Genomic DNA, 113,024 nt, shown 5'->3' with positions numbered 1-113,024 from the left:
TGCCCGGAGTAAACATCGGCGATGGAGCCGTCATCGGAGCACGCACCGTAGTGACGAAAGACGTGCAACCTTATTCGGTGGTGGTTGGAAACAACCAAGTCGTACGTCAACGATTCAGCGATAAAGAGATTGAAACTCTACTCAATATCCAATGGTGGAACTGGCCAATAGAACACATTAAACAAGCAATGAAAGTAATGTGTAGCAGCCAAGTCGGTGCGCTTGCGGACTACTATCAAGAGCACATTGTCGATTTGTAGATAAACAAAAGCCCACACATCTTGTTGCGACGTGTGGGCTCAGTGAGTAAGAAAGCTTAAACCGCAGCGACGTCCTCTTCTTCCAAGTTCGCCGAGACTTTAATTTCGTATTGATTGAAACGGAACGAACAACCGCCATGAGTACGCTTTGTCGTTACTTGCTCGTCGCCAAACTGCACCGTCACACGAGTGAAGACATGCTCTTTGGCTTCGACAATATTTTCTTCTAACGCGACTTCAAAGTCATGTTCCGTTTGTTCTAACTTTTGCTTTATTGCTTCAAGCTGCTCGTTGTTTTGTGTTTTCATCACATCAATCTGAGCTTGTTCTTCGTCGGTACGTTCGGCTTTAGGACGTTTCTTAAATTCGAGCTCTTTACGAATCACATCCATCGTGCCTTCTTGAGCACGTTTGTATCGATCTTTGAGCTCTGCTAATCGCTCCTTAAATGCAGAATATCGCGCGAACGCTTCTACCTTAGTGGCGGTGTCGCCTTCTACGCCCAATTGTAAACACACCACTTTGTCACCGACTTTTGCATCCCCGCCGCTGAGCGTACCGTTCCTACCGTTCGCATCCAGCACCGTCAGATTGCGCCCACAAACAATATCGTTATTCATGCTGTGCACCGCCAACTCAATATCTTCGCCGGCTTGCAAATCACAATATTGGGCGTAGCTGGCACGAATCGAACCTTTGGCTTTGACGTGACAACTCTTTGGCTGACCATCACTCACGGTGTGGCCAATGATCCCTTTACCGACTTGGATGTCGTCTTGTGCTTGTACGTCAGCCGATTCAATGAAGCCGCCTACAGTAATAGAGCCCGTCGCTTTAACAATCATTCCGGATTCAATGTTGCCACCGATAATCACATTCCCTTTGAATTTCACGTGACCTGTATTCACGCCAACGCTATTGAGACAGAGTGCGTTATCAACTTCAATGGTTTTGTCTTTAATTAGAGGCGTACCGGATACCGATGCAATCAATAGGTTTGGGTCGTGCTTGCTTATCTCGGTGCCCTTGCCTGGCTTCATTGGGCTGTCTTTTCCGGCTTGTGGAGGAATCACTCGCCCTTGAACAGTAAAACCAGGCGTGCCTTTGGTCGCAGGCGTTCGGCGCATCACCTCATCGCCTACGCCAACCGCGATAGTTTCACCGAGATTACGTAAATCAATTTTGTCGCTAGCAGATTGGCCGTCTTTGGGTTTGAGGATGCGTTTGGTGATGTCTTTAACAAGAGGAGTAAAAAGAGCGTCTTTGCCTTTGATAGGTTGCTTACCAACCGCTACAGGTTGAGAAAAAGTTTCGCCAGGTTTGAGCTGAGTGCTGACAACCAACACTTTCTTCAAAGCCAGTTTGTTGATGCCTTTCGAAACTCGCGCTTGAGCAAGAGCTTGAACAATCTCGGGGCCACGTAAACCTCGGCCTCCGTACGCGCCGACAACGTTCATACTGGCGAGCATGTCATTATTCGACAATTCGACCTCAACTTGTGCGTTGCGTTTTTCTGCAATGACGATGCCTTCGTAAGCTTCAGCTTTACGTTCTTTGGCGCAGTTAATGAACCTAACGACTTCCCCCTCTACAATAAACATCTTTTCAGCGTTCATTGCGACGAGCTGCTCGTTTAATTCATTTTGATTTAGCTCACCACCGAGATCCACTTCACCCGGAAGACGGGCTATCACCTTGATCTTATCTTCAGATAACTCAAGACACAGCTTCCACATACCCTTACCACTTTGCTTCCCATCAACACTTTCAGTCTAACCAAATCCGTTTTCTGAACAAACCTCGCATTTCTTATTATAGGGCTCACGTCACTAAAGAAAGTAATCCATCAATAACGGTTAAACAGGATATTAAGAGAAAACTCGATTTAGCCTAAGGCTCAATCAAAATACACGCTGAAACAAAAAGGAGCTGGATTTACAGTGTAAAATCAGCTCCCAATAATTTCATTTACAGTGTAAATTTCCCTTTATTGTTTACAGTGTAAATCGCTCCAAATGTGTCTTACTTCGTCCCTTAACTGCTGCTCAACTTGCCTTCTTCCAGGTAAACCAAATTGCTGAGCACATTCAGTCCAACTACGGTTAAGAAAAAGCTTACTAATCATCAAGTCGGAAGCGGAGTTCAAACCTAAATTAAGTAACCACTGTTGAAGCCACACAGACACAGACTCATAACTGTTACCACCATCAGCATAACATTCAATTAGTAATAACTTAGCGGGATGAAGTGGACTCATTCCCAAAGGTTGCGGCAATAGAGCTCGAAAAATAGGGGCTTCTAATTTTGGATAGACGTCAGCCACATTGTTAGACAACATTTCTTCAAATAGCGCCTGAGATTGGTCGACCCAAGCCGTCTGTTGGGAATCACAAGGTTTGACCATCAAGACTGAATAACAACCGCTAGCAGCATCGCGCATTGACCCTAAGCGAATTGTACGGAAGTTCGATTGTCGCCAGAAATAGAGCAACTCTTCCGTCGCACCAAAACTCGTGGATAAGTAGGCAATGTGTTTAGCAGCCATTTGCTCAAGTTGCTGCAGAATTTTTTGACCAATGCCTTTGCCTTGCAATGCTGGATGAACCGCAATTCTCATGACTCGCAGCGTCGATAGATTCGCGACATTCGGGAATCCTAGGTGGTTTGCAATCGTAATTGGGGCTAAGTGTCCTTTAGGACGACGCTTACCAAGCTGGATTTCTTCAATCAATTCATCGTCAAGGCCCCCCTCTTCGACCGCTAATATCACCCCCACAACCGCATTATCTTGCTTAGCAAAATAGAGCTGACTGTTGTCGTCTTGCAATAGGTGAATCAAATCATTCGGCGAGGTCTGATAATGAGCATTCACCAAAAGAGCGAAGCACTCACGCAGCAAACTAGGCTGCGATATCAAATTGTTCTTATCGGCTTTAGAAAGGGAAATTGAGTCGACCTGTTTAAGTTGATGGTGCGTTAACTCCGCATCCAACAAAAACGCGTCATAGAGCCATGATTCAAGCGCATCATTCATGCTCCAGCGGATGGGCTGTGTCATGTGCCATGTTTTCATTCCCGAACGCTGTTTCTGAAGCCAATCAACAAATTTAATCGTAAAGCCCCGGCCACAACCTTCATAACCATGAACAGTCGTAGAAAAAACGAGTCGATGATAATGTTCGGTAATGCTTTTGAGCATAGGAACTGGAATTGCAGCCGCTTCATCGACAAGTAACAAATCACATTCAGGTCTGCTCGATAGAAGTTCGTCAGGAGCAATGAATTGAATGGCTCCCTGGCCTGATTCTAATCTGTCCTTCTTAATACGCTGTGCGCTAGGGAGTAAACGTAAAGCATGTTGGTAAACAGGCTCAACGGCTTTTATAGATGGTGCCGTAATTAAGATTCTAAGCGGCTTCTGCTGTAATAAGTTCGCACACGCAATGCCGAGGGCACTTGTTTTTCCGCGCCCACGATCAGCGGTCAAAACTAACGGTCGCTTTCGATGTCCAGTTACCACCTTTTCAATTAGAGAAATGGCATGTTCTTGTTCCGTGTAGTGGCTTTCTTTTTCTGCTTGCTTGATGTCTGGAGCCGTTGGCAATGGTTTGTCTTGCTCAATAACAACGAGCTTCTCCCATTGTTTGTGCATCCATTGCTGAGCAAAATTCGTTGGTTGTCGCGGCTCAGTAATGACAATAAGAAAACCGCCGCCAACCAATGAGCCAAGCGCGGCGGTAAAACTATTTGCGTCAAAGCCATTTCGAGCATCAAACAATAGAACGTCACACTCTCTGCCTAGCAACATGTGCCCTTGTTTAGACGAAACACTGGATACGTTTTTCAAACCAAAATCACCAACAGAAAACCAACGTTGATGGCGCTGCGTTTTATGGAACTCTGACATCAACGCATTTTGCCAAGAAGCCTCGCCTTGAATGACAACACCAATCCTTTGGAAAGATTGGTGAGCTTGATGTTGAAGTGATGAAAGGAAATCAGATTGTGTCTGCATTTTGTCTATCCAACGTTGAACTGACGCAATGGTATCACATCTTTAATTTGACGCTTCTCAGATATAAAAAAACCGCCCGGAGGCGGTTGATTCAATCATCATTTGTTATTGCAGTTTGGTTTGTACAAACGCAAGAATCTCTTCCATTAAGCTGTCGTCAACTTTCTTCAAGTTCAACGCCAGGCTGCTACCTTTTCGGCTATAGCTTGCTCGACCTTTAACTAAGTCGACTTTTTCCGTCTTCTTACCAGGTTTTGCTGGTGCAAGTTCAGTAATCCAATTTTCGATGCTTTCCGTGACTTCTTTTGTCAGACGAGCAACGCCTTGAGCAGTGCTTCGCTGCCATAAAAACCCTTCGCTAGAGCGACATTTATCTAACAGCTCTTGCTGCTGCTCTGGCGTTAGCGTTGAAAACTGTTTGTGCAGTTTCACGATTGTTGGGCGACCGAGATCGCCAACATTCGGATACGCTTGAAGCAGTTCTAACGGTAATGCTGCGGCTTTTAAAGCGCCACTTACCAACGCTTCACTGCACTGGAACATTTTTGCCAATGCTTTCTGATCCTCAGCTTCACCACTATCAAGCTTAGCCTGCATCTCTTTCCCTTTTTCATATAAAGAGAGCGGCTTGTGAGCATTTGCCACATCAGACAAAAACTTAGCATGGTCAGTATTAATGTTGTCAGCAACATAAACCAAAAAGTCTTGTTCAGCGAGGATACAAGACATGCGACGACGGCTACCATCTAAAACTTCAATCTTGCCATCTTCAGTTCTACGACCCACTGCTGGATATTGTTGGCCACGCTCTTTGAGTGTGACTAAAACATCAGATAAAGCATGTTCGTTTAAGAACGATTGCTCACGAGCGTTATCAACAAATACTGTTGTTTCTGTCGCAACTTTATTTGCAGGAATACGCACAAGTTCAAACTGAACAATATTTTCACCTGCAACTGCTAGTTCAATCGTTTGAGCTTTCTCTTTTGCCGCAGTTTGCGCCTCTTGCGGAGTCACAACACGACGCTTATTCGTTTTGCCAAATAATTTCGCGTTTAATTCAGACGTTTTCAAAGCCATTTACTTATTACCCCTGATTCAATGACGGCCAATTAGAGTGCAGCACACGCTCTAATTCCAGTGCGCTTTTATGAACAGCGTCTTGCGCGGTAGCTAGTGTCTTCTTACCGCCTTCAAAATCGCTTACTGTCAGATCAAATACTGTGCTGTAGGTATCGGCACAGGTTTCAAACGCACGGCTACGAGGAATAGTAGCCATCATAACTTGGTCACCTAGAAGATAGTTCATTTCAGTTAAAACAGAAACTTGCTTCTTATTGTCGTCCTCAAACATGGTTGGCATCAAGCGAACAAACTCAAGACCATTCCAGTCCTCCGGGAACATTTCATATACCGTAGGCAAATGCTGGAAGAAGTTTACTGTTGAAGCCCAGTCCAGACGCTTAGCCGCACAAGGAATTAGCAAGGCATTTGATGCATACATCGCATTCCATACTAATGGGTCAACGTGTGGACCGGTATCAATCATAATGATATCGAAGTCATCAGCAATTTTATCAATCAGTTGCTCTTTCAGCAGACGGACGATATCGAGTGATGGGTCTTCAGATAGCGTTTGCCATGCTTCCGCATTAAACATCGCGTCTTCTGGAAACGCTGAAATCGACTTTAAGTTCGGATATTGCGTTGGCAGCAATACGTTTTTACGTAAAAATTCACTGTCAATTTCCACACCATCAGGCACGTTACCCAACATAATGTCTACCGCAGAATAGATATTATCATGCTCTGCCATGCTGATTTGCGGGTTGAGGAATAAACGTAGCGAGCCTTGTGGGTCTAAGTCGATTAAACAAATACGGTATCGTTTATCCAAATTTAGCGCTAAACATGCCGCTAAATGAACCGCGGTCATTGATTTACCTGTACCGCCCTTTTGGTTCTGCACATTAATAATCCAAGGTTTGTTACCTGAATTCTTTTTACGCTCATGAAATTTAGGCACTTCAGCCGCATCCATGAGCATGTGTGCTTCTTCTAACGTAATTGAATAATGATTCGCGTTGTTTTTAGTAAATTGATGCCCAGCGGCTTCCATTTTACCAATCGCGTCGTCGAGCTTACGGCGAGTTAGACCAGAACGGGTTTCCATCATCGCTTTCGACATTGGTGGGAAGTAGTTATCGCTTCGCTCTTCTAAAACAATTTCAATACGGTCAGCTTGAACCTGCTGAGTCAGCTCCGCTAACTCAAGAAGGTTTTCAATCGTTTTTTCTCTTTTCATGCCAAATTCCGTTGGAAGGATTTATAATTGCAATTGTACAGCAGTAAAGACCAAAAACAACAAAAAGGTGCACGAACATTTTGAATTACCATCACATAAAAAAACACCCAAATCGACGCTTTTATGATTTATGGTCAAAAAGATAACTATTTTTAATCAAATAATCTTCTCATAAGTGGACACCTAAACTTAAAAATAAAAAGTGTTACAGCGTCACTCATTTACAATGTAAATCAATTTTCTACCGGAACGATTATAATCTTAAGCTAAATTACGGATTATGTTAGACCAACCTAATTTAAACGAAAAATAGTAAGTAATATCGGAACAATAAAGACCTGAACACCTTGATCATGTCTCCGAGCAAAATAGGGCAGTTCCAGCGAAACATCTATGGAAGTATGATCAAGGTATGCTTATGATCATGCTTCCGTGTTAATAAGCAAATCCGAAAGCATGATCATGGAAAAATAGAGCAGAGTACGGTGTAAACACGCAAATAAAATAAGATCCATTAATCGGAAATATGATCAAGCCTTAGAATCTCTCGGAAGCATGAGTTTTCTTCTCTGATTTACGGTTGAGTGCAGACAGAATGGGGGATTGAGCAGAAATTGACGTTATAGAAGCCGGAACAATGAAATTGCTCAAGTTGCTATGATAAATCACGCTCTCATGATCATGCTTCCTGTAAATAAGCAGAGACTAGGATTTACTTCTAAATATGAGCGACTTGAATGTATTTTAATCAGATGAGTGATATCTCATCAATATGGGCGCCAGAACGATAGATATATTGGCTCTTGATCATCGATCCGAGTATAAATAACATCACCAATGCACAATATAATCATCGTGAAGATCATTATTAAATACTGCATCTGTGGATAACCTGTAAAAACATCATGATCATCGTTTCAAGACTCTTTTGATCATCTTTTCATAACCTTAATGATCATGCTTACGAATAAATATGATCATGCTTTCAGGTTATTGTTGATCATACTTTCAGATTTCTTATGATCATAGTTCCGAAACACATGGAAATAATAGTCTTATAGAACAAAAGCTTAGCGAGAAATTTCAAGCCAGATCATTAGATCATATAATCAATTAAGATCAGATTAATCAAAAAGATCAGTTATTTAAAAAACAATCTTTTTTCTTTATTTATGATCTGTTTTTCTTTATTCTTCGGAACCATAGCACAACTACGGCTAGTGTGATCTGGATCTAAAATGACGGCTGATGAAAAAATTCTGATTAAAGCACCGAGAAGCCACAAAGATGGCCATCTTTTTGAGGTACATGAATCCTCTGCGGATTGGGTAGAGCAGTACCAACATTTCAAAGGGGTGACCAAAAGCATCTTAGAGTTGCTTAATCTGATCTCATTACGAGGCTTCAGCAGCAAGGATGGTTTGGTTTCAACCACAGAGATTGTTGAAGCAACAGATGGGCAACTTACACGTGCAGCTCTGCAACAACGTTTGCGCGCAGCAGTAAATATTGGTTTATTTACTCAAACACCAGTGCGTTTTGAAGAGGGACTTGCTGGTAAAACGATGCTACATAAATTTGTGAATCCAAATCAGCTTATATCTGTATTGGGAGCAACAAGTCTTGTTACCGACAAAGTTCGCCAGAACGAGAAACAAAAACGTTCGAAAGCATTGGCTCAGACTCAAGTAAACAAACGTTTGTTGAATGAGCACGGGTTAAACACACCTCCCACGATGAAAGATGAAGCCGATCAATTTGTTGTATCTCCAACAAATTGGGCTGGGATCATTGACCAAGCACTTGCGCCACCAAGAACTCGAAAAAGTTATCAGAAATCCATGGTGTCGATCTCTGGCACAAAAGCCGTTATCGAGACGCGATCATCCAAAAATATCATGACTGTGGATGATCTCATGACCCTGTTCGCTCTCTTCACGTTAACGGTTCAATATCATGATCATCACAAAGATCAGTATCAGCTTGATGCGGCTCACGTACCAAACAAAACGCCGCTATACATCACTGATATTTTGTCGCTCAGAGGCAAAAAAGACAGTGGCCCAGCTCGTGATTCCATTCGCGATAGCATTGATCGCATTGAATTCACTGATTTTCAGCTCCATGAACTTACTGGACGTTGGCTAAGTGAAAACATGCCAGAGGGCTTCAAAAGTGATCGTTTTCGTTTTCTTGCTCGAACCATCACGGCCTCTGAAGAGGCACCTGTGGAGGGAAGCGATGGTGAAATTCGTATCAAGCCAAACTTATATATTTTAGTTTGGGAACCTTCGTTTTATGAAGAGCTGTTAACACGCGATTATTTCTTCTTGTTTCCGCCAGAGATCTTGAAACAACATACTTTGGTGTTTCAACTGTACTCTTTCTTCCGTAGTCGCATGGTTCGTCGTCACACGGATTGCATGCTACTGAGTGAGTTAAACCAGAAACTTGCACGTAACATTGAATGGCGACGTTTCTCCATGGATCTGATCCGAGAACTAAAGCGTTTGTCTGATGGAAAAGGGAATGATGATCTATTCGTCGTTAATTTGTGGGGTTATCACCTGACGATCGAAACCATGATCGAAAATGACAAAGTGATGGACTACCAGATCGACATCAAATGTGATGTCGAAGAGGTCTTACGTTACTCGCGAGCGCGAACGACCAACGCAGGAAAGCGTAACATGGCGCCTACGCTGCCAAATCCACTTCGTAATGAGATGGTAACCCGACAACAGCTTGAGGAGCTCTCAGGCATCATAGACGGCGAATTTGAGCCCATTCAACGCAAAGCACCGTCTCCAAGAGGAAATTTAGGGCGACGCGTGAAGCAAAGAAAACATTTGGTAGAGATCAATGCTGATGAGATCACCATTACTCTATCTAAATATACCTCACCAGAGGCTCTAGAACGCAGTATAACGGCTTTGTCTGCGATGACAGGGCACTCCTATGCCTCAATCAAAGAAGAGTGCTCAGATTACATAGAGAAGCTCGATTGGCTAAGGGTAGGGGATGAGCCGATTCCTTATGAGACATTAAGTAAAACCGTCGAGCTGTTTAACACCCAGAACGATGTTAAGCATCTTACCATCGAGCGCTTGATTGCGGGGTTAGCGGTGCGTCGGAAAGTTTGTCGTCAAATCTTCGATGGTCACATGGATGAAATTGTATTTCGTGCCTTGGATGAAATGGCGATTTAAAAGTGTCGCTTGATGTGTATCAAGCTATAGGTGTGATGTATCGGTTTGAAATGTAACAATGTCTTTCGATGATAAAAAACAGACTTAACTCTTACAAACCACTGACATTAGAAGCCAAGCCTAATACTACTATTTATCCCGAATAGACAACCTTTTGTCCTTTCTGATGATTAATAGATTGGCTCATATTGTTACATTCATTCTGAATAGACTTCGCGAGTTTCTCCTCAGGAAACTCGCTTTTTTTTGCCTAAAATTCCGCTAATTAAGCCTTGATCATTTTTCCGGACTAATGAGGTAAACCTTGATCATGCTTCTTGGATTCATTCCAGTGTAATGAACGCATCAACGCAACATGTGATTCGATTAAGCTATGGGCTTGTTCCTGCCACTTGTTTTGATCACACTGCTGATTACAAAACTCTAACGCCACAACGGTGAGATGCTGAAGTCGTCTCAAACACCAATCTTTGATCAGAATATCAGTCGAGACTTGGCATGCTGCTTGTTCAAGCTTTGCACTCGTATAAAGCAAGGTTTGATATGCTTTCTGAGGGTCTTGGTACCTTGCATGTTGAAACACGCGTAAACATCCATCCAACCAGCAAGCAATCGCTTTACTTTGAAGATCACTCAATTCGGGTCCAAACACGTCATCAGGCACCTGATATAAGATCGTTTCCAATTTTTCTACTTGATCATGTTTCCGCTGTTCGTACCACATGGCGATTTGATCTTGCCAAGTACTCAAATCCATTACGCTGCCTCAGTCCATTGTTTTACATAGTGATTTGGCCCTATTTGATCAAATTCGTCGACAATTATGCTGCTACGTTGACGAATTTCATCGGCATCTATCGAATAGTTTGGCTCATTTTTCACTAAGTTACCAAAAGGTAAGTCAGGATCAGGAACGGCAGAAATCAACAGCTTAGTATAAGGATGCTGCGGATTCTTAAGTATTGAATGAGTGTCGCCCCATTCAACGATTTGCCCTTTGTACATTACTGCGGTTTCTTCCGCGATGTAGTGCGCAGTCGCCAGATCATGAGTGATGTATAAAAAACCAATTCCCAGCTCTTGCTTCATTCGTTGCATTAAATTCAACACTCCCAAGCGAATAGAAACATCCAGCATAGACGTAGGCTCATCTGCAAGAATGATTTGCGAACCTACCGCTAAAGCCCTTGCTAAGTTTACTCGCTGACGTTGCCCACCACTGAGTTCGTGAGGGAACTTATTCAATGTCTCTTCAGGTAGTTCCACCAGCTTTAGGAGCTCTTCCAAGCGGGCTGGGATGTCGCGCGCGTTTTTGACTTGTTTATGAATTTTTAAAGGACGTGTTAGGTGATGGCGAATGGTATGAGTTGGATTGAGAGAGCCAAACGGATCTTGAAACACCATTTGTACTTTACTGCGATATTCTTGTAGAGCCGATCGTGACGTGATCTCATTTATGTCAGTGCCATTGAAAAGGATCTCGCCTTGCGTTGCTGGATAGACTTTGGTTATTAAACGAGCGCAAGTACTCTTACCGCAGCCTGACTCTCCAACCAAAGCCAAGGTTTTTCCTGCGTACAGATCAAAAGTCACTCCTTGAAGCGCACGAAAGGTTTCCTCTTTCGCTAAACCACCGCCCACTTTGAATTCTTTAATCACATTTTTCATTTGGATGATAGGCTGGCTCATGGTTACGCTCCTTGTAACTCTGGTTGTTTGTGGACGTCATGGATGTTTGGGAAAGAAGCCCATAGCTTTTGCGTGTAGGGGTGTTGAGGATGATTGCGTATATCGTATGCTCGATTGACTTCGACGATTTCTCCGTGACGCATGATTGCAATTCGATCACATAGTTGGCTCATGAGTGCCAGGTCATGAGTGATAAAGAGGACTGAAAAACCGAACTCATCTCTAAGCTGATAAATTTGCTGTAAAATTTCTCGCTGTACCACTACATCTAATGCTGTTGTGGGCTCATCCATAATGATCAGTTTTGGATTTAGAGACAAAGCAATGGCTATCACCAACCGCTGACGCATTCCTCCTGAAAATTGATGAGGATATTCTGCTAAGCGTTCTCGAGGAATATTGACCAAGTCCAACAACTTTTCTGCTCTATCTTTTGCTTGAGCGTTAGTGAGGCCTTGATGGTGTCGTAACACATCTGCAAATTGCTCTTGTATCGTTAAGACAGGGTTGAGTGAGTTCATCGCGCTCTGGAACACCATGGCGATTTCACTCCACCTTAGAGCGGTCAGCTCAGAGTCTGAGATACTAAGGATATCCTTGCCATCAAACCATATTTTACCGCCAGAAATGTACGCTGGCGGCTTATGAAGACGATTTATTGAGAATGCGATTGTGCTTTTACCACATCCAGATTCACCGGCAAGACCAAATACTTCGCCTTTGCCGATATCAAAGCTGATGGACTTTACCGCATTAAAATCACCATTATCAGTGATGTAATCGACGCACAAATCTCGGATCTGGATGACCGGGTCATTGTGGTATGCATGACTTAAGTTAATACCATCCATATAAACACCTAACTAATCTAAAAGATAATTATTATCATTATCAGGTGTGGCGGTTTTTAGAAAGTATCAAACCATGAATCAGTGAAGTGACTCGAAAGTTAGGTGAAACAGGAAGTGGTGTAATGCGTCGTTGATAAAACTAAAGAAGAGCAGAATTGAGAGCTAGATCAGCACACTTTTCGTAGGGGGAATTACTCAAATTTAATCGTAAATTTGTCCCTTGGCAAAACTTAAATGATGAATCTATTAAGGAGTTAACGAAAGGGCGGGAGGGGTCACATTTCCCTACAGTTTTTCTTACCACCTTGTTCCGGTTTTGCTATAGATTACGCATCGAAAACATGGTGTGTTCGGAGGAAATATGTCCATTAATTCTATCGACCATGACGAGATGACCAACATCGCTCACAAATGGGAATTACCTGATGAGGAAACCGTTGTGAAGCCAGAGAAAACAGTGAAATCAGCAGAAGCCAGAAGACGCATTGAAGCGTTACGTGAGATCCGTGAAAGTGGGTTGACCATTGAAGAAGCAAGGGAGCTTGGCTTGATACACTGATCGCCTCAGGTTGGTTTAGCAACCCATAGGGTAGTCGACGGACTGCCCTTTTTATTTTTTCACTCTATTACTCTCTTATTCAAACTCTCCATTTATCTGTCTTGCGCCTCAAAAGCACGAGTTTCACACTCATGTCCCGTCCCGAAGAAGTTTGACAATCTGACCTTGTGTTACTAGATATATCAGTAGCGATATGCTTTTTGTTGATTATCGCAACCACAAAGCAAGGAGCGCAAGTATGGTTGATCAAATCCTTTTTTATGAGCCCGATGAGCCCCACGGTTTTCTCTCAAATTTTTGCCATGCCCCAGTCAATATCTCCTCCCAAACTTGGCCCACCAGCGAACATTATTACCAAGCCCAAAAGTTTCTCGATGCTCAGTTGCAAAGTAAAATTCAGCACGCAAGCACCCCTGACGAAGCGTTTGCTTTAAGCCGCAAATACGAACACTTTGTCAGAAGCGATTGGGACGATATAAAGTTGGCTGTTATGGCTTTCATCGTTAGGGAAAAGTTTCTACAAAATCCACCATTAGCGCAGCAATTAATGAGAACGGGTAACGCTTGCCTAACAGAGCATTCTCATAAAGATGCCTTTTGGGGAGACGGGGGAGATGGTAAAGGAGAAAATCATCTAGGAGAGATTCTGATGAATGTGCGGGCAGAGCTGAGACATGTTGAGCCTTACAATCTCGTGAAGTTTATCGATAAAGCCAAATTGCCCACCCAGTGGGGCACATTTATGATGTACGGCTTTATTGAAGCCGCGACAAATAAAGAGCATCTTGCTCTGGTCTATGGTGAGCCAACAAAAAGTGCAGCTCCACTTATTCGGTTGCATTCGGAGTGTCTTACCGGAGATGCTCTATTTAGCACGCGTTGTGACTGTGGTTTTCAGCTTAATAGAGCGCTACAAAACATCGTCAAAGAGGGATGTGGCGTGCTGCTTTATTTACGTCAAGAAGGGCGTGGAATCGGCTTGATTAATAAAATTCGTGCCTATCACTTACAAGATGATGGCGCAGATACCGTGGAAGCAAATGAGCGTTTAGGTTTTGCCGCTGATATGCGTGATTACGCGTTCTGTAAAGGAATGCTAGAGCATTTGGGGATTGACGCTGTGCGTCTAATGACGAATAACCCACGCAAGCTCGCCGCCTTAAAAGCGGTTGATATTAACGTCATTGAACGAGTGCCATTACAAGAAGGGAATAACCCAAGTAATCAACATTACCTGCAAACCAAGGCGAGTAAATTGGGGCACATGTTTGATCCTAAGTTTGTTAACCACACTAAGTAAGTGCTACAGATTTTACAGAAACAAAAACGCCAACGTATCATCGTTGGCGTTTTTGTTAATGAGTTGATTCATTGATACTTTTGAATGATTTCATCAATTTCCCCTGAGGCTTTTAATTCAACGAGTCGTGTATTGATGTAATTTTGAGTTTCTGGTTGCATTTGAGGTGAAAAAGCCAGGTAGATTGAGTAGTCAGGAATAACCGAGCTGAAAGGCTGTATCTGAAAATTCTCTAACGGCAAATTGAGTCGCTTTAAGTTGTAAAGGACTCGGGATTCCATCTCGACAAAAGCTGTATCTCCAGGGGTTCGGCTTATCACTCGGTATGCGGCGTTGTAGTCTTTCACGCGCATTTCATTGACACTGCCATTTTCAAAGAACGGTGTTAAATTTGGATAATCAAACCCCAGCAGTAATACAATAGAACGACCATGCATGGTATCCATATTTTTGAATTCTAAAGGCTTCTCGCTACTCGACACCAGTACATGTTTTACAGTGTAAATGGGCTCCTCAGATAAATTTTCCGATTGCACCTTGCCCCAGTTCGGGCTGCCATAAGTTAACCAGTTTGGCTCAGCGCCTTCTTCCAATATGGAAATCATACGTTTAAATGGATAAGTATGATAATTCACTTGGTAATCCGACTCCGCGAAGATAGCGCTGACGATATCGGTCACAATTCCGGAGTGCATTTGTCCCTGTTGTTCAATTTGAAATGGTCGAGCTTGTTCAGCAATGACGTAATAGTTCACTTGATTTGCGGTCACATGAGAACTTACAACAATTAAGCTAAAAGCCAATCTAAGTAGAAGTCTTTTCATCGTATCCTCGATTATTATTTGTGCGTAGCTATATTTAGAGTAGCGCAAGTTTATCGGAGCGGTTTCATATGGATGAAAAAGAGCGATCTCAACGTCGTTTTAGTATCGGCAACCAACTTATGTTGGCGGTATTAACGTTGAGTTTAATCTTTACGGTCATCATTTCTACAGTGAGCTTATATCGAGTTTTTCACGAAGATTTAGCCCATTTAGATGTTGAATTAAAGCAGGTTGAGTCTAGCTATTTATCGAGCTTTTCTGCGAGTTTGTGGGTAGAGGATAGGGAGCTGTTGTTGACACAAGCTCAAGGTGCAATGCGTATGCCCTCGGTGGACTACTTACGTATTGCTAGTGAAGACGAAGTTATCATTGAATTAGGTTCGGCGCTTTCTGAGGATGTTGTCGAGAGAAGCTGGCCGATGCAGTATCGGGTCGGCGATAAAACGTATGATCTCGCGATATTAACGGTTCAATCGGATCTTAGCGCGATATATGAAGATCTTTGGCAGCAGTTCTTTTTTCTACTTACGACAGAAGCGATCAAAATTCTTGTCCTCATCATTGGTGTTCTTTGGGTGGCGTTTCGCTTGTTGGTCAATCCGTTACAATTGCTGTCTGGTGCGGTGAGCGATTTTCGTGGCGGTACAGTGCCGAGTAAAGTGACTCTCCCTAAACGATGGTGCTTTGATGAAGTGAGTGTTTTGGCAGAGAAATACAACCGAAGTGTTGAGAAAGTGAAAGAGCACCAGACTGAGTTAGAGGCTGAACGCGATAGGGCAGAAGTCGCTAATCGTAAGAAAAGTGAGTTTCTTGCCACTATGAGTCATGAGATCCGCACACCGATGAATGGCATTATTGGTGTGTCGTCGTTGCTCAATGACACCGACCTCGATCCCCAGCAAAAAGAGTTTGTAGAGATCATTGACAGTTCTTCTCACTCACTAATGACGATCATCGACGACATTTTGGACTTCTCTAAAGTTGAAGCTGGCAAAGTAGAGCTGGAATACACGAGCTATGATCTTCGCGAGCTACTTGACGATGTCATCAGTTTACATAGTGTCAAAGCCAAGCAGAAAAACTTACAGCTGCTCAGCAATATTGATCCTCACTTGCCAATCGAAGTGCAAGGTGATGCCACACGATTGAAACAAGTTCTGAACAATTTGTTGAGCAACGCGATTAAATTTACCGAGCGCGGCCATGTGAAGCTTCTTGTAGCGTTGTCTCGACTTGATGGAGAGACCGCTCATATCCGGTTTCGAGTTGTGGATTCTGGTATTGGTATTGCGAAAGAGCACCAACAAGCAATCTTCGAACGCTTCCAACAAGCTGATGGTAGTACCACCAGAAAGTATGGTGGGACAGGGCTTGGTTTGGCGATAGCTGCACAGTTGGTTAACTTGATGGGAGGGGAAATACAACTAACAAGTGAGCTTGGGCTGGGAAGCTGTTTTGAATTTTCGATTCCTGTTGCTGTAATAAATGCGCAATCGACCTATACCGACCAACTTAATGTATTAGATTTCCCGAAAGCGGAAGACAACGAAATCAGCCCTCAAGATAATGATAAACCTTGGGTATTGGTTGTTGAAGATACCATCGTCAATCAGAAGGTAGTTCGCATCATGTTAGAAAAACTGGGTGTGCGAGTGAGTGTCGCCAACCATGGCGAAGAAGCATTGCAGCTGTGTGATCAGCAGCCTTTCGATTTGATTTTTATGGACTGCCAAATGCCTGTGATGGATGGGTTTATTGCTACGGAGCGAATTCGAAAAATGGGAGAGTGGGGGAAACACGTTCCAATTATTGCGCTAAGTGCCAATGTCATTAAAGAGGATCAGCAACATTGCTTCGATGTTGGGATGAACGAGTTCGTGGCTAAACCCGTTACCAAGACTCGATTACAACAAATATTCGAACAGCATTTACCAAAAGCACTGAAAATCAGCGCTGTGCCTAAATAGTTAACTTGAAATCGATCAAGTTAAGTGCGTTTCTATTCTGTAATTGTAACTCTGTGTGATATAGTGCCCGGCTAGTATTTAAAGTACCTTGAGGCTGTGAATGTCGTTTAATCTATCCCTATTGCCGCCTGACGAAAAAAACAAAATCGAACTGGATAAGCAGGCGTCGTTTTTGGTTTGGAAGCTCAGAGAGGCCAAATCTGGTCCTGAAGCAATAGAAGAACAGTTGTCCAAGATTAACGATGCTGATGAAAAGGCGTTTTTCCAGCAATCGGTCGAAAAGTACAAACGAGTAATGGGTGTCGCTTAACGCGAACCGTGGCAATGGTTCAATCCAATGTGACGAATGAGGTAACCTCCCTATTCCTTTGCTAAGCGAAATTGAAAAGGTTTCGCTTTTTGCTAAAATCCTTCGCATTAAATTTGAATTTAGAGAGACATCCCGATGGGAAGAAGTTTTGAAGTGCGCAAAGCCTCTATGGCGAAAACTGCAGGCGCGAAAATTAAAGTTTATTCCAAATACGGTAAAGAAATTTACATGTGCGCGAAAAACGGTGGTGGTGATCCAGACATGAACTTGTCTTTGAAACACCTGATCGCAAAAGCGAAAAAAGACCAAGTTCCTGCGCACGTTATCGATAAAGCGATCGACAAAGCGAACGGTGGCGGTGGTGAAGACTACACTCCAGCACGTTACGAAGGCTTCGGCCCTGGCGGTACTAGCGTTATCGTTGACTGTCTAACAGACAACGGCAACCGTACTTTCCAAGATGTACGCCAATGCTTTGTGAAAGTCGGTGCGAAAATTGGTGTTGAGGGCTCGGTTTCTCACATGTTCGATCACCAAGCGGTATTCCAGTTCAAAGGCGACGATGATGAAATCATCCTAGAAACGCTAATGATGGAAGATGTAGACGTTACTGACGTTGAGCTAGAAGACGGTGTTATCACTGTATTCGCACCTCACACAGAATTCTTCAAAACAAAAACTGCGCTTAACGGTGCATTCCCAGATCTAACGATCGATGTTGAAGAAATCACATTCGTTCCGCAAACTCATACGCCTGTATCGGGTGAAGATGCTGAGAAGTTCCAGAAATTCCTAGATCTTCTAGATGACTGTGATGATGTTCAGCAGGTTTACCACAACGCAGAGCTGTAATTAATTCGCTCATATCGTTGTAAAAAGGCTTCCTTAGGGAAGCCTTTTTTGATCGCTTTTTCTCAAGCAGAGCTATGCGTTACGATATTTGGAATAACACAGCGACATGATTACACCAAAACAGATACCTTGAGTTAGCATCGCCGTGCCGCCATAGCTAAAGAAGGGAAGTGGGCTACCCATTACTGGCAACAAGCCACTCACCATGCCCGTATTGATAAAAGCATACAGAAAAAAGCTCATCGCTAATGCGCCACTTACCAGCCGACTAAAAAAGTGGTCAGACTGACATGCAAGCAACATAACGCGTGCAGTAATAAACAAGTACAATGCGAGTAAGACTAAACTGCCAACAAAGCCCCATTCTTCTGCATAGGTCGAAAAAATAAAGTCCGTATGACTTTCTGGAATAAAGCCAAGTGTTCCCTGCGTTGCATTCATCCAACCTTTGCCTTTCATACCGCCTGAGCCAATCGCAATCAAAGATTGGATGATTTGGTAACCCGAACCCAGTGGATCGGACTCAGGGTGCAAGAACTGTGTTACACGGCTCTTTTGATAGGTTTCCATAACGAAGAACCATAAAATAGGTGCTAACGTTAAAATGCTCGCAATAAACCCGCAGATTATTTTCCAGCTCATGCCAGCCAAAAACAAAACGAACAATGCATAAATGATAGTAAAAACTGCACCGTCTAAATCCGGTTGTAGCGCGATTAACCCGGCAGGAATCATTGTAATAAGTAAGCAAAACGCAATTTTCCGACTGTCTGGTCGACCTCCTTCAATATGAAGCATCCAGGCGATCATGATTGGAATGGAAAGCTTGATTAGCTCAGACGGTTGAAAGCGGAAGAAGCCGATATCGAGCCAACGTTGAGAGCCATTGGTGCTATCACCAAATAAAGCGACAGCAAGTAGCAGAGCAACCGCAATAATGTAGAGATATGGAGCTGAGCGCTGATAGCTGGACGCTGGAATCGAGGACATGGCCAAGATGCAAACTAATGTCAGTCCGCAGCGCGCCAAATGTTTGAAGAGCATCGCCTCATTAAAGCTACTGGCACTCCAGAGAGTGAGCGAACTTAACAGCATGATCGGAATGATCGCCATGAGTAGTGGCAAATCAACTCTTGGGAAATAACGCTTATTCATTTTCAACGACCTAATAACGCACCTATTTTGAGTGCGAAAACAACTAAAACTCGAAGAGTTCAAACTATTCCGATGCTAAGAATCTCGATTTGGAAACAACAGACACCATGCAAAGGTGTGTAAGAAAGGAGAGTGCGACACGTCTGTTATGGGTAGCTGTGGGATGGATAAATACACTAGCCTCAGATTTTAAGCCAGTGTTTTTATTGTGACTGCCGTAAAAATGTAGAGTTACGAATGAGCGGAATTGTATTTTCTGTTTAAGTGAATGTCATTCATCCTCTCTCAATACCATTCACTCCGCATAACTGCCATTGGTCGCATGCAAAAGCAGCGTGCGACCTTCTCCCTTAATCTGAAACCATCAAATCACGTTCAACTAAGGACAGTACATGATGGTTTCTCAATTTCGCTCAATCAAAGCTCTTAAACTGGCAAGTACCTTTATCGTCGCATTTGCACTCAGCAGCAATCTGGCTCTGGCTAACCCAAGCGAGCGCACACTCAGTCAATTCAACCAAGCGGCGCAGGGTGACTCTGGCTTAGTTGATACCGTTTACGGCGAATTATCCAAACAACTCGAAGAGCAAGGCGCAACGCCGGTGACCTTGGTTTACTTAGGTAGTGCGGAGACGTTGCAAGGTCGTGAGGCGTTTATGCCTTGGAACAAGATGAAGTTCACCGAGCGCGGTCTTGCCACAATCCAAAAAGGTTTGGATTTAATGGCGAATCAACCAGTGCCGCTACAAGAGCAACAACGCTTACAAGGCTTGCCGGAATATCAATTAGCCACTGCCATGGCAGCCACCACTTTTACTTCTCTACCTGACATGTTCAATCACTTTGAGCGTGGCTACGAGCTGTACCTTTCTCTGCTCGATGAGCCGAGTTTTAGCCAGCAACCTTTTGCGGCAACGTCTTGGATTTATCGCTACGCCATTGAAGCAGCACTGCGTGCTGAAGATGTTCAACAAGCCAAAACATGGTTAGCGCAAATGGAGCAATTGGGCGACAGCAATCTAGAAACGCAAACCGCGAAAGCGCTGCTAGCCAAGTATTAGGGAGGCGTCATGATCGTTTTTAATCAACTTAGCCGCGATTACGCCCTTGGCAGCCAAACGGTGCGTGCATTGCGAGACGTTTCTGGTGAAGTATTTGCCGGCGAAATGGTGGCATTGTGCGGGCCGTCTGGTTCTGGCAAAAGTACCTTACTTAACGTACTTGGCATGCTGGATACTCAATACCAAGGTCAGGTGACATTTGCAGGCAGCCCATACCCAACCGGACAAATGCAGGCGGCGAAAATGCGCCGTGAAAAGCTTGGTTTTGTGTTCCAAAAATTCAATCTTGTCCCCGTGATGACAGCGTTAGAGAACGTGGCTTATCCGCTACACCTCAACGGTTTTTCAAAAGCAGAACAAACCGAGCTCGCCACACAAATGCTAGAACACGTTGGCTTGGGTGAGTTTATTCATCACATGCCCGATAACCTATCTGGCGGTCAGCAGCAACGCGTGGCAATTGCTCGTGCGTTAGTGCACAAACCAGCGTTGGTGATTGCTGATGAGCCAACCGCAAGTCTTGATAGCCAAACTGCCAACAAGGTCATCGACATTATGAAAGGGCTTGGACACGAGCTTGGCACCACTTTTATCGTCGCTACACACGACCCTCGTATGGCATCCCGCTGTGACCGCACCATTGAGTTGGTGGACGGCAAAATTACCCAAACGCACGCAAGTGTGGAGGAGGTTTCATGGGCAAGCTAATTCCTGTTTCGGTTCGCCTTGCTTGGTTGAACCTGCAACGCAATCGCCGCCGCAGTTTATTGTCGATGCTGATCATCGCCATTGCCGTGTTTGCATTAACCAGTGCAGGTGGCTTTGGCCTGTACACCTACGACAGTTTGAAAGAGTCGACAGCGCGTGACACGGGGCATCTGACGTTAACCACACCGGGTTACTTCGCTAAAGAAGAAGAGATGCCACTGAGTAACGGTTTAACTCACGCCGACGATATCACCAAGCAATTGATTGGGTTGAATGAAGTGCGAGGTGTGCAACCACGAGTTGAGTTCAGTGGTTTGATTTCCAACGGTAACAAATCATCGATCTTTATCGGCATTGGCGTGAACGAACGTGAATTCGATATGAAAGGACCATTTTTAGATGTGCGCGAAGGGCAAACGCTGTCCAACATTCATGCATCGCGTTATGACCCAGCAGAGCCGGAAGTGATGCTTGGCGTTGATTTGGCGAACAACTTAAGCGTGCACGTTGGCGATTGGATCACCTTGCTGGCGACCACAACCGACGGTGCATTGAATGCGTATGACTTCAAAGTACGTGGCATCTACTCAACTGGCGTGCCTGAGCTTGATAAACGCCAACTTTACATACACATCAACAGCGCGCAATCGTTGCTCGGTTCAGACAAAGTCAGTGCGTTATCTGTCTTCCTGTTCGATACCAGTTTAACTAACCAAGTCGAGCAACAAGTAGCTTCGGTTCTTAGTAAGCAAAAGCAGAACTTGGGCGATCAAGATATTGAGATCACGCCTTGGCAAGAACGTGCGTTCTTCTATCTCAAAGTGAAAGATTTGTACGACCGCATCTTCGGCATCATGGGTGCAGTGATGGCGTTGGTGGTCTTTGTCGCGCTGTTCAACACCATGACCATGTCGGTCACCGAACGTACCCGTGAAATCGGCACCTTGTCAGCACTTGGTAGCTACCCTCGCGAAATCATTGCTGGGTTCTTGCGCGAAGCTGGCTTACTTGCGGTGATTGGCAGCTTAATCGGCGCCTTGTTCACTGCACTAGTCACCATTTTACTGATGGTCGTGGATGTGCAAATGCCGCCACCGCCAGGACGCACAGAAGGTTACCCATTGACGATTTACTTCTCTTGGGAGCTGGTGGCTGTCGCAGGATTCGCAGTATTGATGATTTGTTTGATTGCGGCGTTTTTCTCGGCACACAAAGGGGTGAACAAGCCAATTACGGAGGCACTGATTTATGTTTAATTTCAAATCACTATTACCAATTGCATTGCTGACGGTAACTGGCGTTGCAAGCATCAATGCCAGTGCGAATGAAACAGCGCTAGATGCACAGCAAGTTGCGCAATTGATTGAAAAAGCCGACAGCTACCGCTTGCAAGATGATTCCTCCAAAGTGGTGTCTCTGGTGCGCTTATATCAAGACCAAGAGTTAGATAAAACCCGCCTTTACCACGTGTACACGCGTCCAAATCGTGAATCGCTGGTGGTATTCAAATCGGCGGTTGAAGCAGGGCAAAAGATGTTGATGATGGGCGACAACTATTGGCTACAAATGCCTAAGAGTCGCCGTCCGATTCGCATTACGCCAATGCAAAAGCTGCTTGGTGAAGCGTCTATCGGCGACATCTCAACGCTGACGTGGAGCCAAGATTATCAAGGTGAATGGAAAGCGACAGAAACCGTTTCGGTGAACGGGGAAAGTGTTGCGGCTTATCACCTTGCCTTAACCGCGAAAACCAAAGGGGCGAGTTATCAGAAGATCGATTTATGGTTGTCTGAGCAAGATGCGTTTCCAATCAAAGCCGATCTTTACTTGCGCTCTGGCAAACTCGCCAAGCAAGCGCAATACGGACGTGCAACCGACAACGGTGAAGACTACGTCAGTGAGATGACCTTGCTTGATAGCATTCAGCCGAGCAAAAAAACCGTTATCGAGTACCAAGAAATCGTGCCTTGGCAACTGGATAACAAGTTCTACAACCCAAGCTATTTGCCTAAAGCCAATACGACTCAGCTTTAGCCTGAACTCCGTAAATAGATTGATGAAAACGAGCAAGGAAGTCACATGAAACCGCACCAGCCTAACCTTAACAAAAGCACCAGTTTGTTGATTGCTGCGTCGTTGTGTGTGGGCACAGCAGCCCCAGTTTTTGCCAATGATGAGCTGAGTTTTGAGTGGGATTGGGCTGTCAGCTACGAAACTGCCAAGCAGCGTGATAGCGCATTTATGCAAGCGCAGGGCAGTTCTCGTGATTCACTTAATGCACTGTTGGATGTACAGGTGAATTATCACAACTTCAGTGGCTTGTTTGCTCTGTACAGACAAGGTTTGTACCTCAATCAACAAGGAAAGAGTGATTGGTGGAGTGAAGCTGATAACCAACTGCTGATTCGAGAGCTGGCTTGGCTAGGAGAGTGGCAAGTCGGTGATACCACTCTTGATGTGAGTTTGGGTAAGTTGCGCGTGGATTGGGGCGTCGGCTATGGCTACCGACCTTTGGATCTGTTTAAGCCGTATCGACAAAACCCTGTAGGCTTAGTCGCAGAAGAAGGTGCGGGTGTGTTTTCACTTTCACACTACGATATGGAAGGCGAGTGGACGGTGATTGCGACGGATTCAAGCTGGGGGCAACAAGACCAAAGTGCACTGGATCAAGCCGCAGAGCAACAAGGTGTTGGTATTCGTCGTTATGCGCTGGTGGGTGACACCGAGTATCAACTTATTGGTTATTACGATGATGTGCGCCGAGGTTTACTCGGAGCCAGTGCCATTGCTGTGTGGGATGAATCCATCGCCATGAACGGTTCCATGCTGTGGCAAAAGCAAAGTGTCGGCTATCAATTTCAGCAGGATGATCTTTACCGACCCGTTTCGGTTGAGAAGCAGGGCAACGCATTCCAAGCCTTAATTGGATTGAACTGGGCAAACCAAGCCGGACACAACGTGATTGCCGAATATTGGTACGACAGCCGAGCATGGTCGAAAAGCGAATGGCTACAAGCAATAGAGCGTGGCGAACTACTCTCTGAAACCATTAATCCCCAAACGTCTCTACTTGCAACAAGCTACGCCCAAGGGTTTCAGCATGCCAATATCGTTCAGCATAACCTAATGCTGCATTGGAGTTGGGATGTGGAAGCGTGGGCTGCATGGAACGGCAAAGCGGATATGGGCTGGCTAAGTGATGTAACCCCCACGTTGGATGTGATGCTGTCGCCACAAGATGGTGGTGTGATTGTCACGCAGTGGCTTAACTACCAATGGATTGATACTGGCGATCAAAGTGTAGAAGTGGAAGTTGCCGCACGCTTTTTAACCGGAGACGACCAATCTGCTTACGCACAAATCAATGATAAGCATATGATTGTATTTAACATCAAAGGGAAATTCTAAATGTGTTCAGCAAAATCAGTGGTGAAAAGTGGATGGCCGCGTAGCTTATTAGTGACTACGGCATTTTGTCTCTTTATCGCAGCAATGACGCTCTCGGTTTGGGGCGGTCCATTCTACATTCATGTGGTGGTTAGCTTTGGATTTGGCTATTCGGCTATCTTCTTCTCATGGCTTGTCGACCGCCTGTTTCCTACCATTCCTCGTTTGGCGGAAGTGGCTATTTCGCTGACGGCTTGCCTATTGTTTGGTGTGGTGAACGCTCAGCTTTGGCTTGGGGAATACTTCGGTATCTCAAGTATGCTGTCGGTTGGTCTCATGGGGTTGTTATTCAGTGCCATGTGCTTTTTCTATTTCTATTCACGCGAGCAACATGCAATCGCTCAAAGAGAGTTAGAGGCCATCAAACGCGAGAAAGCAGAGCAAGATCGTGCGCTATTGCTGAGTCAGCTTAAGCAGATGCAAAGCCAGATTGAACCGCATTTCCTATTCAATACCTTGGCGAATATCAGTGCACTCATGTCGCAAGATGTCGATAAAGCCAAGCTGATGCTAGAACAGTTAACCGCGCTGCTGCGTGCAACGCTCAAAAGCTCACGCGAAGAGCACACCACCATAGACAATGAAACGGCGTTAATTGAGGCTTACTTAGGCATCCAACAAACTCGTTTGGGTGATCGACTCAGTTACAAGATTGAGGTGGAAGAGGGGTTAGGCAGAACCGAGTTACCGCCGATGATGCTCCAGCCTTTAATCGAAAACGCCATCATCCATGGTATTGAACCGAAGCGAGAAGGCGGTGAAGTCTGTTTGCTGATTAAGCGCAAACAACAGAACTTGCTGATTGAAGTCAGAGACACGGGTGTTGGCTTGAATCACGTTAGTGGGCACATGGGCTCTGGAGTGGGTCTAAGTAATCTCAAGCAGCGAGTTGAAGCTTTGTTCGCAGGGCAAGGAGAGGTCTCTATCAGTGAGTCTGCTCAGGGTGGCGTTTGTGTTCGCCTGAGCTGGCCGATGGAATCGTAATCAAGGAAGAAAGGAATGAATACAGGGTTTACTGCCATTATTGCTGATGATGAACCGCTATTGAGGCGTCATCTTGATAAAAGCCTAGCTGAAGTGTGGCCAGAGTTAGAGGTAATAGCTAAAGTCGCCGATGGTGAACAAGCGTTGCAAGCCATTGAGCAATGCCAACCTGACATTGCGTTTCTTGATATTCGTATGCCAGTTTTGGATGGCATGACATTAGCGCAAAAACTCAATCAACTCGCCAATCCACCTTTGATTGTATTTGTCACCGCGTACGATGATTACGCCATCAAAGCTTTTGAGCAAAATGCCGCCGATTATTTGCTCAAGCCTATCTCGGATGAGCGCTTGCTGACGACGTGTGAAAGAGTGAAAGCACGCCTTGCTAAGCGAGAGCAAGAAAGCAGCAATGTGCAGATGAGCAATCTGTTAGAACAGTTGCAGCAATTATCTGCGCCACAAACGCCGCAATATCTTCAGTGGATCAAAGCGACGCAAGGGGAAGATATTCATCTGATTGCTACGTCTGATGTGTTGTATTTCAAAGCGGAAGAAAAATACGTTTCTGTGTATGCCCAACAAGGACAAGGCAAAGTGCAGGAGTATTTGATTCGCACATCGTTGAAAGAGTTGATAGGGCAGCTTAACCCAGAACAGTTCTGGCAAGTGCACCGTTCAAGCGTGGTGCAAGTGTGCAAAATTAACAAAGTAAACAAAGACTTTGCTGGCAGAATGTTTGTTCACGTTGGAGAAAACAAGCTCCCTGTGAGCCGTGCATCTCAAAGTTTATTCAAAGGAATGTAATCGCTAGAACTGCTCACTCTTTACACTGTAAACTCGCTGCTCTTAACCCACATTATCAAGGAAGATAAATGAGTTATCGCGTAACCCTGTTAAATGCGACGGGAGAACTGTCTCCAATCTCTGAGTATTTGCATCAGAAACTTGATGATCTGAGCTCACAACTTTCTAGTTACTTTGATTTGAGTAACATTGACCTCACCATTAGCCCGTTTGATCGCAATGACGTACCGCAGACGGGGATTGGTGGCTATTGCTTAAGTGCCTATCGTGTAGAGATTCTGCTTGATACTCAACGTACTGATATTAAAAACGTTATTGAGAAAGAACTAGCTGCGGTGTTTGCGCATGAGTTGCATCACCTGTTCCGTATGCGAGCGGGAGAAAGTGGCGTTGCACTTGGTGATGTACTAATTATGGAAGGGTTAGCTTGTCACTTCGAACGTAAGGTGAATGGCGGCGTCACTCCGACCTTGTTTGAGCAAATCAAAGATCAAGATTGGCGCCCTTTCTACGCTGAGATGAAAGGCAAGTTGACCAGCTTAGATTACAACTTCGACGCTTACTTTCTTGGCAGCGATGAAAGCCGCTGGCCGAAATACATGGGGTATTGGGTTGGGTACAACCTTGTTGCTGAATATCTGGCTGATTTTCAAGGCTCTGAGCTTGATTTGGTTGGAGCCAAAGCTGAGCTTTTCTATCAATAACTTCGTTATAAGCCCAACTAATCGGCTGAGTCATAAAAACAAAAAGCGCCTAAGTCATCAGACGTTAGGCGCTTTTGTCGTTATAGCGACGACTTCTCCGAAGAGATGAATGGGCTTATTCGCTGACTGTCACTTTCTCAATAATGATTGGATCGCATGGCACATCATCGTGACCAAGCTTAGAGGTCGTTTTCACTTTCGCGATGCGATTTACGACATCCATACCCGCGGTCACTTTACCAAACACGGCGTAGCCCCAGCCTAGGTTGGTAGTTGCAGTGTGGTCTAGGAAATCATTGTCTTCCAAGTTAATGAAGAACTGTGCCGTTGCAGAGTGCGGTGCATCGGTACGCGCCATTGCGATAGTGCCAACAAGGTTCTTTAGACCACGGTTTGCTTCGTTCGCGATTGGTCCGCGCGTTGGCTTTTCTGCCATGTCTTCGGTGTGACCGCCACCTTGAATCATAAAGCCATCGATAACGCGGTGGAAAATGGTGCCGTTGTAGAAGCCATCTTCACAGTATTTTTTGAAGTTCTTTGAGCTAACTGGCGCTCGTTCTAGGTTCAGTTCAATCTCGATGTCACCGAAATTGGTGGTCATAATAATCATCTGGTTTGCCCTTATGGGTGCTAAGTTGGCGGCATTATAGCTAAGTCGTATGAGGATAGCAGAAATAAAAACAGCGACGTTTTGGCGTCGCTGTTTGCATGGTGAGTGGGTGAGGAAAGCGTTAAACCGTAAAGCGACCGACCAAGTCGTATAGCTCGTTAGCTTTGTGGTTTAGGTTGCCACTACCTGCGCGGTTTTGATTCGCAAGGTGCGCCGATTGGCTGCTTTGTTGAGAGATCACTTCAATACGTTGTGAAATCTCTTGCCCAACTTGGCTTTGCTCTTCGGTTGCCGTTGCGATCAGGGTGTTCATGTCCATGATGTTAGCAATTGCGGCTTGGATTTCTTGCAGTGCGGCAGAGGCAGCTCGTGCTTCCTCAACCGTTGCTTCACCGCGCGCTTGGCTCGAACCCATGGCTTTCACTGCCGCATCCGAGCCAGACTTCAACTGCTCAATCATTTGGTGAATTTCGCCTGTGCTGTCTTGAGTGCGACTCGCCAGTTTACGGACCTCATCGGCAACGACTGCGAAGCCGCGACCTTGTTCGCCTGCACGGGCTGCTTCAATGGCTGCGTTCAGTGCCAATAGGTTGGTTTGCTCGGCGATGTCTTGAATCACTTCTAGCGAAGAAGAAATGTTCTGTACATCGCTTTCTAAGCGAGAAATCACCGTGCTGGCCTCTGACACTTCTAAAGCGAGCGCTTCGACAGAGTTTGCTGCGGAATCAACAATGTGTTTTGCTTGTTGTGAGTTTTCATCGGCGTCTCTGGCTGATTGCGCTGCTTGGTTAGCGTTGTTTGAAATCTCGTGCGCCGTTGCTGTCATCTCGGTCATTGCCGCTGCGACTTGTTCGGTCTCTTCACGTTGACCAGAAGCTAATTCATCCACTTGCGATGCACGCTGTGACATCTCGTTGGTCTCTGAAACCACTTCTTGTCCTACGTGGCTAACGCTCTTGATGATGCCTTGCAGGCTTTCAACGAAGATATTGAAGTTGCGGCTCAGCTGCGTGAACTCCGGCACGCTCGATTCTTCCATGCGCGCGGTTAAATCTGCATCGCCTTGTGCGAAAGAGTGAATTGAAGCATCAAACTGCTCAATAGGCTTCATGATGCTGCGGTTAACAAACACGGCAAAGACTGCAACTATCGCTGTAATCGAGGCACAAAACAGGGCTATCGCAGTTAGTGTGGTGTTGAGATCTTCGTGTGCGGCTTTTTCCATGTCTGCCACAATGGCGTCGATATCGTCCGTGTAGAAACCCGTTCCCAACATCAAGTCCCATTCAGGAATAAAGACTGAGTAGCTCAGTTTCGGTAGTGCTTCACTCTGACCGAGTTTCGGGAAGTAATAAGTCGTGAACTCACCAGTTTTGGCATTTTTTAGCAAATCCTGAATCAGGTAATTGCCTTTCTTGTCCTGCAAGTTATAGAAGTTTTCCCCGATGCCTTTGGTGTTTTTACCCACCACGACGCGAACGCCTTTTGAATCATAACCAAAGATGTAGCCGGATTGACCGAACTCCAACTGTTTCAAGATAGGCAATGCTTCTTCCAGTGGGGCATTTTGTGCGAGTAGCGGCTCGACAGCGGAACGCGCCATTTGTACGTAACTTTTGAGTTCGGCTTTTTTCATCTCCATCATTCGACTTCGAGTTTGCTCAATCTCGTGCTCGTTGTAGGCCGTGGTTTGTACGTAGGTGAACCACATCATGCCTATTGCCATAGTTAGAATTGGAATTATTGAAAGGATATATAGTCGTTTTCTGATCGTCAGATTCATAGAGACGTCCTTCTCTCGGCGCAGCGTTACAAGTGACAAGCTGAATAAGCTTGCCTGATAAAAGTGTTAATACTTATTGTTGTAATGCTTAGAGATTAACCGAGTTAATCAATCAGAAGTACTGGAAATTTGTAAATCTAGACGAAGGTCGTAGCATTTTTAAGCGGGATCACAATTAACGTGAACACGACCCACTATTGCAACGAGAAGTCCCTGTTAACCAATATGAGACGCGATACCTATTCTTTGCGAATTTGAGGTAAAGCCAGTCAGCAACAGGTTTAACGAGGCGCCAACGCAGTGGAGCGTAGAGCCAACCGCGACCAACTAATTGCCACGCACGATGAGTCACGTCCAACCCAAGCAGAAGTTCCCCCTTTTCGTTGAGGGCGTGCAAAATGGTGTTGGCTTGTTCAGGATCGATCTGCGGATAATCTGCGAATGTATCACTATAGATATCGACGGTTTTGATGTGCTGCTTGGAATCGCGTTGTTTTAGCGCCTTCATCTCTTTGGCACAAAGCGGGCAGGTTCCGTCATAAAATATGGTGAGTTTTGTCATTGCGGTTTTCTTATTTGAGATTTTCTAATCGCTTTTACGTGGCGAATTTTCTTTTGGTTCATTGTTTTGCAAGTAATGCAGCCAATTGTCGCGAATGTTGCCGTAATTGAATTGGCAGAACTCTTTGCGATCACGCAGGTAGTCTTTTTCTACTTCATCGAGTAAGGCTTTGTATTGCTCAGGATCACTACCGTACACCAGACATAACGTTGAAAAGTAACGCTGCAAATCAAAGCTGTGTTCGTCAATGTACTCGCCAAAATCGTAGTAGTCCGGTCTGTCGTCGGATTCGAATGCGAACATGTCGGCGGCGCTAATGGCCATATCTGCGCCATCTTCTAGGAAGTCAATCATTAAAATAGTGGCAAAATTATCGACCGCATCTTCTTCTTTTCCGAGAACAGGGATGCTTTGATCTTCGATGTAAGCATGCCCAGCTTCATGAAGTAAAGTGTGCAATAACGTATCTAGCGCCCCTGTTTTTGGGGATTTTCCGAAGCGTTCTTCATACTGATTATTGGAGAAGTAATTGAGCGACTCCAAATAAAAAGTGTAAGGAACGTATATTGTGTGTGTCTCAGGATCATACATTGGACCATCTTCTCCGCCGTAAACCAGCGTGAGAGCTTTATCAAATGGAAAGTGGGCCTGAGATAGCTCAACAAAGATGGTGTTTACATCGCTGCTTTGAATCGATTGTTGGGCGATTTTTTCATGAGTTGTCTCTACGGGAGAATATTGAATACGAATGCTTTCAGCTGCTGTAGCTGATGAGACGACGCTGAGTAATAGCGCAGGGCAAAGCGAATGAATGTTCATGTGGGACTCTTGTTATTGAATAACTTGTATAAAAAATTATACATGTTTTTGCCTGATGCATAGTTGGGGTTGTACTCATCAGCCAAAGTCGGGGCATCGGTCTCGAAAAGCAATCATGATAACATCGCATATTTCGGCGGCTTGGTTCTCTAGGGCGTTTATCAAGACCTCTTGGATAAGAACGGCGGTGAAGTTATTGGCTATGCATCGTTTTCTAAGAAGCTTACTGAGTAACTGTGCTTCGATCTTTATCTGTGAAAATGATAATAGGCAGTTAATCATTGCAAGGTTTAACCATGGGGTTGGTGAATGTCACTGAATTGAAGAAAATTATCAGCGATATGTTATAATCCTGCTCCGTTGTAACGAAAACGTTTGTTGCAGCCTGAGAGTTTCCTTGGATTCGGCTCGTTTATACACCATGAGCCAGAGTTGAAAAGCTACGACAGGAACAGGCAAACCCAATTGTTTTGAACGCGCTCTCGGCGTTTAGCGGTTACAACGGGAAGGAACTTTGTTTGATAGTAATTGACACATTCTGTTTAAGTAAGGGAGCCCGAAGTGGTTCAGAAAGTGTCACCCAGAATTTACTCACAACACGACACCCCAAGCGATAACGCACAGGTATTGCGAGGGGCCATTTGAAGGAGCTGTATCAGCTCCTTTCACATTTAAGGGCTTGCTAACAGCGTAAAAACTGACACATTGCTTAAGGAGCGCCCCTTAAACTAGCCTAAGGCGCATCTACACCAACTTTTTGAGTATTTTCGAAACAATAAAGCGAGAAAATTTGCTATTGAACGAAGGTTAAACTAACACTCATTCATTACGGAGAATGAAGAGAACAATAATAAGAGGCGATATGAATCATTTAATATCTGTAGGTGCACTGGAGTCCTTCTTGGTCGCAATCAGTGTGCTTTTCCTGGGGCATTTTATTAATGCTAAGCTACCGATTTTAAAGAAATTCAACATACCTGAGCCGATTGTAGGTGGTCTTATTGTGGCCTGCATGATTACTGCTCTTCATTTCAACGGCATCGACTTAGAGTTCGACTTGCCATTACAAAATACGTTTATGTTAATGTTTTTTGCGACAGTTGGTTTGGCCGCAAATTACACTCAGTTGATGAAAGGAGGTGCGAAGGTTTTTATCTTCTTAGCTGTCGCATCGTTTTACATCATCATACAAAACGGCGTTGGCGTTTCACTTGCGGCGGCGCTCGGTTTAGATCCTTTGATGGGGTTAATTGCTGGCTCGATTACTCTGTCAGGTGGTCATGGTACAGGTGCTGCGTGGTCACAAACCTTTCAAGACGTGTATGGATTGGATAACGTCTTAGAAATTGCGATGGCATCAGCGACTTTTGGTTTGATCATCGGCGGTATCATTGGTAGCCCTGTAGCGCAGCGTCTGGTGGAAAAGAACAGCATAGAGTCTGAGTATGGTCGTGGTGGTCGAGATGCCAAAACTCACGAGAAATTCCCGGAGTTGGTGACTTACAATGAATACGAAGAAGATAAAGTAACGGCGAAAAAAGTGGTGGAGAAACTCTTCTTCCTACTGATCTGTGTTACTGGGGCCAAGTATGTCGAGCAATGGGTAAGCACGTATGAAATCTCATGGCTGATGATTCCAGACTTCGTATATGCGCTATTCATTGGTGTGATCATTACGAATTTCTTGGAAGTGACCAAGATTCGTAAGTTAGATGCCGAAACGGTCGATATGTTAGGTACGGTATCGCTATCTCTATTCCTAGCGATGGCTCTGATGAGCTTGAAGTTATGGAATATCTTTGATCTAGCGATTCCATTCTTGGTTATTTTAGCTGTGCAGTCTGTCGTCTTAGCTATCTTTACGTACTATGTTACGTTCAAAGTGATGGGAAGCAACTACGATGCTGCGGTTATTGCAGGGGGGCACTGCGGTTTTGGCTTGGGTGCAACCCCAACAGCCGTAATGAACATGGGTTCAATCGTTAACCGATTTGGCCCGTCGCCACAAGCATTTATGGTGGTGCCAATTGTGGGCGCTTTCTTTATCGACATCGTCAACTTAATTATCTTGCAAGGCTACATTTCATTCCTTGGTTAAAGTTAAGTGGATGAGCTCCTAGAGGCGAAATAAAACGGTCACAACACTGGTTGTGACCGTTTTTTTATGACTTGGTTTGGTCGTTTATTGAACGAAGCATTATTGGATAGTTCGGCTGAACTTGAGGCTAGCTGTCCAACCAAGAATACCAATGAAGGCGTAAATGCCAACGTTTAACCAACCCGCTTGAGGAATGGCATTGAATGGGTTTGGTGTAATAATGGCGTGCAGCGGAAGGTAAAGCACTTCGGAGAAAAACTGATCTAGCCCGTAGAAACCAAAAAGTGCGATAGGCATCCAACGCAGCGCATAAATGGCGATAAACAAAATGACCAGTGGTGAGTTCACTTTTTGTGAAATAGCCATCGCAGTTAATGCCAGCGGTAACAGCAGAATACCGGCGAACAACATTCTGATTAAAAACTCTCCCCAATGCAGCAGCACGTAACCTAACGAGGCTTGGCGGTACAATAAAGCCAATTGGTGATCAGTAGAGATGTTCAGCAACCACAACATTAAATTTGCAGCGAGTACGAGCACCGAGCAGACGAGCGGAATCACCAATAAGCCAAATCCTAGCTTCACTAAATGGGTTTTTATGTCACTGACAGGCATACTGCGCCAAAACATAATGCTGCCTTCCGCCCGTTCTTTGCGTAGCGTTCTTGGGAAGTACTGAACGGCTAACAAGATAGACAGCAGCCCTGCTCCTCCGGTAATCAACATATTGACATCATCACCAAGCTCTTTGTGAATGTCACTGACATCGCCACCAAAGCTCATTTGGAAAAACATATTGTGTTGTAGAGTGTCGTTACTCATTAAACTCACAAAGAGAATAACTCCACACGCCAACACAAACAGTGGAATACGTAAAACAAGAGGGTTTTCTAACCACTCTTTTTGCAACATCGCGACAACTGAACGCATTACGCTGCCTCCTTCTGCAATGCTAAAAATAGATCCGCTAACTTCACCCCATGGATGGAACCCATTGTTTCTGCTTGTTGGGCATACTGGGCTTTGAGTAACCATTTCGTTGAACCGAGGCCTTTTTGTGACGAGAGTGGGTTCATCGCTTCAATTTGTGTGCGGTGCTCGTCGTTGGCTTCAAGAATGAAATAGTCTTCACTGATACTGTCCATCGAGGTTTGCAGAACGGGGCGACCATGCTTAAGAATCAGAACATCTGTCAGCAAGTGCTCAATCTCTGATACTTCATGACTGGCGATGATCAACACGCGCTCGCCGTCGTGAAACCATTCCAATAAGTGACGATAAAACGTCTCGCGATACACGAGATCTAACCCGAGTGTCGGTTCATCCAATATGAGGATTTGGGTGTTGGTCGCGATCACAATCGCGAGGTGCAATTGCACCTTCATCCCTTTGGATAAAGATTTGATGCGCGCACGAGGTTTGATGTCCGTTTGACGAAGCAGTGTATCTGCTTGGGCGCGATTGAACCCTGGATGCACGCCTTCGGTATAGTGAAGCAGTTGAGCAACGGTCATCCAATCTGGCAGAACGTTGACATCCGAGATGTAGGATAAGCTCTGCATTATCTTGTCGCGTTGCATAATGGGTTCAAATCCGTTGATACGAATAGTGCCCTGATATTCATGTGCGCCGAGTAGCGCATTAATAAGCGTTGATTTACCTGCGCCATTATGGCCGAGTAAGCCAAGTACTTGTCCTGCATGTAGGTCGAAACTCACTTCATGCAGTGCTTCTCCTTGTTGCTGATATTGCTTGGAGACGTTGTTTACACTGACTAATGCGCTCATTGGTCACCTTTCAAGTGTGGTTTTAGTTGTTGAATGAATTCGTCGAGTGACATATCCAGACGCTGTATTGTGTCGGCTATCTGCGGAATTTGTTGCTGAAGAAAACGTGCCTTCTCGTCTGCGAGTAATTTGAGCTTTGCTCCTGAAGCGACAAACATACCTTGACCGCGTTTTTTCTCCACTAGCCCGTCATCAACAAGCAATTGATAGCCTTTCATAACGGTGAGGTGGTTAATTTTCATATCTGCAGAGATGCTACGGACGGAGGGCAGAGCATCGCCTTCTTGCCAGACACCTTGCAGTATTTGCTGCGTGATCTGGTCTGCCAACTGTCGAAATATCGGTTGGCGATCATGCCAATTAGTCATGAGTGAATCTCTTGGTTGAGATGGTGTTATATATATGTATAACACCTAGTGCGTTAGAGAGAAAGTAATAATTTAAAACCTAGTGTATCCGCCTGTCTCATTCGCTCTAAATATCCACCTATGTGGTCGTTGTTTTGAGGTTTTGTTTTATATGGAAATTAATTGCTTCTCATAAGTTGAGAAGTGTTGTTTTTCTCTTCCCATCAATACACTTATCGCCTGTTCTAAATGAATATTCTCACTGAATGATAATTAGCATAATTTTAGGTCTGCCTATTTCTTACTTGATGAGAATCAATGGTCAAAGAGGCCTAGAAAACAAAAGTTTCGAGAGGCAATCTGACTGGCTTAGGCACCTATCTCACGTTGAGCGCGTGCTCAATGAATGAGAAAGAGTAGAGTAAAGAGGTCTCATGAATCAGGTAATATCTATCGGCCCACAGGAGTCGTTCCTCGTCGCAATTTGCGTGTTGTTTTTAGGGCAGTTCATCAATACCAAGTTACCAACCTTAAAAAAATTTAATATTCCAGAGCCAATTGTTGGTGGTCTAGTGGTCGCTTGCGTAATCACGACGATGCACTTAAACGGTGTGGATGTTTCCTTTGATTTACCACTGCAAAACGTCTTTATGCTGATGTTTTTTGCAACCGTTGGCTTAGCGGCAAATTACACCCAACTGATTAAAGGCGGTGCGAAGGTTTTCATCTTCCTAGTTGTGGCATCGGTCTACATTCTTATCCAAAATGCGGTCGGCGTGTCCTTAGCAACAGCGTTGGGGTTAGATCCACTCATGGGGTTGATCGCCGGATCCATTACGCTTTCTGGCGGACATGGAACTGGAGCTGCGTGGTCGCAAACTTTTCAAGAAATGTATGGTTTGCATAATGTTCTAGAGGTGGCAATGGCTTCTGCTACATTTGGCTTGGTGATGGGCGGGATTATTGGCAGCCCTGTTGCACAAAAGCTACTAAACAAACACAACTTGGAATCGGAATACGGACGCACCAATCAAAGTCATCAGAGTTTCCCTGAACTGGTGACGTACAACGAACATGAGGAAGATCGTGTCACAGCGAAAAGAGTCGTTGAAAGCTTGTCCATCATTCTACTTTGCGTGACAGGCGCGAAGTATCTGGAGAGTTGGGTAAGCAGTTTTGACATCAAGTGGTTAATGATTCCCGATTTTGTTTATGCGCTGTTTATTGGTGTTGTTATCACTAACATCATGGAAGTGACGAAGGCGCGCAAGGTTGATTTAGAAACCGTTGATATTCTTGGCACGGTTGCACTATCTCTATTTCTTGCCATGGCCTTGATGAGTTTGAAATTGTGGAATATTTTCGATCTTGCGATCCCATTCCTTATTATTCTTGCTATTCAGTCGGCAGTGTTGGCGATGTTCACTTACTACGTAACATTCCGCATGATGGGAGGCAACTACGATGCGGCGGTGATCGCTAGCGGACACTGCGGTTTTGGGTTAGGTGCTACACCGACTGCGGTCATGAATATGGGCTCCATCGTGAGTCGATATGGTCCATCACCACAAGCATTTATGGTGGTTCCAATTGTCGGTGCATTCTTCATCGACATTGTGAATTTAGTGATTTTGCAAGGATGCATCGCTTTTATTAAATAACATTCGCTTTTTTACCGAAATAACAAAGCCAGCACCTATACGCTGGCTTTGCCATTTGTAACACGAAATCTTGTTTGCCTGACTTCAAGCCGTGAAATCAATGCGTTACTATGACGACATAGTGTTCATTTTGCAGCAGCATGAGGTACCCACATGTCTGAAAAAATATCGACGTCGGCATTAGCGAAAATGCGCAAGGTAGAAGCTAAGCTGCTGTTTGCCGATCTCAAACGTGCAGGCTACATCGTTCGCCAAGATGAAAAGTGGATTTTGACCGAAGAAGGGGCAAAGTTTGGCGGTGAGTATGTGGATCACCCTAAATTTGGCCAGTTCATCGTCTGGCCGACCAACTTACATATTGAGCTGACTCCCAGCTCAGGGAAAACATTGAGCGCGACACAACTGGGTGAAAAGCTGAAATTGAATGCGAAGCGCATGAACCAGCTTTTGAGTGAACTGGGTTGGTTGACCAAATCCGAAGAGGGATGGAGTGTCACAGAAGCTGGTGTGCGCGCTGGTGGGCAGCAAAGAACCGATAAAGAAACACAAAATACCTTTGTCGTATGGCACGATGTGGTGCTGCGTAACAAGCGTCTTAAGCAGTCTGTCATTGAGTTTTTAGGGCAAGACGCGGAGTCACATTCTACGGATAAATCGTACTCAAGCTTTCGCCAAAAATTTGAAGCCAAGCACCGAACATTAGATGGGCATTACGTACGCTCTAAGGGTGAGTTGCTCATTGACAACTGGCTGTACTTGGCTGGTGTAGTGCACGCTTATGAGCGTCAGTTGCCGATTGACCAAGATGTCACTAGCGATTTTTACTTGCCAGGTGGCAAAGTCTATTTGCAATTTTGGGGAAGTGACGATGGGGAGATGGCTCAGGCCGACCGTGAGACCATTCGTACTGTTTATGAGCAGCATCATTTCAATCTTATCGAAGTCGAACCGAGTGAACTAGACAAGTTGGATGAAGTGCTTCCTAAGCGTCTTCGTCAGTTTGGTATTAAAGCTTATTGACGACTTAAGCCCGCTGTTCAGATAAGAAAAAACCCGTGTTCAACACGGGTTTTGTATTTTTAGTGTATTTCTAGGCTGCCATCCTATGGGTTAAAAGCCTTTGATGTTTTCTGCTTCTAGCTCAGAGAAGTACTTCACTGTCTTCACTTTCAGTTCTTGTTGAGCTGGTTCGTCGCATACGATCACCGCTTTAGGGTGAAGCTGAAGTGCAGAAACTGTCCATAGATGGTTTACACAACCTTCCACGGCTGCTTCAAGTGCCTGAGCTTTGTTATGGCCAGTGACCAAGATCATCACTTCTTCTGAGTCTAGAAGCGTACCAACACCGATAGTCAGCGCGTATTTAGGCACTTGGTTGATATCGCCGTCAAAGAAGCGAGAGTTCGCAATGCGAGTGTCTTCAGTGAGGGTCTTGATGCGAGTACGAGAAGAAAGAGATGACGCTGGCTCGTTGAACGCGATGTGACCGTCGTTACCCACGCCGCCCATGAACAGGTTGATCTTGCCGTAAGACTTAATTTTGTCTTCGTAACGCTTACATTCTGCGTCGTGATCGTCTGTGTTACCGTTCAGTAGGTTGATATTTTCTTCTTGAATATCAATGTGATTAAAGAAGTTGTTGTACATGAATGAGCGGTAAGATTCTGGGTGATCCGCAGGGATGCCAATGTACTCATCCATGTTAAAAGTCACGACGTTTTTGAAGCTGACTTCGCCAGCTTGGTAAAGCTCGATTAGGGCTTTGTAGGTTGCTAGAGGAGTGCCACCAGTTGGTAGACCCAGAACGAATGGACGCTCAGCAGTAGGTTTAAAGTCGTTGATACGCTTAGCGATATGCGCAGCTGCCCACTTACCTACTTGTGCTGCTCGAGTTAACGGGATAAGTCTCATTTTGTGCCCCTAGTTATTGGAATTGACGATGTACTGAAACATTAATTCGCATTATAAAATAAGTAATGGCGAACTGCTATTGTTTTAGGTCAAAATTTTGCTTTTTCTTTAACCAATGTTGGTTTTGTCGACGATTTTTATATCTAAAAGCTTTTATAAGACGATTTTTTACAAAGAAATTGCATTATGAAACTGACGAATCAATAGATAAAATTTATGATCTAAATTAAGTTCTGCCTTCGCACTTAACCTTGTTTTTTAACAACCTACAGAGTGCGAAATCGCACACGAACTTCAAATATTATGGGTTAGATATGGCATGGCGCTCATTCTTTAACCATAATTGAAATGTGTAAACCAGTGAGGAATTCGGTATGAAAAATGAGTTAGATCCGAGCAAAGTACTACAGGCTTACGAATGTGTGATGAACAACGGTACGCCAACCGAATTTGGTAAAATGTATGAAGGTGTAGAAGCGTTTTCTGACTACGATGGGTACAACGTTTTCTTGAGAGGGAATGGTGTTGAGCTAAAAATTGGCTTCCACAACACCTATCACTTGGAATATGACCAAGAGCATTTGAAAGAGAGCTTTCTGAAAAAGATTGCGACGCTCGCCAAGTAAACGGTCATCACCCAAATATTAAAAAAGCCCTTGGGAGAATGCCCCCTTGGGCTTTAGGAGAAGAAATGAGCTTGTCTTGCTCGCTCAGTAAAGTCAAACGAGCTTTCGCCTACTGCTAGAAAAAGGCGAGAACTAGGTTATTGGTTATTAATCGTCTTCAACCAAACTCTCTTCAATGTATTCTTCTGTGGCGTCAGGCTTGTTACGACCATTTAGCGTATGGAAGCGCTTGCGACCACGAGCAAGTTGGGTGTACTTTAGCCACGTACGCTCAAGTTTTGTTTTTGCTTTGCCCGGGTTTTCTAACACCTTGATGAAGTGTTTCTCTTCGCTGTTTTCAGGTGTTAATTCGCCTGACTCTAAGCCAAGCATTGTATCCCCATAAATTGTTAGGATTTCCTCTTCTGAAAGAGTAAAATCGCCAGACTTTGCAAAGCCGCGTGGGAATTTTACGTTATCGTAAAAACGTTTTTTGCCATGACGGAATTCAGTGTCAGACATGTCAACAGCCTCTGTAACCGTTATTGATGAATGTAGTGAACTTACGGCGAAAATTAGGCTTAAATCTAACAAAAGAAAAACAAAACTTTTTTGTCGTCATGATTTTAATTAGTTGTTAATCTGGTTTTATATTAACCAGGAGATGGTTTATGGATGTAAAAGTCTTTCGAACATTTTTAGAGCTGGCAAGAGTTCGTCACTTCGGACGTGCTGCTGAGAACCTTTATATTACCCAAGCCGCTGTGAGCGCACGTATCAAACAATTGGAAAGTTACTTCGATACGCAATTGTTTATTCGTGATCGAAATAACATAAAGTTGACCTCTGCAGGTGAGCGCTTAATCAGCTATGCCGAGGTAATGGTCACTACATTGCAACAAGCGAAGCTAGAATTATCGCTTGAAGATGGCAAAGCGCTGCAACTAACGTTAGGTGGCACGCCAAACATTTGGGACGCTTATTTACAGAATTGTTTAAGTGTCGTCACAGATTCGTTTGGTGGTTATGGCTTCATGGCAGAAGTGATGGGACGTGAGATGCTCAGTCGTAGCTTGCTAGAGCGCACGTTAGATATGGCATTTGCGTTCGATCAGATCAAAGCTGATGAGCTTAACTGTAAAAAAGTGGCAGATGTTGTTCTCGTTCTGGTATCAACTGAGAAAGATTCTTTAGACACCGTTTTCGAAAACAAATATGTGTACGTTGACTGGGGGACGCGTTTCTCCTCAGAGCATTCTGAACGTCACCCTAAGATTCCGGCTCCATATTTACGCACTTCAACAGCGCGTATCGCATTGGACTTTATTTTAGAGAAGGGTGGAGCCGCGTACTTACCAATCTCTCTTGTGGAGCCATTTATCGCCAATGGGCAGCTTTACAAGGTGTCTGGAGTAGAAGATTGGTGTCGCCCTATCTATTTGAGCTATCGTAAAGCTAGCTCGTCTGTAGACGCGATTAAGCAAGTGGAAGAAATTGTCAAAGAGATCGATCCACTGACCGCTTACAGTTTTCAGCAAATTGGTTCTGGCACTTCCGACGAATAGCGTTGAATGAAAAGTCAGAAAAACGAAAAAGCCGCCTTGAGAAATCAAGGCGGCTTTGTTTTTATCTCGATGAATCGATAGTTATGGTAAGTCAAACAACAGGGCTGTTGTGCTTTCGTTTGATGTATTGCGCAAAACAACCTTACTCTGGTGTTCAACCTTCGCGCCGTCGCCAGCCGTCAAAGTGGTATTGTCGACACTAAGGCTCCCAGTCACTTGATGGATGAATAGATTTCGGCCCGACTCAATCTCAAAGTTTAGTTCGCTACTTGGTTCAAGAATTAACTGATGCAAAGTCGCATCTTGCTTAATAAGTAGCGTGCCGTTTTCTCCAGTTGGAGTTGCGATAGTCGTTAACCCAGGATTGCGACCAAAATCTTTTTGCTGATAACCTGGTTTGGTTCCAAATGTGTTCGGTTGAATCCAAATCTGTAGAAACCGCAGCGTATCTTGGTTCGATGCATTGTACTCACTGTGGTAAATCCCTTTCCCTGCCGACATGAGTTGGAATTCACCTGCAGGTAGTGTTTTGACGTTACCTTCACTGTCTTTGTGTGCGATAACACCTTCCAACACATAGCTGATGATCTCCATATCACGGTGGCCATGTGTATCAAAACCCGCGCCAGGCTTGACTACATCGTCATTAATGACTCTCAGCTCAGAAAAGCCCATATGTTGAGGATCGTAGTAGCTACCAAAAGAAAACGTATGTTTGCTATCAAGCCAGCCAAAGTTTGCTCGACCTCGGTCTGCTGCATGTCTTACCGTAATCATAAGGCCTCCTTAAGAGAGCTTTTTGTTTAAAAAGTTATCTAACGCTGCTTTACCTGCGCCAGAGAACGCCAGAGAAACGCTCGCTGCCAGTAATGCCAAGCCAAACTCGTAACCGTTGTTTGCCATGAACAGGCCATTCTCAAAGTGGACAGAGAATATCGCTACCACCATCGTGAACGCCAAAGCAACCGCTGCTGGTCGAGTTAGCAGACCAAGTAAAATGAACAAGCCGCCAAAGAACTCTGCGCTGCCCGCAAGTAACGCCATGAGTACGCCAGGACCTAAACCGATAGATGCCATCCACTGACCTGTGCCTTCTAGGCCGTAGCCACCAAACCAGCCAAATAGTTTTTGTGCGCCGTGCGCCATAAAGATAATGCCGATTGGAACGCGAAGTGATAGTGCGCTGTAACCTGCGTTTGATGTGGTAATTTTCTGTAATAGTGCTTTCATGATTCTGTCCTCTGACTCTTTTCAATGAGTGGGAAGCGTGTGCTCCCGTGCTGTTGAGAACAGTTTAGGTAGAGGCGAGCATAAAAATAACGGGAGGATTTTGATAAACTCGTTCTAAAAAATTGAATGATTGGTTTTTATTTATTTAAATCAATGTCTTGATTTTTATATTCGGGTGTTTATTTGCCGATTATTGTCTGTTTTAAATCAAGGTCTGTCATTATTTTCGATAAACATTTTTGCTGTTAAACAAAAAAAAGAGCACATGTACTGTGCTCTATTGCTTTCGCTTTTAACAAGGGAGAAAGGTGTGTTAAAGAAAACCGTCAGAGGTTCATTAAGCTCTCTAATGACTCCTCTACATTGTTGTAGTGATAAGTTCGAATATTACGTCCATCCGTCGCATTAATCTGAATTTCTGAGATCTCGTTATCTGAGTCTCTTTCGATAATTCCAATAGAATGATCTACGGATTTACTGGTAATAACCTTTTGGTTTCTTAATACAATTACGCAAGTATGTAAGTCCATGCCAATTCCCTTTAGCCGACGTTGTTGTGATGTTCTGGATCTAACTTTAGTGTACAAAAGCGCTAATGCCAATAAATCTCAATATTGAGTTCCGAAAGTGGCTAATTGTGGGCGCTTAAGCAAGCTACAATAACACTATATTGAACGATGCCTATGAACAATAAATGACAAAAGGCATGAGCAAGGAAAGCACTATGTTTATTCACCCCTATACCTCACTGACCTTCGAGCAGTGTCACAAGGCGCGAGTCGCGCGAGACAGTCGTTTTGATGGGCGATTTTATGTGGCGGTAAAAACAACGGGAATCTTTTGTCGTCCGATTTGCCCGGCAAATTTGCCTAAAGAAGAAAATGTTGAGTATTTCGCTGATAAGACGCAAGCCCTTCAAGCAGGGTACCGTCCGTGTTTACGCTGTCGACCTGACAGCGCGCCTGGATCTTGGGCATGGAAAGGTGTCGAGACGACCTTTCAACGAGCGATTTCGTTAATTGATAGAGGGGAGTTGCATCACCATTCGGTGTCTGAGTTGGCTGAGCGTGTTGGGATTTCTGACCGTTACTTACGTATGTTGTTTGAGCAGTATCTAGGTATGTCACCCAAGCAGTATGCGCAATATCAGCAACTAATGTTCGCCAAACAGTTGCTTCACTCCAGCTCTATGTCGGTCACCGACGTGGGGTTTGCGTCAGGTTTTAACAGTACGCGCCGCTTTAACGATGCTTTTCAAAAGTTTCTCAAACTAACGCCTTCTCAAGTACGCCGTAAAGAGTTTGATGGTGCGGGTTGCAATCGAATTGCCTTACCTTATCGAGGTGAGTTGAATTGGTCGCACATGTTGGACTTCTATCGTTTACGAGCGGTTGAGGGGGTCGAGCAGGTGAGGGATGAGAGTTATCAGCGCAACGTTTTTTTGGATAACAGCAAAGCCTGGTTTAAAGCGACAAAAGGTGAAGGATACTTAGAACTGGCGTTTGAAATTGAAGACGTAACGAAGCTGCAAAACTTGGTGTCTGACATTCGTCGTATGTTCGATCTTGACGCTGATATTTGTACTGTTGAGCAGCATTTGGAGTATGTTGCGCCTGGGCTCGTGTCGAGTAAAGGTATTCGTATTCCTGGTGTATGGAGTGCATGGGAAGCAGGGGTTAGAGCGATTTTAGGCCAGCAAGTGTCGGTTAAAGCTGCGATTGGTCAACTTAACTTATTGGTGGCCACACTTAGTGGAGAGTCAGAAAAACGTTTTTTCCCGACTCCCAGTGATATTGCGAACGCCGACGTGAGCTTTTTGCGCATGCCGCAAAGCCGTAAAGAGACGCTAGTGCGCTTCGCCCAGTTTATGCAGGACAACTCAGAAGCTGACCCCCAACAGTGGCTAGCTTTGAAAGGCATTGGACCTTGGACCGTCAGTTATGCTCAACTGCGAGGGCAATCTCAACCCGATTGCTTTCTAGATAAAGACTTAGTGGTGAAAAAGGCGATGCAGCGTTACCCATCACTGAATACGCACACTGCGGCCCCTTGGGGAAGCTACGCGACGTTTCACTTATGGAATCAATCATGAAAACATTTTATACCGAAATGCCGAGTCCACTAGGAACGGTGACTATCCAATCGAACGCTGAGGGCTTACTTGGCATTTGGTTTGAAACATGCACCACTAAGCCGAGTGAGCTGGGGGTGCGAGACGAGCAGCATCCGGTCTTGCGCCAAGCTGTCACCCAACTGGATGAATACTTTGCTGGTCTGCGCAACGAATTCGACTTGCCCCTTGCAGCGACAGGCACTGATTTTCAAAATCAAGTTTGGCAGGCACTAACGACCATTCCATATGGGGAAACGTGGAGCTATCAAGATCTCGCGAATGCGATAGGTAACCCTAAAGCTGTGCGTGCTGTTGGGTTAGCAAACGGGAAGAATCCGATTTCTATCGTGGTACCTTGTCATCGCGTTATTGGCAAAAGCGGAAAACTGACTGGGTATGCAGGTGGAGTGGAGCGCAAGCAACGTTTGCTCGCGCTGGAGCAAGGTACACCGCTTTAAGTGAGGCGATTCTCATATTGGGATTAAGCGTGCTACACAGGGGTAACGATAGTATAGAGTTTCATATTCGTTATACGAATAGAAAAAGGACAATAAGGACATGCCTTTCAAAACGGATTTTGATGCCTTCATGAGTGAGTGTTGGCAGCATCACGAGGAAAATCCCGAACAAGTTTATGCTCAGCTAGAAACGGCTCTGAGCGAGGTGGAAGACGTTACCCAAATCGAGCGAATATTCGCATTGATGCTGCATACCGCTATTGGGCATCTCCAGTGCCCAGAACAGTTTCTTACTTGTTTAGAGCACTTTGATGAACGCAAGGTTGCTGAGAGTTTGGCATTTCAACGCAGTATTGCCGTTGCGCGCTATTTCGTAGATGGCACTGACAATATGGAATTATTGGAAGAGCAAGAACAACGCCGAGTTTACGCTTTGATTTCGAATGAACTTTCTGCACTTGCTCAGCTTGAACTGGCGAGTCAATGGTTGGTGAAAGCAGCGTTAGGAATGACGCCGAACGATGCAGAAGGGCCATTAGCGCGCGCTATAGCGATCACTGCAAACAACTTAGCATGTCAGTACGAAGCGCTGGCTGAGCGCACGTCCATGGAAAAATCGAAGATGTTAGAAGCAGCAACACTCGCGCTAGACTATTGGAAAGTGGCTGGGGGTTGGATGCAAGAAGAGCGCGCAGAGTATCGCTTAGCGATGAGCTTGCTTAAAGCGGATAAACCGCAAGAAGCCAAAGTGCATGCTGAGCGCTGTGAAGATATTTGTCAGCAACATGGTAGCGACGCGCTTGAGCTGTTCCACGCACATGACTTGCTGATGCAAGTACACTTCCATCTTAGCCAGAAATATAAAGCTAAATTGGATGAAGAGATGCAGCAGCACTGCAAAACGAGCTCGTTGACGTGATCTTAGCGTTGAATGAAAAAAGCCCCGAGCGACTGGCTGGGGGCTTTAGGGTTGTTGACTATGCAGCGATGATTATGCTGCTTGCGCTTTTGCTTGGTATCGTCCTGGTTTATGGTTCATCGCCAAAATCAAGTTCGTAGCGATGGCACCTAGAACAGATAGAGCGATAAGGTGCACATCTACAATCAACAGTGACATCACCACGATGGCACAATCTAACGCCATTTGAACTTTACCCGCTCGAACTCCAAAACGTTCCTGAAGGTACAACGCTAGAATGTTAAAGCCACCCAAACTCATTTTGTGACGGAAAATTACCAACATACCGATTCCAATCAGCCCACCACCCAAAAGTGCCGCATAGAAAGGTTCGATTCGTGAAATCTCAATCACATGATGCAGATGATCGACCGCAAAAGAGACAATCGAAACCGCAATAAAGGTATTGATAGTGAAGCGCCAACCCATGCGCATCACAGATAAAATATAAAAAGGGAGGTTAAGAGCGAAAAATATCTGACCAAAACTGAAGTCACTCACTTTGGTTAGGAAGATCGCCAAACCAGCCGTACCGCCAGTGAGCAATCCTACTTTGCTAAAAAATATCACCCCAAGTGACACCAACGCACTGCCGAGCGTCAGAGCCAAGAGGTTCTCTCTTAGGCTATGATCTTTGTCCATAAATTAATTTCCTTGGTTTAAAAACCGCGCCGGAGATAACACGTCTCACGGACGCGATAGACAATCGCCAAAATAGCAACTAACAAATCGGCCAATAAAATGTCTCGAAAAGTGATGGATGTCGAGTTTTTGGACGAGATTATGATGATATTAACCTGTTTAACATAATGTACACAGATAGAAAAACAACAAGGAAAAGTTATGATTAAGAAAGTTGGCAACACCCAAATCAGCACATTACATCGACTGAGTTGTCACTGTGGAAAAGTTGAGCTGGAACTGGCGTTACCCAATGGTATTGAGAAGCCGAGACGGTGTGACTGTTCTATGTGTCGACGTCGTGGCGCGATTGTCGCGTCTGTACCTTTGAACGGTATTCGTATTGTGCAAGGCGAAGAAGTCTTGAAGCAGTATCAATTTAATACACACACTGCGAAGCACTTTTTCTGTGGCGAGTGCGGTATTTATACGCACCATCAGCGTCGTTCTGACCCGAGTGAGTATGGCTATAATGTCGGCTGCTTAGAGGGCGTCAACCCATATGAGTTGGGAGCGATTGAAGTGATGGATGGCGTTAACCATCCATCCGACCGTTAGGTTACATTGCAAGTTAAGTGACTAATTCTAGGTGTTTTTAAGTAAATAAACCGCTATTCATCCACAAGTGTACCGCAATACTGGCGGCATAACCCAAGGCGATGACGGGAGCCCACTTTAGGTGGCCAAAGAAGGTGTATTGTCCACGCGCGGCTCCCATTAAAGCGACGCCTGCCGCGGAGCCAATGGAAAGCAAACTGCCCCCGACACCTGCGGTTAATGTGACGAGTAGCCAGTTGCCCATCGACATGCTTGGTTCCATGGTCAGTACAGCAAACATAACCGGAATGTTATCGACGATTGCAGATAGGACACCAACCATTACGTTTGCCCAGACTGGGTTCCATTGCGTGTACATGACGTTTGAAACCAGTTCGAGGTAGCCAAGTAAACTTAAACCGCCAACACACATTACAACACCGTAGAAGAACAACAAGGTGTCCCATTCGGCTCGAGACACACGATGAAACACATCAAACGGAACCACTGAGCCTAAGCGCTTCAATGCCTGATCATCGCCATTGGCAATTGCCATAGCTGCTTTTTTTGCGAGTGAGTGTTTAAGAGTTTGACGCAAAAAATATCCGAAAAACTGTAAGTACGCCAAGCCCATCATCATGCCCATAACGGGTGGGAAGTGCAGCATAGCATGGAAAGAGACTGCGGTGGCAATCGTCAAAATGAACAACGCGACAATACGCCTTGCCCCGCGTTTTAGCTCAACGTGTTGGTGAATCGTATTCGGTTTTGTGTTTGGAACAAAAAGTGACATCAAAAATGCGGGAACCAAGTAGTTCACCAATGACGGTACAAACAACGGAATGAACTCAGCAAAGCTGACATGACCGGCCTGCCACACCATCAGGGTTGTAATATCTCCAAATGGGCTGAATGCACCGCCAGCGTTGGCTGCGATAACAATGTTGATACAAGCAAGATTGACGAACTTAGGATTATCACCAGAGACTTTCATCACTACAGCGCACATCAAAAGGGCTGTAGTTAAGTTATCGGCAATCGGTGAAATGACAAAAGCGAGAAACCCCGTCAGCCAGAACAACTTTTTGAATCCAAAACCTTTACCAACCATCCACGCCTGTAAGGCATCGAAGAGTTTGCGTTCTTCCATTGCGTTGATGTAAGTCATCGCCACGAGCAAAAACAGCAGCAACTCGGCATATTCCAACAAGTTGTGTTCTAGTGCGGATTTGGCGATTTCAGGCTGGTTGTGCTGAGCAAAGGTGTAGCCAATCAGAATCCAAATTAACCCTGCAGCGAGCAGCACTGGCTTGGATTTTCTCATTTTCAGATACTCTTCCAACATAACCAGTATGTAAGCGATCGAAAAGATAATCAGAGCCGCGTAACCGACACCAGAATTAACAAGATTCAGTTCATTGGTTGATGCAGCAAAGGTGGCGCTAGAGAACAACAAACAGCAGAAAGCCACAATTGGATAGATTGGCATAGACATTTCTCCTTTGTCTGGTTGGAGAAATATTAGCCACAAATGAATGAGTTAGTTGTGAGAGAGCTCGAATTAACAGTAGGAGTTAGGAAATGATAGTGTGCGCCACTATTTTCTGAGTGACGCAATGCTTGCTGCGCCGAATAAAACCGCAGCGGCATATAAACCGTAAGTTAACCAGTGACTAATCTCTAAAAAAGGAACGAGTCCTTGACCTGCCCACATACAGCCTCCGTTTAATGAGCAATGTTGTAATAGTCGAGCCAATTTAAAGGAAATGAACAATGTTTTTTGTGAGTGAAAGCAAATTCTGAAGGATTAGAAAGTCAAAAATTGGTCAGTGAGAGAGAAATCTCATTTTTAACTGGCTAGCTCTAACCCTTTTGAGTTAAAGCTAGCTATATCTAGAGCTGAATGCATTTAGCGTAGGAGCCATTTTTTCAACGGTGAAGCGTCAATTGCTTTCACAAGCAGTATGGTTGCAACAATCGTTGCAGGATAAATAAACACATCTTTCGCGAGGTGTTGCAGCCCGATAAATCCAGCGACATTCATCATGACAATTATGATAAGCAGATGGCTAACATATATTCCTAACACGCTAGGAGATAGTTTGAAGACCCAAGGCATGTCGCCAAAATGAGGGTGAGCCAAAAGCCACATAAAGACACCTACAGCCCAGATAACGGTACCGAATAGGAAGTCGTGCGAGTTGAAAGCGATGTCATGTTGCATCAGCCAGTAAGCTTCACCAAAATGCAGTGCTATGCCAAGAATAATGCATCGAACCGTATTGTTTCGCGACCACCGCCACTGCGCTTCTCGTGCGAAATAACCCAGAACAACTAGCAACGTGCTGAAAAAAGGCCCGTTACGAGTAAAGAAAGGCGCTGGCAGGTCGGTAATGGTCGCGTAACTGCCAGCAAAGACCCCGTATATGTATAGCAATACTGCAGTTGGCAGTATCAGTTGCACCATATTGATATGCACGAGAAAGGCAATTAACGCTACGGCAATGACCAGAGCCGGAATAAACCACAGATGAACGAGTCCGCCTTCGATGAGTGAATTGATCGGGGTTGACATTAAGTACCCCCAATAACCTTGCCTTTCGGCGAGATACCCAGCCTCAGCGACCGTCTGCCATTGGAATGGCATCAGTAAACTGATCATGCTCCAAATGAGCCAAACCTTCATTAACGGTTTGGCGTAGTTCTTAAGAGTATCGATAGGTGAGTGACTCAACTTCGGCTGGATTAGATAACCCGAGATGAGAAAGAACAGCGGAACAGCAAAACGAGCCAGTTGGTTGAGCATATAGCCAACCCATGGTATCCCATCCCACTGCCAGTACGTCAGTGCCATCTGGCAATGCAAACCCACAATCGCAAGCATCGCAATGATACGTGCAAACTCTAAGCTGGCTATTTTTTGTTTCTTTGCCATTACATTGTTTACCTAAATAAAAAACTTAGGTGAAAATAGCAGGTTGTTACTGAAGTAATGCGTGAAAAAGTCAACAGACTTGCGCTTACATTGAAGCTGTTTTGAAAATTAAGACTTACTTCAAACTTCTTAATTATTAACCTATTAACGCAATCAATACCTGATTCGTGAGTCGAAAATAGCACTGAATAATGGTTAGACCAGTTAACTCGAGATTGCAAAAAAAAACGATCGTGCTAAAAATAAGACTATGCAAAAAGGAAAAGTGACAAAAGAGTTTATTCTGCAGCGGGCTTTTGAGATCGCCAGCGAAGACGGATTAGAAAGTCTTACGATTGGAGAGTTAGCCAAGCAATGCGGTATGTCGAAAAGTGGTCTGTTTGCCCACTTTAATTCGAAGTTGAATTTACAGCTATCGGTGCTTGATCACGCCAATAAAGTGTTCGCTGATCGGGTTGTTGAGCCTGCTCGAGAACTCGGGGATGGCAATATCGAGCGTAAAATTCGAGGGTTGCTCGACTCTTGGATGACTTGGAATCACGCATTCCAAGGAAGTTGTATGTTTCTTGACGCTTGGAATGATACGGCAGATAAAGATTGCCCGCTTCAGGCCGGACTGCGTAAATCCATAGACACTTGGCTGAGCTATTTGGAGATCCAAATAGCGAAAGGCAAAGAGAAGCAAGAATTTTCAGCAGACTTAGATACACGCCAAGCAACGTTTGATTTGTACGGTCTCTATTTGAGTGCGCATGTTTTTTACTCAATTAAAGGTGAGCAAGAAAGCTTGCGTCTGTTTTGGCAAGGGATCGACAACTTATTTTCTCGCTGGAAAGGCTAATATCGGTTATTCGCTTCCCAGATTCGTAGACATAAAATCACAAAGAGCGGCTGAGTTCGCTCTTTCTTATCAGCGTAAAAAGCACGACCGTTCTATTTTGTGCAAAGCTGGTAGTTAAGGACATGATTATGAGTGAAAAAATTTACTTTAATACATCGCAACGTTTCAGTATTAAGCGCAGTTTGGTGAACATTAGTACTCGGTTACACCATACACTGGCCCCGTCACATGCAAAGAAGACCGCGCGCAAGCTTCTTCTGACACCGGCTCGTACGCAACCTAAAAATATTGAGCCTCAAGGGCTTATCAAAGGTGAAATTAAAGGGCATGCAGGCATCATCAAAACCTATACTTTGGGCTCTGGACCTATTTGGGTGCTAACTCATGGTTGGTCTGGAACGGCAAGTCAGTTTTATCCACTGATGGAACATATTGCGTCGAAAGGGTTTACTGCTTTGGCGTACGATCATCCGGCACATGGTGAGAGTGAGGGGCAGTATGGGCACATTCCGGGGTTTGTCAGAGGATTAGAAGATGTGTTGGATACGGTCGAGGATATTGTTGGCCTAGTTGGGCACAGCATGGGCACCGCTTCTGCTCTTGAGTGTAGGCACAGTAAATTAGAAAACAAGCCTTTGCTGCTTATTGCTCCGGTATTAAATTACGTAGAGAACTTATTCGGTAGCATTGCACGTTCCGGTTACTCGATGAAGCTTTTTAATGCTGTGGTTTCAGAAGTTGAAGACCAATTTGGTTATCCGTTACAGTCCATTGATCCGATGAAGCGTTTGTCTGAGCGTCCGTCTCACACCATTATTATTCATGATGAGCAAGACAAGTTCACCAAATACAGTGTCTCGGCAAAAGCGGCTGAAGAGATTAAAAACGTTGAGTTAGTGACAACACAAGGTCAGGGGCATGGTAGAGTGATGAAGTGTGAGCAAGTCTTCAGTAGTTTTGACCGTTTGCTCGATAGTGCTTGGTAACCCTTACTTTTACTGATTGACTCGCTCCGTTTTGCGCTAATTCGATTTGAAAGTAACACCTCAGATTTTTTCGTCTCTGGTGTTGCTCTCCTCGTTAAGAGGTTAAATCCAAAAAGGACAGCCGAAGCTGTCCTTTGTTTATTTAGCAGAAAGTCTGCAAGGCTGAAATTAGTTACAGTTAGCTACGCCAACTTCTTTCCAAACGCCCCATTCGCCAGATTGGCTAGGATCGTCACCCTGAGTCCACCATTTCGCTTCCCACGTTTTACCTGCGTGAGTCACTTGGTTACCACCTGTGTACACTGCGCTCGCATCCCATGCGTTGTCACAAGTACCAGGGTTCGGATCGGTTGTGTGCTGTGCAACAACCACTGTCGCGCTTGCCGATGAAGACGCTTTACCGTCGCTCACACTTACAGTGAAGCTTAAGCTTGTGTCTTGCGGGTATTCCGCAGCAGTGAACGTGACTTTGGAGCCTTCAACCGTTGCATTCAGACCTTGAGGTAGAGTCCAGTTGAATGTCAGGGTATCGTTGTCTGCATCGCTAGACGCAGATGCATCTACAACCACAACGTCACCAGCGTTTGCTGTTGCTGGAGCAACAACTTGCGCTATTGGTGCGCTGTTCACTGGGTCAACAACACCTGCTGGTTTCACTGTTACTACAACGAGGTCAGATGCCGTTGCACCTTCGTTATCAGACACCGTCAGCTTAAAAGTTAATTGCTCTTCAACAGTAACTTCTGCTGCATCAAAGCTTGCTTTCGCTGAGTTTGCACCTGTTAGTGCCACTGCTGTGCCAGATACTTGTTCCCAAGCGTAGCTTGCGATGGTGCCGTCAGAGTCTTTTGACAGGCTGCCATCTAGAACCACATTTGCAGGACCTGTTACCGATTGATCTGCGCCAGCGGCTGCGGTTGGCTTACGGTTTGGTTGAGGAACCACACCACCAGCCATACCTTCGTGCATCGCGTTTAGAATGTCACCGTTATCCGCGTCAATTTCCCAAGAGAATAGACCAGCAAGACCAAGAGACTTCGCGTAGCTACCTTTTGCTAGCACTGAACGGTGGTCATCAAATGTGATCAACTCGCCCGTAGTACGGTTCCATACCCATGGTGCTTCTGCTTGTGCATCGTAGCCGTACTCGAAGCCGTTAATACCAGTGTTGTTTGCACCTAGCATGAATGACTTAATGCCTTTGTAGTCAATTACGCCATCTTCCCAAACACCTTGCGCTGTGCTGCCCTTCAGTTTACCTGTAGCAGTACCCGTCATTGGGTCGTTTGGATCGGTTAGCGTATCTGGAGTTACGCCTTCCCAGCCACGACCGTACATTGCTGTACCAAGTACTAGCTTGTTTGCAGGAACGCCTTGAGCAAGAAGAAGTTGGATGCCGTTATCTGCTGTGTAAGCAGGACCTTTGTACGGTTCGCCGTTCTCATCAACGCCACTACCGTCACACTGACCAGGACGCATGAATGAACCACAGTAAAGCGCAGTCTGGTGACCAGGAACGTTGTTCCAACCGCCGTAGAAGTCGTAAGTCATTGCGAAGATGTAATCCATGTACTGCACCGCATCTGCGTAGTCTACGTCTTCAATCTTGTCGTAACCGACACCGATAGCGGACGTTAGCTCGTAAGTACGGCCTGTCTCAGCTTCTAATTCATCAAGCATTACGCGCAGTTCACGCATCAGTGCGATGTATGCTGGGCCATCGTTTACAGGGTCGCCCTTATCGGCTGCTGCACCGCCGCCGCCAGGGAATTCCCAGTCGATATCAACACCGTCGTAGAATTTCCAAGTTTTCAGGAACTTCTTAACTGATGCGACGAATGTGTCTCGGTTTTTCTTGTCCACGAAATCGAAGAATGGGTCAGACAGTGTCCAACCACCGATCGATGGGATGATTTTTAGATCAGGGTTACGTTGTTTCAATGCCATTAGCATTGCGTAGTTACCCTTGATAGGCGTGCTGTATTCATGACCAGCTTGTGGGAAGCTCTTCTGATAAGCAGCCCAAGGGTCATGGATAACGACTTCATAATCAGGCACACCTGTACAAGCAGTTTGTAGCGCATTGAAACTGTTGCCGCCAACAGACTTCACAGACTCATTTGGGCCACAAATTGGGATAAAACCGTAAAGGATGTGAGTCAAGTTGTCGACCGGCATATTATCGACGGTGTAGTCACGGCCATAGATGCCCCATTCAACAAAATACGTACCCATCACGACGCTTGGATCGGTATTGTAGGTTTTGTTGTTTGGATCAACATTCATCGTTAGTGGCTTCAGGTGAGAACCATCGGTATCTGCAATCGTGATTTCAGCTGGTGCGCTTTTCGCACAACCTGTCGCATCACATGCTTCGATTTCCATTTGGTATAAGCCACCTTGGCCGTATTCAAACGAAGCTGTCGTTTGGCTACCAGTGATAGGGCCGCTTGCTACTTTTACACCATCAAAATAGACGTTGTAAGTGTCACCAGGTGTGCCACTCCACTGGTTAAATTTAACAGTGATCTTCGCTTGCTCATGGTATTTCACCATGTCGTAGTAGCTTGACGTGGTTTCCATCGCGAGTTCAATTTTAGAAAACTGAAGGTTGTTGGAACCGTACATATCGATACTTGGTGCGGTTGGAGCCGCAACTGCAGCACCTGATAGCGCTAAAGCAACTCCAGCTGCACATAGGTTAAATCGAATCATAACTTCTCTCTCAATCCTTGGATTCATGTTCTACCTAGAACATAGGCTGCTCTTGCACCAGATAAGATGATTGGATTTACTCCACGTGCAAAAGCATCACACTCAGCATTTCAGAGAGTTTTTTTTCGTCAAAAAAAATTAAGACGGTTTTCGAGGCACTTGAGAGAACTTAACTAAAACTCGCACTCTGTTACACAGAAAGTGTCAGACTGAGTCAATAATTTATAAAATCTCAGCAGAAACTAAAATTATTGTTTACTCAGTAACGAGTTAGTTAAATGCGATGAAGACCTTATTTTGTTGTTTATTAAGGTTTTGTTTCATTGATATAGAAAGAGAATTGAAAGGAAAAATAGCCGTGAAGACGTATTAGTCACGGCTGAAGTGTTCACTCAACGCGGCGCGACGTTTAGAGGCTGCGCCGGTTTCTGAGCCCTGAACGGTATGCTCAAATCCTTTACGAATGAATCGCTGATCTGGAATAAGAGGCTCAATACGGCGTATTTGAGGTGAAAGATGAGAGCCCGAGATCTGATACGCGGTCTTTCCTAATCCGGTATTCAACGTGATCACCTTGCCATCGAATTCAAATTCCGTCGTAATAAGTCGATGGTTTCGGTATACCCCATCTTCAGTGAAAACGAGACGTTCTGTTTGGTAGGGTGGCGCGCCAATCTCAATCCATTCGCCGTACACCTTTTCCGGATCAATGTGGTCTTGATAGGAGAGGTGGATTTGATAGCCAAAAAACGTCAACAGACCCATCCCGAAGCAGACAAATGTACTCTTGAGGATTTTGGATTGGTGGCGAGCCAAAAATGAAAGTTTTGGTTCTTGTCGTGCTTTTCGCCTTCGGCGAGTCGAGTCCGTCATAGATCTAATTTTCTCCACTTTTTTAACATGGTGGAAACCTTCCTTTTTAAAAACAAACAATCCCGCCATTGAGACGACGAAACTATGATCTAATGTCCACTTTTACATTCAGATACACATCTTATTGATGGTTTTGTTGTTTGCTCACATTCATTACTTCGCAGTTTTTCTTGCTCGGTTTAGGTCGCCTGATTAATCCTCGCGAAAAGAGGTTCTCGCTCAGTAGCAAAGGATGTGCGTTACTACGTTGAGTTTAATGGCTTTCAAAGCTTGAGTAACGGAAAGAAACAAGGTAAAAAAGAGCGGACTTTTGATAAGGAAACCAATAATGAATATTAAGGAAAATAGCTATTTTGCTGGTAGTGTAAAATCACTAGGCTTTAACCAGAAAGATCAGGATGTTAGCGTTGGTGTGATGCTTCCTGGTGAGTACACGTTTGGTACTCAAGCACCAGAGCGTATGACGGTTGTAAAAGGTGCGCTTGTGGTCAAGCGTGTTGGCGAGAGCGATTGGACGACTTATCAAAGTGGTGAGTTTTTTGAAGTGGAAGGTAATTCTTCATTTGAGCTTCAAGTGAAAGAAGCGACTGCGTATTTATGTGAGTACTTCTAGCGTTCATTTGTTGCTCGTCATAAAACCACCTTCGGGTGGTTTTTTCGTCTATGTGCTTCACTTATAACGCATCTTTTTGGTTATTTGGGTATATACTTAATAAAAATGTACCCATCGACCAAGGAGGAAGTGATGGCAGTACAACGCAAGCATTCTGATCTCCCTCCTCGTTACGAGGACAAAGATCTCACCAATGAGCAAAGACAGCGCTTTACCGAAGTTGCCAATGCCGCTCATAAGAGACGTGAATTTTATCGACGTGCTCTAGGAAAGAGCTTAATGGGCAAAATGAAGGGCCGTGCGTTTAAAGATCACCCCACTCGTCAGCAAGACAAGCCGAACAGAACGTTGCAAGTAGTGTGGTTAATCGTATTTCTCGTTGTGGGGCTTTGGGTGATGCATGTGTTCGCTTAGTCATTAGCAAGCTTCTGGTACCGCTGGTGCATCAGATGTTGACTGTTCTTCCGTATTGCAGTGCTCATAAAAGGCGTACTGGTTTTTACCAGTATGTTTAGCTGCGTACATTGCTTTATCTGCACATCGAGTCAATTCAGACAAATCCTTTGCATCTTGCTTATAGATAGCAGCGCCTACACTCATTGTTAACTCGTTAATCATATCGTAGCTTCGGTAACCTGTCGGAAACAGATTCACGATCCGTTTTAGGATGCTGTCGAGGTCACCTTTACTTTTTACATCGTAAAGCATGATTACAAATTCATCGCCCGCAAATCGAGCGATGGAGTAGTCGTGTTTATCGGTTTTTCTGTCTTTGTTGCGAATGTTATTTTTTAATCGAGTTGCGAAGGCTTGAAGTACTTGGTCACCAATATCGTGCCCGTAGGTGTCGTTGATGTGCTTGAAGTTATCGATATCGAGAAAAACCAATGCGGTGATGCTGTCATCAGATGAGTGCTTGATTTCATCGAGCTTTGCGCGCGCCCAAGTTTCAAAGCTCCAGCGATTGGCAAGCCCAGTGAGCTGGTCAAAATATGCTAACTCCTCAATCCCCTCACGATACAGTGTTTGAATGTAATTGAGGACTTTCGTGTAGTAATACGAGAACGTGTGACACACAAACGCGGTCGCTATCAGGGTCAGCATCAATCTCCGCTCTATGATTTCTGTGGCTGTTGGCAGTCGATCTAAAAAAGCGACCCCAAAAAAGATCAGTAAAATGTAGGTGCCACTGAACAGCAGACCGACCTTAAACTCATTAATTAATACCAGAGTGGCGACAATAGGATATAGCCATAGCATCTTGCCTGACGGAGCGTCGTTATACAGAAGTAACAATAACCCTTCGAACATTAAGACAGCACTTAGCCATAAGTCGGCGTATTGATGGTGCCGCTGGACTTTTATTACATAACTGATTGCTAAGCATGCCAAGGCACACAAAGCATGGAAAAAGCTTAAACCCCAGTTATTCTCAAGTGATTGAGCAATGGAACCATAAGTTAAACAGGCAGCGGCGATACTGGAGCATAAAAAGACAATTTTCTTTTTTCTTGTTGAGCGGATGTCCGCCATTTCTTCTAAGCGCGCCCCAGCCAATGTCGACATTACGTATCCTTGCTTAATTAACGTGTACGCTTATTCTAGGCGGTATTTTCGCGATAAATAGAACAACAAAGTTTCCAAATGTGATATCAGTCATTTTTAGTGTAAAGCCATCAGTGTGATTTGGTGCGAGTGTTCAAAGAGGAATGGTGGCGCATGCAGGTTTTCATGGCGGTTCTTCATGGCTCTATATGGTTAGACTGATAACTCAAAGTAATGTATCTAGTTAGATGCATTTATATTGATTATCCTAATTCTGTTCGGTGCTCGTTGATTGAGAGTATTGTTCACCAATCTCTGCTCTACGTATCGTCAAGGCATATGTCGTTTCGAAAATGCATTAGAAATATTTTTCCGAAACAGGGCGAAATATTGTTGTCGTTATGACCAATATGCGACTAGAATCCGCGCTAAATCACAACCTCATATCGAGCTTCGTTCGAGTCACTATTTTTAAACTGCTTCACAAATATTGTGAGGCAGTTTTTAGTTGTAGGAAAGGTTACAAGCATGCCTAAAAGCCAAAACATCAACCAACGAATGTCCATCGTGGCATTAGCTTGGCCAATTCTTGTCGAAATTTTGCTACGGACGGCTTTAGGAACCAGTGACGTGTTCATGCTGAGTGGCTACTCAGACAAAGCCGTATCCGCTGTTGGTGTGATCACGCAGATTACCTTCTTTTTAATCATCGTTTCGACGTTTGTCAGTAGCGGTACGGGGATTTTGATTGCCCAATACAATGGCGCTGGACGCGAGCAAGAGTCAGTGAGCGTTGGTGTTGCGAGTATTGCGCTGTCTGTGCTCGTCGGTGTGCTATTGAGTGTGATTGCCGTGCTTGGTGCGATATACCTACTCCCGTATTACGGCTTGGAAGCGCAAGTTGAGCAGTACGCTCATGAATATCTGCTGATAAGCGGTGCGATGACGTTTAACGTTACGATTGGCGTTGTTTTTACAACTATTCTGCGTAGTCATGGTTATTCACGTTCCCCAATGGTGGTGAATTTGATCTCGGGTGTGTTCAACATCATTGGTAACTATATTGCGCTTTACCAGCCATTCGGTTTACCTGTGTATGGTGTGCAAGGTGTTGCGATAGCAACCGTCGTCAGCCAAGTCATCGGTACGTTAATGTTATGGTTTATTCTCGCTCGCAGCAGCATTGAACTACCGATGTCGACCATGAAACAAGTGCCCGCAGAGATTTACAAAAAGATCTTAAAAATCGGCGGCATGAACGCGGGTGAAGTGCTGTCTTACAACGTGGCGCAAATCTGCATTGTGTATTTTGTGGTGCAAATGGGGACGGCATCGTTAGCGGCTTTCACTTATGCGCAAAACATTGCCCGTTTCTCGTTTGCTTTCGCGCTGGCAATTGGTCAGGCAGCGCAAATTCAGACCGGTTACTACATCGGTAAAGGTTGGGTGAGTAGCATTTTAAAACGCGTACAAATCTACTTCTTAGTGGGGTTTGTGGCATCAACGGCGGCAACCACACTGATTTACCTGTTTAGAGAAGAGATTCTGCGCGTATTTACCGATCAACCGGAAATACTCGCATTGGCAAGCTCGTTAGTCATGGGCTCAATTTTGCTCGAAGCCGGACGTGTGTTTAACCTGATTTTTATCGCGGGGCTCAAAGGCGCGGGTGACATCAAGTTCCCAGTGCAAATGGGGATTTTGAGTATGTGGGGATTAGGCGTGCTTTTCTCTTACATCTTTGGCATCCACTTGGGTTATGGCGTTTTAGGGGCTTGGATGGCAATCGCTCTCGATGAATGGGTACGTGGTATCATCATGGCAAGACGTTGGCGCTCTCAGGTGTGGACCAAGTTTAAGGTGAGCTAACGGTTTTCGGTATCGCGCATCACGCTTATTCTGTTGTTAGAAAACAAAAAAAGGCACTGATAGTCAGTGCCTTTTTGTTATTTAAAATCGGGAAGACGTTAGAATTCGCACTCAGCTTGGAACACCATACGCTCTTTGCTGTATGGATGATCCAGCTCTAGCATCTCAGCATGCAGGTGTAAGCGATTCGATTTTTCGCCGTATAAACCATCACCAACCATCGGCATGTTTAACCCCATGTGATGAGCACTGTGTACACGTAGTTGGTGAGTTCGCCCGGTTTTCGGATACATGTATACCTTGCTGCGTCCATCTTTGACTTCAATCAGTTGCCAGTAGGTTTCTGCATGTTTCCCGTGTTCAAAACACACCAGTTGACGTGGGCGGTCGTCTGGGTCACCACGCATTGGCAGTGAAATTTCCCCTTCAGGCTCGTTTAATACGCCTTCGAGCAGTGCCATATAACGTTTTTGTACGCCGCGAGCCATAAACTGTTTTTGCAGACTTTTGTTCGCGCGCTTAGTTAAGGCAAACACCAAAATGCCAGAGGTCGCCATGTCGAGACGATGAATCACAAACGGCCCTTCCACATCAGGGTACATCGCTTGTAGGCGCGTATAAGCAGAGTCCTTGATAGTTTTACCAGGCACTGAAAGTAAGCCCGAGGGCTTGTTGACGACGACCATAGCGTCGTCTTGGTAGATTATCTCTAGTTCTTTGTCTTCTGCCCAATTCTCCGCCAATGGATTAGGTTCGACATCCAGCCCTTGCATCATATGGCCCAAAATCGGCTGACATTTGCTGTTGCACGATGGGTAGAATTTTTTGTGTTGGCGAACTTCAGACTTTGGCGACACACCCCACCAAAATTCTGCCAGCGCCAGCGGTTTGAATCCGTGTTTAAACGCGTATTGAAGCAGTTTTGGCGCAGCACATTCCCCCGCACCTGCTGGTGGAACTGGGTTTGTGGTGTCCGCAAAAATGTCCACCAAGTCGCGTGTTTTGCCATGGTTGTTTAGAAAGCGGTATTGTTTATGCAATTTGTGCTGCAAAGCGTTGGAGAGCGTTTTGCGCTGCTCTTTCAGGTGAGCAAGTTGCTGCTCTAACTCAGCCAAGCGCGCTTCTTTGATTGCAAGCTTTTCATCCCACGCTTGCTTTAAGTATTTGAGAACGTTTTTCTCGGCGACACTTTGCTTACCCAACTCATCCAATAAGATTTTGAGGTCATCGGCATTGAGTGTTTGCTCGCCCTGTTGACGCTGTCGTTTGCGTGCGGCGCGGCCGTCAATCATCACTTGGCGCTGTGTTTGCTCTTCTTGTTGATAAGCGGCTCGGTCGGCTTGTATTTGCGCTTTAAGATCTGCCAATTCCGGATTCGCGGCACAGGTTTTGTACTCCGCATTGGCGGCGTTGATGGCATCCGTTTCTGCGCGGAAGAAACCTTCATCGGTCAGCATGTCATACACAGGAGGGACAAACCCTGGAATCAAGTTTTGGTCAGCAATTTTGCCAGAAAACGCACTTAAAAATCCGAGTTCGCCTTGAGGGTTTTCTACCAGCAATACGCCAAACATTTTGCCTCGCCCCGTTTCTTCATTAACCAAACCAAAATCGTGTTCGAAGTCGGTTTGCGCTAATAAGTGCTGTTGCAATTGCTTTGCGGCCATAACGCAAAGAGGATGCGGCGTGTAGTAGAACGGAAACGTAAACTGCGTTGGCAATTCATAGCCAGAAATATCAGCAGTAAAACGAGTAAAACAATGTTCAGGCGAGTGCATGGTGGGTATCCGCGCGAGTAAAAAATCGAGCGAGGATTGTACCTGTTTGAGTCAGGATTGCCATGTCGGTGTTGGCACTCGCTCTTGGATTAAGAACAAGAGCGAGTGGGGAAGAGCTTATTGCAGTTTTTGTAATGCAAGCTTCCACTGTGCCGGTTTGTCGTAGTAGGTCGAGTGCGGCAAGGTCAAGTACTCGCCATTTACTTCTGCAATCAGGGTTGGATAACCACCAACGTGTAACTGTCGCATCAATTGTCGGCTAGAGCGAATTCTCTCATCTAGTTCGGCTTCGCTTAACGCCATGTTTTGCTCCCACGCATCACTTGTTAAACCTAGCGATTCTGCAATGGCTTTGAGCGTCGATGCTTCATTCACTTTTAACCCGAGCTGATAATGCGCAGATTGGATGGCCTTTAGCATGTGCCATGGATTCAGCCCCATTTTCTCCGCACTCAAGATCGCTTGTGTGGGTAGATAAGAATCAATAACAAACGCATCTTCGCTTTTCACGCGTTGCAGATATGCTTCACCAAACGTTGCTCCGGTTTCGGTTGCGATACGAGCGTCACTGTTGATGATGTGCTGACGAAATTCAGATTCAATCGCGCGTTTCTCAATCATACCGCCGGGATGAAGCTCTACCTTAAATTGAGAGGTGTCCATCAAGGCTTCGATGAGTGGTGATGCCCCGTAGCACCAACCACACATGGGATCGAAGAAGTAATGCACGGTTACCATGACATTTCACCAGTATGCACTTTAGCACCGATTTCTAGCGCGATTGGCAATTGAGCTTCTGGGTATTTCGCTGACATGGTGTCAATGAGTTGAACGCTGTTATTGCTGTGTTTTTTCGCTTGCTGAAAATCCTGCAAGTATTGTTGCGAGTAGCGAATGGTGTCTGCGTTCAGCTTTGTGCCTGCTTTCATGTGACCAGGAATGACCACTTGAGGTTTAAGCGCAAGCATCTCGCTAAGTTGTTGCTCCCAAGCATTGATAGCGGTTTGGTCAGCGGCATCGGCCATCCACAAATGTACGTTTGAGTACACGGCTACGTTACCTAGAATCGCTTTGTTATCTGGAATCCATAGGTAAGGGCGGTGTGCTGATGTGCCATGGTTACCACGGATTTCAATCTTATGACCTTCTAGCTCTAATGATGCTTTATCGTACGCGACAGGGATCACTGGTTTTACCGGTGCGTTTGCGCCAAGCTTTGGCCCCCAGTACGCCAGCTTTCCAGCCAATTTCTCTTTAATAATTTTTTGAACCGCTGGCGTTGTGATGATCTGCGCATCAGGGAACTGTTGGTGTAAGGCCTCTGCGCCAAAGTAGTAATCTGGGTCCGCTTGGCTGATAAAAATGGTTTTAAGCGTTTTGCCTGAGTCCAGCACTTTAGCGGCAATGCGCATCGCGTCAGCTTTGGTGAAGCCAGTGTCGATAACCATGGCGTCAGTCTCACCGTATACCAAGGTTGAGTTTACGTGGAAGCTGTTACCGTCGGCGTTGTAAACCTCAAGAGTAAGGGGAGAGTGGTTTGCCGCTAGAACAGGGCTTGCCATTAAAATGGATGCAGCAATCAAAGTGAATTTTTTCATAATAAGCTCCTAAAGAATTTGGGGCCAAGCGACGATGGCTTGGGAACGGGAGCTATATTAGGAAATTGATACGCTCGAAAAAATACACAATAATGTGCATCACTATTTCTTATTTCGAGCAAATGTATGGATAGAGTAACGGCAGCAAAAGTATTTGTAGATGTGGTGTATTCTGGCAGTTTTACCGCTACCGCCGAGCGGTTAGACATGTCTCGGCCAATGGTGACTCGTTATGTAGAGTCGATGGAGAACTGGCTACAAACTCGTTTGTTGCACCGCACTACGCGCAAGGTGTCACTCACCACCGCAGGGGAGCGCAGCTTGCCTCAGATTGAGCGCTGGTTAAAACAGGCCGATACGTTGACGTCGAACATTGCCGCTGATGGTGAGCTGTCCGGAAAAATCCGTCTTGCGTCTAGTACTTCATTTGGATTCTCACAGTTGATCCCCGTAGTAAACAGTTTTATGCAAAAGCACCCCAAAGTGTATATCGACATAGATCTGCAAGATTCAGTGAGTGATCTAACCGAACAACGTATCGATCTGGCGATCCGAATTGCGTCAGATCCCGATCCTTCTTTGATTGGTAAGCCGATTGCGGTGTGCGAATCGGTGTTGGTAGCATCACCGCAATATTTACAAACTCACCACGCGATCGCGCATCCCCGAGATTTATCTTCACACGACTGTTTGGGTTACAAAAACTTTGAGCGTCACGTATGGCATTTGTCTCAGGGCGACCAGTTCGAATCGGTGGGAATTGAGTGTCGCCTAACCAGCAATGAGGCCACGGCGTTATTGCATGGCGCTTTGCAAGGCATGGGTATTTCGATGCTGCCAACCTATTTGAGCAATATCTATCTCAAATCGGGTCAGCTTGAGTCGGTGTTGCCGGATTGGAAGCCAAATGATCTCAACATTTACGCGCTGTATTCATCACGTAAACACTTGTCTCCTGCGGTGAGAGCTTTCATCGATCACAGTGAAGATTACTTTAAGCAGCACCCTTGGTGAATGCGAAAAGCGTCGTCATCCCGACTTGAGATTCATACAAGATCCTGTACCTTACATGGATATATTTTCGCAGCATCATTTAGAGTTTTCGTTAATGTCACAAGTTTGCATCAAATTTATTGCTACCGATATGGATGGCACATTGCTTGACCAGTACGGTCGTTTGGATCCAGAGTTTTTCGATCTGTTTTTGCAACTGGAAGAGCAAGGCATTTTGTTCTCCGCTGCGTCTGGTCGTCAGTATTACAGCCTGCGAGACACGTTCGCGCCAATCAAAGACAGACTGTTGTATGTGGCTGAAAACGGCACCTTGGTGATGTACCAAGACAAAGAGCTCTACAGTTGTACCATTCCTAAAGCGGAAGTGTTGGAGATTGTGAAAGCGGCTCGTGAGATTGACGGGGCGAACATCGTATTGTGTGGCAAGCGCTCGGCGTACATCGAAACGCATGATCAGCAATCGCTGGAAGAATTTCAAAAGTACTACCACCGCTGTGAATATGTGCCGGATTTGCTTGAGGTCGAAGACGAGTTTATTAAGGTAGCAATTTGTCACTTTGACGGTTCGGAAGAGCTCCTGTTTCCGACCATGAACGCGAAGTTTGGCGCAACGCATAAAGTCGTGGTGAGTGCAAAAATCTGGCTGGATGTGATGAATGCCGAGGCCTCTAAAGGTGCGGCCATTCAGCATCTTCAAGAGACGATGAATTTTACTCCGGCAGAAACCATGACGTTTGGTGATTACCTCAATGACCTCGAAATGCTGCAAGTCAGTGAGCATTCGTACGCGGTTGCCAACGCGCACGAAGAGATTAAGAAAATTGCTCGTTATTCTGCGCCAAGCAACCAAGAGGCTGGGGTACTCAAAGTGATTAAAGAGAAAGTGTTAGCGAAGTAACGCTCATTTATTCGATGTTATTTTCTTCTTCACGTAAAAAGCCCCGCAGTGTATGCGGGGCTTTGTTTTTTTTGTGTGTGTGGTGGGAGGGGGTAGTAATGTTCCCGTTTTAGCGTACGTACTTGGCGGTTGCGCTGACTAAAAAGTGTTGCAATTTCCCGTCTGATTTTGGCACCCACAAGTCGTTATGATAATGGTAAATACGACCATTGATGGTCACAGACAAGGTATTATCACCCGTTTGCTCCATGCGAATAAACTGATCCGAAGTGACCAAAAACGGCTCTTGCTCTTCAATGCTCTGGCCCGTTGCCAATACGAAGTAGCCGAATCGGTTGCCAGCATCCGGATCGGTTGAGTAGATTCGATGTCCAACGAGGCTGTAGTCGTCGTTGAGTGCCTGCTCAAGCGTTTTTTGCCCGATGGTTTCGTGCGATGGAATAAATACCCAAGCCAACACACCTGCCGCAATGACTGCCAGTAGAAGCAGTACTTGCATGAACTTTCTCATCATATATACCGTTTAACGTTGAAATTTCATTTTGTACATGCGCTTATCCGCTATGCTGATAAGAAAGTCAACATTGTCACTGTCTTTAGGGTATTGCGCTAAGCCCATGCTTGTTGAAAGTGTTGAGACTTTATCGGAGTTTAATATTTGTGCATCAAAGACGGTATTTATCTGCTCACGTACGTTCTCTTCATTGAGATGTTCACCTTCAAGGATAACCGCGAACTCATCTCCTCCCATGCGATAAACAGTAAAATCATTGAGTGCCATAGAATTAAGCCGCCTAGCGATTTCCCGCAGTACAGTGTCGCCAACTTGGTGTCCGTGTGTGTCGTTGACTTCTTTAAAACCATTTAAATCTAGAATCCAGAGAGAAAAGGGCCTTTTTTCTTGAGTAAATTTGTTTAGGGTTATGAATAGTGCATTGCGGTTCCCTAGGTTCGTCAAAGGGTCGCTTAGCGCCAATTTTCTATGGAAATGGGATTCACGATAAAAGAAATAAGTTAGAGAGATAATCGACAAAACGAACGTCGCAAACAACATATATTGTGCTTGCATTAAGCGCTGGGTTTGACCTTTTTGTGCTTCATAAGCTTTACTGCTTAGACGGAAGTTTTGATTAACGAAGTCTATTAAGCCTAAATATAGTGTTTGAGTTGAACGATAAAATGCAGCAGCAGCTTGGCTATCACCTGTTCTAGCTTCTACTAGTTGTTTTTCTAGCTCTTTGAACTCTTCAAAAAGGTTAATGAAGTAAAGGTGCATGTTGTTCCGAGAAAAGAACTTATTGGCTTTCGTGCTACTGGTCAATAAGTCAAAGCGACTCCACGCTAACTCGTATTGAAGCTCTGCACCATCAATATTCAATACGTTTTCATCTAACCGTCTGGCCTCGCCGACAAGTTCTGATAGTTCTTTGGAGAGTTGGAATAAAAACCAAGTCGCTTGTTTTTGTTCGTTATTAAAATTTTGTGAGAGTGAACGTGTTTGCTGTAAAAGCACGACATTCGCGAGGAGCAAAGAAACGGCAAACACCACCAGCAGCATTTTGCTGGTGGTAGAATATTGCAATATTCTTTGTTTCTTAGAATAGGGTTCTGATAACTTCATTCTTATTATTTTTCTTTTATTTCATTTACTTGCCATACCATTTGCGCATGATATTTATTGTAGTTTAGCTCTGGATAGAGATTGAGTGGATATATCACCCAGAAAGGGCCTTTATTCCTGACTTTTATGTAATTCTGATCTTGTTGATAAGCCAGTATTGGTTGATATCGAAGAATATCTTGTCGGGACAATGTCGAGTGATAGTCATTTAAGCTGCTGATATCAACCTGCTCTGGTACCTTTCCGTAGACGTGTGTAAGAAGCGTGCTGAGTTTAACGCCTAAAAACTCTGACGAAGCAGGAAGCCAAGGCAATGTCATCGTGTAGCTAGTGGTAGGTAAAGCTTGGATCTCTTCCAGTTCCAGTATGACACTAGGCTGCTGGCTACTACTAAATACGATCGTATTTGCAGACAAGAATGGCGCAACAAAAAACAGACCTAGCGCGACTATCTTTTTCATCATATGCCCTTTTGAGTTTTATTCTTTTTTCTTAGCTAGGACAAAGGTGCTAGCGGTAATTTATTTATAATTATAGAGCCAACCGGATGAGATTTTATAATACGTTATGTTTCAAAAATAACTGTCGGTTTACGTCACGTCAAGGTTATTAAGTTGCTTCTTAATTAAAAGCTCAGAGTATTGGGATGATGGTAGAGTTTCGTAATGATTTCGCGGTATTTAATTGGTTTTTAGTGCAGCTTTGTGTCATTTTTAATAAAGATACTGTGTCGGAAATGAGAATTTAATAAGGCGAGAAATGGATGTCGAATTTGCTCTTAAGTTACATTATTTTACATATTTAAATCATCGATATTCAGATATGTATTTGTTAGTACGTAAAGAAAATAAAGTCACCTAGTTTTGGTGACTTTATTTTTTATTTCATGAGCTTACTTAAATTAACTATGCAAACAAATATTTTGCATGGAAGTTGAGGTGCTCTTCAATAAAGCTTGAGATGAAGTAATAGCTATGGTCATAGCCTGGTTGCATTCTCAAGGTTAGGTTTGAATCGTGTATTTTTGCCGCAGCAATCAGCGCTTCCGGTCTAAGCTGCTCATTTAAGAAGCCATCAGCATCACCTTGATCAACCAAAATTGGTAATGGTGATTGTTGTTGTTTTAGAAGTTCACTTGCATCGTATTGCTTCCAGCTTTCAAGCTCCTTGCCTAAGTAAGCAGTAAAGGCTTTTTGTCCCCAAGGGCATTGCATTGGGTTACTGATTGGACTGAACGCTGAAATAGAACGGTACTGTTCTGAATTTTTCAGACCAATGGTGAGCGCTCCGTGGCCGCCCATACTGTGACCGGAAATTGACTTCACGTCAGAGACTGGGAAGTTACTTTCGATGATCGCAGGCAACTCCTCAGTCACATAGTCGTACATACAGTAATGCAGTGACCAAGGTGCTTGCGTCGCATTAAGGTAAAAGCCAGCTCCTTTTCCTAGGTCATAGCTTTCGTCGTCAGCGATACCTTCGCCTCTCGGACTTGTGTCTGGTGCAATGATCGCAATGCCAAGCTCGGCTGCCATACGAAATGCGCCCGCTTTCTGCATAAAGTTCTCATCGGTACACGTTAAACCAGAGAGCCAGTATAGCGCGGGTACGGGATTTGATTTCGTTGCGTTAGGTGGCAAGAATATCGCGAAGCGCATGGTGCAGTTTAGGGCATTGGATTCGTGTGTATATTGCTTGTGCCAACCGCCAAACACTTTGGCTTGGCTTACATTTTCAATGGTCATGAATAAACTCTCTAATTAGCAGAAGGAATTCAGGCTCCCCAAAAGGAGAGCCTGAGGCAGCATTATTGATCCATATGGATAACTGTTCGGATGCTCTTACCTTCATGCATCAGATCAAACGCTTTGTTGACGTCTGCTAATCCCATTGTGTGGGTAATGAACTCCTGTAAGCCGAATTCACCAGCCATGTAACGGTTTACGATTTCTGGAAGCTCAGAGCGACCTTTAACGCCACCGAAAGCGCTGCCACGCCATACACGACCAGTTACCAGTTGGAATGGACGAGTTGAGATCTCTTGACCTGCACCAGCAACACCAATGATGACTGACTCACCCCAACCTTTGTGACAGCACTCAAGTGCTTGGCGCATCACGTTTACGTTACCGATACATTCGAATGAGTAGTCAACACCACCGTCTGTCATTTCAACAATCACTTCTTGAATTGGCTTGTCGAATTTTTGTGGGTTGATGCAATCAGTTGCACCAAGTTGTTTCGCTAGGTCGAATTTGCTTTCGTTGATGTCTACACCGATGATGCGGCTGGCACCAGCCATGCGAGCACCGATGATTGCAGAAAGGCCGATACCGCCTAGACCAAAGATTGCCACTGTGTCGCCTTTTTCAACTTTAGCTGTGTTTAATACCGCACCCATACCAGTGGTTACGCCACAACCTAGAAGACAAACTTCTTCAAGTGGTGCTTCTTTGTTTACTTTCGCTAGTGAGATTTCTGGAAGAACCGTGTACTCAGAGAAAGTAGAACAACCCATGTAGTGGAAGATAGTTTCGCCGTTGATAGAGAATCGGCTTGTGCCATCTGGCATTAGGCCTTTACCTTGCGTTTCACGAACGGCCTGACATAGGTTCGTTTTGCCAGATTTACAGAACTTACACTCACCACATTCAGCAGTGTAAAGTGGGATAACGTGGTCGCCAACTTCAACGCTTGTTACGCCTTCGCCAACCATTTCAACGATGCCGCCACCTTCGTGACCAAGGATTGAAGGGAAGATACCTTCTGGATCGTCACCTGATAGTGTGAATGCGTCAGTGTGACAAACACCAGTTGCTACGATGCGTACTAGCACTTCGCCGGCTTTTGGAAGTTGTACATCAACTTCTTCCATTTTAAGCGGCTCACCTGCAGCCCAAGCGACCATTGCTTTTGATTTTATGTGAGTTTGACCAGGTTTGATTTCAAGCGACATTGGATGTTTCCTTTATATTTTCAGTATATGGAGTGACGTAATAAGCGTAGTTAAGGTTTGCTTACCGCGCTGCGTCGTTTTGTTGGTGCTCATTTTAGGTGTTTCAGTAAAAATGATAATCCGTCCATTTTGAAAATGATTTTTACATATGCGTAATAATGATAAGGTGAGCATGTAAAAAGAGTGCTATGCCTCCTTAAAGCGGAAGGGAAATGGAAAAGGTGATTGACCTGAAGTTAGATAGAGGGGCTAAAGTAGAAAACAGTCAAACCATCAGCTAAGTAAGAGTCATTATGAATAAGACGGATCTGAGTGCCTATTTAACCAAGCTAGGCTTGCCTAGTGAATTGCCCGCCGATTTGGAGTCATTGCACAGAGTTCACGTGGCGCAGCATCGTTGCCTGCCGTTTGAGAATTTTGACATCGCATTGCAGCGAGGCGTTTCTGTTGAGATTGAAGATATTATTCAAAAAACCGTGTACCACTCTCGCGGTGGTTACTGCTTTGAATTAAATGGTTTAATGCTTGATGTGCTCAACACTCTTGGGTTTGAAGCGCGAAGTTTGCTAGGGCGTGTACATGTGTCTGGTACACCAACAGGTCGTAGTCATCAAATCACGTTAGTGACGTTAGAGGAACAAACATGGATTGTCGATGTGGGTTTTGGCTCCAATACCCCTCGAGCGCCATTGCCATTTATCCTTGACCAAGTGATTCAGACGGATTTACAAACCTTCCGTTTTGTCAAAGATGCTCAGTTTGGTTATTTCCTCCAAGTGCTTTCAACCGATGGAACGGACGTGTGGAACAATCTATACAGCTTTGACCTAGAGTTCGTGTGTGCTGGTGACATTGCATGTAGCAACTTCTTTACCTCGACTTCGCCTAATTCGCGTTTTACTAGCGCAAGAGTCGCTGCTAGAGCGACAGAAAGTGGGTTGGTGACGCTGCTTAACTACACACTCAGATGCACCAATCATGAAGAGCTAACAGAAATAGAGCTAGAGCCAGGTCAAACCTACCTGGATGCGTTGAAAGAATATTTTGGCATTGAGCTTGATGCGCAATACGACGAACTTCGTCCGTTACCTGACGCGTAAAGTTTTCCAGTTTTCAAAGCGTAGCGCGACGAGAATAATGTAATCACTATTTGTCTAGAAGAGGTCGACAGGAATACAGCATGGCGAATTGGGAAGGAGTCAGCGAGTTTGTTGCCGTAGCGGAAACTAACAGCTTTACAGCTGCCGCGGCTAAACTGAAAACGTCAGTGGCACAAATCAGTCGCCGCGTATCGGCACTTGAAGAGCGTCTTGCGGTTAAGTTACTGCATCGCACGACGCGAAAAGTTTCTCTGTCTGAAGCTGGACAGCTTTATTATCAGCAGTGCAAACATTTGGTCGAAGGGCTAGAACTAGCTGAGCTTGCTGTAACGCAAATGCAGACCGAACCGCGAGGTTTGCTGCGTGTGACGGCGCCTGTGACCTATGGGGAAATGAACCTCGCACCGCTCTTGCATCAGTTTTTGGAGAAATACCCGCGTGTGGACCTCGATTTAGTTCTGACCAATCAAAAACTGGATTTGATAGAGCAAGGGGTAGACGTGGCGATTCGTCTTGGCCGCCTGCAAGATTCCAGCATGATCGCAAAGCGTCTTTCGTCGCGTCAAAATTACGTGTGTGCTAGCCCTATGTATTTGGAGCGATTTGGCGAGCCTCACACATTATCCGAACTGGCTCGACATCAGTGCCTAGTTGGTTCGGTCGATTATTGGCATTTTAAGGAAAATAAACGCGATAAGTCTTTGCGTGTGTCGGGGAGGATTAAATGCAATAGTGGTTTTGCGCTAATGGGCGCCGCCAAGCGTGGTTTGGGTTTAGTGCAGTTGCCGGACTATTACGTTCAAGAAGCTCTAGATAACGGTGAGCTAGTCGAGGTGCTGACCGATTACCGAGATGACCGTGAAGGCATTTGGGCACTGTATCCACAAAGCCGAAATTTATCGCCCAAAGTGAGGTTGTTGATCGACTTTTTAGCGCAGGAACTAGCGGATTAGAGTTTTCAATAACTTTAATACAACTGAAATCGCTAAAACGCCCGGTGATGCCGGGCGTTTTTATTAGGATGAGAGCTGGAATCGAAAAGACATGAACCACTATTGGTTGGATTCCGCGTCTTCACGTTTAATCACTTTGTGCCCATCTTCAGACACGCCTTGCTTCCAATAGCTGCTGATGTAGATATTCTCGCGATCGACTTCTTTCTCATTGCGGAAATATTGGCGCAGCGCACGCATTGAATCGAACTCACACGCACACCATATCGAAGCGTTACCATCTAACCACTCGAGTTCGCGAACGCTATCAGCCAAGGCTTGCCCTTCGGTTAACCAAATCAACTCCATGCCTGCTGGCGCGTGTAGGGGTTGGATGTCGGCTGGAGACATCACGCTGATCACTGCATAGCCTTTGGCCTCTTCTGGCAACGTACGAATTTTCGCAGAAAGCGCTGGAAGTGCCGTCATATCGGCAGCCATGAAGAACCAATCCGCCTCAGGATTTAAGTTGGAAATGCTACCCGGCCCCACGATGTTGACCGTGTCGCCTTTTTGCGCGGCCATTGCCCAACGTGCGGCAAATCCGCATTGCAGATCTTGCGTTACGTGTCGGACGAAATCCACTTCGATTGAGCTGGTTTCTGGATGAAAACGTCGAATTGTGTAAGTGCGCATGATTGGTCGGTCGTCTTCTGACAGGATGCTCAGATCCGCGCCGCCCATATCGTTAAACAGTAATTTGATGTAACTGCCTTCGCAGTCACGAGGAAAATGGCTCAGCGCCTCACCTTGCAAGGTGAGGCGCTGCATGTTTGGAGTGATGGTTTCTGTGTCTGTGACAACAAGCGTTTTAGGTTGAGGCTTCTTTTTCATGGTTACTTTACTCGATAATTATTCTCTTTCTCATTTAAAGGTTATCAAGTTCCCTAACAAGAGGGTAGCGTCTTTAAACAAATTTACACTGTGAATTAACGCCAAAGCCTCAAGAAAAATATTACCTCTATCCTTTCTCTAACCACGTAAAGTGATTCATTTTTTAACCATAAATGGACTTATATCATTGGAATCGTCGATAAAAGCAACAGAGCGGCCATGCTGTAGTTGAACCCCTTAACGCGTTTATCGGTGGTCAACCAACGCTGCAATTGCATGCCTGCCGCCGTCCAAAATGTCACCGATGGCAAGTTGGCTAAACAGAAGATACCGGCGATAAAAGTCAGTTCAAGCCAAGAACCGCCGCTGGTGTATACCGTAATCGCCGTCAACGCCATCGACCAACCTTTTGGGTTCACCCACTGGAATGCGACAGCCCCTAAAAAAGACATCGGGCGAAAATCGTGTTTTGCTTCGGTTTTGTCGCTGGTGGCGATTTTGTACGTCAAGTACAGCAAATAACTCAAGCTCAATACTTTTAAAATCGAGTGGGTGAGCGGGTAAGCGTGGAACAGGCCCATCAAGCCAATACCCACCAAAATTAGCATGGCACCAAAGCCGAAGGTAATGCCCAACATGTGTGGGATAGTGCGTTTAAAGCCGACATTTGCCCCTGAGGTCATCAACATAATGTTATTGGGACCCGGCGTAAAAGTGGAGACAAAAGCGAACAACGCCAAAGCGCCCAGTTGATGATATTCCATAGATTGTTCCTTGAATCAGTTCTCGATAAATTGAGAACAACTATAAGTAGAACTGAGGTCAATATTGTGCTTTTATTTGATGATTAGAAACTAAATAAGCAATGAAACATCATCATGGATAGATTTGACGAAAGAATATTGCAAGTGCTCAAACGAGACGGAAGAATCTCCAATGTAGAGCTGTCGGAACGCGTTGGTTTATCTCCGTCTGCAACCTTACGCCGAGTGCAAGATTTAGAGCGTAAAGGCGTGATCAAAGGCTACCGAGCGGTACTGGATAATCAGCAACTTGGCGTGGGTTTTGTCGCTTATGTGTCGATTGGTTTGGCCTCGCACTCTAAGCAGGCGCAGTTGGGTTTCGAAGAGCATGTGCGTTTTGTAAACGAGGTGGTGGAATGTCACAACATCACTGGTGCGAACGAGTATTTGCTGCGTGTGGAAACGCAAGATCTCGCCGCTTATAAAGCGTTTCACGCTGATGTGTTGGGTGAGTGCGAACACGTCAAGTCGATCACAACCATGGTGGTGATGGACACACCAAAAGACGAGCGCTAGCCAAACGAGAGTGACAGTTTTTGTGGCACACGAATTTGAAGTGACTCGAAAGAGTCAGTCGAGTATGAGAATGGTTCACAACAAATGCTGGAAAGCAGATGGCACTCTTACAATTTCCATATTTATTCTCACCTTCTAAATAATCCCATCCTGCTAGTTTTGCTTAAACCGCTTGTGTTTCAGAGCGGCGAGTCAGCAAAATTAAGGATGAACGATGAAATCACATGTAACACTTCCTCTTTTGAGCTTAAGCGCTGTTGCCGCATTGAGCTCATTTAACGTCAACGCCCATGGCTGGGTAGAGTTTCCAAGTGCTCGTCAAAATACGTGTTATTTAGACGGTGGCTTTTGGACCAACGAGATCCCTAACCAAGCGTGTAAAGCGGCTTTTGAAGAATCTGGCGCGTACCCGTTTGTGCAACGCAGCGAAATTGCGGCGAACGTACCAAACTACCGCGACATGGCACACGTTCAGGCGGTGGTTCGTGACGGTGAACTGTGTTCTGCCGGCGATGCGGCTAAGAAAGGCTTGAACATTCCTTCTCCAAACTGGCAGCGCACCAATGTTACGCCAGATGCAAACAACCAGATTGAACTTGTGTTTTACGGCAAAGCGCCGCACAACCCATCGTACTGGGAATTCTATCTCACCAAGCCAACTTATGATGATTCAAAGCCTCTTGCTTGGAGTGATTTAGAGCTGATCGACACCGCAGGTGATGTGTATGTTGATGCGGAAAAACGCTACCGTATTCAGGTGACTTTCCCTGCAGATCGTTCGGGCGATGCGGTACTTTACACTCGTTGGCAGCGTATTGATGTTGCTGGTGAAGGTTTCTACAACTGTAGTGACATTACGTTAAACGGAACGGGCACGACGCCACCGACTGACCCTGTTGATCCAACCGAACCGGGCAACAATCTGACATCTCTAGGCTACTTTGTTCAGCAAGGTTTTGGGCCAGTAGAGTCTGGCGATACGGTGCGTTTCCGTACGTTTAATGCGACGGGGAATGAAATTGTCGATATTTCACTACCAATCAGCACAAACAATACGGCTACTTGGGCGGCAGAAATAGCAGATCAATTTAACGCGCAGCAAACGGGCGATTGGTATGTGGGCATTTGGCATCAAGAGATGAATCACTACATGTTCGATAGTAAGAACGTGAATGCAAACCAAGTATTAGCGCCAAGTGCAGACTTCAGTTACGCGTTGTCACTGATCAAAGCGGATGTACCGCCACCAGTTGAACCAACCAACTTGTGGGACAAGACGGCCGTTTACAACCAAGGTGATGTGGTGACGCACAACGGCAAAGAATGGACTGCCCTGTGGTGGACGTCTGGTGAGGAACCAGGCACAACGGGTCAATGGGGTGTATGGCGTTAAGCCATTTATTCGGGCCCTGAACAGTAAAACCCTTCTTATGTGAGAAGGGTTTGTTTTTTCAGTCTAAAACGACCACTTTGGTCGAGTGGTTGTCTTGAAAATCAGAGCACATATCGTTATTCGCTTGCTCTCCACTCGCTCCAGTTGAGCATCGCGTAGTCTGCCAGTTTGAGCATCGGAATGTCTTCGTGTGTATCACCGTAGGCATAAACAGATGCAAACTCGTCGAGTGAAAACGCTGCCTTAACGCGCGAGACTTTTCTTTCTAAACTGCAATCACCTTGCTGGTAAAAGCCACTCAGTTTTGGCTGTTCTGAGATCAGTTCACTGCACAGCAAGTGGTAACCGTTCACTTCACACCAAGGCTTGAGATACGCATTGAGTGATGCCGACACCACCACAATGGTATCGCCTCTGTGTTGATGCCACGCCAACCTTTCCATCGCTTCTGGCCGTAAGTACAGCGGGATCACTTCGTGGGCAAACTGAGCGCCAATCGCTTCAATTTGCTGCGTTTCTTTCCCTGAAAATGCAATAAAACTGCTGAGTGGGCGCATAACACGAGCGGGTAACACTCCGAGTTTGTACAGCGCATAAAATGGCATGATAGCGACCTTTCCTACTCGTTTGCGCAGGCCATAAGCAGAATAGTGGAGGAAAAGGCTAAACATATCCTCTCGGGTGATGGTGCCATCAAAATCAAACAGTGCCAGTGACGGCTTAGTAGTATCGAGCAAATTCAGCGCCTATTTTTTGGTTTAAGATCGTTTTGTGTTTATTGATAAAACACCGCCAACCAGATGGTTTCTTGCGTTGGGTCAGTCCAGCTCACTTTGTGTTTGGTATGAGCTGGAATCGTAACGTGATCGCCTGCATCAAGCCGTTGCACTACACCTGATTCAAAAGTCAGCTCTCCTGCTCCTTTAAGAACCAATACCCATTCATGTTCTTCTTGATCGTACCAGCCACTTTCGGGCGAGGTTTGCCCCGTTGAGACAATGCGTTCTATACGCAGGTTTTTGTGGGTCAGCAGGTCTTCGAACACTTCTTCGTCGAGGTTATTCGGTAAGTCTTTAAACAGGTTCATGGCCTTTCCTTAGAGAATGATCAGTCCAAAAGGCGCAAGCAATTGCTCTTGTTGCCAATCACAAATTTTAACACCAAACAGAGAAACGCGGCGAATATCCAGCCCGTCTAGTTCGACATGAGTTAGATCACACTGCTCAACGTTAAAGGTTCCCCATTGTTCTGGCGAGAATTCGCAGCGAGATAAATCCGAGCCTTTGAGAGTTGCCCCTGCGAGGTTCGCACCGTTCCAACGGTTTTCAAAGAGGTCACATTTTTCTAGTAACACTCGCTCGAAGTTACAGTAGGTGAGGTTGCAGCCAGTAATAAAAGCAGAACAGAAAAACATGGTGTTACTGACGCGATTAGCAAAGTTCGCACCTTGGAAGTTTGCCCCTTTGAGATCGCACTTACGCAGCTCCAAGCCCATACAATTTGCGCCGTTAAACAGGCTCATCGCCAACATACAGTTCGTGAAGCTGGCATCTTTTAAGTTCGCGAAGCGAAAACTACACCCTTCTAGCGCTTTGGATTCGATAAAGCGACAGTCGATGAACTTAGCATCGCGCAGATCGGCATGGTCGAAACTGCACATATAAAAGTGGCAGTTTTTAAAGGTGGCATTCTGAAAATCGTGATGAGAAAAGTTTTCTCGTTCAAAAATGAGATCGGTTTTTAACATGTCTTCTCCTTAGCTGCGAGCAGACTAGCACTCCAAGTGACTGATTTTCCAGAAAAATAACTTCTTGTATTTCAGTGTTTTACAAACCCCTCAAATCGCGATTTTAAGGGGTCAAACGAGCGTTTTAAGTGGGTTGTTTTTTGAAAACAGAAGACGTAGAGGAAGAAAAAAGTTTTTGCTGGCTACGAGCCTTAGCGAGAGGATTCGTGTTTTTGAGTAAGCATGGCTTCTCACACGCACAGTTTGCATTACAGAATTGTATCCGATTTGCATAATTTGTTGATCGGTATGGCGTTTCTCTATACAAAAAACCTATATTTTTCACAAATTGATTTCCATCAAAATAGTAGGGTTTCTATGTGCTAGATTGCGCGCAGCTCAAAAAAATATAGATGCCCGTGTGCTTCAAGGCGCTGAGTTTACTTGAAATCTAAGGCCATTCAGCAGGCACACCTTTGGGTACAACATAACGAAGCCCTACAAAAGGAAATAAAAAATGAAAAAAACAATCTGCAGTCTAGCAGTGGTTGCTGCACTCGTGTCACCAAGTGTTTTCGCTCATAAACAAGGTGACTTCGTTCTTCGTGTTGGTGCGGCGTCTGTCGTTCCAAATGACAGCAGCGATAAGATTCTTGGTTCTCAAGAAGAATTGAAAGTGGATTCAAATACGCAGCTTGGTTTGACGTTTGGCTACATGTTCACAGACAACATCAGCCTAGAGCTTCTAGCAGCAACACCATTCAGCCACGACATTTCGACAGATTTGGTTGGTAGTGATATCGCGAAAACCAAACACCTTCCACCAACGCTTATGGTGCAGTACTACTTTGGCGAGCCACAAAGTAAGTTCCGTCCATACGTGGGTGCAGGTCTCAACTACACCATGTTCTTTGATGAGGGCTTCAATAGCACGGGTAAAGGCGCTGGTCTTTCAGATCTTAAGTTGGATGACTCATTCGGTCTAGCAGCGAATATTGGTGTGGACTACATGATCAACGATCAATGGTTCCTCAACGCTGCTGCGTGGTACGCAAACATTGAAACAGAAGCAACTTACAAAGCAGGTGGAGCGAAGCAAAAAACCGACGTCAAAATTAACCCTTGGGTATTTATGATCAGCGGCGGTTACAAGTTCTAAGAAAAACCAGTAGTTACACGCACATTACTATTATTGGCATGACTTTGGGGGCGGTTACGGGGACTGCCCCTCTTTTTTATCCTCGTTCTGATTGCACATCATTTACTCCACTTAGCAACATGCAAAATTGGATCTTTACCTTGCAGATCATTTTATTGTCGGAAGATCGAAAAGTCCTACACTGATCACATAATTGAACAAGTGGACAATATAAATGAGCGACGACATCGCAAAGCATTCTTCTTCCAGATCTAAGCTGGTAAAAACTCTTTTCTTTACTCTCTGTGTTATCGCATTTGGTGCGATGTATTGGTCTTGGCAGTATTCAGACAGTCACCCAAGCACGGAAGATGCCTACGTTAGGGCAAAAATTTTGTCGGTAGCGCCTCAGGTAAAAGGCCAAGTGGTTTCTGTGGATGTCAAAGACTTCCAATCTATTAACAAAGGTGACCTACTGCTGAAGATAGATTCACGCCCATATTTGTTGGCAGTGAAGCAAGCAAAAGCGGCATACCAATTGGCGGTCCAGCAACATGACGTTGCCGATAAGCAGGTAACTGAAGCTGTTGCGGGCTTAGATGCGGCGCGCTCTAACCTGACAGAAGCGCAAGTAGAGTACAAACGTACGGATTCCTTGGTGAAACGCAAACTGGCGTCGGACCAAGATTTAGATACGGCAAAAAACAAACTAGCCAATGCCCAAGCGAGCCTGGAGCAAGCGCGCGCGACGGTAGAAAAAGCCATTGCGAACCGTGGTGAAGAAGGCGCAGAGGCTGCGGTTGTTCAACAAGCGGCAGCACAGTTAGCGCAAGCAGAGCTGAACTTGAGCTACACCGACATTACGTCACCAGTGGATGGCATTGCCGGTGAGATCAATACGCACGTAGGCTCGGTCGTTAGCGTGGGTCAAACGTTGTTCCCTGTGATTTTAAAAGACAGCTATTGGGTACGCGCGAACTTTAAAGAAACAGATCTTACTCACATCAAACCTGGTATGCATGCGGATGTGGTGATTGATATGTACCCAGACGTGGTGTGGAAAGCAACGGTAGAACAGCTGTCGCCTGCGAGTGGTACATCGTTCTCCTTGATGCCACCAGAAAACGCAACGGGTAACTGGGTTAAAATCAAACAGCGTTTCCCTGTACGTTTGGCATTAGAAGTACCTGCCGATGCGCCGCAACTTCGCGTGGGTGCGAGCTCAGAAGTCACCATAGATTTGCAAAGTAGCGTGCAATGAGCCATCAAATTACGGCAGACAAACGGGGGATTGCCACCGTCGCCGTGATGCTTTCTGCCATCATGGTGTTAATCGATATGACCGTTGCGAACGTGTCGCTATCGCACATGATGGGCGCGTTGGGCGCAACGGCAGACCAAATTACTTGGGTGCTGACGGGTTACAGCATGGCGGAAGCGATCTTCATTCCGATGACCAGTTTCTGGGTGTCGCGCTTTGGTGAACGCAAAGTCATGCTGGTTGCCGTGGTCGGTTTTGTGATTGCCAGTGCGCTTTGTGGGCAAGCACAGTCTCTTGAAGAGATGGTGCTATTTCGCATTATCCAAGGCGCTTTCGGCGCGTCGGTGATTCCATTGGCGCAGTCGACGTTAGTGCAGATTTATCCGTATGAGCAAAAAGGCAAAGCGATGGCAATTTTCTCCATCGGCATTTTGCTTGGTCCTATTTTGGGCCCAGTTGTGGGTGGTGTGATCACCGACAACATTAACTGGCGCTGGATTTTTTACATCAACTTGCCATTCGGTTTGATCTGTACCTCTTTGATTTATCGCTATATCCACATCGACAACAAATCCAAACCTAACTTTGACTGGTGGATCATCGGTTACATGGCGTTAGGTGTGGGCGCGTTGCAGTTTGTGTTGGATAAAGGGAATGAAGAAGACTGGCTCGACTCACGCATGATTCAGACGGCGATATTGCTCGCAGTAATGGGATTGGTGATGTGGATCTATCGCAGTTGGAAAACCAAAAGTCCAATAGCGCCATTGTGGCTGCTGAAAGACCGAAACCTTATGGTCTCGTCATTGATGATTGCCGTGGTGTCGATGGCGATGTTTGGCCTGACGACTCAACAACCAATGCTGTTGGAAAGCTTGCTGGATTATCCGGTCTCAACCACTGGTTTATTAATGGCACCGCGTGGGTTGGCGTCAGCGGCGATGTTGATTTTGGTGATTAAGCTCAATCCGCAATTCGATCCCAGAATCAAAATAGTCTTTGGCTTAAGCTGCATCGGGATTGGTAGTTATTTGATGACGCAATACTCACTGCAGATCGATACATTTTGGATTGTGATGCCGAGTATGATTCAGGGGATGGGGCTTGGTTTAACCTTCTCGACGCTATCCACCTTGGCGTATTTAACGATTCCGAAAGAGCAATCTGTTGCGGCGGCGAGTATTTACAATCTGTTCCGTACCATTGGTAGCTCGTTTGGTATTTCTATCGCCACCACGTTCCAATATCGTGATAGTCAGCAGCAATGGCATGCGCTGGGAGAGGGTATTAATCCTTATAATCCTAACTTGCATGACTGGGCGGCCAATCAGGGGCTTTCTATTACCGATCCGGTTGCGTTAGACCAATACCAACAGATGTTGCAGCAGCAATCGCAAATGGTCGCGTTTGTGCACACCTTCCAGCTTGTGGGAGTGATGTTCGTGATCATGATGCCGATGCTGGTTTTCATCCGGTCGCGTGAATAACAACAAGTTCAGGTGAACCGTGTAAGAGAACGCCTCTCAAGTTGTGACAGCTTGAGAGGCGTTTTTTATTGGACGGCGTCAGTGAAAGAAGGACGTTTACTCAAACGTCACTTCGTCAAAATGCGGATTGGCTTTGAGCGCGCGCATTGCGACTAATTGTTCAGTCGGGAAGGCGGTGTGCTCACCATCCATATCTAAAAACAAGCACTCTTGTCGCTGCATGTCGTAGCCTGTGTCGAACGCGTTGCCCTGATGAGTTTCACCATTTTTTAGTGTGATCTCGATAGGGAGCTTAAACATACAGGCGATTTCAATAAAATCGTATTGGCTGCAAGTCACCATAGTTTTCTCCTTTCAAACCGACGCTGTATTCAGAAGGTTTGAGAACCGTATCCTTAAATAGAAGACGTTTGATTGAAACTGAATCTTCATCTTACACCTCATTTTGGTCACGAAATAGACATACACGCACGTTTTAATAAACCTACTGTTGAGCGTTCGCAAGTGAGACAAAACTACAATATGTCTGAGACGATACTTAAGCGCACATACCTAACGAGTGAACAAAAGACACAAAAGCCAAGTTCACTGATTCCGCCTCAAACCTACCATGCGCAGTTGGCGCACCGTGTTCACCACTCGCCTCAATTTGAAAACGGCCGCGTTAAAAACGAGATGCCAAATGTCCCTAGTCCGCAATCATTCTGGCAGGTGTGTTGGAGTTATCTTGGTGGTAGAACGCCGTTGAGTCCTAACGAACATCTGCCACATTCCCCAATTCAACCCACGCAGTTTGCGCAGCGAAGTGAATCGATGCGCGTTACTTGGCTGGGCCATTCCACCATGCTGGTGGAGGTCGATGGCATTCGAATTCTGACCGATCCGTTATTTGATTACGCTTCTCCGTTCATCGCAAAAGCGTGGTTTGAACGCAATATTCCCAATACCCATGCCAGAGATCGTTTGCCGATTCCTGAAATTATTGTGATTTCGCACGATCATTACGACCATTTAGAAGCATCGACCATACGTTTTTACGCCGATAAACCCGTGACGTTTTATGTACCCTTAGGGGTTGGCAAGCATCTGATAAAGTGGGGCGTTTACGCAGACAACATCGTGGAATTCGATTGGTGGGATAGCGTACACTATGCTGGAATCGAACTGATTTGTACGCCTGCTAACCATAATTCGGGTCGTACTTATTTCGATAAAAACGCGACCCTGTGGGCTTCTTGGGTCATCAAAGGCAAAGAAGAGACGCTCTATTTTAGTGGCGATTCAGCTTACGATTCGCACTTTTCCGAGATCGCACAGCGATGTGGACCAATCGACATTGCCTGTTTGGAAGTGGCTGCCGATGTGAAAGGCCAAGGTTATCCGGTCGAAAACTGGGGGCACATGCAGGCTCATCATACCGTGCAAGCGTTTCGCGATTTAAATGCGAAAAAACTGCTGCCAGTACATTGGGCTACATACGAGCTGTTTACTCACCGCTGGGACGAACCGATTTTAGATTTGCTTGCCCATTGTCAAAAAGAACATATAACGCTGCTGACGCCAATGCCGGGGGAGAGTTTTTACGTTCATAAAAAACAGATAAATAAACAATGGTGGCGAGAAAAAGAAACAGGTGAGCCAGCTAGAATTTTGACTTAATAATATGTTCTTACTTCAATAATTATTTTAGAAGTTAACCTTGTTATTTTCAGAATATAACAAGGTTTTTTACTCGCTTACTCATCAATCACTTGAGGTTTTAACTCGACGACATTTCCTTCCGGATCATGAATATAGAGTGAGCGACCGAATCCTTGTGCTCCGTAGCGTTTCGCAAACTCTTCGGTTTCAATGCCGTTCGAACGCAGATATTCCAGTAATTCATCCTCGGAAAAAGGCGCCAATTGCAGGCAAAAATGGTCAATATTACGACCATTTTGAACTGGTGGCTTACCGCCGAGTTGGCCCAATTCGCTGTCTACCGTCACTACATCAATCAATGCGTTACCTGCCCTAAGTTGAGTTAAACCAAGTTCCGTTACTTCGCGTTCGACAGGGCAGCCCAAAATGTCTCGATAGAAATGCAACATAGCATCGAGGTTACAGGTCCTTAAAACAACATGATCAAGCGCTTTGATGGCGATTGGATTTTTGGTGGGCATACTTCACTCCTTTTTGCATTGTGTTGAGGTAAGTATAAAGTGACCTTAAAAGTGGTGAGAGAAATGATCAAATTCCAGATGTTTTTTTGCTAGAGCGAGTGCAGAAACACTGCAACTCAAAGCAAACAAAAAAAGGCTAGCGTATTGCTAGCCTTTTGGAATATGGATGGGGCTATTACTCGTAATCAGAAGCGTAAGTTTCTTCGTAAGTGTGTGAGTAAAGCTCGAATAGGTTGCCGAATGGGTCTTCTAGGTAAACCATTTTCGCAGGCTTATTATCGTCTTCTGGGTGGTAACGCATGATGTCCATGCGAACTTTGCCACCTAGTGCTTCGGTGCGTTTGATAGCACCTTCAAAATCGTCTGTCTGCAAACAGAAATGGAAGATACCGATGCGAGAAAAATCCACTTCATGGCGCTCTTGACGCTCTTTCATTTCGAATAACTCAAGGCCAATGCCATCACTTGTCACAAGGTGCGCAATGTTGAAGCCTTTAAAGCCTTCCCCAAAGACCGCAATACACATTCTGCCAATTGCCGTTTCGCGTTCTTCAATCACTTTCGTGTTGCCCATAACGACTTTTAGACCTAGCGCTTGCGTGTAAAACTCAACCGCTTTGTCCATATCTCCGACCATAATACCGACATGATTCATTTTCATTTGTTTGCTCCCAACATGTGTGTTTGAACGTTGTCTTGTTTCGATGTGGGAGAGTATATGGCGTGATGTTGATTACATGAAATTATCATAAATTATAAAAATGATAATTTTATTTAATGCTATGCATGTTGGGATTGAGTTAGTGAGCTAAGGCCTCAACAGCTTGCCTCACCGAGGTGAAATGAATCTTGATAATACACCGTTGCGCGAGGCTGAATTCATGCGATTGGATTAATGACGTAACCTCTTCTACGGACAGCGTTCGTTCTTTTGGGTGTAAAAGAGTGGTGTTCGAACCATTGTTTTTCAATTCAAACGTGTTGCCATTTGAGTCAATAACGTAATCATCTTGCCCAAAAATGAGGGCTTCGCATTCAGAGTCTAAGTCGGACTGGGAATGCGTGTAGATCAGCTCATCGTCGCCGTCTAGTTTTAGCAAGCATGGCCAGCATACTGCGTGGTCTCTCATGGTTAACTCATTATTCATTGTTATTTAGAAACTTGACCCAGGTTGTTGCAAAAACGCTAACTCTTCGGGAGTGCTCTCTCTTCCCAGTATCGCATTGCGATGAGGATAGCGCCCAAACTGGTCGATGATGGCTTTGTGTTTTAGCTCAAAATCGTAGTTATTTTCAAGCCCTGATGCGCGAAACAATTTTTCAGCTTGGACATGAATGAGGCGAGATTCGCTGTGCATAAACGGCATGTACAAAAAGCTTAGCTGCTCGGGCGCTAATTCTTTGTCGTGACCTAACCGAATTGCCTCTTGAGCCAATGCTAATGCGAGTGGGTCTTGTGCAAACGCTTTTGGGGTGTTGCGATACACATTACGTGAAAACTGGTCGAGGACGATGATTTCGGCCAATCGTCCTTGTGTGCTGTCACGCCAATTAAACAGTTCACAACGAGCCGCTTGTTCTAATACCGAGGCAAATCGCGATGTAATACGCTTGTCCAGTTCTGGGTTGTTTTCAAACCAATTTTTGGGCGATAGCTCCTCGAACCAAAATTTGATGACTTCTTGGTACATGGATCTTCCTTCCTATTGCATTAGCTAAAGAATAAAAAGCCAGAAGGCGAGCTCCTGGCTTTCTGCGTGTTATCGACCGTAAGTCTCTATGATGTAATGTTCAAAATCGTCACACATTTGTTCGTCAGAGATGGCGTTGCTTGCCAGCTCTTTACTGCCGTCGACGACTTTAATCGCGGCGTTCAGTGAAGCGACTGGTACTCGCTCTCGCGTCGCAAGTGAGTCGATTTTCTTCTGCTGCACTTCCCATGCCTGTTCTGGTGACAGGTTACACACGTCTGCAAGGTATTTGGCATTGAAGCCTTCGCCAGTCAGGCTGACAATGGTTTCGTTGTGCGACAAGTGATTGCCTGCGTGCCAGTAGTGTTTTGCCAGCAGTGGGCCAATTTCTGGGTTATCCGTCAGGTAACCAAACTTCTCAAGGAAGTATGCACGGGTCTGATACACCGCCATGTGCGCGAGTAGATAACCTTGATACGCACAAGCTGCTTCGTCGGATAGCAAATGTGGAATCGCCATCAGTGGGCGAGGGCTGCATTCCAAACCAAGGATCTGTTTTTCACAATCGCGAGCTAGCTTAGTGATGCGCTCTGGCGTTAACTCGTCATCGCTCAGTTGATACAACGCGCGCTCAAAATATGGCACAACCAAGATGCTACGTTCTTCATAAGCTTTGAATGGCTGACGGCTGTTGATCATTGCTTGAATAATCTCATCAGGAACAGAATTCCCTTCATCATCCAGTGCGTACTGTTTTAGCCAATCGGCATCGGTTAACAGGCTATCACAGAACATCGACTGAGTTTCTGCATAAGCCATTGACGTCGGCGAAAACTCCTGCGAGAAACAAGGCGCGTTCATTTTTACGTTCGCAAAGTGTGCTGCGTGGCCGCCTTCGTGGAACAGCGTGTTAATGCCATCGTAGCCACTGCCCACTTGGTCTGGTTTGGCATTACTGGTGAAGTTCACCTGTGCTGCGACCCATTCGCCTTGATTATAGAAAGAAGGGATAGGGCCGTGGCAGAACCCGTTCGGGTACTTACCTTTGCGATCTAGTAAATCCAGCGTTAGCGTCGCGCCAGAGTAATCAATATTTAGGCGACCAAATGATTCTACCCAGCGTCTCAGAGATTTTGAGAACGGCACGTATGGGTCAAGGTCACGCATAACGTTACCCGCGAATGAGTAAACAAAGTTGTAGCCTGCTAGTGCGCTTGCGCCTTTCTCTTTCGCCAAGTTTTCTAAGCTGTTTAGGTGCGCATCTCGCGTGCGTTGTTCGAAATCTTCCAAAATCTCGAATAGCTGCTCGGAGCTCATCTTTTCCGTTTTTTGCACGGAGTAATCAAAGAAAGTCGCATAACCCAGTGAGCGAGCGAACTGGTTGCGCAGTTTGATCAGTTCAATAAAGCCGTTTTGCAGTAGCCATTGTTCAAGGTTCAGCAACGCTTGATGAGCCGATTGGCGAACTTCTTCATGATTGCTGGTGCGAATGGTTGAGCTTAATACTGGAAGTGAACCTTCTACTTGCTCGCCGTTCTCATCGGTAAATATTTGTACGTGGTTCTGTTTTTTCTCGAAGAGCTCAGCTTCAAAGGCAATGAGCTGGTTTTTCAACGCTTGTGCTTTTTCGCCCTCGATAGCGTGAGATTCAAACATCGCCAGCCAACCAGATAGACCCGTAATGGTTTGTTGTTTCTCTTGTGGGTCGGTAATTGAGTCCGCGGCTTCAAGCTGTTGTTTGATGGCAGTAATTTGCTCGGCGTTGCTTAAAAAGCTTGTCCATGCCGTTTGTGCTTGCGTCGAGCCATCATGGTCATCGCTGATCCCCATGTAAGTTTCCCAAAAGAAATCTTCTTTGGTGCGGTGAATCGCAAGGTAACATTGATTGAGGTCGTTGAGGTAATCCGTTGCGGTCATTTTGATCCTTCAAATGGTTTCGTTATGTAGACAGTTGATTATTGCACGCTTGGTCGCGAGAAAGGAACGCTAATCTCATTTGTCGATTTTGCATCGCGTAAAGGTGATTTTACTATTTGTTTACATTTGGGTGAGTTAATAGGAGTTATGAGCTTGCAGTGTTAAGACTGGTATGGAGTTTACAGTTTATTAAGTAATTAATCTGCGGTGCGCTATCGATGATCCTTATCAGGTGTAATAAGATTTCCATATCGTGGCGATACAGTTGGAAACGATATGATAAATAAGACAAAAGTTACGTTATTTGCGGTAGGTACGATTTTAGTTGGATGTTCCACAGTCGCGCCGCCAAGAAATGATGCGGTTGAAAGCATTCAACAAAAGTGTTCTGTGATTTTAGGCAATGATGTTGCTGGCGATCAGCGCTGGCAGACGTACAACGGCTTGCTTGTAGAATATGCCGTGCATGGCGTTAAGAGTCAGGCGCAACTGGAACGCTTTGAAGCGTTTGTGCAGCGAGTACAAAATGATGAATCTGGACAGTTAGTTACCGAGCTGATTGAAGTCACCGATTGGGGATGCTCAAACGGCAATTATCTTGAAGAGATGGGCTTGTTTATTCAAGAAGTTCAAAAGTAGAAAACCGAGCGTTAAGTCGCTCGGCTTTTCTGTTTGTGGAGCGCTTTGTGCGCTGGTTAGTCAGGACGTTTACTCCTCTGGATACTCGCCCATACCTTGCGTTTTACCTTCCGCTTTCCAATGCTCTCCAGGGGCAAATGCTTCATCGCATAAATCTACGGTGTAGCCCATTTCTGTGATTTCCTTCAAAGTGAGGTTATCAGCAATATTTGCAACTTCCCCCGATTTATTCCGTAACTCCATGTTGATCTCTCCTCTGTAGGTAGACGAGTGGCATCAATGCACAGTGAAGAATGCATTGGTAACCTTTGTTCTAAGTATATATCCCTCTGTTCAAAATGAAGGATTAAACCCTTTTTTATGTGTGGTTAAGGCGTAATGATTTGAGCTACGCCTGCAATTTGCATCGACAGCATCGCGATAGCACGCTATTTGTGATTTATTGAGTGATTCATTTATAAGTTTGGAAAATCGAAATGGTGATTCTCGACCACTCCTTAGCACAGCAAATTGTTGATCGAACCATGTCCATCATTGGTCACAATGTGAATGTGATGAACTCAGCAGGCATCATTATTGGCAGTGGCGATCCCAAACGCGTTGGGCAAGTGCATGATGGCGCGGTATTGGCGTTGAATCACGGCGATTCGCTAGAGCTGAATGAGCAGCAATGTTTGACGCTACAGGGTGTCAAACCCGGAATCAATATGCTGTTGAAATTACATGGCGACGTGGTCGGTATTGTTGGTGTGACAGGCGAGCCAGAGAAAATCCGAGATTTCGCCAAACTGGTCAAAATGACCGCTGAATTGACAATCGAGCAAGCTGCGCTGGTGGAAAAATTTCAGTGGGACAGACGTCATCGCGAAGAGTTTATTCTGGCTTGGATCAATGGGAAATTGACCGATGAAGAGCTGAAAGATTGGGCGATGCGTCTTTCTATCGATGTTACTCAACCACGGGTGGCAACGGTGATTGAAGTCTCGACGCCGTCGGCCTCAAAAAGCATGAAGAGTGTGCGCAATATTGTTGAACTGCTTGAATACCCAGAGCGTAACAACCTAGTTGCGATTGTCTCGGTGAATGAAATTGTGGTGTTGAAACCGTGTCATTCCGCCAAGCAGTGGGATAGCCAAGTTGAAAGTGAGCGCATTGATAAGTTGATGTCGCGTTTAAGCGATCACGATTCGCATACGTTTCACATTGCGCTAGGGCAGCTGTTTAATGAGCCTAAAGATGTCGCGTTGTCATACCAAAGCGCGAAGCAGGTGTTAGCCATTGGCAAGCAGTTCTACCCAGAGAAACGTAAGTACCTGTTCGATGAACTTCGTTTGCCTGTTTTGTTAGCGCCGTTGGCGGATATTTGGCAAGGTGAACAAATTATTGATGGTGTGAAACGGTTGAAAGAGAAAGACAAATCTGGGCAATTATTGAAAACCCTAGATGCACTGTTTGAATGCAATGGCAATGTAACAGAATGCTCTAAAATGCTGTTTATTCACCGGAACACTCTGCGCTATCGGTTAGAGAAAATCACCGAGATAACAGGGCTACCAACTACCAATTTTGTGGGGTTAGCGGAGCTTTATATTGCGACTCGGCTCTCAAAAATGTCGTAATGTTGTGCATTTGCACAATACGCGTTATTTTTTGACCACATCATTTGTCACTCCGCCTAAAGGAATTCGAAAGCAAACGATTAATAATTCATGCGTCCCTACATGTTGAGTGAGCCAACACGGACTCGCTCAGCAAAATAAGAATAAATGGAGTTATCATGAACCTTATATTAATCCTGCTTGGGGTGATCGCATTTATTGTGCTCACGACCACCAAATTCAAATTACATCCCTTTTTAGCGCTGATCATCGCGGCGTTCCTTGCGGCATTTGCTTACGGCTTACCGGCAGATAGCATTGCCAAAACCATTGCTTCTGGCTTTGGCGGTATCCTTGGTTACATTGGTTTGGTTATCGTTTTAGGTACCATCATTGGTGTTATTTTGGAAAAAAGTGGTGCGGCGATCACCATGGCCGATACGGTCATCAAAGTGTTGGGTGAGCGTTTCCCAACATTGACCATGAGTATCATCGGTTACATCGTTTCTGTTCCAGTATTTTGTGATTCAGGCTTTGTCATTCTGAACTCGCTCAAAGAATCACTCGCGAAGCGTTTAAAAACCTCAAGCGTTGCGATGAGTGTGGCGTTGGCAACTGGCCTATACGCAACGCACACGTTTGTGCCGCCAACTCCTGGACCGATTGCCGCTGCGGGTAACTTAGGCCTGGAATCTAACCTTGGTTTAGTGATTGGTGTGGGTGTGTTTGTTGCAGCGGTTGCGGCGTTAGCGGGGATGTTGTGGGCGAACCGATTCCAACATGTTGAACCAGATGGCATTGAAGCCGTAGAAGAAATTCAGCAAGACTGGCAAGCACTCAAAGCGTCTTACGGCAAATTGCCAACGGCGAGCCAAGCATTCGCTCCTATTTTTGTTCCTATCTTATTGATCTGTTTTGGCTCTATCGCGAAATTCCCAAGCCTACCGCTGGGCGAAGGTTTTGTGTTTGATGTTCTGACTTTCTTAGGACAGCCACTAACGGCATTGGTGATTGGCCTGTTCCTTTCTGTTCGCCTACTCAAGTCAGACAACAAGATTGAAGAATTTGGCGAGCGAATCAGCCAAGGTATTACGGCTGCTGCGCCTATTCTTTTGATTACCGGTGCGGGTGGTGCATTTGGCGCGGTATTAAAAGCAACGCCGCTAGGTGAATACTTAGGTACGACGCTATCGGCGCTGGGCGTGGGTATTTTCATGCCATTTATCGTTGCGGCTGCGCTAAAGTCGGCGCAAGGTTCATCAACGGTTGCATTGGTGACCACATCGGCTTTGGTTGCGCCTATGCTTACGCAATTGGGGCTCGATTCAGAAATGGGCCGCGTATTAACGGTGATGGCGATCGGTGCTGGTGCGATGACGGTTTCTCATGCAAACGACAGTTTCTTCTGGGTAGTTTCGCAGTTTAGCCGCATGTCGGTGGGCTTAGCGTACCGCGCGCAAACCATGGCTACGCTCGTTCAAGGTGTCACGGCAATGGCATTGGTGTACATTTTGAGCCTCGTTCTCTTATAAGTCTCTGGAAATACGTATGAAAGTGGTAATTGCACCTGATTCATTTAAAGAAAGCTTAACCGCCAAACAAGTGAGCGAGGCGATAAAAACGGGTCTTGCTCGCGTATGGCATGATGCTGAGTTTGTTACGGTTCCGGTCGCAGACGGTGGCGAAGGCACGGTTCAATCTTTGATAGATGCAACTCAAGGCGAACAAGTCTTCACAACAGTGACTGCGCCATTAGGGAATGATGTTGAAGCGTTTTATGGCATCCTCGGCGACGGCGAAACTGCGGTTATTGAAATGGCGGAGGCCAGTGGGCTACACCTTGTGCCGAGTGACGCTCGCGACCCAAAACTGACCAGTAGCATTGGTACCGGACAGCTGATCAAACACGCGCTAGACAGAGGCATTCAACGTTTAATCATTGGTTTGGGCGGCAGCGCTACCAATGATGGTGGCGTGGGCATGTTGACCGCGTTGGGGGTGGCGTTTCTTGATGAATCTGGTCATGCAATTACCCCAAATGGAGGCGGGTTAGCGGCGCTTGCGTCCATCGATATTTCTGGTCTTGACCCTCGCTTAGCAACTTGCGAAGTGTTGGTAGCGTGCGATGTTGATAACCCACTCTGTGGTGACAAAGGCGCGTCGGCTATCTTTGGCCCGCAAAAGGGAGCGACCGTATCAGACGTCACTCTGCTCGATAACGCATTGCGCGAGTTTGGCGAGTTGACGGAACAAGCGACGGGTAAGCATGTACTGACTCGTGAAGGGGCGGGTGCTGCTGGTGGTATGGGCGCGGCCTTGCTCGGGTACACGCCAGCACGTTTGCAACCGGGAATTGAGATTGTGCTTGAAACGGTCAAACTTGCTCAGCATGTTGCGGATGCGGATATCGTATTTACAGGCGAGGGTCGAATCGATCATCAAACCGCACATGGCAAAACGCCGATGGGCGTTGCTCAGGTCGCCAAGCAGTGTAATTTACCAGTCATTGCATTAGCAGGCTGTGTGGGCGACAACTATCAGGCGGTTTATGAGTGCGGCATTGATGCGGTGTTTGCTTGTGTACCAAGGGCGATGAGCTTGCCTGAGGCCATGAAAGAGGCCGACGTCAACGTTGCTAACTTAGCCGAAAACGTCGCGAGAATGTGGCAAATTAAGTCGCACTGAAGGCGATGACGATATGAAAAACTCCACCTTTGCGTGAAGTTTTTTGTTGTTACGTGTTTGCGTGTGTAGGCATAAGTTCATTTAGCAAGAGCGAGTTAACAGGCATGCTTTGCTATCAATTTTGCCAGTGTTTGCATCGCTTGACTCCAATCGGTTTCATGACCAAAGTTTGCCACGCTGAGGCGTACGCAATGCCGATATTGCCCTTGAGTGCCAAATACGGTGCCGGGAAGTAGGCTGATTCTGTGCTTATTGCATGCTTGATACAACGCATAGCTGTCCGTGTCTTCGGGCAGTCGCAACCAAAGTAAGAACGAGCCTTGTACGGCGTTGATCTGGTATCGATTTTTTAGAGGTTCGTATTCATCCAAGTATTGATGAAGCATCTGGATAAATCGTCGCATGTTGTTTTGATAAACCCGACCCATTCGCGCAGTATGCGTTCGATACTTGCCTGACGTTAGAAACGTTGCCACGGCGGATTGCATCAGGTTCAAACTGCCCATGTTCTCACACAGTAGATATTGTTCAATTTGGTCTCGATATCGCCCCGCCAACATCCAACCAATTCTCAAACGCGAATCGAGCGTTTTGGATAACGAATTCACGTAAATTACGCGTTGCTTGTCATCGAGCAATCTCAAGCTTGGCAACGGCTTATCATAACTTAACCCGCCAAACACATCGTCTTCGATAATAGGAATATTGCCGGACGCCAATAGTAATTGTTGACGCTTTTCTAGCGGCATCATGGCACCAGTTGGATTGGTGAAGTTTGGCGTTACGATGATCGCTTTTATGTCCCATGTCGCCATTGCTTTTGCTAAGGCTTCGGGACACATACCGTCGCGTGGGCAACTCGGAATTTCCACCACTTTGAGGCCGAGTGATTCTAGCATCAATAAGTTGCCAAAATAGCAAGGGGACTCCACCGCGACGATATCGCCTTTTTGTGTCGTTGCGCGCAGCGCTAGGCTAATGGCTTGTTGCGCGCCGTGCGTCACCATGATCTCATCCAACTTGGCTGGCGTGCCCAAATCTTGTGTGATTTTCGCTAGTTGTTTGATTAAGAGGTGATCACCGGGTGGTAATTGGTAATGGCTCGGTACATGCGTTTGCTGGCGGCTGTGGCGGCCGATCTCGGCGTACAAGCTTTTGATCGCGGGAGAGTCAATGTTTGGGTGGGCAGAACCGGTAGGCAAACGCTCTTGGTATTCAGGATAAGTAAGGATTTCTTTGCAGATCGAGAGCAAATCCACGCGAGTCGGATCCGGAATTGAGCGAGAGGTCGGCAAAGCGACTTTAACTCGATAACCCGATTTGGGAACCGAGTACACCAAGTTTTGTGCTTCCAGCTCTTGATACGCACGAATCACGGTATTTTTACTGACGTTTAATTCTTGGCTCAACGAGCGAATGGAGGGCAGTCGATCATCCGCCTGATAAACGCCACCACTGATGGCTTGTTTGAGGTGTTTTTCCACCACGAGGTACTTATTCCCTTCACCGCTTCCCAATAAATCTGTACCCATAAAAACACTTCCATCTGTCACTTTTTGAAAACACTGTACCTAATTACATTAGCAGTATCTCAAAACATAAAACAAGCGTGAGTGAGGCGATCATGTTAATCCGAGCCATCCCTTTTGTATTTGTCATCCTTTGGGCTTCTGGATTCGTTGGTGCGCGTTTTGGTTTGCAATATGCCGAGCCAGCGACACTACTTTCTATCCGTATGGCATTCAATGTCTTATTGTTTTTGGTTCTTGTGGCGGTATTGCGTAGAAGGTTGCCGACAGGAAAAGATTTATGGCACAGCTGTGTGGTTGGTGCATTGATCCACGGTTTCTATCTGGGCGGTACTTATTTCGCTATCGCCTTAGGTATGCCTGCGGGGTTGAGTTCGTTGCTGGTGGGTATTCAACCGATTTTAACCGCGGCTTTGCTGGTGGTGTTTGTTCGTGAGGAATTTAAACCCTCGCAATGGTTGGGTTTGGCTCTTGGTTTTGTCGGTATCGCTATGGTGTTGATGGGCAAAATGGAGTGGCAATCCGAGCAGCATAAAGTGTTGGCCATTGGTTTGTGTTTGTTGGCTTTGGTTGGTATCACGCTAGGGACGCTTTATCAGAAAAAACATTGCCAACAAGTGGATATGGTGGGTGGTGCGACGGTGCAATATTTGGCCGCGCTCGTCATGTTTCTGCCCGTTGCGATGCAGTTTGAAACGATGCAAGTGCAGTGGGAACTGGAGTTTATTTTGACTGTGTTGTGGTTGGTCGTCGTGCTCTCTTGTGTAGCTATTCTACTGCTGCTGTACATGGTTAAGAACGGTGCTGCATCGAGCGTAGCTTCTGTATTCTACCTGGTGCCGCCAACGACGGCGATTCAGGCTTGGCTCGCGTTTGGAGAGTCATTTGATTGGATGGGGATTTCTGGTTTCGTACTGGCAGCTACGGCGGTGTATTTGGTGGTTAAAAAGCCGGATCTGACGATAAAGAAATCGATTCAAACAGAATATACCTAAATTGGGTAGGGACATTTGCGTATCAGTGGGTACAATCTGCTTCATCTTAATCCGTGGAGCAGAATGATGAAGGTAAAGCCAGATCGAATGACCGCCATGCGTAGCATCATCGAGCAAGTAAAAGCGGAACTACCAATTTATGAACCAGAAACGTTTGTATGTGGACCAGAAGGGCAGTGCATTGGCTGTCCGAAGAAATTGTTGGAAATGGTCGATTCAGAAGTCACTTATTGGGAGTCAGCCATGGAGCGCGGCATTGTTCCGCAGTTCGATGAGATTCGTCGTTTTGGCAAAATGTGCACGAATGTTCGTCGTGGTCTGGTGCGAAATAATGTGCCTTTACTCAGTAACTAGAGAGTAAAAACCGTCTAATATCTGACACATAGCGTCGTTTTGTTACACTGCTCTTTGGCTGCTGTTCTCAAGTTTGAGTGGTGTTTGTCTCTTCTTACCCCTTAAGCCTTTAATCGTAAGAAATTGGCGATATATTGGCTCGGTCTCACATGGATGTGGGGCTATTGTCTTGGGCTAGTTGAGATAAGAAACGTGAAATCAAAGGGATTTACGCTGATGGAAATCACCATAGTGCTTACCACTTTGGCTTTCATCGCATTAGCTGCTTTACCAGTACTACTCGATATTCATCGCCAAGCATACGCTGCGATGCTGCACAGTTCTCAGTCTTCTTTGGGTACGGCTCTCAAATTCTTTCATGCTCAATCAGTGATTGATAACGCTTACGGCCAAGAGCACGTTCACTACATTGACCGACATGTCAAAACACGCAAAGGCATGCCAGAAGCGAGTGCCGATAGTATTCGAGCTTTGTTAGAAATCGATCTACCAGCCAGAGGTTATTCGAAAATTGACGTGCCGTGCAAAGGCAGTGATTTTTGCATCATCGGTCAGCAGCACCCAAACAGTGCTCATTTTGTCGCGATTCCTGATTATCAGTTCTTAGATAAATCGGGTGTTGATCGCGTGGTGTACATTTGGCCGCAAGGTTACACACTGGCAGAAGAAGCATGCTATTTCTACTACGTGAATCAAGCCTCTAACGATTCAATTGTTCGAGGGCATGTGACGCAAGGGTGTTAACCCCGAATAAGTGTTGCGAACAACGGTTATCGTGACTCTACAAATCTGGGCTTTTCGAACGGCTTTGCGCTTTATACAATATCATTTTTTGACTCATCAAGACTTTACCATTTGGCAAGGTCACTTCCCCAAGTTCTCCCTGATGTTCAAATCCAAACCGTTCATACAAAGCAATCGCTGGTGTGTTGGTTGTGTATACGTAGAGTGCGATTTGGTCGTAACCAAATTCCCAACCACGTGCGATCGCGACTGCCAATAGTTTCCGCCCCAATCCTTTGCCTCGGTAGTTTTTGTCGATGTGAATACCAAGAATACCGACGCGAAGGCGTTGCCCTCTTTCGTAACCGCACATCTCAGCTGGGTAGATTTCAACACTACCGATAAGTTTTTGGCGGTCAAACGCGACAAACTGAGGGATGGACTCGTTTTCCACACGTTGCAGGATTCTGCGAAGCGTTGCGTTATCGGGTGCAGGAGAAATCAAAAATTCCCCTTCGGAGTACACTCGATTCCACAGCGCGGTGAAGCGCGCGATATCGCTCACCTTGATGGATCTGATTTGCATTCATCTTCCTTGATTAGTGCAGGTTAGTAACGGTTAGGGGATAAGCTCAGATAAACAACGAATTTGGTTAGGAATGGCTTCGGCTGGTGCATCAGCGCCCGTTGGGTTAAACCAAATTGTGTTTACGCCCGCTTTCATCGCAGGGTAAATATCTTTGTGAGGTAAATCGCCAACCATGGTTATTCCACTCACGTTAACCCCTAACTGTTTTGCGATGGCGAGATAAAACTCAGGTTGGTTTTTAGCGATGCCGAGGTTGGCAAAACAAAAATAGCCATTTAAGTATTGGTCTAAGTCGACGCGAACAAATGCACGCTGAACCTCTTCCATGTTGGAATCAGATGCACTGGTCGCAATGTAGATGGGATGATTTTGGGAAAGTATTGCCAGTGTTTCTCTGGCTTGAGGAACTGCTTCTACGTGTTCCCAATCGCACATTTTTCCTTGTGCGTGAGGGAAATCTACCATCAAGGTGTTCCCCCAATCGAAAAGATAAATCATGTTCGAATCTCCTTATCCGCACATCATATCGTCTTTTTCTAAAATCAGGGGGTAAATTGCATCGATAAATGCGATTTAGGTGGGTTTAGTCGAGAAAAGCGCTTAATTGTCGTTATCGTTACAAATGTTTCAGCATAATGCGTGAGTTAGTTTTAAAACCTTGATTATCGTAAAAGCGCTGTGCTGGCTGATTGAATTCCATCACTTCCAATCGAATTTGTGTGGCATTGGCGTCGCGCGCCCATTGCTCACAGGCTAGGAGCAGTTGGCGGCCGATTCCTTGCTGCTTTTGCGCTTCATCGACAACAATTGTTCCCACGCGACAAATTGGGTCTTTGATCAGAAAACTGACGGTGTCGTTTTGGGTGATCATCGCGGTTAAGAAGCCGAGAATTTGCTGTTCGCGTTCGGCAATCAAAAAGAGTCGCTCTTTGTTCTCTAGTGCTTGTGCAAGAAATTCGCGGTCAGCTTCTGAAGGCGCAACAAAGGCTTCTGGCGCATTCGCAAAATGCAGTGAATTAATTTGAAAATTAAGCTGAAAAACTCCGTCTAAATCATCGGGAGTTGCTTGTCGGATATGGACTTGCATTCTATCTGCCCCCTGCAATATCGATAAATGATCCTGTGACATAAGAGGCTTCGTCACTTAATAGCCAAGCGATCGCATTTGCCACTTCTTCTACCGTGCCACCGCGTTTAAGAGGAATTTGAGGGCTGAGTCTATCTACTCGGTTTGGTTCTCCGCCGTCGGCATGCATATCAGTGTAAATGAAACCAGGTCGAACGCCATTGACGCGAATATTGCGCTCTGCCAACTCTAGCGAGAGCCCTTTAGTTAAGGTATCCATCGCGCCTTTTGATGTGGCGTAATCGACATACTCAAATGGCGCGCCTGAGCGCGACGCTCCAGAGGAGACATTCACAATTGCACCGCCTGCACTGAATCGCCTCGCCGCTTCTCGACAGCAGAGAAAACAGCTATTCACATTGGTGTTCATTACTTTCTGAAAGCGTTCCAAGCTGATTTCTGACAAAGGCGATTGAGTAAATAGGATGCCAACGTTGTTGACCAAGTGCGTCACTGCACCAAATTCACGTTCTGTTTCATCAAACAAGGAGAGCACTTGCTTCTCATCGGCTACGTCTGCGGCGATGGCAATCGCTTTGCCACCGTTTGCTTGTATTTCTGCCACAACTTGGTCGGCGGCCTCTTGCTGAGTGCGGTAATTAACGCAAACGCGATAGCCTTGCTCGGCCAGCTTTTTCGCCGCTGCGGCTCCAATGCCTCGGCTTGCGCCGGTAATGATGACTACTTTATTCAAAATACGTCCTTATTTTTGTAGTGAGTAGATTTTATCGGCGTAGGGTTTGCCACCAATTTGGTATGCGTCTGGAATGACCTCAATGAGTTCGAAACCACATTTTATCAGGACACGTTCTGACGCAATATTGCCTTCAGTGACCGTCGCGGAAAAGTGGTTGATGTTATGTGTCGAGGTTGCCCAGTATAGAAGCGCTTGAAGAGTTTCTGTTCCAAACTGTTGGCCATGAAATTCCGGCAAAAGTAAGTAACCTACCTCTGCCTTACCGTTTTCAATAGCAAAGCCAGTGATGCCGATGGGTTGTTCAGATTGCTTATCGAGTATTACAAGGCAAAGCCAATGCTGGCAATTTGGGGTCCATGGTAATAATCGCGAAGCAAATTTTTCTCTTATTTCTGTTTCGCTGGGACGATCGAAACAGAGCGCAATAACCTCTTGTTCGGAGAGTAATCGTTGAAAGAGTTCCCAGTCACTGGCTTTGATGGGTCTTAATTGGCTTCTGTGCGTCTCGATATAAACTGACATGCGTGTCCTTACTGCATCAATGTGGAGATTCAGTCTCTCATCCTCTTATCTGTTTAATCAAATAGTTGCATTCATAAAAGTGATTTATGTGGTGAATAGTTGGCTGGGTAATGGATTATTGCCATATATTCATCTTTGAGATGCAAATAACAAAATTTCATACTTGAGGCATACAGAGCAACACGGAAATGATGTGGATCAAGAGAGGGCTACCCATAAAGTAGTAATTTGCGACCTATAATTACATTTTATTTGGAAGTGTTGCTAATTATGTCAATAAAAAAACGATATGTTGCACTGCTGGTTGCTGCCGGCATTGGTGTGGGCTGGTTAACTTTGGGGGGGAGTGCGGCAGTAATGCATTACACCTCAGATACTGAATTTTGTCTCTCGTGCCACTCTATGGAAACCCCTTACAAAGAGTACCAAGGCTCAGTGCACTTCAGTAATGCGAAAGGCATTCGCGCGGAATGTTCTGACTGTCATATTCCTCAAGAACCAATGGATTACCTGATCACCAAAATTCGTGCGTCGAAAGACATTTACCACGAATTTGTGACAGGCAAGATCGACACGCCAGAGAAATACGAAGCACATCGTAAAGATATGGCTGAAACGGTATGGGCTCAGTTCCGTGAAAACGATTCAGCGACGTGTCGTTCGTGTCATGATTTCGATGCAATGGAAGAGTTTGAGCAATCACGTGATGCGGCGAAGATGCACGCTTACGCGAAAGCAAACGATCAAACGTGTATCGATTGTCATAAAGGTGTGGCGCACTTTGCACCAGAAGCAGAGCTAGACAGCAAGGCATTTGAAACGTTGATGAGCTTCACCACAAAAACATCACCTGGTGCCAAAGTCGTTTACCCTGTGACTGAAATCGCAATGGGTGAGATGGGTAAAATTAACCCAACGACGAAGTTGGAAGTAATCAGCTCTGAAGGCGACAACCGCACTGTTAAGTTGAACGCATTCCAAATGAAAGGCGCAGAGCAAGTGCTTTACATGGGAGAAGGTCAACGTGCCATCGTAGCAACGCTAACAGAGCAAGGCCAACAAGCGCTTGAAACTGGTGAATTTGAGGCAGATGTTTACGGCAACGAATGGCGCGCGGTTTCTTTAACTGGCGCTATTGATTCTCCAGTTGTTGACACGCTTGAACCAGTATGGTCATACGCAGAAGAGTTGGACAACGTTTACTGTGCAACTTGTCACGCGAAAATTCCTTCAAATCACTTCACAGTGAATGCATGGGGACCGGTAGCGAAAAGTATGGGTGATCGAACTGATATTTCAGCCGAGAACCTAGAAATTCTAACCAAGTTCTTCCAGCACCATGCAAAAGATGTGGTTGGTCACTAACGATAAATAGAAGGATAAGATTATGACTAATATGACCCGTCGCGGATTTCTAAAAGGCACTGGTATGGCGGCTGGTGCAATGGCATTCACTTCATTTGCACCTATGTCTGTTGCGTCTTCAAACCAGCGTGGCAAGGGCATTTTGACAGCGGGCCGCATGGGCCCAATGCTGTGTGAAGTGCAAGACGGTAAGCTGGTTTCAACCACGAACGCATTGCCACAAACGGTACCAAACAGCCTACAAAGCACCGGTCCTGACCAAGTGCACACTAAAGCGCGTGTCAAGTACCCAATGGTTCGCAAAGGTTACTTGGCAAACCCATCAGCTCCCGAAGGAGTTCGTGGCAGCGATGAATTTGTACGGGTGTCTTGGGATGAAGCTTACAAGTTGATACACGAGCAGCACATGCGCATTCGTAAAGAATATGGCCCGGCTTCTGTGTTTGCTGGTTCTTACGGCTGGCGTTCAAGTGGCGTGCTGCACAAAGCACAAACCTTGCTGCAACGTTACATGAGCATGGCGGGTGGCTATTCAGGCCACTTGGGTGACTACTCAACGGGTGCTGCGCAGGTCATCATGCCGCACGTTGTGGGCTCTATCGAAGTGTACGAGCAACAAACCACGTACCCAGTGGTACTAGAGCACAGCGATGTGGTTGTGCTTTGGGGCTTAAACCCAATTAACACTCTAAAAATCGCGTGGAGCTCAACAGACTGTGCTGGTCTTGAGTTCTTCCATCAGTTGAAAAAATCAGGCAAGACGGTTATCGCTATTGACCCTATTCGTTCTGAAACCATCGAGTTCTTTGGTGAGAATGCGGAGTGGATTGCTCCTCACCCAATGACCGACGTGGCAATGATGATGGGTATCGCACACACCTTGGTGAAACAAGGTAAGCACGATAAAGCCTTCCTCGATAAATACACCGCAGGTTACGACAAGTTTGAAGCGTACCTGATGGGCGAAGAAGACGGCGTAGAAAAATCAGCAGAATGGGCATCACAAATCTGTGGCGTACCTGCGAAGCAACTTGAGCTACTGGCTGACATCTTCAGTAAAAACCGCACCATGCTGATGGCGGGTTGGGGCATGCAGCGCCAACAATACGGTGAGCAGCGTCACTGGATGCTGGTTACACTGGCAACGATGTTGGGTCAAATCGGTTTACCGGGCGGTGGTTTTGGTTTCTCTTACCACTACTCAAACGGTGGTAACCCTGCTCGTGATGCTGGCGTACTTCCTGCGATTTCGGCATCGCTGGGTGGCGGCTCTTCTGCGGGGAACGACTGGGCGGTGTCTGGCGCGGTGCAAAGCTTCCCTGTGGCGCGTATTGTCGAGGCGTTGGAAAACCCAGGTCAATCCTACCATCATAACGGTCATGAACTGACGTTCCCGGACATCAAGATGATTTGGTGGGCAGGTGGTGCGAACTTTACTCACCACCAAGACACCAACCGTCTGATCAAAGCGTGGCAAAAGCCTGAGCTGATCGTGATTTCAGAGCCTTACTGGACGGCGGCTGCGAAGCACGCGGACATTGTTCTGCCAATCACCACATCGTTCGAGCGTAACGACTTAACGATGACGGGTGACTACAGTAACCAACACTTGGTGCCAATGAAGCAAGTGGTTGAGCCGCAAGGTGAAGCGCGTAATGACTTCGATGTATTCGCGGACATGGCAGAGATGCTAGCTCCGGGTGGCCGTGACGTATACACCGAAGGCAAAACCGAAATGGAATGGCTGTACGGCTTCTACAAGGCGGCGCAACAAGGTGGCCGTGGCTCTCGCGTAGCAATGCCGAACTTCAGCAAGTTCTGGGAAGATAACCAACTGATCGAGATGAAGTGGAACGAGAAGAACGCACAGTTTGTTCGTTACGCAGATTTCCGTGAAGACCCGATCATGAATCCACTCGGTACACCAAGTGGTAAGATCGAAATCTTCTCGAAAACCATTGAAGGCTATCAGTTGGAAGACTGTCCTCCACATCCAACGTGGATGGCACCAACCGAGTACACGGGTACTGCGAAAGATGGCGAGTTGCAGCTAATGACCGCGCACGCAGCGCATCGTCTACACAGCCAATTCAACTACGCGAAGATTCGCGAAGAGTACGCAATTGCAAACCGTGAACCTATTTGGATTCACCCTGAAGATGCGAAAGCGCGTGGTATTAAAACGGGCGATCTAGTTCGTGCGTTTAACAACCGTGGCCAAGTATTGGTTGGTGCAGAAGTGACTGACCGAATCAAGCAAGGTTCAGTGTGTATTCATGAAGGCGGTTGGCCGGATTTGGATCCTAAAACCGGCATTTGTAAGAACGGCGGTTGTAACGTGTTAACGTTGGATATTCCGACCTCTCGACTTGCAAACGGCTGTGCGGCGAACTCGGCACTGGTTCGTATTGAAAAATACACTGGCCCAGAATTAGAACTAACAGCGTTTGAACCACCAAGAAATGGCTAGAAAAAAGTAGCGATTGAAAGCAAGAAGCCAGCGAATCGCTGGCTTCTTTTTATCTAGTCATCGTTCACATTAGCGCGAAGCGAGAGAAACAAACGGCATCTGTTTCTTAATCTGAAATGTCGGGAGTAAAGTAAATACAATCGCGACAAACAAGACCGAGCCTATTAAATCTTCAGGGCGATGCATGCCCAGCCATAAGCGGCTATATGCGACGCTCATTCCCCACATCCACAATGACAGTGCAGAGATATAGCACTTGTTCTGTAAGAACAAACCACCAAAGAAAGCCAAACAAATCGAAACGAAAATCGTATGGCCGGATGGGAAAGAATAGTCTTTCTCGCCTTGCCAATGGCGCGTTCGCCAATCACTGACGTGTTCAGAAATCTGGTTAATTACGTTGGCTTGCTGCTTTGTATCCAACTGATAAAACGCTTCTGGGTGCTCAATCAATTGCTCTGCAGCAAGCAGTTCGGCGTAGGGACGCGGGCTTTCTGTCATCAGTTTTAGCCCCGTTTTGCTGGCAAAACCAATCACCAGTAACAACCCTAACATTGAGAGTTTTTGTATCCACTCAATGCGACTTGGTTTAAAGCGAAATAAAGAAAGCAGTAGCAGTGTTAACGTAATTAAAAAACCTTTGCTACCAGCAGAATCTGTGAGCAAAGTAAAAGTAATACCCAGACTTTCAGGCACCTGTGAAGTGAGATTGTGATAAGAGCCAAACAGCGACATTGGGATGATGCCAAGAACAAACAAGGCGAGCATCATCAATCCATATTTTTTGGTTTTCATTGAGAGCGTTTTGTTTTTATTGAGGGTTATTCAACCACGTGAAAATAATGGGCTTATCTTACGTTATCTGGCGTGAAAAACTTATCAACGCTCTGTCAATTTGACGAGAGAATGAAGGTTGAGTGATGAATTGATGACACTTATCCGGAGGGTAAAGGCGCTCATCCTTAAGCGCTGGGGTCTTAATCCATCAGAGAAAGTAAGTATTCTGCTGCTTTGGTTGGGTTTTCTGCATGACAAATGGCAGAAACCAAAGCCAAACCATGTACACCTGTCGCACTCAGGGCAGGAATGTTGGTTTCGTTAATGCCGCCAATGGCAACAATCGGCAGTGAAGTCGTCTCTAACGCCATTTTCAAACCATCAATACCCCAATGTTTTTTGGTGTTGGTTTTGGTTGGCGTCGCGAAGATTGCGCTCAAACCGATGTAATCAATTGGAAGAGAATCCGCTTGTGCAAGCTGCTCTTCATTTTCGATGGATAAGCCGAGGATTTTGTTTGGTCCAATCAACTCACGAGCGATATTTGCTGGCATGTCTGATTGCCCGAGGTGAACCCCATCAGCATCGACAGCCAGTGCGACATCAACGCGGTCATTGATGATCAAGGGCACATCGGTATCTTTAAGGATGTCTTTGACGGCTTGAGCACGTTCGATAAACGCACGCACATCGCCGTGTTTTTCGCGGACTTGTACCATGGTCACGCCACCTTCCACGGCTTTTCTCACAACACGCTTTAGTGTGGCTAAATCTTGTTGGTCATCGGTGACCAAATATAAACGATAGGCGTTCATTTTGTTTCCTTTGGGCCTCTCATCTAGATGGAATGAGAGGCTGGTATTTGTAGAGAAAAGCTTAGCTCACGTGTAGTTTTAGGCGTTTTGCCAGCGTTTCTTCATCCAGCTGGTAAAGCTCATCCAGCAGGTTCATTTGTAGGCTACCTGGGCCGCGAGCTTGTTCCGCGGCAATCTCGCCAACAACGCCCAGTACCGCCGCTGCAGCAAGGCCGGTATCATCACCAACAGCAGCAAAAGCGCCTGTTAGAGCCGTTAGTGTACAACCCATTCCGGTTACGTATGGCATCATCTCGTGACCGTTGTTTAGCTGCACGGTTTGCCCTTTCGTGACGATGTAATCAGTCTCGCCAGAAATCACTACGCTCGCGCCGTACTCTAAGACTAAGAAGTTCGCTGCGCCAAGTGCTGCGTCGCTGCTGTCTAACGCATCGACGCCTTTGCTTTGTGCTTGCTCGCCAGCGAGTGCAATGATTTCTGAGGCGTTACCACGAATGATCAGCTTGTTTGCAAGGCGTGCGATCTCACGTGATGTCTCGGTACGTAGTGAGCTTGCTCCGCAACCGACAGGGTCGAGTACAACGATTTTACCATTGGAATTGGCTTGCTCTACGGCATAGCTCATGCGCGGTGTCCAAACGCTGTCTAGGGTACCGATGTTGATAACCAGTGCGCCAGCGAACGACATCATCTCTGCCATCTCTTGTTTGGAGTGCGCCATGATTGGAGAAGCGCCGATCGCTAATAGTGCGTTTGCTGTGTTATTCATCACCACGTAGTTAGTGATGTTGACGACTAACGGCTTTTGCTGGCGTACTGCGGTTAATGCTTGGGTGATTTGTTCAATTAACATGAGACTCTCCGATTAATCTTGCTGAGCGTTTAGACCTTGTTGCCAGAATGCCACTTCCATACGCGTTGCAGTTTTGAATACCTGAATCAGGTTTTGACCACGCTGACTATTGATATCGATTTCCGCCAATAACTGATTAAAGTGTTCTGCACCTTTTGCGACACCAGATTGGAATTCCTCACCACCGTAGAGGTTGATCCAACTTGCGTATGGGTTACCTTCGAGCACAGTGCTTTCGTCTTCAATCAGCATCTTACCGATTACGGCATAACCGATAGAGCATGGTGCTAGTGCCGCGTATAGATCAACAAGATCGCCCGTCATGCCAGCATCTAATACGTAACGGGTGTAAGCCACAGTGCCGAAATCTTCTGGCTCGTTTTCTAGGTCGGATTCCGTCAGTCCCCATTGCTCACAGTAAGTCACGTGATGGGCAATTTCAGAATCGAGCAATGCATGTACGCTTGGTAGGGCGCGGCGCATGTCATCCAAAGTACGCGCTTTGTAGATCGCTAATGCGTAAGCTCGCGCGTACTGTTTTAGGAAAAGAAAATCCTGCTTTAGGTAATGCAGAAAACAAGGCTGAGCCAGAGTGCCTTGCGCTAATTGCTGCACGAAAGCATGCTCAGTGTATTCTTGCCAATCTTGGCGGCAAGCGTCGATCAAATCTTGGTATTTCATTATGGGTATCTCGTTATCAAAAGACCCTAGGCTTAGATCCTAAGGTCAGTAGAATTAGTCAAAGTTCGGTACGTAATCTTTCGCTTTTGGCAGTGTTTCGATGATTTTTTGTGAATACATGAACTGCGCGTAATCATCGTAGCGCTTCAGATCTACAGCAGATGGACGAAGAGCGAAACGAGTTAGCGTGTCGTTCCAAGCGCGTTGGTTAAGCTCGTTGTTGAGGGTGTCTGGTGAATAAGCCACGAACTCTTTCCACGACTCTTTTGGATGGTTAACGATGTAAGTGGTTGCTTGCTCTAGTGCTTTGTTGAATGCTTTGATGGCTTCTTTGTTGTAGGTTTTCGCATTAGCTACGAAAACTAACTCATCATACGCTGGCACGCCGTGTTCTTCAGGGAAGAAGGCTTTAGCTTTATAACCTTCTAATGCCAGTTGGTTGGTTTCGAAGTTACGTAGACCGCCCCAAATCGCATCCACCTTGCCAGACGCAAGAGACGAAGACAGCGCCCAACCTACGTTGATGATTTGTACGTCAGAAAACTTCACGTTCTCTTGCGCAAGCATAGTGCCGATTGTCGCTTCTTCGTTGCCTGCGATCGCAATACCGATCTTCTTGCCTTTCAAGTCGCCAAGCTTTTCATTCTTACCGTTATCTAGCACCATCAGCGTGTTGAGTGGCGTAGCAATCAACGTCGCAGAGCGGATTAGTGGTAAACCAGCCGCGACATCGATAGTTAGGCTTGGTTGGTAAGAAATCGCCATGTCGACTTTACCCGCAGCGACCAACTTAGGTGGTGTGCTTGGATCTGCAGGCTCTTGAATATTGACCTTCAAACCTTGCTCTTTGAAGTAACCACGCTCTTTGGCAATCACGATAGGACCATGATTTGGATTGACGAACCAATCCAACATCAGTGTCATCTCTTTTTCTGCTGCAAGCACATTGGTTGATACCACTGAAGCGAGTAGAGCAGCAGCGCTCATAAGTTTGTTTTTATTCACGGGGTTCTTCCTTTTCTTTCCCAATTTTCTTTGGTTATTTTCTGTAATTACTTGCTTTCCCAAGGGATGGCTTTTTTCAATAATTTATCGGTGATGAAGTAGAGTGAGATAGACAGCACGGCGAGGATAAACAGCGCCGCAAACATCTCGTCAATGATCATGCGAGCGTTAGCTTGGAGCATCAGATAACCCAAGCCTTCACTTGAACCTACCCACTCACCGACCACTGCTCCAATTGGCGCAATAACGACGGCAACACGAATACCTGAAGCTAACGTTGGTAGCGCGGCTGGCAATTGAATATGACGAAGTAGCTGCCATTTAGACGCGCCCATGGTCTTGGCAAGATCGAGGTAACCTGTTGGTGTATTGCGTAAGCCGTCGTAGCAACATGTCGTGACGGGGAAAAAGATGATGATTGCCGCCATAACAACTTTTGAAGCAATGCCGTAACCCAACCAAAGCATGAGCACTGGCGCGATGGCGAACACAGGGATCGCTTGGCTAGCAATCAGAATGGGCAGTAACCAACGCTTCAGCGGTTCGAACATCAGCATTTGCAATGCGAACAGCAAACCCATTGATAATCCAAGCGCCAAACCAAGTAAAATCTCTTGCGCGGTAACCCAAGTATGTTTGAGCAAGACATCGTAACGAGTGACCAATCTATCCAGCACTTCAATTGGTGAAGGTAAGATGAAGCTTGGCATGTCGAATACCACAACAACCAACTGCCACAATCCCAAGATCACCGCTGTGCTAATGACCAAGCGCAGAGCCGGATGGGTCACGCGTTCTTTTTTACTAATGCGTGCCGAAACGGAGTTGTACTGAGTCATATCACTCATAGTCTTTCTCCAGTTGATCCAAAATCGCTTGTTGTAACGCCGCGCACTCTCCATCGAGAACTCGGGGCGGCTTGGAGTCTGGAACGACCAAGTGCTGAGCTTGCGCAGGTGTGCCTTGCAACACATAGAGTTGGTGAGCTAATCGCACCGCTTCTTGTGGGTCGTGGGTAATCAGAACAACCGTCTTATCTTTCAGCAATTCGGCAGACAAGGTTTGCAACTTATGACGAGTAACCGCGTCCAGTGCAGAGAAAGGCTCATCCATCAGAACTAGAGGCTTGTCTTGCATCAGAGTGCGAGCAAGGGCAACACGTTGTCTCATGCCGCCAGAGAGCTGAGCTGGCTTAGCATCCGCGTAATCGGCGAGTCCCACTTGGCTTAGTAAAGTCAGTGCACGTTGTCTATTTTGCTCTGGTGCTTGCACTTGAGAAAATCGAGAACTGAGGCAGACGTTGTCTAACACATTCAACCACGGTAGCAATAAATCCTGCTGAGCCATGTAAGCGATACGGTCATGCAGTGCAGCGCCATCCGTTGTGATGAGTTCGCCATGCCAGTCAACTTGGTCATCCAGTAGGCCAGCTAAGTAACGCAATATTGTGGTTTTCCCGCAGCCACTGCGACCAAGTAACACTGTCCATTGATTAGCAGGAATAGTCATACTCAACCCTGCTAGCGTTGGTGTTTGGCTGTCTTTGTATCGCAGACTAGCATCGGAAAGCTGAATGCCAATCGCGTTAGCGAACATAAGTATGACCCGCAAAAAAGTGGTTCACAGGGCCATGGCCTTTACCTACATCCAATTCATCAGCGTGTGCGATAGCTTGGCTGATGTACTGCTTACCCAGGTGCACCGCTTTGTGTAGGTTGTTGCCTTGGCCAAGATAAGACGCAATGGCGGAAGAAAGTGTACAGCCTGTGCCATGAGTGTTTTTGGTTGGAAATCGCTTGGCGCTAATTAACTCGGCACTGTCTTGCATGATAAGCAGATCGTTGCTGTTTTCATTTTCTTCAAGGTGACCGCCTTTGAGCAGAATAGCTTTGGCGCCAAGCGCACGAAGGTCGGTAATCATATCGTTCATTTCAGATTCTGATTGAGGCATTGGCTTACCCGTCAATGCTGCGCCTTCGGGTAGGTTAGGGGTAATGATGTCTGCGAGCGGAATCAATTCTTCTTTTAAAGTGCTGATTGCCGACTGTTCCAGTAATAGATCGCCGCTGGTGGCCACCATCACAGGGTCAATCACGAGGTGTTTTGGCTGGTATTGTTTAATTTTGTCTGCAACGACTTTGATGATGTTGGAATCTGCCAGCATGCCCACTTTGACTGCAACGATGTTGAGGTCGGTAAATACTGCATCAAGTTGGCTCTCTACATGGTCGAGAGGAATGGGGAAAATCGCAGAAACGCCTTGGGTATTTTGCGAAGTAATCGCCGTGATTACCGAGCAAGCAAAACTGCCGGTTGCGGACATCGCTTTGATGTCGGCTTGAATACCTGCACCGCCACCACTGTCTGAGCCCGCGATGGTCAATACGATAGGGGTAGGCAAGGCTGGCGTGTGATGTGAATGAGGTTGTGATTGCTGCGTCATGGTCGCTCCTACTACAAGACGTATAGGAACTGACTTTGACCGTTGCAGATAGATCGATTTTTCGATCGCTATCGCTTACCTAAGAGGGGCGACGAAAGGCAAAGTGTGCATAGTTCCCTACGTCAGTGCTAACTGAATCAGGTTCAACGGGTCTCGAATTTCGATCTCAGCCAACACTTGTCGTGTGGCCCCCCGACTATTTCGTTCGGATGATAGCAGGACCATTGCGGAAGGGATACGTTTTTTGAGCGTAATTATAATGAGTATTCAATTATGCGAGGTGAGTGATAAAGTAAGCACCTAAATGGTTTGCTGGGTGGAATTTACTAGTGCAACGCTCTGGTGAATGAGCAGAACCTGGAATATTTAATAAATAATCGTGGTCTCGTTAAGCAAGGATTAGCACAAAACAAGGTTAAAAAACTGTTAAAATTTAACGTGTTGCCAATTTAACTTTGTTGAACTTTTTCACAGTTAATTAGGATGGCTAAGACGATCATCGAGCAAGGAGACTTCATGCTTAATTCTGTAACAGCGAAGTCAGTGATCGATCATGCGCTCTTTTTGGGGGCTGATTTCGCTGAACTATTCGTTGAACATCACCAAACCAACACTGTCCAGATCGCATCTGGTGAAGTGGATAAGGTTAACTCGGGTATCGATTTTGGTATCGGTATTCGTCTTTTTTTCGGTCATAAGGTGCTTTACGGTTACACCAACAGCACAGATGAAGCCGAACTAAAGCGCGTAACCTCGCTGCTTGCTGCAAAAGACAAGCGTGAGCAAATCGCGTCAGCGGGTTCTTTGAATTTGAACCGCTACCCAATCCAACATGGTTGCCGCATGCCACTAAGTAAGGATGCTAACCTAGATTCAAAAATCGCGTTTCTATTGAAAGTTGACCAAGCCGCACGTGCTGAGAGTGAGCATATCAGCCAGTTTATTGGCAGCGTGCTTCAGCGTGAACAACAAGTGTCTATCTTCAACTCAGAAGGTCTACACGTTGACGATACTCGTCATTACATCCGAGTTGCTGGTAATACCGTCGCTCAAAAAGGTAATGAGCAGTCTTCTGGTATGGAAGGTCCTGGCGCTCTTGCTGGTTGGGAATTCAGTGAACAGCTTGATGCCAAAGAGCTAGGTCAAACTATCGCGCAACAAGCGTTGGTAAAACTTGGCGCGGATGCTTGTCCATCGGGTGAAATGCCAGTGGTAATTGGTAACGGCTTTGGCGGCGTAATCTTCCACGAAGCGTGTGGTCACTTGCTAGAAACCACTTCAGTTGCGAAGAAAGCTTCAGTATTCCACGACAAGATGGGCGAAATGGTTGCTCACACCGCGGTGAACGCAGTCGATGATGGCACCATGACCAACGAATGGGGCTCGATTCACGTTGATGATGAAGGTATGAAGACTCAGCGCACTCAGTTGATCAAAGACGGTAAGCTAACCAGCTTTATGGTCGATAAAATGGGTGGCATGAAGACAGGTTACGAACCTACGGGGTCTGGTCGTCGTCAAAACTACAAGTTTGCACCAACCTCGCGTATGCGTAACACCTTTATCGAAGAAGGCGAGCATTCACTTGATGACATGCTGGCAGGCATCGAGCGTGGTATCTATGCGAAGAAGATGGGTGGTGGTTCGGTTCAACCGGGTACGGGTGAGTTTAACTTTGCTGTTCGTGAAGCTTACCTCATTGAAAATGGCAAAATCACCAAACCTCTGAAAACAGCAACGCTGATCAGCACGGGTCCAAAAGTGTTGAAAGAAATCAGCATGGTCGGCAGAGACATGGCGCTTGCGCCGGGCATGTGTGGTTCAGTAAGTGGTTCAGTACCAACAACAGTCGGTCAGCCAACGCTGAAAGTCGATAACATTCTGGTAGGAGGCGGTAACTAATGAGCCAAGAACAACAACTTCTCAATGCGGTTGATTACGTCCTATCAGAAGCAAAACGCCAAGGTGCAGAAGCGGACGTCATTGTAAACCGCAACAGTAGCTTTTCTTTGAAAGCGTACCAAGGAAAGCTGGATGAGTACAAAGTAAGCTCAAGCCAAGTTCTGGGTGTTCGTGTTGTGAAAGATGCGCGCGTTGCGACAAGCTACTCTGAGTCGTTAGAACAACCAAGCTTAGATTTGATGCTGACTAATGCACTGCAAAGCGCTCGTTTTTCCAAGCAAGATGAACATCAGACCATTAGTTGTGTGAACAGCCAAATCACGACTGACGTGGCTGAGATTGCTCAAGAAGACACAACTTCGGTTGATGAAAAAATTGAACTGTCTCTCGCACTTGAGCAAGGCGTAGTGGCTCTGCCTCACGCTTCTAGCGCACCTTACAATGGTTATAGCGATGGCGAAACACAACTGATCATTGCCAATACTCAAGGCACATTGTGTCAACACTTCGAGCGCTCGTTCACTTGTTACGCGTATACCTTGTTTGAAAAAGACGGCAAACAGTCAATGGCGGGTAGAATGTCACTTGGTCGCCGTTTTGATGAGTTGAATCCAGCTTACTGTATAGAAGGTGGCTACAACCTTGCTCGTGATCTTCTGGAAGGCGCTCCGGTTGCGACAGGTAACTACCCTGCTATTTTCCACATCAATGCGCTAGCAAGTTTATTCGGTGCTTTCGGCAGTGCTTTCTCTGGCGTAAGCGCGATGAAAGGCATTACGCCACTGGGTGACAAGCTTGGTCAACGTGTTGCGAGTGATTTAATTACCTTTACTGATACGGCTTACATGCCAAATGGTATGGCAATCGCGAGTTTTGATAGTGAAGGCTTCGCTACTCAAGATAATGTCATGATTGCTAATGGTGAGTTGAAAACCTTGCTACACAACAGCCAGACCGCAAGTTACTTGGGCGCAGTCTCGACAGCAAGTGCCGCTCGCGGTGCAAAATCGAGCCTAGACGTATCAGCGAATCACAAAGTTATTGCGACGGGTAACAGCAGTGCGTCAGAAGTAAAAGCGGGTGAGTACCTAGAGTTAGTCGAACTTCAAGGTGTCCATTCTGGTGCGGATGCAGTGAGTGGTGATTTCTCATTTGGCGCGAGTGGTTTCTTGTGCCGTGATGGTAAGCGCATTCAACCAGTTCGTGGGATCACGGTAGCGGGTAACTTCTACAATATGCTGCAAGAAGTTGAGGCAGTAGGTGATACTCAGCTAATTAACGATAGCCGAACTTTCTTCTCGCCAGACGTTCGTTTTGCTCGTTTGAGCATTGGTGGTAAGTAAACTTAGCATTACTATAGAAACAAAAAGAGGACTCAATAGAGTCCTCTTTCATTATCTAGCAACGTGTGCGCGAATAACTAGAATTCGCGTATGTCCAACTCATTGTGGATCAATACTACACACTGAGAAGCGAAAAGCATCTTAGGACCTAAGCTGATCTTCTCTGTGCCAAGGCGCTTTAAGCTGTTAAAAGACTTTTTCGGCATCGGTATATGGTCAGTTAGCAAGAAACATGGATTTTCACCAATTTCTGCATCACGAACAAATTCGCCTTTCTTATCCAGCATATATAGTTGGTGATCTTCTGCCAGTTCTTGTACTAGGCGTTCAAAGCTCACTGTACGAACGGTAATACCAGGTTCGACTTCACGAAGTTGCTCTTTACCCATACCAACCGAAGCATCCAAAGCGCGAGCCACTGCTGCAATCAAGGTTGACTCATGGAAGCCGCCAATGTTGGTGATGTCGTTGGAGCGAATAGTAATGGTGCGTGAGAAATCTTTTGTGCTTTCTAAAACCAAGTGAACAACCACATCTTCACGGTGTGATTGAGCAACGAACATCGTGTTCATCATGGTATGAGCAAGAATCTCTGTATGCGCTTCATTACCAACACCTTCTAACAGTGCTTTGCTGGTGGTTGGCGCCGCGCGAGCTCGTAAAACAAAAGAGCGCATGAATTTAGCCTCTATATAGGAAGAGTGAATGCGCGGAAGTATATACCCAAGCAGGGAAGGGATGCGAGTTTAATAGCAAATGTGAACTTACTTACAAAGCTTCGATTGTGGAGCTGGGTGTGCTGGCTAGAATAGGAGGCAACCCTGTTAGGAGTGGTATATGGAAATCAAACAGATAAATAAAGACATTTATAAAAAGAAAGTAAACCTTGTGATTGGCGGTTTTGTTGCGTTGCTCGCCATCTCCTCTCTTGCCTTTAGTACCTTGTTGATTGTTTTGTTTGGCAACACTGAAGTCGTACCAGAACAATCAACGGGCAATTTCCATTGGAATTTGATTGGTGTCGTTCTCGCAGTTGCAACTTCCCTCTCTTTATTGAATCAAATTAAAACTCGACCATACATGGAAGAAGTGCTGTACGTTTGGAAACTCAAGCAGCTGCACAACAAGATCTTTCGTAAACTAAAAAGCATTAAAGTAGCCGCGAACAATGGCGATGTAAAAGCGCTGACGATCCTTAAGTTCTACTATACGACTCAAAGTCAGGTGTTTGAGCTAGACAACAACACACTGACGATGAGCAGTGTAAATAAAGAATTGGAGGCTATCGAGCAAATCGAAGCGGCGCAATCAATGAGTCTCGATATCACAGGCTTTGAAGAGTCTTGGCTAGACACATATTGATTGCCTATTTGCTACTTGAAGTTAACAACTGAGTGCTAAAAATAAGCGTTTGAGTGAGATTTAATCATCCGACGCTTTTTTTTGATTTTTTTTCTGAAAAGGGGTTGCCAAGAAAAATCATCTCCCTATAATGCGCCTCCGTTGTCAGGGCAAAGCGGAAACGCAAAAGCGGTTGGCAAGAAGGCGAAAGAAAACTTCTAAAAATTAATTTAAAAAAGTGTTTGACACTGAAAATTAATTCCTTAGAATACGCCTCCGCTTCGATAGCAAAGCTTACGAAGCAAGCTCTTTAACAATATAGACCTATCAATCTGTGTGGGCACTCGTTGATGATAATCCAAATAGTTTCTTCGGAAACAATTTAGGTTTCAATGAAACGAAGTGACCATTCGAATTGGGAAGCAGCCTTGAGCTGTTTTGTTTTACTTTTTCAAAAGTAAAAACCAATAAGAGCACAGTCAATTCAAACATTACTTATGTAATGTTCAGTATTCATTGAGCCGAACAAAATCTTAAATTGAAGAGTTTGATCATGGCTCAGATTGAACGCTGGCGGC

General features: G+C 45.7%; 113 protein-coding genes and 1 riboswitch (1 of these 114 running past the window's edge). Of the genes, 51 read left to right on the top strand and 62 right to left on the bottom strand.

Annotation, left to right across the window (positions count from 1 at the left end):
• Positions 1-260 carry the final stretch of a type C chloramphenicol O-acetyltransferase gene (gene catC, locus R7P69_RS00565; RefSeq protein WP_171345557.1) on the top strand. It extends 400 nt beyond the left edge of the window, so 260 of the gene's 660 nt are visible here — the last part of the coding sequence; its start codon lies beyond the left edge, outside the window; its stop codon occupies positions 258-260.
• A 56-nt stretch (positions 261-316) separates the two neighbouring features.
• Here the strand turns inward: catC and R7P69_RS00560 are convergent, their stop codons facing one another.
• The 4 genes from R7P69_RS00560 to R7P69_RS00545 all read right to left on the bottom strand — a co-directional run bounded on the left by R7P69_RS00560 (position 317) and on the right by R7P69_RS00545 (position 6,580).
• Positions 317-1,996 (bottom strand): DUF342 domain-containing protein, encoded by a 1,680-nt coding sequence (locus R7P69_RS00560; RefSeq protein ID WP_042522292.1) that lies wholly within the window; start codon positions 1,994-1,996, stop codon positions 317-319.
• Positions 1,997-2,247: 251 nt separating this feature from the next.
• On the bottom strand, positions 2,248-4,275 hold the full coding sequence (locus tag R7P69_RS00555; RefSeq protein WP_042522295.1) for a tRNA(Met) cytidine acetyltransferase TmcA: 2,028 nt from the start codon (positions 4,273-4,275) through the stop codon (positions 2,248-2,250).
• Positions 4,276-4,380: 105 nt separating this feature from the next.
• Complete coding sequence (locus R7P69_RS00550; RefSeq protein ID WP_005374504.1) at positions 4,381-5,355, bottom strand: ParB/RepB/Spo0J family partition protein; 975 nt, start codon at positions 5,353-5,355, stop codon at positions 4,381-4,383.
• Positions 5,356-5,362: 7 nt separating this feature from the next.
• The gene (locus R7P69_RS00545) at positions 5,363-6,580 is read right to left on the bottom strand and encodes an AAA family ATPase (protein ID WP_005374503.1); all 1,218 of its coding nucleotides are present in this window, start codon (positions 6,578-6,580) and stop codon (positions 5,363-5,365) included.
• 1,238 nt (positions 6,581-7,818) lie between these two features.
• On the opposite strand from R7P69_RS00545, the gene R7P69_RS00540 reads away from it, so the two are divergent.
• The gene (locus R7P69_RS00540) at positions 7,819-9,789 is read left to right on the top strand and encodes a replication initiator protein RctB domain-containing protein (RefSeq protein WP_238952378.1); all 1,971 of its coding nucleotides are present in this window, start codon (positions 7,819-7,821) and stop codon (positions 9,787-9,789) included.
• A gap of 289 nt (positions 9,790-10,078) precedes the next feature.
• Here the strand turns inward: R7P69_RS00540 and R7P69_RS00535 are convergent, their stop codons facing one another.
• The 3 genes from R7P69_RS00535 to R7P69_RS00525 are packed head-to-tail and all read right to left on the bottom strand — an operon-like array spanning position 10,079 to position 12,329.
• Positions 10,079-10,546: a transcriptional regulator gene (locus R7P69_RS00535; RefSeq protein ID WP_065275567.1), complete on the bottom strand. Its 468-nt coding sequence runs from the start codon at positions 10,544-10,546 to the stop codon at positions 10,079-10,081.
• A complete protein-coding gene (locus R7P69_RS00530; RefSeq protein WP_104980285.1) occupies positions 10,546-11,478 on the bottom strand; it encodes an ATP-binding cassette domain-containing protein in 933 nt (310 codons plus the stop codon). The genes R7P69_RS00535 and R7P69_RS00530 overlap by 1 nt, the downstream gene beginning before the upstream one ends.
• Positions 11,479-11,480: 2 nt before the next feature.
• Positions 11,481-12,329, bottom strand: coding sequence for an ABC transporter ATP-binding protein (locus R7P69_RS00525; RefSeq protein ID WP_054576517.1), 849 nt, complete (start codon positions 12,327-12,329; stop codon positions 11,481-11,483).
• A 361-nt stretch (positions 12,330-12,690) separates the two neighbouring features.
• Here R7P69_RS00525 and R7P69_RS00520 point away from each other — a divergent pair, with 361 nt between their 5' ends.
• Positions 12,691-12,888: a PA3496 family putative envelope integrity protein gene (locus R7P69_RS00520; protein ID WP_005374493.1), complete on the top strand. Its 198-nt coding sequence runs from the start codon at positions 12,691-12,693 to the stop codon at positions 12,886-12,888.
• Between the two features lie 238 nt (positions 12,889-13,126).
• Complete coding sequence (gene ribA / locus R7P69_RS00515) at positions 13,127-14,188, top strand: GTP cyclohydrolase II (RefSeq protein WP_017635221.1); 1,062 nt, start codon at positions 13,127-13,129, stop codon at positions 14,186-14,188.
• 68 nt (positions 14,189-14,256) lie between these two features.
• On the opposite strand, the gene R7P69_RS00510 is transcribed toward ribA, so the two are convergent.
• Positions 14,257-15,012 carry a substrate-binding periplasmic protein gene (locus R7P69_RS00510; protein WP_005374490.1) on the bottom strand — a complete coding sequence of 252 codons (756 nt, stop codon included), beginning with the start codon at positions 15,010-15,012 and terminating at the stop codon, positions 14,257-14,259.
• Between the two features lie 68 nt (positions 15,013-15,080).
• On the opposite strand from R7P69_RS00510, the gene R7P69_RS00505 reads away from it, so the two are divergent.
• The 3 genes from R7P69_RS00505 to R7P69_RS00495 all read left to right on the top strand — a co-directional run bounded on the left by R7P69_RS00505 (position 15,081) and on the right by R7P69_RS00495 (position 18,141).
• On the top strand, positions 15,081-16,979 hold the full coding sequence (locus R7P69_RS00505) for an ATP-binding protein (protein WP_005374486.1): 1,899 nt from the start codon (positions 15,081-15,083) through the stop codon (positions 16,977-16,979).
• Between the two features lie 100 nt (positions 16,980-17,079).
• Positions 17,080-17,289 carry a DUF3283 family protein gene (locus R7P69_RS00500; RefSeq protein ID WP_005374484.1) on the top strand — a complete coding sequence of 70 codons (210 nt, stop codon included), beginning with the start codon at positions 17,080-17,082 and terminating at the stop codon, positions 17,287-17,289.
• A gap of 135 nt (positions 17,290-17,424) precedes the next feature.
• The gene (locus R7P69_RS00495; protein ID WP_005374482.1) at positions 17,425-18,141 is read left to right on the top strand and encodes a YebC/PmpR family DNA-binding transcriptional regulator; all 717 of its coding nucleotides are present in this window, start codon (positions 17,425-17,427) and stop codon (positions 18,139-18,141) included.
• 72 nt (positions 18,142-18,213) lie between these two features.
• On the opposite strand, the gene rodA is transcribed toward R7P69_RS00495, so the two are convergent.
• Positions 18,214-19,296, bottom strand: coding sequence for a rod shape-determining protein RodA (gene rodA, locus R7P69_RS00490; protein WP_005374481.1), 1,083 nt, complete (start codon positions 19,294-19,296; stop codon positions 18,214-18,216).
• A gap of 392 nt (positions 19,297-19,688) precedes the next feature.
• Here rodA and R7P69_RS00485 point away from each other — a divergent pair, with 392 nt between their 5' ends.
• The 8 genes from R7P69_RS00485 to R7P69_RS00450 all read left to right on the top strand — a co-directional run bounded on the left by R7P69_RS00485 (position 19,689) and on the right by R7P69_RS00450 (position 27,007).
• Positions 19,689-20,357, top strand: coding sequence for a hypothetical protein (locus R7P69_RS00485; RefSeq protein ID WP_031778861.1), 669 nt, complete (start codon positions 19,689-19,691; stop codon positions 20,355-20,357).
• Between the two features lie 9 nt (positions 20,358-20,366).
• On the top strand, positions 20,367-21,065 hold the full coding sequence (locus tag R7P69_RS00480) for an ABC transporter ATP-binding protein (protein ID WP_005374479.1): 699 nt from the start codon (positions 20,367-20,369) through the stop codon (positions 21,063-21,065).
• On the top strand, positions 21,053-22,321 hold the full coding sequence (locus tag R7P69_RS00475; RefSeq protein WP_005374476.1) for an ABC transporter permease: 1,269 nt from the start codon (positions 21,053-21,055) through the stop codon (positions 22,319-22,321). Before R7P69_RS00480 ends, R7P69_RS00475 begins: the two co-directional genes overlap by 13 nt.
• Positions 22,314-23,099, top strand: coding sequence for an outer membrane lipoprotein-sorting protein (locus R7P69_RS00470; protein WP_005374475.1), 786 nt, complete (start codon positions 22,314-22,316; stop codon positions 23,097-23,099). Before R7P69_RS00475 ends, R7P69_RS00470 begins: the two co-directional genes overlap by 8 nt.
• 45 nt (positions 23,100-23,144) lie before the next feature.
• Positions 23,145-24,473 (top strand): hypothetical protein, encoded by a 1,329-nt coding sequence (locus R7P69_RS00465; protein ID WP_238952377.1) that lies wholly within the window; start codon positions 23,145-23,147, stop codon positions 24,471-24,473.
• Positions 24,474-25,496 carry a sensor histidine kinase gene (locus tag R7P69_RS00460; protein ID WP_005374473.1) on the top strand — a complete coding sequence of 341 codons (1,023 nt, stop codon included), beginning with the start codon at positions 24,474-24,476 and terminating at the stop codon, positions 25,494-25,496.
• A gap of 15 nt (positions 25,497-25,511) precedes the next feature.
• Entirely contained in the window at positions 25,512-26,303 is a 792-nt protein-coding gene (locus R7P69_RS00455) for a LytR/AlgR family response regulator transcription factor (protein ID WP_238952376.1), read from the top strand.
• A gap of 68 nt (positions 26,304-26,371) precedes the next feature.
• Positions 26,372-27,007, top strand: a complete 636-nt coding sequence (locus R7P69_RS00450) for a DUF2268 domain-containing putative Zn-dependent protease (RefSeq protein ID WP_054575273.1) — start codon at positions 26,372-26,374, stop codon at positions 27,005-27,007.
• A 115-nt stretch (positions 27,008-27,122) separates the two neighbouring features.
• On the opposite strand, the gene R7P69_RS00445 is transcribed toward R7P69_RS00450, so the two are convergent.
• From R7P69_RS00445 to R7P69_RS00430, 4 genes are all read right to left on the bottom strand, one after another.
• A complete protein-coding gene (locus R7P69_RS00445; protein WP_054575272.1) occupies positions 27,123-27,617 on the bottom strand; it encodes a peptidylprolyl isomerase in 495 nt (164 codons plus the stop codon).
• Positions 27,618-27,738: 121 nt separating this feature from the next.
• On the bottom strand, positions 27,739-29,400 hold the full coding sequence (locus R7P69_RS00440; protein ID WP_021707578.1) for a methyl-accepting chemotaxis protein: 1,662 nt from the start codon (positions 29,398-29,400) through the stop codon (positions 27,739-27,741).
• A gap of 175 nt (positions 29,401-29,575) precedes the next feature.
• Complete coding sequence (locus R7P69_RS00435; protein ID WP_053350112.1) at positions 29,576-29,962, bottom strand: thiol-disulfide oxidoreductase DCC family protein; 387 nt, start codon at positions 29,960-29,962, stop codon at positions 29,576-29,578.
• Between the two features lie 24 nt (positions 29,963-29,986).
• Positions 29,987-30,781: a DUF4344 domain-containing metallopeptidase gene (locus R7P69_RS00430; RefSeq protein ID WP_054578570.1), complete on the bottom strand. Its 795-nt coding sequence runs from the start codon at positions 30,779-30,781 to the stop codon at positions 29,987-29,989.
• Between the two features lie 862 nt (positions 30,782-31,643).
• On the opposite strand from R7P69_RS00430, the gene gltS (R7P69_RS00425) reads away from it, so the two are divergent.
• Positions 31,644-32,879 (top strand): sodium/glutamate symporter, encoded by a 1,236-nt coding sequence (gene gltS / locus R7P69_RS00425; protein ID WP_005374448.1) that lies wholly within the window; start codon positions 31,644-31,646, stop codon positions 32,877-32,879.
• A 99-nt stretch (positions 32,880-32,978) separates the two neighbouring features.
• Here the strand turns inward: gltS (R7P69_RS00425) and R7P69_RS00420 are convergent, their stop codons facing one another.
• The 3 genes from R7P69_RS00420 to R7P69_RS00410 are packed head-to-tail and all read right to left on the bottom strand — an operon-like array spanning position 32,979 to position 35,034.
• Entirely contained in the window at positions 32,979-33,809 is an 831-nt protein-coding gene (locus R7P69_RS00420; RefSeq protein WP_054576512.1) for a hypothetical protein, read from the bottom strand.
• Positions 33,809-34,666, bottom strand: coding sequence for an ABC transporter ATP-binding protein (locus tag R7P69_RS00415; RefSeq protein WP_005374445.1), 858 nt, complete (start codon positions 34,664-34,666; stop codon positions 33,809-33,811). Before R7P69_RS00415 ends, R7P69_RS00420 begins: the two co-directional genes overlap by 1 nt.
• Positions 34,663-35,034, bottom strand: a complete 372-nt coding sequence (locus tag R7P69_RS00410) for a GntR family transcriptional regulator (protein WP_005374444.1) — start codon at positions 35,032-35,034, stop codon at positions 34,663-34,665. Before R7P69_RS00410 ends, R7P69_RS00415 begins: the two co-directional genes overlap by 4 nt.
• Positions 35,035-35,447: 413 nt before the next feature.
• Here R7P69_RS00410 and gltS (R7P69_RS00405) point away from each other — a divergent pair, with 413 nt between their 5' ends.
• Entirely contained in the window at positions 35,448-36,674 is a 1,227-nt protein-coding gene (gene gltS / locus R7P69_RS00405; RefSeq protein WP_025768732.1) for a sodium/glutamate symporter, read from the top strand.
• Between the two features lie 153 nt (positions 36,675-36,827).
• Entirely contained in the window at positions 36,828-37,694 is an 867-nt protein-coding gene (locus R7P69_RS00400; protein ID WP_005374442.1) for a hypothetical protein, read from the top strand.
• Between the two features lie 90 nt (positions 37,695-37,784).
• On the opposite strand, the gene nagB is transcribed toward R7P69_RS00400, so the two are convergent.
• Positions 37,785-38,585, bottom strand: a complete 801-nt coding sequence (gene nagB / locus R7P69_RS00395) for a glucosamine-6-phosphate deaminase (protein ID WP_005374441.1) — start codon at positions 38,583-38,585, stop codon at positions 37,785-37,787.
• Between the two features lie 374 nt (positions 38,586-38,959).
• Between nagB and R7P69_RS00390 the strand changes: the two genes are divergently transcribed.
• Entirely contained in the window at positions 38,960-39,211 is a 252-nt protein-coding gene (locus R7P69_RS00390; protein ID WP_005374440.1) for a DUF3081 domain-containing protein, read from the top strand.
• Positions 39,212-39,358: 147 nt separating this feature from the next.
• Here the strand turns inward: R7P69_RS00390 and R7P69_RS00385 are convergent, their stop codons facing one another.
• Positions 39,359-39,712, bottom strand: coding sequence for a DUF413 domain-containing protein (locus R7P69_RS00385; protein WP_005374439.1), 354 nt, complete (start codon positions 39,710-39,712; stop codon positions 39,359-39,361).
• A gap of 149 nt (positions 39,713-39,861) precedes the next feature.
• Between R7P69_RS00385 and R7P69_RS00380 the strand changes: the two genes are divergently transcribed.
• Positions 39,862-40,755, top strand: a complete 894-nt coding sequence (locus R7P69_RS00380) for a LysR family transcriptional regulator (protein ID WP_176311387.1) — start codon at positions 39,862-39,864, stop codon at positions 40,753-40,755.
• An 81-nt stretch (positions 40,756-40,836) separates the two neighbouring features.
• On the opposite strand, the gene R7P69_RS00375 is transcribed toward R7P69_RS00380, so the two are convergent.
• From R7P69_RS00375 to R7P69_RS00365, 3 genes are all read right to left on the bottom strand, one after another.
• A complete protein-coding gene (locus R7P69_RS00375) occupies positions 40,837-41,532 on the bottom strand; it encodes a pirin family protein (RefSeq protein WP_017821043.1) in 696 nt (231 codons plus the stop codon).
• Between the two features lie 9 nt (positions 41,533-41,541).
• Complete coding sequence (locus R7P69_RS00370) at positions 41,542-41,985, bottom strand: DoxX family protein (RefSeq protein WP_005374434.1); 444 nt, start codon at positions 41,983-41,985, stop codon at positions 41,542-41,544.
• A gap of 326 nt (positions 41,986-42,311) precedes the next feature.
• A complete protein-coding gene (locus R7P69_RS00365) occupies positions 42,312-42,515 on the bottom strand; it encodes a hypothetical protein (RefSeq protein WP_017633816.1) in 204 nt (67 codons plus the stop codon).
• Between the two features lie 194 nt (positions 42,516-42,709).
• Between R7P69_RS00365 and R7P69_RS00360 the strand changes: the two genes are divergently transcribed.
• From R7P69_RS00360 to R7P69_RS00350, 3 genes are all read left to right on the top strand, one after another.
• Positions 42,710-44,077 carry an AlkA N-terminal domain-containing protein gene (locus R7P69_RS00360; protein WP_136976769.1) on the top strand — a complete coding sequence of 456 codons (1,368 nt, stop codon included), beginning with the start codon at positions 42,710-42,712 and terminating at the stop codon, positions 44,075-44,077.
• Positions 44,074-44,556: a methylated-DNA--[protein]-cysteine S-methyltransferase gene (locus R7P69_RS00355; protein ID WP_005374431.1), complete on the top strand. Its 483-nt coding sequence runs from the start codon at positions 44,074-44,076 to the stop codon at positions 44,554-44,556. The genes R7P69_RS00360 and R7P69_RS00355 overlap by 4 nt, the downstream gene beginning before the upstream one ends.
• A 100-nt stretch (positions 44,557-44,656) precedes the next feature.
• Positions 44,657-45,475 (top strand): hypothetical protein, encoded by an 819-nt coding sequence (locus tag R7P69_RS00350; RefSeq protein ID WP_064376354.1) that lies wholly within the window; start codon positions 44,657-44,659, stop codon positions 45,473-45,475.
• 72 nt (positions 45,476-45,547) lie between these two features.
• Here the strand turns inward: R7P69_RS00350 and R7P69_RS00345 are convergent, their stop codons facing one another.
• Complete coding sequence (locus R7P69_RS00345; protein ID WP_033907220.1) at positions 45,548-46,156, bottom strand: YitT family protein; 609 nt, start codon at positions 46,154-46,156, stop codon at positions 45,548-45,550.
• Between the two features lie 201 nt (positions 46,157-46,357).
• Between R7P69_RS00345 and R7P69_RS00340 the strand changes: the two genes are divergently transcribed.
• Positions 46,358-46,753, top strand: a complete 396-nt coding sequence (locus R7P69_RS00340) for a GFA family protein (protein ID WP_033907219.1) — start codon at positions 46,358-46,360, stop codon at positions 46,751-46,753.
• Positions 46,754-46,790: 37 nt separating this feature from the next.
• On the opposite strand, the gene nhaD is transcribed toward R7P69_RS00340, so the two are convergent.
• Both nhaD and R7P69_RS00330 read right to left on the bottom strand, forming a co-directional pair.
• Entirely contained in the window at positions 46,791-48,221 is a 1,431-nt protein-coding gene (gene nhaD / locus R7P69_RS00335; RefSeq protein WP_005383238.1) for a sodium:proton antiporter NhaD, read from the bottom strand.
• 420 nt (positions 48,222-48,641) lie between these two features.
• Positions 48,642-49,667, bottom strand: a complete 1,026-nt coding sequence (locus tag R7P69_RS00330; RefSeq protein WP_054578567.1) for an acyltransferase — start codon at positions 49,665-49,667, stop codon at positions 48,642-48,644.
• A 250-nt stretch (positions 49,668-49,917) separates the two neighbouring features.
• Between R7P69_RS00330 and R7P69_RS00325 the strand changes: the two genes are divergently transcribed.
• A complete protein-coding gene (locus R7P69_RS00325) occupies positions 49,918-50,508 on the top strand; it encodes a TetR/AcrR family transcriptional regulator (RefSeq protein WP_238952374.1) in 591 nt (196 codons plus the stop codon).
• 128 nt (positions 50,509-50,636) lie between these two features.
• The gene (locus R7P69_RS00320; RefSeq protein ID WP_017633823.1) at positions 50,637-51,494 is read left to right on the top strand and encodes an alpha/beta hydrolase; all 858 of its coding nucleotides are present in this window, start codon (positions 50,637-50,639) and stop codon (positions 51,492-51,494) included.
• Between the two features lie 168 nt (positions 51,495-51,662).
• Here R7P69_RS00320 and R7P69_RS00315 read toward each other — a convergent pair whose 3' ends face one another.
• Both R7P69_RS00315 and R7P69_RS00310 read right to left on the bottom strand, forming a co-directional pair.
• Entirely contained in the window at positions 51,663-54,209 is a 2,547-nt protein-coding gene (locus tag R7P69_RS00315) for a glycosyl hydrolase family 18 protein (protein ID WP_238952373.1), read from the bottom strand.
• A 369-nt stretch (positions 54,210-54,578) separates the two neighbouring features.
• Positions 54,579-55,082 (bottom strand): DUF2850 domain-containing protein, encoded by a 504-nt coding sequence (locus R7P69_RS00310; RefSeq protein ID WP_005374408.1) that lies wholly within the window; start codon positions 55,080-55,082, stop codon positions 54,579-54,581.
• Between the two features lie 328 nt (positions 55,083-55,410).
• Between R7P69_RS00310 and R7P69_RS00305 the strand changes: the two genes are divergently transcribed.
• Together R7P69_RS00305 and R7P69_RS00300 are read left to right on the top strand one after the other, a co-directional pair.
• Positions 55,411-55,695 carry a pyrimidine/purine nucleoside phosphorylase gene (locus R7P69_RS00305; protein WP_005383244.1) on the top strand — a complete coding sequence of 95 codons (285 nt, stop codon included), beginning with the start codon at positions 55,411-55,413 and terminating at the stop codon, positions 55,693-55,695.
• A gap of 132 nt (positions 55,696-55,827) precedes the next feature.
• Entirely contained in the window at positions 55,828-56,109 is a 282-nt protein-coding gene (locus R7P69_RS00300) for a hypothetical protein (protein WP_005374405.1), read from the top strand.
• A gap of 3 nt (positions 56,110-56,112) precedes the next feature.
• Here the strand turns inward: R7P69_RS00300 and R7P69_RS00295 are convergent, their stop codons facing one another.
• Complete coding sequence (locus tag R7P69_RS00295) at positions 56,113-57,261, bottom strand: GGDEF domain-containing protein (RefSeq protein WP_054575264.1); 1,149 nt, start codon at positions 57,259-57,261, stop codon at positions 56,113-56,115.
• Between the two features lie 507 nt (positions 57,262-57,768).
• On the opposite strand from R7P69_RS00295, the gene R7P69_RS00290 reads away from it, so the two are divergent.
• On the top strand, positions 57,769-59,109 hold the full coding sequence (locus R7P69_RS00290; protein WP_017633826.1) for an MATE family efflux transporter: 1,341 nt from the start codon (positions 57,769-57,771) through the stop codon (positions 59,107-59,109).
• A gap of 98 nt (positions 59,110-59,207) precedes the next feature.
• On the opposite strand, the gene R7P69_RS00285 is transcribed toward R7P69_RS00290, so the two are convergent.
• From R7P69_RS00285 to R7P69_RS00275, 3 genes are all read right to left on the bottom strand, one after another.
• The gene (locus R7P69_RS00285; RefSeq protein WP_054575263.1) at positions 59,208-60,887 is read right to left on the bottom strand and encodes an RluA family pseudouridine synthase; all 1,680 of its coding nucleotides are present in this window, start codon (positions 60,885-60,887) and stop codon (positions 59,208-59,210) included.
• A 117-nt stretch (positions 60,888-61,004) separates the two neighbouring features.
• Positions 61,005-61,625 (bottom strand): DsbA family protein, encoded by a 621-nt coding sequence (locus R7P69_RS00280; protein ID WP_054575262.1) that lies wholly within the window; start codon positions 61,623-61,625, stop codon positions 61,005-61,007.
• Positions 61,619-62,485, bottom strand: coding sequence for an MBL fold metallo-hydrolase (locus tag R7P69_RS00275; RefSeq protein ID WP_017633829.1), 867 nt, complete (start codon positions 62,483-62,485; stop codon positions 61,619-61,621). Before R7P69_RS00275 ends, R7P69_RS00280 begins: the two co-directional genes overlap by 7 nt.
• Before the next feature lie 126 nt (positions 62,486-62,611).
• Between R7P69_RS00275 and R7P69_RS00270 the strand changes: the two genes are divergently transcribed.
• Both R7P69_RS00270 and R7P69_RS00265 read left to right on the top strand, forming a co-directional pair.
• On the top strand, positions 62,612-63,499 hold the full coding sequence (locus R7P69_RS00270; RefSeq protein ID WP_054575261.1) for a LysR family transcriptional regulator: 888 nt from the start codon (positions 62,612-62,614) through the stop codon (positions 63,497-63,499).
• 94 nt (positions 63,500-63,593) lie between these two features.
• On the top strand, positions 63,594-64,397 hold the full coding sequence (locus tag R7P69_RS00265; protein WP_054575260.1) for a Cof-type HAD-IIB family hydrolase: 804 nt from the start codon (positions 63,594-63,596) through the stop codon (positions 64,395-64,397).
• Between the two features lie 109 nt (positions 64,398-64,506).
• Here the strand turns inward: R7P69_RS00265 and R7P69_RS00260 are convergent, their stop codons facing one another.
• From R7P69_RS00260 to R7P69_RS00240, 5 genes are all read right to left on the bottom strand, one after another.
• Positions 64,507-64,896: a hypothetical protein gene (locus R7P69_RS00260; RefSeq protein ID WP_017633832.1), complete on the bottom strand. Its 390-nt coding sequence runs from the start codon at positions 64,894-64,896 to the stop codon at positions 64,507-64,509.
• 24 nt (positions 64,897-64,920) lie between these two features.
• Positions 64,921-66,018: a GGDEF domain-containing protein gene (locus R7P69_RS00255; protein ID WP_005383270.1), complete on the bottom strand. Its 1,098-nt coding sequence runs from the start codon at positions 66,016-66,018 to the stop codon at positions 64,921-64,923.
• Positions 66,019-66,023: 5 nt separating this feature from the next.
• On the bottom strand, positions 66,024-66,479 hold the full coding sequence (locus R7P69_RS00250; protein WP_005374384.1) for a hypothetical protein: 456 nt from the start codon (positions 66,477-66,479) through the stop codon (positions 66,024-66,026).
• A gap of 444 nt (positions 66,480-66,923) precedes the next feature.
• The gene (gene fghA / locus R7P69_RS00245; protein ID WP_005374382.1) at positions 66,924-67,763 is read right to left on the bottom strand and encodes an S-formylglutathione hydrolase; all 840 of its coding nucleotides are present in this window, start codon (positions 67,761-67,763) and stop codon (positions 66,924-66,926) included.
• A 62-nt stretch (positions 67,764-67,825) separates the two neighbouring features.
• Entirely contained in the window at positions 67,826-68,974 is a 1,149-nt protein-coding gene (locus R7P69_RS00240; protein ID WP_017821027.1) for an S-(hydroxymethyl)glutathione dehydrogenase/class III alcohol dehydrogenase, read from the bottom strand.
• A 293-nt stretch (positions 68,975-69,267) separates the two neighbouring features.
• Here R7P69_RS00240 and R7P69_RS00235 point away from each other — a divergent pair, with 293 nt between their 5' ends.
• On the top strand, positions 69,268-70,074 hold the full coding sequence (locus R7P69_RS00235; protein WP_017821026.1) for an arylamine N-acetyltransferase family protein: 807 nt from the start codon (positions 69,268-69,270) through the stop codon (positions 70,072-70,074).
• Positions 70,075-70,154: 80 nt separating this feature from the next.
• Positions 70,155-71,027, top strand: a complete 873-nt coding sequence (locus tag R7P69_RS00230; RefSeq protein WP_017633836.1) for a LysR family transcriptional regulator — start codon at positions 70,155-70,157, stop codon at positions 71,025-71,027.
• A gap of 99 nt (positions 71,028-71,126) precedes the next feature.
• Here R7P69_RS00230 and R7P69_RS00225 read toward each other — a convergent pair whose 3' ends face one another.
• Together R7P69_RS00225 and R7P69_RS00220 are read right to left on the bottom strand one after the other, a co-directional pair.
• Entirely contained in the window at positions 71,127-71,900 is a 774-nt protein-coding gene (locus R7P69_RS00225; protein ID WP_238952372.1) for a siderophore-interacting protein, read from the bottom strand.
• A 179-nt stretch (positions 71,901-72,079) separates the two neighbouring features.
• On the bottom strand, positions 72,080-72,664 hold the full coding sequence (locus R7P69_RS00220; RefSeq protein ID WP_025509795.1) for a LysE family translocator: 585 nt from the start codon (positions 72,662-72,664) through the stop codon (positions 72,080-72,082).
• Positions 72,665-72,778: 114 nt separating this feature from the next.
• On the opposite strand from R7P69_RS00220, the gene R7P69_RS00215 reads away from it, so the two are divergent.
• Entirely contained in the window at positions 72,779-73,219 is a 441-nt protein-coding gene (locus R7P69_RS00215) for an Lrp/AsnC family transcriptional regulator (protein WP_005482841.1), read from the top strand.
• Positions 73,220-73,433: 214 nt separating this feature from the next.
• Positions 73,434-74,612, top strand: coding sequence for a lytic polysaccharide monooxygenase (locus tag R7P69_RS00210; RefSeq protein ID WP_054575257.1), 1,179 nt, complete (start codon positions 73,434-73,436; stop codon positions 74,610-74,612).
• Positions 74,613-74,728: 116 nt separating this feature from the next.
• Here the strand turns inward: R7P69_RS00210 and R7P69_RS00205 are convergent, their stop codons facing one another.
• Genes R7P69_RS00205 through R7P69_RS00195 form a run of 3 tightly spaced genes read right to left on the bottom strand, consistent with a single transcriptional unit; the run spans position 74,729 to position 76,359 of the window.
• A complete protein-coding gene (locus R7P69_RS00205; RefSeq protein WP_029852247.1) occupies positions 74,729-75,349 on the bottom strand; it encodes an HAD-IB family hydrolase in 621 nt (206 codons plus the stop codon).
• Positions 75,350-75,387: 38 nt separating this feature from the next.
• Positions 75,388-75,699 (bottom strand): cupin domain-containing protein, encoded by a 312-nt coding sequence (locus tag R7P69_RS00200; RefSeq protein ID WP_054575256.1) that lies wholly within the window; start codon positions 75,697-75,699, stop codon positions 75,388-75,390.
• 9 nt (positions 75,700-75,708) lie between these two features.
• A complete protein-coding gene (locus tag R7P69_RS00195; protein WP_005482928.1) occupies positions 75,709-76,359 on the bottom strand; it encodes a Qnr family pentapeptide repeat protein in 651 nt (216 codons plus the stop codon).
• Positions 76,360-76,855: 496 nt separating this feature from the next.
• Here R7P69_RS00195 and ompW point away from each other — a divergent pair, with 496 nt between their 5' ends.
• The 3 genes from ompW (at position 76,856) to R7P69_RS00180 (ending at position 80,224) form a co-directional block, all read left to right on the top strand.
• Entirely contained in the window at positions 76,856-77,497 is a 642-nt protein-coding gene (ompW, locus tag R7P69_RS00190) for an outer membrane protein OmpW (RefSeq protein ID WP_054575255.1), read from the top strand.
• Positions 77,498-77,711: 214 nt separating this feature from the next.
• Positions 77,712-78,737 (top strand): HlyD family secretion protein, encoded by a 1,026-nt coding sequence (locus R7P69_RS00185; protein ID WP_053303998.1) that lies wholly within the window; start codon positions 77,712-77,714, stop codon positions 78,735-78,737.
• Complete coding sequence (locus R7P69_RS00180) at positions 78,734-80,224, top strand: MDR family MFS transporter (protein WP_017634371.1); 1,491 nt, start codon at positions 78,734-78,736, stop codon at positions 80,222-80,224. The genes R7P69_RS00185 and R7P69_RS00180 overlap by 4 nt, the downstream gene beginning before the upstream one ends.
• Positions 80,225-80,320: 96 nt before the next feature.
• Here R7P69_RS00180 and R7P69_RS00175 read toward each other — a convergent pair whose 3' ends face one another.
• On the bottom strand, positions 80,321-80,566 hold the full coding sequence (locus R7P69_RS00175) for a Rho-binding antiterminator (protein ID WP_005460845.1): 246 nt from the start codon (positions 80,564-80,566) through the stop codon (positions 80,321-80,323).
• Between the two features lie 180 nt (positions 80,567-80,746).
• Here R7P69_RS00175 and R7P69_RS00170 point away from each other — a divergent pair, with 180 nt between their 5' ends.
• Positions 80,747-81,883, top strand: coding sequence for an MBL fold metallo-hydrolase (locus tag R7P69_RS00170; protein WP_054575252.1), 1,137 nt, complete (start codon positions 80,747-80,749; stop codon positions 81,881-81,883).
• A 77-nt stretch (positions 81,884-81,960) separates the two neighbouring features.
• On the opposite strand, the gene R7P69_RS00165 is transcribed toward R7P69_RS00170, so the two are convergent.
• The 5 genes from R7P69_RS00165 to R7P69_RS00145 all read right to left on the bottom strand — a co-directional run bounded on the left by R7P69_RS00165 (position 81,961) and on the right by R7P69_RS00145 (position 85,994).
• The gene (locus R7P69_RS00165) at positions 81,961-82,386 is read right to left on the bottom strand and encodes a VOC family protein (protein WP_017821017.1); all 426 of its coding nucleotides are present in this window, start codon (positions 82,384-82,386) and stop codon (positions 81,961-81,963) included.
• A 175-nt stretch (positions 82,387-82,561) separates the two neighbouring features.
• On the bottom strand, positions 82,562-83,047 hold the full coding sequence (locus tag R7P69_RS00160) for a VOC family protein (protein ID WP_005374344.1): 486 nt from the start codon (positions 83,045-83,047) through the stop codon (positions 82,562-82,564).
• Between the two features lie 139 nt (positions 83,048-83,186).
• Positions 83,187-83,516: a DUF4144 domain-containing protein gene (locus tag R7P69_RS00155; protein ID WP_033907198.1), complete on the bottom strand. Its 330-nt coding sequence runs from the start codon at positions 83,514-83,516 to the stop codon at positions 83,187-83,189.
• Positions 83,517-83,540: 24 nt separating this feature from the next.
• Entirely contained in the window at positions 83,541-84,077 is a 537-nt protein-coding gene (locus tag R7P69_RS00150; RefSeq protein WP_238952370.1) for a DUF924 family protein, read from the bottom strand.
• Positions 84,078-84,146: 69 nt separating this feature from the next.
• Positions 84,147-85,994, bottom strand: coding sequence for a M3 family metallopeptidase (locus R7P69_RS00145; protein WP_238952369.1), 1,848 nt, complete (start codon positions 85,992-85,994; stop codon positions 84,147-84,149).
• Between the two features lie 276 nt (positions 85,995-86,270).
• Here R7P69_RS00145 and R7P69_RS00140 point away from each other — a divergent pair, with 276 nt between their 5' ends.
• Positions 86,271-86,633: a hypothetical protein gene (locus R7P69_RS00140; RefSeq protein ID WP_225455766.1), complete on the top strand. Its 363-nt coding sequence runs from the start codon at positions 86,271-86,273 to the stop codon at positions 86,631-86,633.
• A 69-nt stretch (positions 86,634-86,702) separates the two neighbouring features.
• Here R7P69_RS00140 and R7P69_RS00135 read toward each other — a convergent pair whose 3' ends face one another.
• A complete protein-coding gene (locus tag R7P69_RS00135) occupies positions 86,703-86,876 on the bottom strand; it encodes a hypothetical protein (RefSeq protein WP_005374332.1) in 174 nt (57 codons plus the stop codon).
• 233 nt (positions 86,877-87,109) lie between these two features.
• Here R7P69_RS00135 and R7P69_RS00130 point away from each other — a divergent pair, with 233 nt between their 5' ends.
• The 3 genes from R7P69_RS00130 (at position 87,110) to R7P69_RS00120 (ending at position 90,916) form a co-directional block, all read left to right on the top strand.
• On the top strand, positions 87,110-88,252 hold the full coding sequence (locus R7P69_RS00130) for a sugar diacid recognition domain-containing protein (RefSeq protein WP_206970533.1): 1,143 nt from the start codon (positions 87,110-87,112) through the stop codon (positions 88,250-88,252).
• Between the two features lie 158 nt (positions 88,253-88,410).
• Complete coding sequence (locus R7P69_RS00125; protein ID WP_005391886.1) at positions 88,411-89,763, top strand: GntP family permease; 1,353 nt, start codon at positions 88,411-88,413, stop codon at positions 89,761-89,763.
• 16 nt (positions 89,764-89,779) lie between these two features.
• Complete coding sequence (locus tag R7P69_RS00120) at positions 89,780-90,916, top strand: glycerate kinase (protein ID WP_238952368.1); 1,137 nt, start codon at positions 89,780-89,782, stop codon at positions 90,914-90,916.
• A 95-nt stretch (positions 90,917-91,011) separates the two neighbouring features.
• Here the strand turns inward: R7P69_RS00120 and R7P69_RS00115 are convergent, their stop codons facing one another.
• Complete coding sequence (locus R7P69_RS00115; protein ID WP_054575249.1) at positions 91,012-92,448, bottom strand: PLP-dependent aminotransferase family protein; 1,437 nt, start codon at positions 92,446-92,448, stop codon at positions 91,012-91,014.
• A 92-nt stretch (positions 92,449-92,540) separates the two neighbouring features.
• On the opposite strand from R7P69_RS00115, the gene R7P69_RS00110 reads away from it, so the two are divergent.
• The 3 genes from R7P69_RS00110 to R7P69_RS00100 all read left to right on the top strand — a co-directional run bounded on the left by R7P69_RS00110 (position 92,541) and on the right by R7P69_RS00100 (position 94,538).
• Positions 92,541-93,440 carry a DMT family transporter gene (locus R7P69_RS00110; RefSeq protein WP_005374320.1) on the top strand — a complete coding sequence of 300 codons (900 nt, stop codon included), beginning with the start codon at positions 92,541-92,543 and terminating at the stop codon, positions 93,438-93,440.
• A 66-nt stretch (positions 93,441-93,506) separates the two neighbouring features.
• Entirely contained in the window at positions 93,507-93,794 is a 288-nt protein-coding gene (locus tag R7P69_RS00105) for a hypothetical protein (RefSeq protein WP_005374318.1), read from the top strand.
• A 153-nt stretch (positions 93,795-93,947) separates the two neighbouring features.
• The gene (locus R7P69_RS00100; RefSeq protein ID WP_225455765.1) at positions 93,948-94,538 is read left to right on the top strand and encodes a type II secretion system protein; all 591 of its coding nucleotides are present in this window, start codon (positions 93,948-93,950) and stop codon (positions 94,536-94,538) included.
• A 37-nt stretch (positions 94,539-94,575) separates the two neighbouring features.
• Here the strand turns inward: R7P69_RS00100 and R7P69_RS00095 are convergent, their stop codons facing one another.
• The 5 genes from R7P69_RS00095 to R7P69_RS00075 form a co-directional block, all read right to left on the bottom strand.
• Positions 94,576-95,103 carry a GNAT family N-acetyltransferase gene (locus tag R7P69_RS00095; RefSeq protein WP_047102510.1) on the bottom strand — a complete coding sequence of 176 codons (528 nt, stop codon included), beginning with the start codon at positions 95,101-95,103 and terminating at the stop codon, positions 94,576-94,578.
• Positions 95,104-95,136: 33 nt separating this feature from the next.
• The gene (locus tag R7P69_RS00090; protein ID WP_005374312.1) at positions 95,137-95,604 is read right to left on the bottom strand and encodes an HAD family hydrolase; all 468 of its coding nucleotides are present in this window, start codon (positions 95,602-95,604) and stop codon (positions 95,137-95,139) included.
• Between the two features lie 118 nt (positions 95,605-95,722).
• A complete protein-coding gene (locus R7P69_RS00085; protein ID WP_238952367.1) occupies positions 95,723-96,193 on the bottom strand; it encodes a GNAT family N-acetyltransferase in 471 nt (156 codons plus the stop codon).
• Between the two features lies 1 nt (position 96,194).
• Positions 96,195-96,926: a glucose 1-dehydrogenase gene (locus R7P69_RS00080; protein ID WP_017821007.1), complete on the bottom strand. Its 732-nt coding sequence runs from the start codon at positions 96,924-96,926 to the stop codon at positions 96,195-96,197.
• A gap of 9 nt (positions 96,927-96,935) precedes the next feature.
• Complete coding sequence (locus tag R7P69_RS00075; RefSeq protein WP_017634358.1) at positions 96,936-97,451, bottom strand: GNAT family N-acetyltransferase; 516 nt, start codon at positions 97,449-97,451, stop codon at positions 96,936-96,938.
• Between the two features lie 270 nt (positions 97,452-97,721).
• On the opposite strand from R7P69_RS00075, the gene R7P69_RS00070 reads away from it, so the two are divergent.
• Together R7P69_RS00070 and R7P69_RS00065 are read left to right on the top strand one after the other, a co-directional pair.
• The gene (locus R7P69_RS00070) at positions 97,722-98,816 is read left to right on the top strand and encodes a NapC/NirT family cytochrome c (RefSeq protein WP_017634357.1); all 1,095 of its coding nucleotides are present in this window, start codon (positions 97,722-97,724) and stop codon (positions 98,814-98,816) included.
• A gap of 22 nt (positions 98,817-98,838) precedes the next feature.
• Positions 98,839-101,286 carry a trimethylamine-N-oxide reductase 2 gene (locus tag R7P69_RS00065; RefSeq protein ID WP_167415783.1) on the top strand — a complete coding sequence of 816 codons (2,448 nt, stop codon included), beginning with the start codon at positions 98,839-98,841 and terminating at the stop codon, positions 101,284-101,286.
• 69 nt (positions 101,287-101,355) lie between these two features.
• Here the strand turns inward: R7P69_RS00065 and R7P69_RS00060 are convergent, their stop codons facing one another.
• The 8 genes from R7P69_RS00060 to thiD all read right to left on the bottom strand — a co-directional run bounded on the left by R7P69_RS00060 (position 101,356) and on the right by thiD (position 107,860).
• A complete protein-coding gene (locus R7P69_RS00060) occupies positions 101,356-102,081 on the bottom strand; it encodes a phosphatase PAP2 family protein (RefSeq protein ID WP_025768774.1) in 726 nt (241 codons plus the stop codon).
• Positions 102,082-102,263: 182 nt separating this feature from the next.
• Positions 102,264-102,878, bottom strand: coding sequence for a thiamine phosphate synthase (thiE, locus tag R7P69_RS00055; protein WP_167415781.1), 615 nt, complete (start codon positions 102,876-102,878; stop codon positions 102,264-102,266).
• Between the two features lie 61 nt (positions 102,879-102,939).
• Positions 102,940-103,731, bottom strand: a complete 792-nt coding sequence (gene thiM, locus R7P69_RS00050) for a hydroxyethylthiazole kinase (RefSeq protein ID WP_167415780.1) — start codon at positions 103,729-103,731, stop codon at positions 102,940-102,942.
• A gap of 12 nt (positions 103,732-103,743) precedes the next feature.
• Complete coding sequence (tenA, locus tag R7P69_RS00045) at positions 103,744-104,412, bottom strand: thiaminase II (RefSeq protein ID WP_053304011.1); 669 nt, start codon at positions 104,410-104,412, stop codon at positions 103,744-103,746.
• A 54-nt stretch (positions 104,413-104,466) separates the two neighbouring features.
• Positions 104,467-105,417 (bottom strand): ABC transporter substrate-binding protein, encoded by a 951-nt coding sequence (locus R7P69_RS00040; protein ID WP_025768778.1) that lies wholly within the window; start codon positions 105,415-105,417, stop codon positions 104,467-104,469.
• Between the two features lie 47 nt (positions 105,418-105,464).
• Entirely contained in the window at positions 105,465-106,265 is an 801-nt protein-coding gene (locus R7P69_RS00035; RefSeq protein ID WP_009706843.1) for an ABC transporter permease, read from the bottom strand.
• Positions 106,258-107,013 (bottom strand): ABC transporter ATP-binding protein, encoded by a 756-nt coding sequence (locus R7P69_RS00030; RefSeq protein WP_033907185.1) that lies wholly within the window; start codon positions 107,011-107,013, stop codon positions 106,258-106,260. Before R7P69_RS00030 ends, R7P69_RS00035 begins: the two co-directional genes overlap by 8 nt.
• The gene (gene thiD / locus R7P69_RS00025; RefSeq protein ID WP_005383329.1) at positions 107,003-107,860 is read right to left on the bottom strand and encodes a bifunctional hydroxymethylpyrimidine kinase/phosphomethylpyrimidine kinase; all 858 of its coding nucleotides are present in this window, start codon (positions 107,858-107,860) and stop codon (positions 107,003-107,005) included. The genes R7P69_RS00030 and thiD overlap by 11 nt, the downstream gene beginning before the upstream one ends.
• Positions 107,861-107,957: 97 nt before the next feature.
• Positions 107,958-108,065, bottom strand: a riboswitch (TPP riboswitch).
• Positions 108,066-108,376: 311 nt separating this feature from the next.
• Here thiD and R7P69_RS00020 point away from each other — a divergent pair.
• Entirely contained in the window at positions 108,377-109,762 is a 1,386-nt protein-coding gene (locus R7P69_RS00020; RefSeq protein WP_025768780.1) for a TldD/PmbA family protein, read from the top strand.
• Positions 109,762-111,105: a TldD/PmbA family protein gene (locus R7P69_RS00015; protein ID WP_025768781.1), complete on the top strand. Its 1,344-nt coding sequence runs from the start codon at positions 109,762-109,764 to the stop codon at positions 111,103-111,105. Before R7P69_RS00020 ends, R7P69_RS00015 begins: the two co-directional genes overlap by 1 nt.
• A gap of 77 nt (positions 111,106-111,182) precedes the next feature.
• Here R7P69_RS00015 and trmY read toward each other — a convergent pair whose 3' ends face one another.
• Positions 111,183-111,782, bottom strand: a complete 600-nt coding sequence (gene trmY, locus R7P69_RS00010; protein WP_017634347.1) for a tRNA (pseudouridine(54)-N(1))-methyltransferase TrmY — start codon at positions 111,780-111,782, stop codon at positions 111,183-111,185.
• Positions 111,783-111,942: 160 nt separating this feature from the next.
• Here trmY and R7P69_RS00005 point away from each other — a divergent pair, with 160 nt between their 5' ends.
• Positions 111,943-112,467, top strand: coding sequence for a DUF3087 domain-containing protein (locus tag R7P69_RS00005; RefSeq protein ID WP_025768782.1), 525 nt, complete (start codon positions 111,943-111,945; stop codon positions 112,465-112,467).
• Positions 112,468-113,024 lie beyond the last annotated feature (557 nt).

Source organism: Vibrio sp. 661, from assembly GCF_033339315.1.
Classification (GTDB): domain Bacteria; phylum Pseudomonadota; class Gammaproteobacteria; order Enterobacterales; family Vibrionaceae; genus Vibrio; species Vibrio alginolyticus.
This window is presented reverse-complemented; position numbering and strand designations above follow the sequence as displayed.

Bases quoted from the DNA above. Each gene is read 5' to 3' on its own strand.
- R7P69_RS00560 (WP_042522292.1), bottom strand. From the start codon at position 1,996: ATGTGGAAGCTGTGTCTTGAGTTATCTGAAGATAAGATCAAGGTGATA.
- R7P69_RS00555 (WP_042522295.1), bottom strand. From the start codon at position 4,275: ATGCAGACACAATCTGATTTCCTTTCATCACTTCAACATCAAGCTCAC.
- R7P69_RS00550 (WP_005374504.1), bottom strand. From the start codon at position 5,355: ATGGCTTTGAAAACGTCTGAATTAAACGCGAAATTATTTGGCAAAACG.
- R7P69_RS00545 (WP_005374503.1), bottom strand. From the start codon at position 6,580: ATGAAAAGAGAAAAAACGATTGAAAACCTTCTTGAGTTAGCGGAGCTG.
- R7P69_RS00540 (WP_238952378.1), top strand. From the start codon at position 7,819: ATGACGGCTGATGAAAAAATTCTGATTAAAGCACCGAGAAGCCACAAA.
- R7P69_RS00535 (WP_065275567.1), bottom strand. From the start codon at position 10,546: ATGGATTTGAGTACTTGGCAAGATCAAATCGCCATGTGGTACGAACAG.
- R7P69_RS00530 (WP_104980285.1), bottom strand. From the start codon at position 11,478: ATGAGCCAGCCTATCATCCAAATGAAAAATGTGATTAAAGAATTCAAA.
- R7P69_RS00525 (WP_054576517.1), bottom strand. From the start codon at position 12,329: ATGGATGGTATTAACTTAAGTCATGCATACCACAATGACCCGGTCATC.
- R7P69_RS00520 (WP_005374493.1), top strand. From the start codon at position 12,691: ATGTCCATTAATTCTATCGACCATGACGAGATGACCAACATCGCTCAC.
- ribA (WP_017635221.1), top strand. From the start codon at position 13,127: ATGGTTGATCAAATCCTTTTTTATGAGCCCGATGAGCCCCACGGTTTT.
- R7P69_RS00510 (WP_005374490.1), bottom strand. From the start codon at position 15,012: ATGAAAAGACTTCTACTTAGATTGGCTTTTAGCTTAATTGTTGTAAGT.
- R7P69_RS00505 (WP_005374486.1), top strand. From the start codon at position 15,081: ATGGATGAAAAAGAGCGATCTCAACGTCGTTTTAGTATCGGCAACCAA.
- R7P69_RS00500 (WP_005374484.1), top strand. From the start codon at position 17,080: ATGTCGTTTAATCTATCCCTATTGCCGCCTGACGAAAAAAACAAAATC.
- R7P69_RS00495 (WP_005374482.1), top strand. From the start codon at position 17,425: ATGGGAAGAAGTTTTGAAGTGCGCAAAGCCTCTATGGCGAAAACTGCA.
- rodA (WP_005374481.1), bottom strand. From the start codon at position 19,296: ATGAATAAGCGTTATTTCCCAAGAGTTGATTTGCCACTACTCATGGCG.
- R7P69_RS00485 (WP_031778861.1), top strand. From the start codon at position 19,689: ATGATGGTTTCTCAATTTCGCTCAATCAAAGCTCTTAAACTGGCAAGT.
- R7P69_RS00480 (WP_005374479.1), top strand. From the start codon at position 20,367: ATGATCGTTTTTAATCAACTTAGCCGCGATTACGCCCTTGGCAGCCAA.
- R7P69_RS00475 (WP_005374476.1), top strand. From the start codon at position 21,053: ATGGGCAAGCTAATTCCTGTTTCGGTTCGCCTTGCTTGGTTGAACCTG.
- R7P69_RS00470 (WP_005374475.1), top strand. From the start codon at position 22,314: ATGTTTAATTTCAAATCACTATTACCAATTGCATTGCTGACGGTAACT.
- R7P69_RS00465 (WP_238952377.1), top strand. From the start codon at position 23,145: ATGAAACCGCACCAGCCTAACCTTAACAAAAGCACCAGTTTGTTGATT.
- R7P69_RS00460 (WP_005374473.1), top strand. From the start codon at position 24,474: ATGTGTTCAGCAAAATCAGTGGTGAAAAGTGGATGGCCGCGTAGCTTA.
- R7P69_RS00455 (WP_238952376.1), top strand. From the start codon at position 25,512: ATGAATACAGGGTTTACTGCCATTATTGCTGATGATGAACCGCTATTG.
- R7P69_RS00450 (WP_054575273.1), top strand. From the start codon at position 26,372: ATGAGTTATCGCGTAACCCTGTTAAATGCGACGGGAGAACTGTCTCCA.
- R7P69_RS00445 (WP_054575272.1), bottom strand. From the start codon at position 27,617: ATGATTATTATGACCACCAATTTCGGTGACATCGAGATTGAACTGAAC.
- R7P69_RS00440 (WP_021707578.1), bottom strand. From the start codon at position 29,400: ATGAATCTGACGATCAGAAAACGACTATATATCCTTTCAATAATTCCA.
- R7P69_RS00435 (WP_053350112.1), bottom strand. From the start codon at position 29,962: ATGACAAAACTCACCATATTTTATGACGGAACCTGCCCGCTTTGTGCC.
- R7P69_RS00430 (WP_054578570.1), bottom strand. From the start codon at position 30,781: ATGAACATTCATTCGCTTTGCCCTGCGCTATTACTCAGCGTCGTCTCA.
- gltS (WP_005374448.1), top strand. From the start codon at position 31,644: ATGAATCATTTAATATCTGTAGGTGCACTGGAGTCCTTCTTGGTCGCA.
- R7P69_RS00420 (WP_054576512.1), bottom strand. From the start codon at position 33,809: ATGCGTTCAGTTGTCGCGATGTTGCAAAAAGAGTGGTTAGAAAACCCT.
- R7P69_RS00415 (WP_005374445.1), bottom strand. From the start codon at position 34,666: ATGAGCGCATTAGTCAGTGTAAACAACGTCTCCAAGCAATATCAGCAA.
- R7P69_RS00410 (WP_005374444.1), bottom strand. From the start codon at position 35,034: ATGACTAATTGGCATGATCGCCAACCGATATTTCGACAGTTGGCAGAC.
- gltS (WP_025768732.1), top strand. From the start codon at position 35,448: ATGAATCAGGTAATATCTATCGGCCCACAGGAGTCGTTCCTCGTCGCA.
- R7P69_RS00400 (WP_005374442.1), top strand. From the start codon at position 36,828: ATGTCTGAAAAAATATCGACGTCGGCATTAGCGAAAATGCGCAAGGTA.
- nagB (WP_005374441.1), bottom strand. From the start codon at position 38,585: ATGAGACTTATCCCGTTAACTCGAGCAGCACAAGTAGGTAAGTGGGCA.
- R7P69_RS00390 (WP_005374440.1), top strand. From the start codon at position 38,960: ATGAAAAATGAGTTAGATCCGAGCAAAGTACTACAGGCTTACGAATGT.
- R7P69_RS00385 (WP_005374439.1), bottom strand. From the start codon at position 39,712: ATGTCTGACACTGAATTCCGTCATGGCAAAAAACGTTTTTACGATAAC.
- R7P69_RS00380 (WP_176311387.1), top strand. From the start codon at position 39,862: ATGGATGTAAAAGTCTTTCGAACATTTTTAGAGCTGGCAAGAGTTCGT.
- R7P69_RS00375 (WP_017821043.1), bottom strand. From the start codon at position 41,532: ATGATTACGGTAAGACATGCAGCAGACCGAGGTCGAGCAAACTTTGGC.
- R7P69_RS00370 (WP_005374434.1), bottom strand. From the start codon at position 41,985: ATGAAAGCACTATTACAGAAAATTACCACATCAAACGCAGGTTACAGC.
- R7P69_RS00365 (WP_017633816.1), bottom strand. From the start codon at position 42,515: ATGGACTTACATACTTGCGTAATTGTATTAAGAAACCAAAAGGTTATT.
- R7P69_RS00360 (WP_136976769.1), top strand. From the start codon at position 42,710: ATGTTTATTCACCCCTATACCTCACTGACCTTCGAGCAGTGTCACAAG.
- R7P69_RS00355 (WP_005374431.1), top strand. From the start codon at position 44,074: ATGAAAACATTTTATACCGAAATGCCGAGTCCACTAGGAACGGTGACT.
- R7P69_RS00350 (WP_064376354.1), top strand. From the start codon at position 44,657: ATGCCTTTCAAAACGGATTTTGATGCCTTCATGAGTGAGTGTTGGCAG.
- R7P69_RS00345 (WP_033907220.1), bottom strand. From the start codon at position 46,156: ATGGACAAAGATCATAGCCTAAGAGAGAACCTCTTGGCTCTGACGCTC.
- R7P69_RS00340 (WP_033907219.1), top strand. From the start codon at position 46,358: ATGATTAAGAAAGTTGGCAACACCCAAATCAGCACATTACATCGACTG.
- nhaD (WP_005383238.1), bottom strand. From the start codon at position 48,221: ATGCCAATCTATCCAATTGTGGCTTTCTGCTGTTTGTTGTTCTCTAGC.
- R7P69_RS00330 (WP_054578567.1), bottom strand. From the start codon at position 49,667: ATGGCAAAGAAACAAAAAATAGCCAGCTTAGAGTTTGCACGTATCATT.
- R7P69_RS00325 (WP_238952374.1), top strand. From the start codon at position 49,918: ATGCAAAAAGGAAAAGTGACAAAAGAGTTTATTCTGCAGCGGGCTTTT.
- R7P69_RS00320 (WP_017633823.1), top strand. From the start codon at position 50,637: ATGAGTGAAAAAATTTACTTTAATACATCGCAACGTTTCAGTATTAAG.
- R7P69_RS00315 (WP_238952373.1), bottom strand. From the start codon at position 54,209: ATGATTCGATTTAACCTATGTGCAGCTGGAGTTGCTTTAGCGCTATCA.
- R7P69_RS00310 (WP_005374408.1), bottom strand. From the start codon at position 55,082: ATGACGGACTCGACTCGCCGAAGGCGAAAAGCACGACAAGAACCAAAA.
- R7P69_RS00305 (WP_005383244.1), top strand. From the start codon at position 55,411: ATGAATATTAAGGAAAATAGCTATTTTGCTGGTAGTGTAAAATCACTA.
- R7P69_RS00300 (WP_005374405.1), top strand. From the start codon at position 55,828: ATGGCAGTACAACGCAAGCATTCTGATCTCCCTCCTCGTTACGAGGAC.
- R7P69_RS00295 (WP_054575264.1), bottom strand. From the start codon at position 57,261: ATGTCGACATTGGCTGGGGCGCGCTTAGAAGAAATGGCGGACATCCGC.
- R7P69_RS00290 (WP_017633826.1), top strand. From the start codon at position 57,769: ATGCCTAAAAGCCAAAACATCAACCAACGAATGTCCATCGTGGCATTA.
- R7P69_RS00285 (WP_054575263.1), bottom strand. From the start codon at position 60,887: ATGCACTCGCCTGAACATTGTTTTACTCGTTTTACTGCTGATATTTCT.
- R7P69_RS00280 (WP_054575262.1), bottom strand. From the start codon at position 61,625: ATGGTAACCGTGCATTACTTCTTCGATCCCATGTGTGGTTGGTGCTAC.
- R7P69_RS00275 (WP_017633829.1), bottom strand. From the start codon at position 62,485: ATGAAAAAATTCACTTTGATTGCTGCATCCATTTTAATGGCAAGCCCT.
- R7P69_RS00270 (WP_054575261.1), top strand. From the start codon at position 62,612: ATGGATAGAGTAACGGCAGCAAAAGTATTTGTAGATGTGGTGTATTCT.
- R7P69_RS00265 (WP_054575260.1), top strand. From the start codon at position 63,594: ATGTCACAAGTTTGCATCAAATTTATTGCTACCGATATGGATGGCACA.
- R7P69_RS00260 (WP_017633832.1), bottom strand. From the start codon at position 64,896: ATGCAAGTACTGCTTCTACTGGCAGTCATTGCGGCAGGTGTGTTGGCT.
- R7P69_RS00255 (WP_005383270.1), bottom strand. From the start codon at position 66,018: ATGAAGTTATCAGAACCCTATTCTAAGAAACAAAGAATATTGCAATAT.
- R7P69_RS00250 (WP_005374384.1), bottom strand. From the start codon at position 66,479: ATGAAAAAGATAGTCGCGCTAGGTCTGTTTTTTGTTGCGCCATTCTTG.
- fghA (WP_005374382.1), bottom strand. From the start codon at position 67,763: ATGACCATTGAAAATGTAAGCCAAGCCAAAGTGTTTGGCGGTTGGCAC.
- R7P69_RS00240 (WP_017821027.1), bottom strand. From the start codon at position 68,974: ATGTCGCTTGAAATCAAACCTGGTCAAACTCACATAAAATCAAAAGCA.
- R7P69_RS00235 (WP_017821026.1), top strand. From the start codon at position 69,268: ATGAATAAGACGGATCTGAGTGCCTATTTAACCAAGCTAGGCTTGCCT.
- R7P69_RS00230 (WP_017633836.1), top strand. From the start codon at position 70,155: ATGGCGAATTGGGAAGGAGTCAGCGAGTTTGTTGCCGTAGCGGAAACT.
- R7P69_RS00225 (WP_238952372.1), bottom strand. From the start codon at position 71,900: ATGAAAAAGAAGCCTCAACCTAAAACGCTTGTTGTCACAGACACAGAA.
- R7P69_RS00220 (WP_025509795.1), bottom strand. From the start codon at position 72,664: ATGGAATATCATCAACTGGGCGCTTTGGCGTTGTTCGCTTTTGTCTCC.
- R7P69_RS00215 (WP_005482841.1), top strand. From the start codon at position 72,779: ATGGATAGATTTGACGAAAGAATATTGCAAGTGCTCAAACGAGACGGA.
- R7P69_RS00210 (WP_054575257.1), top strand. From the start codon at position 73,434: ATGAAATCACATGTAACACTTCCTCTTTTGAGCTTAAGCGCTGTTGCC.
- R7P69_RS00200 (WP_054575256.1), bottom strand. From the start codon at position 75,699: ATGAACCTGTTTAAAGACTTACCGAATAACCTCGACGAAGAAGTGTTC.
- R7P69_RS00195 (WP_005482928.1), bottom strand. From the start codon at position 76,359: ATGTTAAAAACCGATCTCATTTTTGAACGAGAAAACTTTTCTCATCAC.
- ompW (WP_054575255.1), top strand. From the start codon at position 76,856: ATGAAAAAAACAATCTGCAGTCTAGCAGTGGTTGCTGCACTCGTGTCA.
- R7P69_RS00185 (WP_053303998.1), top strand. From the start codon at position 77,712: ATGAGCGACGACATCGCAAAGCATTCTTCTTCCAGATCTAAGCTGGTA.
- R7P69_RS00180 (WP_017634371.1), top strand. From the start codon at position 78,734: ATGAGCCATCAAATTACGGCAGACAAACGGGGGATTGCCACCGTCGCC.
- R7P69_RS00175 (WP_005460845.1), bottom strand. From the start codon at position 80,566: ATGGTGACTTGCAGCCAATACGATTTTATTGAAATCGCCTGTATGTTT.
- R7P69_RS00170 (WP_054575252.1), top strand. From the start codon at position 80,747: ATGTCTGAGACGATACTTAAGCGCACATACCTAACGAGTGAACAAAAG.
- R7P69_RS00165 (WP_017821017.1), bottom strand. From the start codon at position 82,386: ATGCCCACCAAAAATCCAATCGCCATCAAAGCGCTTGATCATGTTGTT.
- R7P69_RS00160 (WP_005374344.1), bottom strand. From the start codon at position 83,047: ATGAAAATGAATCATGTCGGTATTATGGTCGGAGATATGGACAAAGCG.
- R7P69_RS00155 (WP_033907198.1), bottom strand. From the start codon at position 83,516: ATGAGAGACCACGCAGTATGCTGGCCATGCTTGCTAAAACTAGACGGC.
- R7P69_RS00150 (WP_238952370.1), bottom strand. From the start codon at position 84,077: ATGTACCAAGAAGTCATCAAATTTTGGTTCGAGGAGCTATCGCCCAAA.
- R7P69_RS00145 (WP_238952369.1), bottom strand. From the start codon at position 85,994: ATGACCGCAACGGATTACCTCAACGACCTCAATCAATGTTACCTTGCG.
- R7P69_RS00140 (WP_225455766.1), top strand. From the start codon at position 86,271: ATGATAAATAAGACAAAAGTTACGTTATTTGCGGTAGGTACGATTTTA.
- R7P69_RS00135 (WP_005374332.1), bottom strand. From the start codon at position 86,876: ATGGAGTTACGGAATAAATCGGGGGAAGTTGCAAATATTGCTGATAAC.
- R7P69_RS00130 (WP_206970533.1), top strand. From the start codon at position 87,110: ATGGTGATTCTCGACCACTCCTTAGCACAGCAAATTGTTGATCGAACC.
- R7P69_RS00125 (WP_005391886.1), top strand. From the start codon at position 88,411: ATGAACCTTATATTAATCCTGCTTGGGGTGATCGCATTTATTGTGCTC.
- R7P69_RS00120 (WP_238952368.1), top strand. From the start codon at position 89,780: ATGAAAGTGGTAATTGCACCTGATTCATTTAAAGAAAGCTTAACCGCC.
- R7P69_RS00115 (WP_054575249.1), bottom strand. From the start codon at position 92,448: ATGGGTACAGATTTATTGGGAAGCGGTGAAGGGAATAAGTACCTCGTG.
- R7P69_RS00110 (WP_005374320.1), top strand. From the start codon at position 92,541: ATGTTAATCCGAGCCATCCCTTTTGTATTTGTCATCCTTTGGGCTTCT.
- R7P69_RS00105 (WP_005374318.1), top strand. From the start codon at position 93,507: ATGAAGGTAAAGCCAGATCGAATGACCGCCATGCGTAGCATCATCGAG.
- R7P69_RS00100 (WP_225455765.1), top strand. From the start codon at position 93,948: ATGTGGGGCTATTGTCTTGGGCTAGTTGAGATAAGAAACGTGAAATCA.
- R7P69_RS00095 (WP_047102510.1), bottom strand. From the start codon at position 95,103: ATGCAAATCAGATCCATCAAGGTGAGCGATATCGCGCGCTTCACCGCG.
- R7P69_RS00090 (WP_005374312.1), bottom strand. From the start codon at position 95,604: ATGATTTATCTTTTCGATTGGGGGAACACCTTGATGGTAGATTTCCCT.
- R7P69_RS00085 (WP_238952367.1), bottom strand. From the start codon at position 96,193: ATGCAAGTCCATATCCGACAAGCAACTCCCGATGATTTAGACGGAGTT.
- R7P69_RS00075 (WP_017634358.1), bottom strand. From the start codon at position 97,451: ATGTCAGTTTATATCGAGACGCACAGAAGCCAATTAAGACCCATCAAA.
- R7P69_RS00070 (WP_017634357.1), top strand. From the start codon at position 97,722: ATGTCAATAAAAAAACGATATGTTGCACTGCTGGTTGCTGCCGGCATT.
- R7P69_RS00065 (WP_167415783.1), top strand. From the start codon at position 98,839: ATGACTAATATGACCCGTCGCGGATTTCTAAAAGGCACTGGTATGGCG.
- R7P69_RS00060 (WP_025768774.1), bottom strand. From the start codon at position 102,081: ATGAAAACCAAAAAATATGGATTGATGATGCTCGCCTTGTTTGTTCTT.
- thiE (WP_167415781.1), bottom strand. From the start codon at position 102,878: ATGAACGCCTATCGTTTATATTTGGTCACCGATGACCAACAAGATTTA.
- thiM (WP_167415780.1), bottom strand. From the start codon at position 103,731: ATGTTAATTGAACAAATCACCCAAGCATTAACCGCAGTACGCCAGCAA.
- tenA (WP_053304011.1), bottom strand. From the start codon at position 104,412: ATGAAATACCAAGATTTGATCGACGCTTGCCGCCAAGATTGGCAAGAA.
- R7P69_RS00035 (WP_009706843.1), bottom strand. From the start codon at position 106,265: ATGAGTGATATGACTCAGTACAACTCCGTTTCGGCACGCATTAGTAAA.
- R7P69_RS00030 (WP_033907185.1), bottom strand. From the start codon at position 107,013: ATGTTCGCTAACGCGATTGGCATTCAGCTTTCCGATGCTAGTCTGCGA.
- thiD (WP_005383329.1), bottom strand. From the start codon at position 107,860: ATGACGCAGCAATCACAACCTCATTCACATCACACGCCAGCCTTGCCT.
- R7P69_RS00020 (WP_025768780.1), top strand. From the start codon at position 108,377: ATGCTTAATTCTGTAACAGCGAAGTCAGTGATCGATCATGCGCTCTTT.
- R7P69_RS00015 (WP_025768781.1), top strand. From the start codon at position 109,762: ATGAGCCAAGAACAACAACTTCTCAATGCGGTTGATTACGTCCTATCA.
- trmY (WP_017634347.1), bottom strand. From the start codon at position 111,782: ATGCGCTCTTTTGTTTTACGAGCTCGCGCGGCGCCAACCACCAGCAAA.
- R7P69_RS00005 (WP_025768782.1), top strand. From the start codon at position 111,943: ATGGAAATCAAACAGATAAATAAAGACATTTATAAAAAGAAAGTAAAC.